This window comes from Amycolatopsis sp. 505 (assembly GCF_031625235.1).
Lineage (GTDB): Bacteria > Actinomycetota > Actinomycetes > Mycobacteriales > Pseudonocardiaceae > Amycolatopsis.
Window position 1 is genome coordinate 113,962 of record NZ_JACKQP010000007.1, and the last position, 115,343, is coordinate 229,304.

General features: G+C 71.8%; 89 protein-coding genes (2 of these 89 only partly in view). 34 read left to right on the forward strand and 55 right to left on the reverse strand.

Annotated features, from left to right (window positions below):
* The 13 genes from H5965_RS25525 to H5965_RS25585 all read right to left on the reverse strand — a co-directional run.
* Positions 1–374 carry the 5' portion of a gamma-glutamylcyclotransferase gene (locus tag H5965_RS25525; protein WP_310972777.1) on the reverse strand. The gene continues 4 nt to the left of window position 1, outside the view, so the window shows 374 of its 378 coding nt (coding positions 1–374); it begins with the start codon at positions 372–374; its stop codon lies off the left edge, out of view.
* A 12-nt stretch (positions 375–386) separates the two neighbouring features.
* On the reverse strand, positions 387–1,832 hold the full coding sequence (locus H5965_RS25530; protein WP_310972778.1) for an NCS2 family permease: 1,446 nt from the start codon (positions 1,830–1,832) through the stop codon (positions 387–389).
* A gap of 113 nt (positions 1,833–1,945) precedes the next feature.
* The gene (locus H5965_RS25535; RefSeq protein ID WP_310972779.1) at positions 1,946–2,428 is read right to left on the reverse strand and encodes a nucleoside deaminase; all 483 of its coding nucleotides are present in this window, start codon (positions 2,426–2,428) and stop codon (positions 1,946–1,948) included.
* 1 nt (position 2,429) lies between these two features.
* Entirely contained in the window at positions 2,430–4,721 is a 2,292-nt protein-coding gene (gene pucD / locus H5965_RS25540; RefSeq protein WP_310972780.1) for a xanthine dehydrogenase subunit D, read from the reverse strand.
* Positions 4,718–5,188 carry a 2Fe-2S iron-sulfur cluster-binding protein gene (locus tag H5965_RS25545; RefSeq protein WP_310972781.1) on the reverse strand — a complete coding sequence of 157 codons (471 nt, stop codon included), beginning with the start codon at positions 5,186–5,188 and terminating at the stop codon, positions 4,718–4,720. The genes pucD and H5965_RS25545 overlap by 4 nt, the downstream gene beginning before the upstream one ends.
* Entirely contained in the window at positions 5,179–6,048 is an 870-nt protein-coding gene (locus H5965_RS25550; protein WP_310972782.1) for an FAD binding domain-containing protein, read from the reverse strand. The genes H5965_RS25545 and H5965_RS25550 overlap by 10 nt, the downstream gene beginning before the upstream one ends.
* Positions 6,049–6,241: 193 nt before the next feature.
* Positions 6,242–7,930, reverse strand: coding sequence for a glyoxylate carboligase (gcl, locus tag H5965_RS25555; RefSeq protein ID WP_310972783.1), 1,689 nt, complete (start codon positions 7,928–7,930; stop codon positions 6,242–6,244).
* 1 nt (position 7,931) lies between these two features.
* A complete protein-coding gene (locus H5965_RS25560) occupies positions 7,932–8,819 on the reverse strand; it encodes a 2-hydroxy-3-oxopropionate reductase (protein WP_310972784.1) in 888 nt (295 codons plus the stop codon).
* Positions 8,816–9,628, reverse strand: coding sequence for a TIM barrel protein (locus H5965_RS25565; protein WP_310972785.1), 813 nt, complete (start codon positions 9,626–9,628; stop codon positions 8,816–8,818). The genes H5965_RS25560 and H5965_RS25565 overlap by 4 nt, the downstream gene beginning before the upstream one ends.
* A 139-nt stretch (positions 9,629–9,767) precedes the next feature.
* Positions 9,768–10,625 carry a 2Fe-2S iron-sulfur cluster-binding protein gene (locus tag H5965_RS25570; RefSeq protein WP_310972786.1) on the reverse strand — a complete coding sequence of 286 codons (858 nt, stop codon included), beginning with the start codon at positions 10,623–10,625 and terminating at the stop codon, positions 9,768–9,770.
* On the reverse strand, positions 10,622–12,367 hold the full coding sequence (locus H5965_RS25575) for an NAD(P)H-dependent oxidoreductase subunit E (RefSeq protein ID WP_310972787.1): 1,746 nt from the start codon (positions 12,365–12,367) through the stop codon (positions 10,622–10,624). Before H5965_RS25575 ends, H5965_RS25570 begins: the two co-directional genes overlap by 4 nt.
* A gap of 1 nt (position 12,368) precedes the next feature.
* On the reverse strand, positions 12,369–14,288 hold the full coding sequence (locus tag H5965_RS25580; RefSeq protein ID WP_310972788.1) for a molybdopterin-dependent oxidoreductase: 1,920 nt from the start codon (positions 14,286–14,288) through the stop codon (positions 12,369–12,371).
* Between the two features lie 12 nt (positions 14,289–14,300).
* Positions 14,301–15,290: a 2-dehydropantoate 2-reductase gene (locus H5965_RS25585; protein ID WP_310972789.1), complete on the reverse strand. Its 990-nt coding sequence runs from the start codon at positions 15,288–15,290 to the stop codon at positions 14,301–14,303.
* Between the two features lie 252 nt (positions 15,291–15,542).
* Here H5965_RS25585 and H5965_RS25590 point away from each other — a divergent pair, with 252 nt between their 5' ends.
* Positions 15,543–16,280 carry a GntR family transcriptional regulator gene (locus H5965_RS25590; protein WP_310972790.1) on the forward strand — a complete coding sequence of 246 codons (738 nt, stop codon included), beginning with the start codon at positions 15,543–15,545 and terminating at the stop codon, positions 16,278–16,280.
* Between the two features lie 98 nt (positions 16,281–16,378).
* On the opposite strand, the gene H5965_RS25595 is transcribed toward H5965_RS25590, so the two are convergent.
* From H5965_RS25595 to H5965_RS25615, 5 genes are all read right to left on the reverse strand, one after another.
* Entirely contained in the window at positions 16,379–17,761 is a 1,383-nt protein-coding gene (locus H5965_RS25595) for an OFA family MFS transporter (protein ID WP_310972791.1), read from the reverse strand.
* Positions 17,762–17,812: 51 nt separating this feature from the next.
* Positions 17,813–19,192: an OFA family MFS transporter gene (locus tag H5965_RS25600; protein ID WP_310972792.1), complete on the reverse strand. Its 1,380-nt coding sequence runs from the start codon at positions 19,190–19,192 to the stop codon at positions 17,813–17,815.
* A gap of 104 nt (positions 19,193–19,296) precedes the next feature.
* A complete protein-coding gene (locus H5965_RS25605) occupies positions 19,297–21,423 on the reverse strand; it encodes an acetate--CoA ligase family protein (RefSeq protein WP_310972793.1) in 2,127 nt (708 codons plus the stop codon).
* Between the two features lies 1 nt (position 21,424).
* Complete coding sequence (gene frc, locus H5965_RS25610; protein ID WP_310973213.1) at positions 21,425–22,654, reverse strand: formyl-CoA transferase; 1,230 nt, start codon at positions 22,652–22,654, stop codon at positions 21,425–21,427.
* 14 nt (positions 22,655–22,668) lie between these two features.
* On the reverse strand, positions 22,669–24,399 hold the full coding sequence (locus H5965_RS25615) for a thiamine pyrophosphate-binding protein (protein WP_310972794.1): 1,731 nt from the start codon (positions 24,397–24,399) through the stop codon (positions 22,669–22,671).
* A 247-nt stretch (positions 24,400–24,646) separates the two neighbouring features.
* Here H5965_RS25615 and sucC point away from each other — a divergent pair, with 247 nt between their 5' ends.
* Genes sucC through H5965_RS25630 form a run of 3 tightly spaced genes read left to right on the forward strand, consistent with a single transcriptional unit; the run spans position 24,647 to position 27,480 of the window.
* Positions 24,647–25,792: an ADP-forming succinate--CoA ligase subunit beta gene (gene sucC, locus H5965_RS25620; protein ID WP_310972795.1), complete on the forward strand. Its 1,146-nt coding sequence runs from the start codon at positions 24,647–24,649 to the stop codon at positions 25,790–25,792.
* Between the two features lie 3 nt (positions 25,793–25,795).
* The gene (gene sucD, locus H5965_RS25625) at positions 25,796–26,677 is read left to right on the forward strand and encodes a succinate--CoA ligase subunit alpha (protein ID WP_310972796.1); all 882 of its coding nucleotides are present in this window, start codon (positions 25,796–25,798) and stop codon (positions 26,675–26,677) included.
* Complete coding sequence (locus H5965_RS25630; protein WP_310972797.1) at positions 26,677–27,480, forward strand: LysR family transcriptional regulator; 804 nt, start codon at positions 26,677–26,679, stop codon at positions 27,478–27,480. The genes sucD and H5965_RS25630 overlap by 1 nt, the downstream gene beginning before the upstream one ends.
* On the opposite strand, the gene fdhD is transcribed toward H5965_RS25630, so the two are convergent.
* The 3 genes from fdhD to H5965_RS25645 all read right to left on the reverse strand — a co-directional run bounded on the left by fdhD (position 27,468) and on the right by H5965_RS25645 (position 30,444).
* Positions 27,468–28,301 carry a formate dehydrogenase accessory sulfurtransferase FdhD gene (fdhD, locus tag H5965_RS25635; protein WP_310972798.1) on the reverse strand — a complete coding sequence of 278 codons (834 nt, stop codon included), beginning with the start codon at positions 28,299–28,301 and terminating at the stop codon, positions 27,468–27,470. The genes H5965_RS25630 and fdhD overlap by 13 nt on opposite strands.
* A 1-nt stretch (position 28,302) precedes the next feature.
* Positions 28,303–29,619, reverse strand: coding sequence for an OFA family MFS transporter (locus tag H5965_RS25640; protein WP_310972799.1), 1,317 nt, complete (start codon positions 29,617–29,619; stop codon positions 28,303–28,305).
* 414 nt (positions 29,620–30,033) lie between these two features.
* Complete coding sequence (locus tag H5965_RS25645) at positions 30,034–30,444, reverse strand: Lsr2 family protein (protein ID WP_310972800.1); 411 nt, start codon at positions 30,442–30,444, stop codon at positions 30,034–30,036.
* 217 nt (positions 30,445–30,661) lie between these two features.
* Here H5965_RS25645 and H5965_RS25650 point away from each other — a divergent pair, with 217 nt between their 5' ends.
* Entirely contained in the window at positions 30,662–31,543 is an 882-nt protein-coding gene (locus H5965_RS25650; RefSeq protein WP_310972801.1) for an SAM-dependent methyltransferase, read from the forward strand.
* A 4-nt stretch (positions 31,544–31,547) separates the two neighbouring features.
* Here the strand turns inward: H5965_RS25650 and dinB are convergent, their stop codons facing one another.
* A complete protein-coding gene (dinB, locus tag H5965_RS25655; RefSeq protein ID WP_310972802.1) occupies positions 31,548–32,738 on the reverse strand; it encodes a DNA polymerase IV in 1,191 nt (396 codons plus the stop codon).
* Positions 32,739–32,892: 154 nt separating this feature from the next.
* Between dinB and H5965_RS25660 the strand changes: the two genes are divergently transcribed.
* A complete protein-coding gene (locus tag H5965_RS25660; protein WP_310972803.1) occupies positions 32,893–33,312 on the forward strand; it encodes a hypothetical protein in 420 nt (139 codons plus the stop codon).
* Between the two features lie 16 nt (positions 33,313–33,328).
* Positions 33,329–33,841 carry a 2'-5' RNA ligase family protein gene (locus H5965_RS25665; RefSeq protein ID WP_310972804.1) on the forward strand — a complete coding sequence of 171 codons (513 nt, stop codon included), beginning with the start codon at positions 33,329–33,331 and terminating at the stop codon, positions 33,839–33,841.
* 6 nt (positions 33,842–33,847) lie between these two features.
* Here H5965_RS25665 and H5965_RS25670 read toward each other — a convergent pair whose 3' ends face one another.
* The 4 genes from H5965_RS25670 to H5965_RS25685 form a co-directional block, all read right to left on the reverse strand.
* Positions 33,848–34,927: a hypothetical protein gene (locus tag H5965_RS25670; protein ID WP_310972805.1), complete on the reverse strand. Its 1,080-nt coding sequence runs from the start codon at positions 34,925–34,927 to the stop codon at positions 33,848–33,850.
* A gap of 9 nt (positions 34,928–34,936) precedes the next feature.
* Complete coding sequence (locus H5965_RS25675; RefSeq protein WP_310972806.1) at positions 34,937–35,515, reverse strand: hypothetical protein; 579 nt, start codon at positions 35,513–35,515, stop codon at positions 34,937–34,939.
* 32 nt (positions 35,516–35,547) lie between these two features.
* Entirely contained in the window at positions 35,548–35,982 is a 435-nt protein-coding gene (locus H5965_RS25680; RefSeq protein WP_310972807.1) for an XRE family transcriptional regulator, read from the reverse strand.
* A gap of 752 nt (positions 35,983–36,734) precedes the next feature.
* A complete protein-coding gene (locus H5965_RS25685) occupies positions 36,735–37,541 on the reverse strand; it encodes a helix-turn-helix domain-containing protein (RefSeq protein ID WP_396136952.1) in 807 nt (268 codons plus the stop codon).
* A gap of 76 nt (positions 37,542–37,617) precedes the next feature.
* Between H5965_RS25685 and H5965_RS25690 the strand changes: the two genes are divergently transcribed.
* Both H5965_RS25690 and H5965_RS25695 read left to right on the forward strand, forming a co-directional pair.
* Positions 37,618–37,968 carry a VOC family protein gene (locus tag H5965_RS25690; RefSeq protein ID WP_310972809.1) on the forward strand — a complete coding sequence of 117 codons (351 nt, stop codon included), beginning with the start codon at positions 37,618–37,620 and terminating at the stop codon, positions 37,966–37,968.
* 80 nt (positions 37,969–38,048) lie between these two features.
* On the forward strand, positions 38,049–39,131 hold the full coding sequence (locus H5965_RS25695) for a DUF4037 domain-containing protein (RefSeq protein ID WP_310972810.1): 1,083 nt from the start codon (positions 38,049–38,051) through the stop codon (positions 39,129–39,131).
* Here the strand turns inward: H5965_RS25695 and H5965_RS25700 are convergent.
* Complete coding sequence (locus H5965_RS25700) at positions 39,114–40,823, reverse strand: discoidin domain-containing protein (protein ID WP_310972811.1); 1,710 nt, start codon at positions 40,821–40,823, stop codon at positions 39,114–39,116. The two genes, H5965_RS25695 and H5965_RS25700, sit on opposite strands and share 18 nt — an antisense overlap.
* 215 nt (positions 40,824–41,038) lie before the next feature.
* Between H5965_RS25700 and H5965_RS25705 the strand changes: the two genes are divergently transcribed.
* The gene (locus tag H5965_RS25705; protein ID WP_310972812.1) at positions 41,039–41,971 is read left to right on the forward strand and encodes a DUF1996 domain-containing protein; all 933 of its coding nucleotides are present in this window, start codon (positions 41,039–41,041) and stop codon (positions 41,969–41,971) included.
* Positions 41,968–42,480, forward strand: coding sequence for a DUF305 domain-containing protein (locus tag H5965_RS25710; protein ID WP_310972813.1), 513 nt, complete (start codon positions 41,968–41,970; stop codon positions 42,478–42,480). Before H5965_RS25705 ends, H5965_RS25710 begins: the two co-directional genes overlap by 4 nt.
* Positions 42,481–42,542: 62 nt before the next feature.
* Here H5965_RS25710 and H5965_RS25715 read toward each other — a convergent pair whose 3' ends face one another.
* The 3 genes from H5965_RS25715 to H5965_RS25725 all read right to left on the reverse strand — a co-directional run bounded on the left by H5965_RS25715 (position 42,543) and on the right by H5965_RS25725 (position 47,070).
* On the reverse strand, positions 42,543–45,755 hold the full coding sequence (locus tag H5965_RS25715) for a TIM-barrel domain-containing protein (RefSeq protein WP_310972814.1): 3,213 nt from the start codon (positions 45,753–45,755) through the stop codon (positions 42,543–42,545).
* 111 nt (positions 45,756–45,866) lie between these two features.
* Entirely contained in the window at positions 45,867–46,022 is a 156-nt protein-coding gene (locus H5965_RS25720) for a DUF664 domain-containing protein (protein WP_310973215.1), read from the reverse strand.
* A gap of 16 nt (positions 46,023–46,038) precedes the next feature.
* Positions 46,039–47,070 carry a LacI family DNA-binding transcriptional regulator gene (locus H5965_RS25725; RefSeq protein WP_310972815.1) on the reverse strand — a complete coding sequence of 344 codons (1,032 nt, stop codon included), beginning with the start codon at positions 47,068–47,070 and terminating at the stop codon, positions 46,039–46,041.
* A gap of 181 nt (positions 47,071–47,251) precedes the next feature.
* Here H5965_RS25725 and H5965_RS25730 point away from each other — a divergent pair, with 181 nt between their 5' ends.
* On the forward strand, positions 47,252–52,522 hold the full coding sequence (locus H5965_RS25730; protein ID WP_310972816.1) for an NACHT domain-containing protein: 5,271 nt from the start codon (positions 47,252–47,254) through the stop codon (positions 52,520–52,522).
* On the opposite strand, the gene H5965_RS25735 is transcribed toward H5965_RS25730, so the two are convergent.
* The 9 genes from H5965_RS25735 to H5965_RS25775 are packed head-to-tail and all read right to left on the reverse strand — an operon-like array spanning position 52,468 to position 63,429.
* Positions 52,468–53,811 (reverse strand): rhamnulokinase family protein, encoded by a 1,344-nt coding sequence (locus H5965_RS25735; protein WP_310973217.1) that lies wholly within the window; start codon positions 53,809–53,811, stop codon positions 52,468–52,470. The genes H5965_RS25730 and H5965_RS25735 overlap by 55 nt on opposite strands.
* Positions 53,812–53,855: 44 nt before the next feature.
* Positions 53,856–55,277, reverse strand: coding sequence for an L-fucose/L-arabinose isomerase family protein (locus H5965_RS25740; protein WP_310972817.1), 1,422 nt, complete (start codon positions 55,275–55,277; stop codon positions 53,856–53,858).
* A gap of 11 nt (positions 55,278–55,288) precedes the next feature.
* Positions 55,289–57,307, reverse strand: coding sequence for a bifunctional aldolase/short-chain dehydrogenase (locus H5965_RS25745; protein WP_310972818.1), 2,019 nt, complete (start codon positions 57,305–57,307; stop codon positions 55,289–55,291).
* 2 nt (positions 57,308–57,309) lie between these two features.
* Entirely contained in the window at positions 57,310–58,476 is a 1,167-nt protein-coding gene (rhaI, locus tag H5965_RS25750; RefSeq protein WP_310972819.1) for an L-rhamnose isomerase, read from the reverse strand.
* 5 nt (positions 58,477–58,481) lie between these two features.
* Positions 58,482–58,817 (reverse strand): L-rhamnose mutarotase, encoded by a 336-nt coding sequence (locus tag H5965_RS25755; RefSeq protein ID WP_310972820.1) that lies wholly within the window; start codon positions 58,815–58,817, stop codon positions 58,482–58,484.
* The gene (rhaS, locus tag H5965_RS25760; protein WP_310972821.1) at positions 58,817–59,878 is read right to left on the reverse strand and encodes a rhamnose ABC transporter substrate-binding protein; all 1,062 of its coding nucleotides are present in this window, start codon (positions 59,876–59,878) and stop codon (positions 58,817–58,819) included. Before rhaS ends, H5965_RS25755 begins: the two co-directional genes overlap by 1 nt.
* Positions 59,879–59,883: 5 nt before the next feature.
* The gene (locus H5965_RS25765) at positions 59,884–60,882 is read right to left on the reverse strand and encodes an ABC transporter permease (protein WP_310972822.1); all 999 of its coding nucleotides are present in this window, start codon (positions 60,880–60,882) and stop codon (positions 59,884–59,886) included.
* Positions 60,875–61,915 carry an ABC transporter permease gene (locus H5965_RS25770; protein WP_310972823.1) on the reverse strand — a complete coding sequence of 347 codons (1,041 nt, stop codon included), beginning with the start codon at positions 61,913–61,915 and terminating at the stop codon, positions 60,875–60,877. The genes H5965_RS25765 and H5965_RS25770 overlap by 8 nt, the downstream gene beginning before the upstream one ends.
* Positions 61,912–63,429, reverse strand: a complete 1,518-nt coding sequence (locus tag H5965_RS25775; RefSeq protein ID WP_310972824.1) for a sugar ABC transporter ATP-binding protein — start codon at positions 63,427–63,429, stop codon at positions 61,912–61,914. The genes H5965_RS25770 and H5965_RS25775 overlap by 4 nt, the downstream gene beginning before the upstream one ends.
* A gap of 150 nt (positions 63,430–63,579) precedes the next feature.
* Here H5965_RS25775 and H5965_RS25780 point away from each other — a divergent pair, with 150 nt between their 5' ends.
* On the forward strand, positions 63,580–64,626 hold the full coding sequence (locus H5965_RS25780) for a LacI family DNA-binding transcriptional regulator (protein ID WP_310972825.1): 1,047 nt from the start codon (positions 63,580–63,582) through the stop codon (positions 64,624–64,626).
* A 91-nt stretch (positions 64,627–64,717) separates the two neighbouring features.
* Positions 64,718–67,042, forward strand: coding sequence for a glycoside hydrolase family 2 TIM barrel-domain containing protein (locus H5965_RS25785; RefSeq protein ID WP_310973219.1), 2,325 nt, complete (start codon positions 64,718–64,720; stop codon positions 67,040–67,042).
* 68 nt (positions 67,043–67,110) lie between these two features.
* Here the strand turns inward: H5965_RS25785 and H5965_RS25790 are convergent, their stop codons facing one another.
* Complete coding sequence (locus H5965_RS25790; protein ID WP_310972826.1) at positions 67,111–67,473, reverse strand: DUF488 family protein; 363 nt, start codon at positions 67,471–67,473, stop codon at positions 67,111–67,113.
* A gap of 306 nt (positions 67,474–67,779) precedes the next feature.
* On the opposite strand from H5965_RS25790, the gene H5965_RS25795 reads away from it, so the two are divergent.
* Positions 67,780–70,746, forward strand: a complete 2,967-nt coding sequence (locus H5965_RS25795; RefSeq protein WP_310972827.1) for a BTAD domain-containing putative transcriptional regulator — start codon at positions 67,780–67,782, stop codon at positions 70,744–70,746.
* Here the strand turns inward: H5965_RS25795 and H5965_RS25800 are convergent.
* Positions 70,736–71,938 carry a phospholipase D-like domain-containing protein gene (locus H5965_RS25800; protein ID WP_310972828.1) on the reverse strand — a complete coding sequence of 401 codons (1,203 nt, stop codon included), beginning with the start codon at positions 71,936–71,938 and terminating at the stop codon, positions 70,736–70,738. The genes H5965_RS25795 and H5965_RS25800 overlap by 11 nt on opposite strands.
* A 197-nt stretch (positions 71,939–72,135) precedes the next feature.
* Between H5965_RS25800 and H5965_RS25805 the strand changes: the two genes are divergently transcribed.
* Complete coding sequence (locus H5965_RS25805) at positions 72,136–74,202, forward strand: putative Ig domain-containing protein (RefSeq protein ID WP_310973221.1); 2,067 nt, start codon at positions 72,136–72,138, stop codon at positions 74,200–74,202.
* A gap of 43 nt (positions 74,203–74,245) precedes the next feature.
* Positions 74,246–75,109: a GNAT family N-acetyltransferase gene (locus H5965_RS25810; RefSeq protein ID WP_310972829.1), complete on the forward strand. Its 864-nt coding sequence runs from the start codon at positions 74,246–74,248 to the stop codon at positions 75,107–75,109.
* On the opposite strand, the gene H5965_RS25815 is transcribed toward H5965_RS25810, so the two are convergent.
* A complete protein-coding gene (locus tag H5965_RS25815; protein ID WP_310972830.1) occupies positions 75,034–75,390 on the reverse strand; it encodes an MmcQ/YjbR family DNA-binding protein in 357 nt (118 codons plus the stop codon). The two genes, H5965_RS25810 and H5965_RS25815, sit on opposite strands and share 76 nt — an antisense overlap.
* 54 nt (positions 75,391–75,444) lie before the next feature.
* On the opposite strand from H5965_RS25815, the gene H5965_RS25820 reads away from it, so the two are divergent.
* Positions 75,445–76,188 carry a fructosamine kinase family protein gene (locus tag H5965_RS25820; protein WP_310972831.1) on the forward strand — a complete coding sequence of 248 codons (744 nt, stop codon included), beginning with the start codon at positions 75,445–75,447 and terminating at the stop codon, positions 76,186–76,188.
* Here the strand turns inward: H5965_RS25820 and H5965_RS25825 are convergent.
* The 3 genes from H5965_RS25825 to H5965_RS25835 all read right to left on the reverse strand — a co-directional run bounded on the left by H5965_RS25825 (position 76,185) and on the right by H5965_RS25835 (position 79,851).
* Entirely contained in the window at positions 76,185–76,853 is a 669-nt protein-coding gene (locus H5965_RS25825) for an HNH endonuclease family protein (RefSeq protein ID WP_310972832.1), read from the reverse strand. The two genes, H5965_RS25820 and H5965_RS25825, sit on opposite strands and share 4 nt — an antisense overlap.
* An 89-nt stretch (positions 76,854–76,942) precedes the next feature.
* Positions 76,943–77,908: a hypothetical protein gene (locus H5965_RS25830; protein WP_310972833.1), complete on the reverse strand. Its 966-nt coding sequence runs from the start codon at positions 77,906–77,908 to the stop codon at positions 76,943–76,945.
* Between the two features lie 209 nt (positions 77,909–78,117).
* Positions 78,118–79,851, reverse strand: a complete 1,734-nt coding sequence (locus H5965_RS25835; RefSeq protein WP_310972834.1) for a pyruvate dehydrogenase — start codon at positions 79,849–79,851, stop codon at positions 78,118–78,120.
* A 70-nt stretch (positions 79,852–79,921) separates the two neighbouring features.
* Between H5965_RS25835 and H5965_RS25840 the strand changes: the two genes are divergently transcribed.
* Positions 79,922–80,836, forward strand: a complete 915-nt coding sequence (locus H5965_RS25840; protein WP_310972835.1) for a LysR family transcriptional regulator — start codon at positions 79,922–79,924, stop codon at positions 80,834–80,836.
* Positions 80,837–80,887: 51 nt separating this feature from the next.
* Positions 80,888–81,985 (forward strand): ionic transporter y4hA, encoded by a 1,098-nt coding sequence (locus H5965_RS25845; protein WP_310972836.1) that lies wholly within the window; start codon positions 80,888–80,890, stop codon positions 81,983–81,985.
* A 220-nt stretch (positions 81,986–82,205) separates the two neighbouring features.
* Here H5965_RS25845 and H5965_RS25850 read toward each other — a convergent pair whose 3' ends face one another.
* From H5965_RS25850 to H5965_RS25870, 5 genes are all read right to left on the reverse strand, one after another.
* A complete protein-coding gene (locus H5965_RS25850; protein WP_310972837.1) occupies positions 82,206–84,530 on the reverse strand; it encodes a SpoIIE family protein phosphatase in 2,325 nt (774 codons plus the stop codon).
* On the reverse strand, positions 84,527–89,077 hold the full coding sequence (locus H5965_RS25855; protein ID WP_310973223.1) for a HAMP domain-containing protein: 4,551 nt from the start codon (positions 89,075–89,077) through the stop codon (positions 84,527–84,529). Before H5965_RS25855 ends, H5965_RS25850 begins: the two co-directional genes overlap by 4 nt.
* A 322-nt stretch (positions 89,078–89,399) precedes the next feature.
* A complete protein-coding gene (locus H5965_RS25860; protein ID WP_310972838.1) occupies positions 89,400–90,371 on the reverse strand; it encodes a magnesium transporter CorA family protein in 972 nt (323 codons plus the stop codon).
* A 29-nt stretch (positions 90,372–90,400) separates the two neighbouring features.
* Positions 90,401–92,239 carry a prolyl oligopeptidase family serine peptidase gene (locus tag H5965_RS25865; RefSeq protein ID WP_310972839.1) on the reverse strand — a complete coding sequence of 613 codons (1,839 nt, stop codon included), beginning with the start codon at positions 92,237–92,239 and terminating at the stop codon, positions 90,401–90,403.
* 24 nt (positions 92,240–92,263) lie between these two features.
* Positions 92,264–92,677, reverse strand: a complete 414-nt coding sequence (locus H5965_RS25870) for a DUF6292 family protein (protein ID WP_310972840.1) — start codon at positions 92,675–92,677, stop codon at positions 92,264–92,266.
* Positions 92,678–92,874: 197 nt separating this feature from the next.
* On the opposite strand from H5965_RS25870, the gene H5965_RS25875 reads away from it, so the two are divergent.
* The 7 genes from H5965_RS25875 to H5965_RS25905 all read left to right on the forward strand — a co-directional run bounded on the left by H5965_RS25875 (position 92,875) and on the right by H5965_RS25905 (position 98,673).
* Positions 92,875–93,312, forward strand: coding sequence for a DUF6292 family protein (locus H5965_RS25875; protein WP_310972841.1), 438 nt, complete (start codon positions 92,875–92,877; stop codon positions 93,310–93,312).
* Complete coding sequence (locus H5965_RS25880) at positions 93,309–93,848, forward strand: hypothetical protein (RefSeq protein WP_310972842.1); 540 nt, start codon at positions 93,309–93,311, stop codon at positions 93,846–93,848. Before H5965_RS25875 ends, H5965_RS25880 begins: the two co-directional genes overlap by 4 nt.
* 92 nt (positions 93,849–93,940) lie before the next feature.
* Positions 93,941–95,323 (forward strand): FAD-binding oxidoreductase, encoded by a 1,383-nt coding sequence (locus H5965_RS25885; protein WP_310972843.1) that lies wholly within the window; start codon positions 93,941–93,943, stop codon positions 95,321–95,323.
* A complete protein-coding gene (locus H5965_RS25890) occupies positions 95,305–96,600 on the forward strand; it encodes a class I SAM-dependent methyltransferase (RefSeq protein ID WP_396136946.1) in 1,296 nt (431 codons plus the stop codon). The genes H5965_RS25885 and H5965_RS25890 overlap by 19 nt, the downstream gene beginning before the upstream one ends.
* A 101-nt stretch (positions 96,601–96,701) precedes the next feature.
* The gene (locus H5965_RS25895) at positions 96,702–96,905 is read left to right on the forward strand and encodes a cold-shock protein (RefSeq protein WP_004558414.1); all 204 of its coding nucleotides are present in this window, start codon (positions 96,702–96,704) and stop codon (positions 96,903–96,905) included.
* A 290-nt stretch (positions 96,906–97,195) separates the two neighbouring features.
* Positions 97,196–98,128 (forward strand): acyl-CoA desaturase, encoded by a 933-nt coding sequence (locus tag H5965_RS25900; RefSeq protein ID WP_310972845.1) that lies wholly within the window; start codon positions 97,196–97,198, stop codon positions 98,126–98,128.
* Positions 98,128–98,673, forward strand: coding sequence for a polysaccharide deacetylase family protein (locus H5965_RS25905; protein ID WP_310972846.1), 546 nt, complete (start codon positions 98,128–98,130; stop codon positions 98,671–98,673). Before H5965_RS25900 ends, H5965_RS25905 begins: the two co-directional genes overlap by 1 nt.
* Positions 98,674–98,758: 85 nt before the next feature.
* Here H5965_RS25905 and H5965_RS25910 read toward each other — a convergent pair whose 3' ends face one another.
* Positions 98,759–99,784, reverse strand: a complete 1,026-nt coding sequence (locus H5965_RS25910; protein ID WP_310972847.1) for an endo-1,4-beta-xylanase — start codon at positions 99,782–99,784, stop codon at positions 98,759–98,761.
* Positions 99,785–99,864: 80 nt separating this feature from the next.
* Here H5965_RS25910 and H5965_RS25915 point away from each other — a divergent pair, with 80 nt between their 5' ends.
* Positions 99,865–100,935, forward strand: coding sequence for a LacI family DNA-binding transcriptional regulator (locus H5965_RS25915; RefSeq protein ID WP_310972848.1), 1,071 nt, complete (start codon positions 99,865–99,867; stop codon positions 100,933–100,935).
* A gap of 176 nt (positions 100,936–101,111) precedes the next feature.
* Here the strand turns inward: H5965_RS25915 and H5965_RS25920 are convergent, their stop codons facing one another.
* Genes H5965_RS25920 through H5965_RS25935 form a run of 4 tightly spaced genes read right to left on the reverse strand, consistent with a single transcriptional unit; the run spans position 101,112 to position 107,250 of the window.
* Entirely contained in the window at positions 101,112–104,147 is a 3,036-nt protein-coding gene (locus tag H5965_RS25920; protein ID WP_310972849.1) for a glycosyl hydrolase 115 family protein, read from the reverse strand.
* A gap of 15 nt (positions 104,148–104,162) precedes the next feature.
* Positions 104,163–104,987, reverse strand: a complete 825-nt coding sequence (locus H5965_RS25925) for a carbohydrate ABC transporter permease (RefSeq protein ID WP_310972850.1) — start codon at positions 104,985–104,987, stop codon at positions 104,163–104,165.
* The gene (locus H5965_RS25930; RefSeq protein ID WP_310972851.1) at positions 104,987–105,958 is read right to left on the reverse strand and encodes a sugar ABC transporter permease; all 972 of its coding nucleotides are present in this window, start codon (positions 105,956–105,958) and stop codon (positions 104,987–104,989) included. The genes H5965_RS25925 and H5965_RS25930 overlap by 1 nt, the downstream gene beginning before the upstream one ends.
* Positions 105,955–107,250 (reverse strand): extracellular solute-binding protein, encoded by a 1,296-nt coding sequence (locus tag H5965_RS25935; RefSeq protein WP_310972852.1) that lies wholly within the window; start codon positions 107,248–107,250, stop codon positions 105,955–105,957. The genes H5965_RS25930 and H5965_RS25935 overlap by 4 nt, the downstream gene beginning before the upstream one ends.
* A gap of 135 nt (positions 107,251–107,385) precedes the next feature.
* On the opposite strand from H5965_RS25935, the gene H5965_RS25940 reads away from it, so the two are divergent.
* From H5965_RS25940 to H5965_RS25965, 6 genes are all read left to right on the forward strand, one after another.
* Positions 107,386–108,396, forward strand: a complete 1,011-nt coding sequence (locus H5965_RS25940; RefSeq protein WP_310972853.1) for a LacI family DNA-binding transcriptional regulator — start codon at positions 107,386–107,388, stop codon at positions 108,394–108,396.
* Positions 108,397–108,440: 44 nt separating this feature from the next.
* Complete coding sequence (locus tag H5965_RS25945) at positions 108,441–110,738, forward strand: glycoside hydrolase family 3 N-terminal domain-containing protein (RefSeq protein WP_310972854.1); 2,298 nt, start codon at positions 108,441–108,443, stop codon at positions 110,736–110,738.
* Positions 110,735–111,964 carry an SGNH/GDSL hydrolase family protein gene (locus H5965_RS25950; RefSeq protein ID WP_310972855.1) on the forward strand — a complete coding sequence of 410 codons (1,230 nt, stop codon included), beginning with the start codon at positions 110,735–110,737 and terminating at the stop codon, positions 111,962–111,964. The genes H5965_RS25945 and H5965_RS25950 overlap by 4 nt, the downstream gene beginning before the upstream one ends.
* 222 nt (positions 111,965–112,186) lie before the next feature.
* Entirely contained in the window at positions 112,187–113,080 is an 894-nt protein-coding gene (locus H5965_RS25955) for an Asp23/Gls24 family envelope stress response protein (protein WP_310972856.1), read from the forward strand.
* 384 nt (positions 113,081–113,464) lie between these two features.
* Positions 113,465–115,297 (forward strand): ThiF family adenylyltransferase, encoded by a 1,833-nt coding sequence (locus H5965_RS25960; protein WP_310972857.1) that lies wholly within the window; start codon positions 113,465–113,467, stop codon positions 115,295–115,297.
* On the forward strand, positions 115,294–115,343 hold the beginning of the coding sequence (locus tag H5965_RS25965; protein ID WP_310972858.1) for a ketoacyl-ACP synthase III. 901 nt of this gene lie beyond the right edge of the window; the window shows 50 of its 951 coding nt (coding positions 1–50); the start codon lies at positions 115,294–115,296; its stop codon lies off the right edge, out of view. Before H5965_RS25960 ends, H5965_RS25965 begins: the two co-directional genes overlap by 4 nt.

Sequence of the window (115,343 nt, forward strand, 5' to 3'; positions counted from 1 at the left end):
GCGCTCGCCTTGAACGCCCGCCAGTCGCCGATCTCGGTGATGTCGCGCAGGGCGACGTGCGAGGTGTACGGCCGCCGCAGCAGCATCGCGAACGCCGAACTCCCGTCCGCCAGCTCCACCACCCCCAGCTCCAGCTCGTGCGGCTCGGACGGCAGCACCCGGTCCCGCAGGTCGTCCAGCGAGACGTCGTAGACCTCGCCGGTCACCTCGGCGCCACCGTGGGACACCGGGTACAGCGCCGGGCACTGGTCGCCGACCGCGTAGAACCGGTACTTCGCCGCGGTCCGCGCGTTGCCCACGAACGGTGATCCTTCGAGCAGGTGGTGCAGTGGCTCGCCGCGCATGGCGCCGCCGTTGAAGAACATCAGGGCCACGAGGGAACTCCTTTACCGGAAGAGGGCTTCGACGCCGTCGATGGCGAAGTACACCGCGAACACCAGGGCCAGCAGGCTCAGCAGCCAGCCGGCTTCGCGCCACTTGCCCCGGCCGATCTTGATCAGCACGAAGGCGATCAGGCCGGCGCCGACACCGTTGGTGATCGAGTAGGTGAACGGGATCAGGGCCGCGGTCAGGAACACCGGGATCGTGTAGTCCGGGTCGTGCCACGGGATGGTCCGGCACTGCGCGACCATCATGCCGCCGATGACCACCAGCGCGGGGGCCGCGGCCTGGGCCGGGACGACCCCGGCCAGCGGTGTGAACAGCAGGGTTCCGGCGAACAGCACGCCGGTGACGACGCTGGCCAGCCCGGTCCGCGCGCCCTCGCCGACGCCGGCCGCCGATTCGAGGAACACCGTGTTCGGCGACGAGCCGGTGACGCCGCCCGCGATCGCGCCGGCGCCGTCGACCAGCAGGATGCGGCCCATCCGCGGGACTTTCCCGTTCTTCGACAGCCCGGCTTCGTCGGAGACGCTGGTGATCGTGCCCATGGCGTCGAAGAAGCCGGACAGCACCAGGGTGAACAGGAAGACCGTCGCCGCGAGCGCGCCTGCCGAGGCGAAGCCGCCGAAGAGGTCGATGTGCCCGAAGAGCCCGAAGTCCGGGGCGGCGAGGACGTGGTCGGGCAGTTCCGGGGTCGTGAGCCCCCAGCCGCCGACGCCGAAGCCCTGGTGCAGCACGACGGCGAGCACGGTGGCCACCCCGATGCTGATCAGCACCGCGCCCGGGACCTTCCGGGCCATCAGCACGATCATCAGCAACAGGCCGAAGCAGAAGACGACGATCGGCCAGCCGTGCAGGTGCCCGCTTGCCCCGAGCCGCACCGGGACCGTGGTTTGCGCCGAGTCCGGCACCCGGGTCACGAACCCGGCGCTGACCAGGCCGACCAGGGCGATGTAGAGCCCGATCCCGACGGTGATCGCCATTTTGAGCGGTCGCGGGATGGCGTTCATGATCCGTTCGCGGACCCCGCTGACGGCCATCAGCACGATGCAGACGCCTTCGAGCACGACCAGGCCGAACGCCTGCGCCCAGGTCATCTCCGGGGCCATCTGGAAGGCGACGATGCCGTTGATGCCCAGGCCGGCGGCGAGCGCGAGGGGCGCGTTGCCGACGAGTCCCATGAGGACGGTCATCACGGCGGCGGCCAGCGCGGTCGCCGTGGTCACCTGCGCGGCCGAGAGCCGGGCGCCGGTGATGTCGGCGGAGGCGCCGAGGATGAGCGGGTTCAGCAGCACGATGTAGGCCATCGCGACGAACGTGGTGACGCCGCCGCGGACTTCACGGCCGATGGTGCTCTGCCGGGCCCGCAGTTCGAAGAGCTTGTCGAGCAGTGAACGGCGTTGCGGGGGTATTTCGTCGACTACGGGGGTGGGGACTTCGGTCTGGGTCATGGCGTCCTGCCCTTGCCGGTGGGTGTGCTCGGCCAGGCCAAGGCACAGCGCCGTGCCTGGGCGAGCGGGACGTTCGATTCGGTTGTGCTCCGGTCAGCTGCTGACTTCGTGGGTCAGTAGTCGGTGCGGTCGGCTTTGTCGAGCCAGGCCGCGAAGGGGGCGAAACCGTCCTTTGCGGACAGCCGGGTCACGGGGACCGTCCACGTCTCGCGCGGGCGGTCGAAGAGTTCGTAGAAGGCGCGGTCGTCGAAGCCGGCCTTGGCCGCGTCGTCGCGGTCGGCGGCGAAGAGGACCTTGTCCACCCGCGCCCACAGCGCCGACGACAGGCACATCGGGCACGGCTCGCAGCTGGAGACGAGCACGCAGCCGTCCAGCTTGAACGTCCCCAGTTCCTGGCAGGCCGCGCGGATCGCGACGACTTCGGCGTGCGCGGTCGGGTCCAGGTTCGCCGTGACGCGGTTGACGCCGGTCGCGACGACCTCGCCGTCCTTCACGATCAGCGCGCCGAAGGGGCCGCCGCCGTTCTCGACGTTGTGCGTGGCGATGCGGACGGCTTCGTCCAGCCAGTCCTGTTCGGTCGAAAGGGACGTGGTCATCTCAGACTCCGGTGATGTGCTCGGGGCGGATCGGGACGCGCGGCAGCTCGAGGCCGGTGGCCGCGCGGATGGCGTTGGCGATCGCCGGCGTGGCCGAGATCGTGGGTGGTTCGCCGACGCCGCGGACGCCGTAGGGCGCGTGCGGGTCGGGGCGCTCGAGGACGTCGACGCGCATCGGCGGCATGTCGAGGATGGTCGGGATGAGGTAGTCGGTGAACGACGGGTTCCGCACCTTGCCGTCCTGGACCAGGATCTCCTCCATCACCGCCAGGCCGAGGCCCTGCGCCGAGCCGCCCTGGATCTGGGCGACGACGGCGTCGGGGTTCATCGCCTTGCCGACGTCCTGGGCGCAGTCGAGCTGCACCACCTTGACCAGGCCGAGGTTCAGGTCGACGTCGACCACCGCTCGGTGGGCGGAGAAGCCGTACTGGACGTGGGCGTCGCCCTGCCCGGTTTCCGGGTCGAGCGGGTAGGTCGGCCGGTGGTGGAACTCGCGGGTCTCCTCGATCGCCGTGTCGCCGAGCAGCTCGGCCAGGTCCGCGACGACTTCGCCGTCGGCCGCGACCACCTTGCCGCCGGCGAGCGTCAAGCCCGCACCGGAAACGCCGAGGCGGCCGTACACCGCCTCCGCGACCGCGCGGCAGGCGTTGCGGACCGCGCCGCCGGTGACGTAGGTCTGCCGCGACGCCGAACTGGAGCCGGCGTCGCCGACGCTCGTGTCGGCCGGGTGCACGCTCACCCGCGTCACGCCCAGCTCGGTGCGGGCGATCTGCTGCTGCAGCGTCACCAGCCCCTGCCCGACCTCCGCGGCCGCGGTGTGCACCATCGCCACCGCCTCCCCGCCGAGCACTTCCAGCCGGACGCGGGCGGTCGAGTAGTCGTCGAGGCCTTCGGCGTAGGAGATGTTCTTGATCGTCACGCCGTAGCCGACCCCGCGGACCACGCCTTCGCCGTGGGTGGTGTTCGACGCCCCGCCCGGGAGGTCGCGGATGTCGCGCGCACCGGCGGGCACGGGCGGCAGCGGCAGGTCGCGGACCCGCTGGACCAGTTCCGCCACCGGCGCCGGGAAGTCGACCACCTGCCCGGTGACCACAGTGGACCCTTCGCTCAGCGCGTTGCGGATCCGCAGTTCCGCCGGGTCCAGGCCCAGAGCGGCCGCCAGCTTGTCCATCTGGGACTCGTAGGCGTACGTCGGCTGCACCGCGCCGAGGCCGCGCATCGCCCCGCAGGTCGGGTTGTTCGTGTAGACGCCCCAGCCCTCGATGTGCGCGTTCGGGACGTCGTAGGGACCGACGCTGAGCGTGGTGCCGTTGCCGACCACGACCGGCGTCTTGGACGCGTACGCGCCGCCGTCGAAGTACAGCTTCGCCCGGACGTAGACGAGCTTCCCGTCGCGAGTGGCGCCGTGCTCGTAGTACATCTTCGCCGGGTGGCGGTGGACGTGCCCGAAGAACGACTCCAGCCGGTTGTAGCTCATCTTCACCGGCCGGCCGGTGCGCAGGGCCAGCATGCAGGAATGGATCTGCATGGACAGGTCCTCGCGGCCGCCGAAGGCGCCACCGACGCCGGACAGCGTCAGCCGCACCTTCTCCAGGGGCAGGCCGAGGGCCTTCGCCGTCTGGCGCTGGTCGACGTGCAGCCACTGGGTGGCCAGGTAGAGGTCGACGCCACCGTCCTCGGCGGGCACCGCGAGCCCGGACTCCGGGCCGAGGAACGCCTGGTCCTGCATCCCGATCTCGTAGACGCCGGACACCACGACGTCCGCGGTCGCGTCCGGGTCGCCCTTGACGATCCGCTGGTGGCGGACCAGGTTCCCGCCCGGGTGCAGCTTCGGCAGCGTGTCGTCGTGCGCGGCCCGCTCGGGGTCGGTGACCGGCTCGAGGACGTCGTACTCGACGACGATCTCCTTGAGCGCCTGCCGCGCGATCTCCGGGTGGTCCGCGGCCAGGATCGCGACCGGTTCCCCCTGGTAGCGCACCAGGTCGGCGGCCAGCGCCGGGGTGTCCTGGAACTTGAGGCCGTAGACGTTCTCCCCCGGGACGTCCTCGTGCGTCAGCACCGCGTGCACCCCCGGCTGGGCGAGCGCGCGGGAGACGTCGAGGCGGACGATCCGGGCGTGCGGGTGCGGGCTGCGCAGGGTCGCGCCCCACAGCATGTCCTCGTGCCACAGGTCCGAGGAGTAGGCGAACTCGCCGCGCACCTTGAGCGTGCCGTCCGGGCGCAGCGGGCTCTCGCCGATGCCGCCGGCGATCGTGTCGTGCAGCTCCTGCGGGGAGCGGGCCGGGGCGCTCATCGGACGGCCTTGCGGGCAGCGGCGTCGCGGACGGCGTCGAGGATCTTCTCGTAGCCCGTGCAACGGCAGAGGTTGCCGGCCAGGGCCTCGCGGATCTCGACGTCGGACGGCTCGGGGCTCCGCTCGATCAGGTCGTGGGCGGCCACCAGCAGGCCGGGGGTGCAGAAGCCGCACTGGACGGCGCCGCGCTCGACGAACGCCTCCTGCACCGGGTCCAGCGCTTCCCCGTCGGCCAGGCCCTCGACCGTGACCACCTCGCGGCCCTCGGCCTGCCCGGCCGCGACCAGGCAGGCACACGCCGGGACGCCGTCGAGGTAGACCGTGCACGAACCGCATTCGCCCTGCTCGCAGGCGTTCTTCGAGCCGGGCAGACCGAGCCGCTCGCGCAGCAGGTAAAGGAGGCTCTCGCCTTCCCAGACGTTGTCCGCCCGGCGGGGTTCGCCGTTGACGGTGACGTTCACGCGCACTTCGCGCTCCCTCCGCAGTATTCGGTCCAGGCCCAGGTCAGCGTCCTTCGCGCCATGACGCCCAACGCGTGGCGCCGGTAGGCCGCGCTCCCCCGGACGTCGTCGATCGGCGACGCGGCCGCCGCGACCAGGTCGCCGAAGCGGCGTTTCACCGAGTCGGTGATCGGCTTCGGTGACTCCCAGTCGAGCTCGGCGGCCAGGAACTCCTCGGCGTCGAAGGCCCGCCGCGGGGTCGGCGCGGCCGAGCCGACGCCGGTGCCGACCCGGCGTTGTTCCGGGTGCAACGCCAGGCCGAAGGCGGCGACGGCGATCACCATGGCGTTGCGGGTGCCGATCTTGCTGAACTGCTGCGGCCCGGTGGCCGGCGCGAGCAGGACACCGGTGATCAGCTCGTCCGGTTCCAGGACGTTCTTCTTGACCCCGATGTAGAAGTCCTTCGCCGCGACGATCCGCGTCCCGCGGACGGAGGCGATCTCGACCTCGGCGTCCGCGGCCAGCAGGGCCGGGTGCGCGTCGCCCGCGGGCGAGGCCGCGCCGAGGTTGCCGCCCACCGAACCGCGGTTGCGGATCTGCGGCGAGCCGACGGTCCGCGCGGCCATGGCCAGGCCGGGCAGCCGCGTGCCGAGCTCGGTGATGATCCGGGTGTAGGGCACGGCCGCGCCGATCCGGATCCGGCCGCCGTCGGTGCCGTGCTCGTGCAGCTCGGACACGCGCCCGAGGTCGAGGAGCGACTCCGGGCGGCGGTGGTCGAAGTTGAGCTCGACCATCACGTCCGTGCCGCCGGCGATCGGGACCGCACCGGGGTTCGCGGCGCGCGCGGCGAGCGCGTCGGCCAGCGAGGCGGGTCGGAGGAATTCCACTGTGGACGTCCTTTCGGGGCTGCTTCGGCAAGAAGTACACACGCTGAGCTGTGGCCGCGACCACGGCAAAACCCCTGAAAGACGGGTGAATTTACGGCCCGCGTTTGTACTTTCCTCCAACGCCTTGATCGCGGGCGCGCCAAGGCCGCCGCACGAGGTCGGGACTCGTGCGGCGGCCGTGGTCACGCGGGTGCTACGCGGGCTCGAACTCCTTCACGGCGTCGAGGGCGGCGCCCATCGCCGCGTTGCCCTCGCGCTCGATCATGATCTCGACCAGGACCGGACGGCTGGTCCGCTCGGCTTCCTTGCGCGCCCACTCCAGGGACGTCCGGATCTCCCCCGGCTCGTGCACGCGGGTGCCGGAGCAGCCGTAGGCCTCCATGATCTTCACGTTGTCCGTGCCGATCGAGTCGTAGTGGATGTCGACCTCGAAGTTCATCTCGTAGCCGGTCTCGGCCTGGCGGATGAGCCCGAGGTACTCGTTGTTCAGCATGATCAGCACGAACCCGACGTCGTACTGGGCGGCCACCGCCAGCTCCTCGACCAGGAACTGGAACGAGTAGTCGCCGACCACGCCGACCACCTCGGCGTCCGGCCGGGCCTTCTTCACCCCGATCGCGGCCGGGATCTCCCAGCCGAGCGGGCCGGCCTGGCCGCAGACCTGGTAGTGGCGCGGCTTGTGCGCCTTCTGGAACTGGCCCGACCAGATCTGGTACAGCCCGATCGCGGTGACGAAGTAGGTGTCCTCACCGAAGGTCTCGTTGATCTCCTTGAAGACGCGCGGCGCCTTGATCGGCAGGCTGTCGAAGTCGTCGCGCCGGGGCAGCGCCTCCTTCAGTTCGCCGATCCGGGCGACCCACTCGCGCCGAGGCGTCACCGAGCGCTGCTCCAGCGCCGCCAGCAGCGCGTCGAGGAACTCCCGCGTGTCCGAGACGATCCCGAGGTCGGGGCCGAACACCTTGCCCAGCTGGGTGGGTTCGATGTCGACGTGGATGAACTTGCGGTCGCCGCGGTAGACCGACAGCTCGCCGGTGTGCCGGTCGCCGAACCGCGCGCCCAGCGCGAGCACGAGGTCCGACTCCAGGAAGGCCGCGTTGGCCCAGCGCTGGGACGTCTGGATGCCCGCCATCCCGGCGAACAGCTCGTGGTCCTCGGGGAAGCTGCCCTTGCCCATCAGCGTCACCTGCACCGGGACGCCGAGCCGCTCGGCCGCGGCCCGCAGCCGCTCGCTCGCCTCCCCGAGGACGACCCCGCCGCCGGCCAGGATCAGCGGGCGCTCGGCGGCCAGCAGCAGGTCCAGCGCCCGCTCCACCCGGGCGGGCGCCGGCGTCACCCGGGTCACCGGCAGCGGCGAGTCGATCGAGGAGTCCCACTCGATGTCCTGCTTCTGGACGTCGATGGGCAGGTCGATGAGCACCGGGCCGGGCCGGCCCGAACGGGCGATCCGGAACGCCTCGCGGAAGATCCACGGCAGCTGCGCGGCCTCCTTGACCTGCACCGCCCACTTCGTCACCGGCTTGGCGATCTCCACGATGTCGACGGCCTGGAAGGCCTCCTGGTGCAGCTTGGTCGTGGCGGCCTGGCCGGTGATGCAGATGATCGGGATCGAGTCCGCGTGTGCCGTGTAGAGCCCGGTGATCATGTTCGTCCCGGCCGGGCCGGACGTGCCGATGGCGATGCCGACGTTGCCGTTCGTCCTGGCCCAGCCGTCGGCCATGTGCGTCGCGCCCTCTTCGTGGCGGACGATCAGGTGCTCGATCGCCCGGCCTTGTAGGGCGTTATACAGCGGGAGGATGGCGGCGCCGGGGCAGCCGAAGACGGTGTCGACGCCTTCGCTCTCGAGGACGTCGACGACCGCCTGCATCGCGGGGATCCGGGGCATGTCACACCTCCGCCGGGACGCGGCCCGACAACTGTTCGACGACCTTCAGCAAGGCCGAGTGGTCCAGGGAGCCGTACCCCATGGCGCGGCCGGCGGCGACGAGCTGGGCGACCAGCCCGGTGAGCGGGAGCGCGACGCCGGCCTGCCGGGCGGCGGCCAGTGCGATCCCCATGTCCTTGTGGTGCAGGTCGATCCGGAACCCGGGCGCGAACTCCCGCTCCACCATGGACTTGCGCTTGAGTTCGAGGATCCGGCTGCCGGCGAGCCCGCCCGCGAGGACGTCGAGGCCCGTGGCGGCGTCCACACCGGACGCTTCCAGCAGCACGATCGCCTCGGCGACCAGGCCGTAGATCCCGCCCACGACGAGCTGGTTCGCGGCCTTGACGACCTGGCCGGCGCCGTGCGGCCCGACGTGCACGATGGTCTTGCCGACCACGTCCAGGACCGCCTTCGCGGCCTCGAAGTCGTCCGCGTCGCCGCCGACCATGATGGACAGGGACGCCTGCTCGGCGCCGGCCTGCCCGCCGGACACGGGCGCGTCGAGGACGCGGACCTTCCTGTCCCGCGCGGCTTCCGCGATCGCGATCGACGTCTCGGGCCGGATGGTGCTCATGTCGATCAGCAGCGTGCCGGGCTCGGCGGTGTCCAGGACGCCGCCCGCGGCCAGCACCACCTCCTCGACGTGCGGGTGGTTCGGCAGCATCGTGATGACGACGTCCACCCCGGCGACCGCGTCGGCGACGCTCGTCGCGGCGCGCCCGCCGGCGGCCTCGAGCTTCTCGCCCGCGGCCGGGGTGACGTCGTAGCCGCCGACGTCGTGACCGGCCGCGACCAGGTGCGCGGCCATCGGGGCGCCCATCACGCCCAGTCCGATGAATCCCAGTTTCATGCTCGTCCCCTTCGGGTTTTCGGCAGCCAGGCCAGCGACGTGACGGTGTCGGGGTCCGGGACGTACTCGATCCCGACGAACCCGGCGTAGCCCGCGTTCTGCAGCTTCGCGAGGTGTCCCTCGATGTCCAGCTCGCCCGTGCCGGGCTGGTGGCGGCCCGGTGCGTCGGCGATCTGCACGTGCCCGATCCGGGAAAGGTGCGTCGTCGCCAGGGCGTCCAGGTCGTCGCCGTTGACTGCCAGGTGGTACAGGTCGGCCAGCAGCCGCACGTTTTCGCGCCCGAGGTCGTCGAGCACGGCCACGGCGTCCGCGGCGGTCTTGAGCGGGTAGCGGTCCGCACCGGAGAGCGGTTCGAGCACCAGCTGCGCACCGATCCGCGCGGCGGCGTCGGCGGCCTTGTCCAGGTGCGCGCGGGCCAGGTCGTCCTGCTTGGCCGGGTCTTCGCCGTCGAGCCGGTTGCCGTAGAGCGCGTTGAAGCTGCGGCACCCGGTGCGTTCGGCGATGCCGAGGGCGACGACGAGGCTGTCGGCGAACTCGGCCTCCCGCCCGAGCCAGCTCACCAGGCCCCGCTCCCCCGCGGCCATGTCCCCGGCGTAGAAGTTCAGCCCCCGCAGCCGGACGCCGTCCAGGCTCCGCACGAAGGCGTCGACCTCGTCGCGCGCGGGAACCGCGCTGTCGAACGGCCACCAGTACTCGACGTCGGTGAACCCGGCCTCCCGCGCGGCGGCCGCGCGCTCGAGCAGCGGTACCTCCTTGAACAGGATCGACAGGTTGGCGACGTACGGCAGGGAGTGGCCCTCTTCAGGCATCGCGACCTCAAATTTCGCTATCCGGAATTTTTCTTTCGCATATCGAGAATAGCCCCTGACCTGCGCCGGGGTCAACGCCCGGACGGCGAAGGCGCCGCGACTCGTCGAGTCACGGCGCCTTCGGACGAACGGGGTACCGCTACCGGTTCTGGACGTGCTGCCAGCCGAACCGGCCCTTGATGCACAGGTTCCCGTGCGTCACCGAGCTGTCGTGCGGCGAAGTCACCTTCACGATCTCGTTGTCCTGGACGTGCAGCGTCAGGTTGCACCCGACTCCGCAGAAGGTGCAGACCGTCGTCGTCGCGGTCTGGCGGGACTCGTCCCAGGAGCCGTCCGAACGCTTGTCGTACTCGCGCTTGAAACTCAGCGCCCCGGTCGGGCACACCTCGACGCAGTTGCCGCAGTACACGCAGGCGCTGTCCGGCAACGGGTTCGCGAACTCCGTCGAGATCCGGGCGTCGAAGCCACGGCCGGCGACGGTGATCGCGAACGAGTTCTGCCACTGCTCGCCGCACGCGTCGACGCACTTGTAGCAGAGGATGCACTTGCCGTAGTCCCGGACGTACAGCTCGTTGTCCACCAGGGCCGGCTGCGCCACCGTGGCCGCGTACGGGCCGAAGCGGTCCGGATCGGCTCCCGTGGCGGCCAGCCACTCCGCGACGCCCGGCGTCGTCGAGAGGTCCGTGGCCGAGGCCAGGAGTTCGAGGACCACCTTGCGGCTGGTGCGCGTCCGCTCGGAATCCGTGCGGACGACCATGCCCGGCTCGGCCTTGCGCGAGCAGGACGGCACCAGCGTCCGGGAACCTTCGACCTCGACCATGCAGACGCGGCAGGCGTTCGCCGGCTCCAGGGTGTCGCCGTAGCACAGCGTCGGGATGTCCTTGCCCACCGCCGTGCACGCGTCCAGGATCGTCGACCCTTCCGGCACCCGGATCGTCTCACCGTCCACAGTGAACTCGACCAGCCGCTTCGGGATTCCGATGTCCACAATGGTCACTTCAGGGCCCCCAGCCGGTCGATGGCGGATTCGATGGCGTTCCAGGCGGTCTGGCCGAGACCGCAGATCGACGAGTCGCGCATGACCCCGCCGACCTCGCGCAGCAGCGGCCGCTCCTCCGAACCGGAGGCGAGGACACGCCGGATCGCCTCCTCCTGCCGCACCGTCCCGATCCGGCACGGGACGCACTGGCCGCACGACTCGTCGCGGAAGAACTCCGCGATCCGCAGCAGGAACCCGCCGAGGTCGGCGAGGTCGTCGAGGACCAGGACGACACCCGAGCCGAGCGTCGTCTTCGCCGCCCGCGCGTCCTCGAACGTCAGCGGCAGGTCCAGCTCGTCCGGCCGGACGAACCCGCCGGCCGCGCCGCCCAGCAGGATCGCGCGCAAGGACCGGCCCGAAGCCACTCCCCCGGCCAGCGCGAGCAGTTCCCGCAGGGTCGTCCCGAACGGCACTTCGTAGACACCGGGACGTTCGACGTTCCCGGACAGGCAGAACAGCTTCGGCCCGGCCGACGCCTCGGTGCCGAGCGACCGGTAGGCCGCCGCCCCCTCGGTGAGGATCAGTGGCACGTTGACGAGGGTCTCGACGTTGTTCACCACGGTCGGCTTGCCGAACAGCCCCTGCTCGACCGGGAACGGCGGCTTCGTGCGGGGCTCGCCGCGGAAACCCTCGATCGAGTTGAAGATCGCGGTCTCCTCGCCGCAGATGTAGGCGCCCGCGCCACGCCGGATCTCGATGTCGAACGAGAACCCTTGATGGCCCATGATGTCCACGCCGAGGAACCCGCGCTCGCGGCACACTTCCAGTGCGTTGCGCAGCAGCCGCAATGCGCGCGGGTACTCGCCGCGCAGGTAGACGAAGCCGCGGGTGGCGCCGATCGCGTACGCCGCGATCGTCATGGACTCCACCAGCGCGAAGGGGTCGCCCTCCAGGAGCACCCGGTCCTTGAACGTGCCGGGCTCGCTTTCGTCGGCGTTGCACACCAGGTAGTGCGGCCCGGCGGGCTGGGCGGCGGTGGCGGCCCACTTGCGCCCGGTCGGGAACGCGGCCCCGCCGCGGCCGAGCAGGCCGGAGTCGGTCACCTCGCGGATCACCGCGGCCTGGCCCATGCGCAGGGCGTTGCGCAGGGCCGCGTAACCGCCGGACGCGCGGTAGCCGTCCAGACTGGCCGGGTCGACCAGGCCCACCCGGCGGAGCAGCCGGAGCCCGTCCTCCTGGTGGATCACCGGCGGCGCACCCTCCGAACGGGACGGTGGCCGCCCGGCGGCGAGCACGGCCGACGCGCCGGTCGCCGGGGCGAGCAGCTCGGTCGTGGCCGGGTCGCCGGCCTGGAACGTCAGCGCCGCGGGGGCCCGTTCGCAGGCGCCGAGGCACGGGCTGCGCAGCCACGTGACCCCGCCGCGCGCCTTCCCCGCGGCGCCGACGTGCTCGGTGAGGACGTCGCAGACCGTGTCCGCGCCCTGGATCCGGCAGGCCAGGTCGGTGCACACGTGCACCACCCGCTCCGGGCGTTCCTCCAGCGCGAACAGCGAGTAGAAACTCGCCACGCCGTACGCGTCGGCGGGCGGCACGTGCAGCGTCTCGCAGATGAGGTTCAGCGCGCCCTGGCTGATCCAGCCGACCCGGTCGTTGACCGCGTGCAGGGCCGGCAGCAGCTGGTCCCGGCCGCCGCCGGCGAACCCGGCGACCGCCTCCCGCTCTTCGCGCGACGCGACGGCGTCCAGCAGTTTGAGGTCCATTTCAGACCTCGGCGGGGAGCTTGTCGACGCGGATGGCGGCCGCCTTGTACTCGGCGGTCCCGGCGATCGGGCAGGTGGCCTCGATGGTGATGACGTTGACGTCGACCTCGTCCGGGAAGTGGAAGGTCATGAACGCCAGTCCCGGTTTCAGCCCCGTGTCCAGCCGGACCGGGGCGACGATCTCCCCGCGCCGGGACGAGATCCGGACCAGTTCGCCGGGCTGGACGCCCAGCGCCCGCGCGTCCTCCGGGCACAGGTCCAGGGTCTCCCCCTGCCGCAATGGCGACGGGAACCCGCCGGACTGGACGCCGGTGTTGTACGAATCGAGGCGCCGGCCGGTGGTGAGCCGGATCGGGAACTCCTCGGTGAGCAGGTCGACCGGCGGGCTGTGCTCGAGCACCGTGAACGGTGCCGGGCGGCCGCGTTCGGCCGGGTCCCCGGCCCAGAGCCGGCCGTGCAGGAACGTCGATTCGAGGGTGTCCTCGGAGAAGCACGGCCACTGGATCCCGCCGAGCTCTTCCAGGCGCGCGTACGACATCCCGGCGTGCATCGGCGACAGCGACCGCAGCTCGTCCCAGACCTCCTCACCGCCGGTGTAGTGCCAGTCGTGGCCGAGCCGGCGGGCGAGCTCCGACAGCAGCTCGACGTCGTCGCGCGCGCCTTCCGGCGGTTGGAGGGCCTTGCGGACGCGCTGGACCCGCCGTTCGGAGTTGGTGAAGGTGCCGTCGCTCTCGCACCAGGCCGCCGACGCCGGGAGCACCACGTCGGCCAGCTGCGCGGTCTTGGTCAGGAAGATGTCCTGCACGACCAGGTGGTCGACGTTGGCCAGCCGCTTGATCGTGTGCTCGCAGTCCGCTTCGGACTGCACGGGGTTCTCGCCGATGATGTACACGCAGGTCAGGTCGCCGCGTTCCATCGCATCGAGCATCTGGGTGAGGTTCAGGCCCTGGCGCGGCGGGATCGCCGAGCCCCACGCGGTGTCGAACTTGGCCCGGACGTCGGCGTCGAGTACGTCCTGGAAGCCGGGGAGCCGGTCCGGGATGGCGCCCATGTCGCCGCCGCCCTGGACGTTGTTCTGCCCGCGCAGGGGGTTCAGCCCGGCGCCGTAGCGGCCGACCTGCCCGGCCAGCAGCGCCAGGTTGATCAGCGACAGGACGTTGTCGGTGCCGTTGTGGTGTTCGGTGATGCCGAGTGTCCAGGACAGCTGGGCGCGATCGGCCCGGGCGTAGGCATGGGCCAGTTCGCGGATCAGCTCGGCCGGGACGCCGGTGGTCTTCTCCGCCGCTTCCAGGGTCCACGGCTCGACCGACGCGGCGAACTCGGCGAACCCCTCGGTGGCCCGCTCGATGAAGGTCGTGTTCGCGAGCCCGGAGTGGATGATCTCCCGGGCGATGGCGTGGGCCAGCGGGATGTCGGTGCCGACCTCGAGCTGCAGCTGCCGGTGCGCCCAGCTCGCCGTGCTGGTCCGCCGCGGGTCGACGACGAACAGCTTCGCTCCCTTGTGGACGGCCTTGAGCACGTGGTGGAAGAAGATCGGGTGCGCCTCGCGGGGGTTGCCGCCCCAGATCACGATGACGTCGGCGTCCTCGATCTCCTGGTAGGAGGACGTGCCGCCACCGCTGCCGAACACCCGCGCCAGCCCGGCGACGCTGGGCGCGTGGCAGGTGCGGTTGCACGAGTCGACGTTGTTCGTGCCGATCACCGCGCGGGCGAACTTCTGGGCGACGAAGTTCATCTCGTTGGTGGCGCGGGCGCACGAGAACATCCCGAACGCCTCGGGCCCCTTGCCGTCCAGGGTGCGGCGGATCCCGGCGGCCGCCCGGTCGAGGGCTTCCTCCCAGGTCGCGGGCCGCAGCACGCCGGAATCGCGCACGAGGGGCCGGGTGAGCCGGACGTACGGCTCGGTGTTCCTGCGCTTCACGGGGACCTCCGGTCAGTGCGACCCGACAGGGACTTTGCTGGTGTGGTCGAGCAGGGAAATCGCGGCGTGGACGTACCGCAGGGCGGGCGCGGGCACGCCGGTGAGGCCGGCCAGCTCGACGACCGCGCCGATGATGGCGTCGATTTCGAGGGGTTTGCCCGCTTCCAGGTCCTGCAGCATCGACGTCTTGTGGTGGCCGACGCGCCAGGCGCCGTCGATGCGCTTCTCGACGGAGATCCGCGGGTCGGCCCCGGCCGCGCGGGCGATGGCCAGGGTCTCGGTCATCATCGTGGCGACGAGCTCGCGGGTGTCCTCGTGCTCGCACATCTGGGCCATGGTCGCCCGGGTCAGCGCCGACAGCGGGTTGAACGCGACGTTGCCCATCAGCTTGATCCAGATGTCGTTGCGCAGGTCGGCTTCGACCGGCGCCTTGAGGCCCCCGGCGATCATCGACGCGCTGAGCACCTTGCAGCGCGCGGAGATCTCGCCGCCGGGCTCACCGAGGGAGAACCGGGTGCCCTCCAGGTGCCGGATGACCCCGGGCTCCTCGATGACCGTCGAGCAGTAGACGACGCAGCCGATCGCCCGCCGCAGTCCGAGCGCCGCGGTGACCGAGCCGCCGGGGTCGACCGTCTCGACCCGCTGCCCTTCCAGCGGGTGACCCCGCAGGCCGTGGAAGTACCACCACGGGATGCCGTTCTGCGCGGCCACGATCGCCGTTTCGGGCCCGAGCAGCGGGGCGAGCAGCTCGCCGCACGAGGCGTAGGAGTTGGCCTTGAGGCCGAGGAACACGAAGTCGACCTTGCCCACTTCGGCGGGGTCGTCCGTGACGTGGGGGTGGGCGGTGAAGTCGCCGCGCGGGCTGAGCACGCGGACGCCGTGCTCGCGCATCGCCGCGAGGTGGGCCCGGCGGGCGATCAGGTGCACCTCCGTCCCGCCGCGGTGCAGCGCGGCCCCGACGTAGGCGCCGATCGCCCCGGCCCCGAGAACAGCCACCTTCATGACGCGCCTCCAAGGTCCAGCAGTATTGCATACAGTATCCTGGATCCATGATCGAGACCAGTCGCCTCGGCCCGACCACTCGGGCGGCGCAACGAAGAGCGACAAATCAGACACCGCGGGTCACTTCGCCCGAGCGTTGTTGATCCACATCGACCCAAATCCGCCTTCCGTGGGTGAGATCCGGGATTTTGCATACCAAAACCTGTATTCTGAGCGCAGGATCAACGCTTCCCTGCCGACTCGAGGTGTCCCGTGAGCCAGCCCGCTTCCCCGTTGCCCGACCGCGGCCCGACCGGCCGCCGCACGGCCAAGGGCTCGCTCAGCTCGACCGCCGCCAAGCGTGTCGAGCGGCCCGCGCCGCTGCGTCAGGTCGTCTACGAAGCACTCGCCGAACTGATCATCAACCGCACCCTCGAACCCGGCCAGCACCTCGTCGAGGCCGACCTCGCCGAGTACCTCGGCGTGAGCCGGCAGCCGGTCCGGGAGGCCCTGCAGCGGCTGCAGAGCGAAGGCTGGGTCGACCTCCGCCCCGCCCAGGGCGCCTTCGTGCACCTGCCCACCGACGAGGAGGCCGACCAGCTGCTCAGCGTCCGCAGCGTGCTGGAGACGCACTCCGCGAAGCTCGCCGCCGGACGGGCCACCCCCGCCGACGTCGCCCGCCTGCAGGAACTGCAGCAGGCCGGCGTCAGCGCGGTCGCCGAGGAGGACACCGAAGGCTTGGTCGCGGCCAACGCCGCCCTCCACGCGTGCATCACCGAACTGTCCGGCAACAAGGTGCTGGCGGAGCTGATCGGCCTGGTCGACCGCCGGGTCCGCTGGTACTACACGCCCATCGCCCGGCCCCGCGGCCAGGACGCCTGGCACGAGCACGAAGAGCTCATCGACGCCATCGCCGCCCAGGACGCCGGCAAGGCCGAGCAGATCATGGCCAAGCACACCGAACGCACCCGCCAGGCCTACCACGAACGTCCGGAAGCTCCCCGATCCTGAGCCTCCCGCGCTCGGACGTCGCGAATGACTCATTCGGGACCTCGGACGTCCCGAATGAGTCATTCGCGGCACCCGGGGGCGCCGGCTCCCCGGAGGGATCAGCTGTCGGCCGCAGCCGACGGCCGGCGCGCCACCAGCTCGGTTTCGGCGAGCTGGTGGCGCTTCCGGCCGGGCTGGCGCAGGAACAGCGTCAGCACCGCCGAAAGGAGCGCGATGCCTCCGGCGAGGAGGTACGCGCCCGTGTAGCCCCACACGCTGATGACCCCGGCGGCGAGCCCGCCGCCGCCGACGCCGCCGACCAGCTTCGCGCTGTACACCAGCCCGTAGTTCGACGCGTTGTTGTTCTCGCCGAAGTAGTCCGGCACCAGCGCCGCGAACAGCGGGTAGAACGCGCCACCGCCGAACCCGGTCAGGAACGCGAACACCATGAACAGCACCAGGTTGTGCGTGTTCCCGGCGTACAGCACGCCGAACTGCGCGACGGCCGCGATCACCAGCACCAGCGTCAGCGTCTGCCGCCGCCCGAGCTTGTCGGACGCCCAGCCGACGACCGCGCGGCCGGTGCCGTTCACGACCGCCAGGACCCCGGCCGACGAAGCGGCGACGAACGCGCCGAAGTGGCTCACCTTCGCGAACGGCACCTGGAAGTTGATGCCGAACAGCGACACCCCGCCGATGATCACCAGACACACCCACATCAGCGGCAGCATCCCGGTCCGGACGGCTTCCATCGGCGAGAACTGCTTCACCGCGGGCGGGTTCTTGGCCAGTCCCCCGGTCGCGGACTTCCGGTCGCGGACCCAGGTGAGCGGGTCGACGTCCTTCGGCCACCAGCTCTTCGGCGGGTCCTTGAACAGGAACCCGCAGACCCCGACGGCGATGAGCATGTACACGCCCATGACGTCGAGGATCGTCGAATAGTTGGCCGGGGTGAGGAAGGCGGCGAACACGTAGATGAACGGGACGGCACCGTAGGCGAACCCGCCGTTGACGAACCCCGTCCGTGCCCCGCGCTTCTCGGGGTACCACTTGCCGACCATGTTGACGCAGGTCGCGTACACCAGCCCCGCGCCGATCCCGCCCAGCACCGAGTAGCCGGCGAACGCCAGCACCAGGTTGCCGCTGTGGGAAATGGTGAAGTAGCCGATCGCGCTGCACGCGGCGCCGGCGAGCATGGCCGTCCTCGCCGACACGATGTTCTTCTCCCGCAGGCGCCCGGCCGGGAACGCGACTCCGGCCTGGAACACCGCCCAGATGCTGGCCAGCCAGAACGCGTCCGACAGCGTCCAGCCGTACTTCTCTTCCAGGGTGCCTTCGACCGCACCCCAGCCGTACTCGAAGACGCTGACCGCCATCATGGCGATCCAGGGCAGCCACACCATCCAGCTGCGTGAGCGTCCCATGATGTCGTGCGGGGTCTCGCCGACCCGGTACACCCGGCCGTTCTCGTCGACGATCTCCTGGTATTGCGCTGTGGTCATGAGAAATCTCTTTCGTCCGCGCCGATTTCGGTCCTTCCGTTCTGCCGGACGTCAGCCGGTGGCGGGCCGCGCGACGAGCTCGGTTTCGGCGAGCCCGGAGCGCATCCCGCCGGGCTTGCGGCCCGGCTGGCGCAGGAACAGGGCGAGACCGGCGGCGAGCAGGCTCGTCCCGGCGGCCAGGTAGAAGGCCGCGCCGTAGCCCCACCCGTCGATGACCAGCTTCCCGAGGCCCGCGCCCACGATCCCCGAAACGAGCTTCGAGCTGTAGACGAGGCCGTAGTTGCTGGCGTTGTTGTTCTCGCCGAAGTAGTCGGCGGTGAGCGCGGCGAACAGCGGGAAGATCGCCCCGCCGCCGAACCCGGACACCATCGACGCCAGCAGGAACAGCGGCATGCTGCCGATCGAGCCGGACAGGTACACCGCGACCTGGGCCAGCCCCAGCACCACGCAGACCAGCAGCAGCGTCTGCCGCCGCCCGTAGCGGTCGGAGATCCAGCCGATCACGCCGCGGCCGGCGCCGTTGATGACCGCCTTGAGGCTCATGGCCAGCGCGACGATGCCGCCCGCGAAGCCCATCTCCTTGCCGAACGGGACCTGCGCGGAGATGCCGAAGATGTTGACCCCCGCCGTGCACAGCAGGCAGATCCACATCAGCGGCAGCATGCCGGTCTTCAGCGCCTCCCGCGGCGTGAACTGCTTGACCGCGGGCGGGTTCTTCGCCAGCGACCGGCGCACGCGCGGGTCGTCCGGCACCTTCAGCGGGTCGACGTGCGCCGGCCACCAGTTCTTCGGCGGGTCGCGGAAGAAGAACCCGCTGACCGCGACGGCCGCGGCCAGGAACAGCCCGACCGCGGGCAGGATGGTGCCGTAGTTGCCCAGGTCGAGGTAGTTCGTGAAGATGAAGATGAACGGGACCGAGCCGTAGGCGAACCCGCCGTTGACGAAGCCGGTCTTCCCGCCCTTGCGCTCCGGGTACCACTTGCCGACCATGTTGATGCAGGTCGCGTAGACGAACCCGGCCCCGCCGCCACCGAACAGGCCGAAGCCGAGGTAGGCCCAGAAGACGCTCGGCGCGTAGGCCAGCGCCAGGTACCCGAGCACGGTGCCCGCGGCGCCCAGCAGCATCGCCGACCGGGCCGACAGCCGGCCGCTCTCCCGCATCTTGCCCGCGGGGAAGGCGACCGCGGCCTGGAAGAACACCCAGACGGCCAGCAGCCAGAAGATGTGCGCGCCGTGCCAGCCGTGCGCCGAGGACAGCGTGTCCTCGGCCGAAGTGAACGCGTATTCCGAAGAACTGATGGCCATCATGGCCACCCAGGGCAGGACGACCATCGTCCACCGTGGCCGGCCCATGATGTCCCGGTCGGTCTCACCGACCCGGTAGACTCTTCCGTTCTTGTCGGTGATCTCCTGGTACGTGGCTGCGGTCATAAGAGTTCTCTTTCGTCACCATTGACTCATGTCCCTCTGTTTGCCGTCGTGCGGTGGGATCTTCGTCCTTTCCTGGTGAGTGGGCCAGCCCCTGTGGAGGATGTTCAGAGCAGGCCCGCGGCCCGCGCCCAGCGGTATTTCGCGCCGAGCACGGCCACGGGCTTTTCGGTCGTGTACGGGTAGGCGACGATGCCATGTTCGTACAGGTAGTGACTGGCTTCTTCGACTTCGACGTCTCCGGAAAGCGATGCGACGACGGGCTTGTGAACACCCTTCGCCCGGTACTCCCCGACCACTTCGGACACCAGTTCCGCGAACACCATCGGCGGGGTGACGATGGTGTGCCAGTAGCCGAGGATCAGGGCGTGGATGCGGTCGTCCTCCAGGCCCAGCGCGATCGTGTTGCGGTAGGTCGAGGGCGGTTCGCCGCCGGTGATGTCCACCGGGTTGCCGGCCGCGCCGAACGGCGGGATGAACTTCCGGAACGCCGTGTCGAGGTCCGGCGGGATCGCCATCAGGTCGAGGCCGTGGTCGACGCAGGCGTCCGAGAGCAGCACGCCCGAGCCGCCGGCGCCGGTGATGATGACGACGTTCTCGCCCTGCGGCGTGGGCAGCAGCGGGATGCCGCGGGCGTACTCGAGCAGGTCGTTCAGCCCGGGCGCCCGGATCACGCCGCTCTGGCGGAGGATGTCGTCGTAGACCTTGTCGTTGCCGGCCAGCGCGCCGGTGTGCGAGCTCGCCGCCTTGGCGCCCTGGGACGTCCGGCCGGCCTTGAGCACCACGACCGGCTTGCGCCGCGAGACCCGCTTGGCCGTCTCCGCGAACGCGCGCCCGTCCTTGAGGTCCTCGAGGTGCATGGCGATGAGCTCGGTGTTCTCGTCGTGCTCGAAGAAGGTGAGCAGGTCGTCTTCGTCGATGTCGGCCTTGTTGCCTACGCCGACGATCGAGGAGACGCCCATCTTCGCCGAGCGGCTGAACCCGAGGATGGCCATCCCGATGCCACCGCTCTGGGACGACAGGGCCACACCGCCCTTGACGTCGTACGGCGTACAGAAGGTCGCCGACAGGTTCTCCGGCGTGTAGTAGTAGCCGTAGATGTTGGGACCGAGGATGCGCACGCCGTGCTTGCGGGCGATCGCGACGACCTCGTCCTGCAGCTCGACGTTGCCGGTCTCGCCGAAGCCGGACGGGATGAGGATCGCGCCGGCCACGCCCTTCTTCCCGGCTTCCTCGAGCGCCGCGGGGACGAACTTCGCCGGGATGGCGAACACCGCGACGTCGACGTCGCCGGGCACGTCGGTGATGCTCGGGTAGGCCTTGCGGTCGAGGATCTCGGCGGCCTTCGGGTTGATCGGGTGGATCTCGCCCGCGTACCCGCCGTTGACCAGGTTCTTCATCACCGAGTTGCCGATCTTCCCGGCTTCGGCCGACGCGCCGATCACCGCGACCGACGCCGGTTTCATGATCCGGTTCATCGCCGCGAGGATTTCCTCCTGGGTGAACCGGTGCGGCTCCTTCGCCGCGTCCGGGTCCACCAGGATCCGGACGTCGACCGCGGTGGCGCCCCGTGGGGTAGCGAGCACCGGGTTCAGGTCCACCTCCGACAGCTGCGGGAAGTCGGTGACCAGCTCGCCGAGGCCGGTGATCACCGCGGCGAGGGCGTCGCGGTCGACCGGATCCGCTCCGCGGACCCCCTTCAGGATTTCCGCCGCCCGGATACCGTCGATCATGGAGAGCGCTTCCCCGGAGGACGTCGGCGCGAGCCGGAAGGTGACGTCCTTGAGCACCTCGACCAGCACGCCGCCGAGGCCGAACGCGACGATCTTGCCGAACGTCGGGTCGGTGACCGAGCCGATGATCACCTCCTGGCCCTCGGTGAGCATCCGCTGCACCTGGACGCCGAGGATCCGCGCTTCGGCGTCGTAGGCCTTCGCGCTGTCGACGATCCGCGCGAAGCCCGCCCTCACCGCTTCGGCGTCGTTCAGGCCGACGAGCACGCCGCCGGCCTCGGTCTTGTGCAGGATGTCCGGCGAGACGATCTTGAGCACCACCGGCAGCCCGATGGCTTCGGCGTGGGCCACGGCTTCCTCGGCCGTGGTCGCCAGCCGCTCGGCCGGGGTCGGGATGCCGTAGGCCTCGCAGACCGCACGCCCCTCGGGCGCGGTCAGCGATGACCGGCCCTCGGCCGCCGCCCGCTCCAGGATCTTCTCGACCGCCGCGCGATCCGCCATGTCAGATCACCCCCGCCGCGCGGAACTTCTCGAGTTCCGCCTCGCTGTAGCCGAGTTCGGTCAGCACCTCGTCGTTGTGCTCGCCGAGCAGCGGCGACCGTTCGATCTCCACCGGCGAGTCGGACAGCTTGAGCGGGCAGCCGACGGTCTTGAAGCTGCCGCGCTCGGGGTGCGGGACCTCGACGACCGAGCCGAGCTCGGCCAGGGTCTCGTCCTCGATGAGCTCCTTCGTGGACAGGATCGGGCCGCACGGGATGTTGCAGGCGTTGAGCTTCTCCATCACTTCCCACTTGGTGTGCTTCTCGGTCCACTCCTCGACCAGCGCGAACATCTTGTCCAGTTTGGACAGCCGCACCTCGGGGGTGGACCACGCCGGGTCGTCGGCCAGTTCCGCCTTGCCGATCAGCCGGGCGAGCGGGGCCCAGCCGGGTGGCTGGACGATCACGTAGATGTAGTCGTTCGGCCCGCCGGGCGCGCACTTCACCGCCCAGCCCGGCTGGCCGCCGCCGGAGGCGTTGCCCGAGCGCGGGACCTCGGCGCCGAACTGGTCGTTCGGATACTCCCCCAGCGGGCCGTGGGCCAGCCGCTGCTGGTCGCGCAGCTTGACGCGGCACAGGTTGAGCACGGCGTCCTGCATGGCGACCTGGACGCGCTGGCCGCGGCCGGTGGAGGTCCGCTGGTACAGCGCGGCGAGGATGGCGGCCACCAGGTGGATGCCGGTGCCGGAGTCGCCGATCTGCGCGCCGGTCGCGGTCGGCGGCCCGTCCTCGAAGCCGGTGGTGCTCATCGCGCCGCCCATGGCCTGCGCAACCACTTCGTAGGCCTTGAAGTCGGCGTAGCGGCCGGGCCCGAACCCCTTGATGGAGGCGTAGACCAGCCGCGGGTTGAGCGCGGCCAGCTTCTCCCAGGGGTAGCCGAACCGGTCGACCACGCCGGGCCCGAAGTTCTCGACCAGGACGTCCACTCCGGACACGAGCCGTTCGAAGACCTCCTTGCCCTCGGCGCTCTTCATGTTGAGCGTGATGCTGCGCTTGTTGGCGTTCAGCATCGTGAAGTAGAGGCTGTCCACGCCCGGCAGGTCGCGCAGCTGCCCGCGGGTGATGTCGCCGCGGCCGGGGGTTTCGAGTTTGATCACGTCCGCGCCCAGCCAGGCGAGCAGCTGCGTCGACGACGGTCCGGACTGCACGTGGGTCATGTCGAGGACGCGGACGCCCTCCAGTGCCTTGCCCATGCTCTGGCCTCCGCTCACTTGTACATGGTCTGGTTCATGGTTCCGGGGGCGTACACGTCGGGATCGACCCAGACGTTGATCAGCGACGGCAGGCCGGACTCGCGCGCCCGCAGCAGCGCCGGCCCGATGTCGGCCGGGTCGCGGACCTCTTCGCCGTGGCCGCCGAGCATCCGCGCGAACTCGTCGTAGCGGACGTCGCCGAGGGTGTTGCCGACGCGCTCGCGCGGCAGGCCGTACTTCGCGGCCTGGCCGTAGCGGATCTGGTTCATCGAGGAGTTGTTGCCGACGATGCCGACGAACGGCAGGTTGAACCGCACGAGCGTCTCGAAGTCCCAGCCGGTGAGGCTGAAGGCGCCGTCCCCGAAGAGGGCGACGACTTCCTTGTCCGGACGCGCGTGCTTGGCGGCGAGGACGAACGGGATGCCGACGCCGAGCGTCCCGAGCGGACCCGGGTCCATCCAGTGTCCGGGCGACTTGGGCTGGACGACCTGGCCGGAGAAGGTGACGATGTCGCCGCCGTCGCCGATGTAGATCGAGTCCTCGGTGAGGAACTCGTTGATCTCGTGGACCAGCCGGTACGGGTGGATCGGGCTCGCGTCGGAGTGCTGCAGCGGCAACCGCTTCTGCTTCGCCTTCTCCTCCACGGCCTGGAGTTCTTCGAGCCAGGCCTTGCGGCCGACGGCGCCGTTGTCGGTGCGGCCGGACGCGGCCTCGGCGACGGCGGCGAGGACCTGGCCGGCGTCGCCGACGATGCCGAGGTCGATGTCGCGGTTCTTGCCGACCGTGCGGTAGTCGAGGTCGATCTGCACGACGGTGGCGTCCTTCGACAGCCGCTTGCCGTACCCCATCCGGAAGTCGAAGGGGGTGCCGACGATGACGATGACGTCGGCGTTGTCGAAGGCGTACCGGCGCGAGAGCTGGAAGTGGTGCGGGTCGCCGGGTGGGAGCGTGCCGCGGCCGGCGCCGTTCATGTACGCCGGGATGTTCAGGGTCCGGACCAGTTCGGTGGCCGGCCCGGTCGCGCGGGTGGTCCAGACCTGGCTGCCGAGCAGGATGGCCGGCTTCTTGGCGTGCACCAGCAGGTCGGCGAGCTTCTCGATGTCCGCGGGGTCGCCGGCGTTCTTCGTCGACGCCCGGTAGCGGCCCGCTTCGGGGATGCGCGCGTTCTCCAGGGGCACGCGGGCGTCGAGGACGTCCCGCGGGATCTCCAGGAAGGACGGACCGGGCGCACCGGCGTAGGCCTCGCGGAACGCCATGCTCACCAAGTCGGCGACGCGCGCGGTGTGCGGCACGGTGGCGGCGAACTTGGTGATCGGCGTCATCATGTCCACGTGCGGGAGGTCCTGCAGGGACCCCATCTTGTGCTGGGTCAGCGCACCCTGGCCGCCGATCAGCAGCATCGGGCTCTCGGCGCGCAGCGCGTTCGCGACCCCGGTGACGGCGTCGGTGGTGCCCGGCCCGGCGGTGACCACCGCGCAGCCGGGCTTGCCGGTGATCCGCGCGTAGCCGTCGGCCGCGTGCGCCGCGACCTGTTCGTGGCGGACGTCGATGACCTCGATGCCTTCGTCGACGCAGCCGTCGTAGATGTCGATGATGTGCCCGCCGCACAGGGTGAAGATCGTGTCGACCCCTTCGGCCTTCAGCGCCTTGGCCACCAGGTGGCCGCCGGATATCCCGGCGGGCGCGGCGCCGTTCGTCGCGGCGGCACTCTCCTCCGCGGTGGTGCCGGTCGTGGTCAGCGCCATGGCTCAACTCCTCTGGTCCGCCACCGGAGCTCTCTTGTCCGGCGGTGCGTGTCGCCTGATGTCCGAGGTCAGCGGCCCCTTCGCGGCAGACTGTAGATTGCATACCGTATGGGGTAGGCATATAGTCACTCTTCAAGCAGCCCGTGTCCAGGGCCATCCGCAGGGTTTTTCCGGACTCCGAACCGGCCCCCGCGGACCACCACTCCACGCCCTTCGCCCTGCCCCGCCGCGGAAAGGACGCTCCCGCATGGACCTCTTCGAACACGAAGCCCGCGACCTCTTCGACAAGCACGGCGTCCCGGTCCCCCGCGGCCGCGTCGCCGCCGATCCGGCCGAGGCCCGGGCCGCCGCGGTCGCCCTCGGCGGCCCGGTGGTGGTCAAGGCCCAGGTGAAGACCGGCGGCCGCGGCAAGGCGGGCGGCGTCCGCGTGGTGCGCACGGCCGACGACGCCGAGCAGGCCGCCGACGACATCCTCGGGATGGACATCAAGGGCCACACCGTGCACCGCGTCCTGGTCACCGAAGCGAGCGAGATCGCCGACGAGTACTACCTGTCCTTCCTGCTCGACCGCGCCGCGCGGACGTTCCTCGCGATGGCGTCGGCCGAAGGCGGGATGGAGATCGAGGAGGTCGCGGCCACCCGGCCGGACGCCCTGGTCCGCGTGCCGGTGAACCCCTGGGACGGCGTGGACGCAGCTGCCGTCGCGGCCGCGTTCCCCGCCGCTGTCCGCGGTGAAGCCGCCGACGTCGTCGAGAAGCTGTGGGACGTGTTCGTCGCCGAGGACTGCACGCTCGTCGAGGTCAACCCCCTGGCGCTGACGGCGACCGGGATCGTCGCGCTGGACGGCAAGATCACCCTGGACGACAACGCCTCCTTCCGCCGTTCCTCGTCGTTCGACGACACTTCGGACGGTGATCCGCTGGAGCGCTCCGCCCGCGCGAAGGGCCTCAACTACGTGAAGCTCGACGGCGACATCGGCGTCATCGGCAACGGCGCCGGGCTCGTGATGTCCACTTTGGACGTGGTGGCGGCGGCCGCGGCCGAGGCGGGCGCCCGCGGGCCGGCGAACTTCCTCGACATCGGCGGCGGGGCGTCGGCGCAGGTGATGGTCGACGGGCTGACCGTCATCCTCGGCGACCCGCAGGTGCGCAGCGTGTTCGTCAACGTCTTCGGCGGCATCACCGCGTGCGACGCGGTGGCGACCGGGATCGTGCGGTCACTCGAGATCCTCGGTGCGCGCGCCACCAAGCCCCTGGTCGTCCGGCTCGACGGGAACAACGTCGCCGAAGGCAGGCGGATCCTCGCCGAAGCCGCCCACCCCCTGGTCACCGTGGTGGCCACCATGGACGACGCCGCCCGCGAGGCGGCGAAGCTCGCGATCGCGGAGGTCTGAGTCGTGGCCGTCTTCCTGGACGAGAACAGCCGGATCGTCGTCTCCGGCATCACCGGTTCCGAGGGCGCGAAGCACACGCGGCGGATGCTGGCCGCCGGGACGAACGTCGTCGGCGGGGTGAACCCGCGCAAGGCCGGGCAGCGGGTGGAGTTCCCCGGCCGTTCGCTGCCCGTGTTCGGCAGCGTCGCGGAGTCGATGGCCTCGGCCGGCGCCGACGTCTGCGTGCTGTTCGTGCCGCCGCCGTTCGTGGCCGACGCCGTGGTCGAAGCGGTGGACGCGGGCATCGGGCTGGCGGTGGTGATCACCGAAGGCGTCCCCGTGCACGACAGCGCGCGGCTGTGGGCGCACGCCGTCGCGGCCGGCGGACGGACGCGGATCATCGGCCCGAACTGCCCGGGCATCATCTCCCCCGGCCGGTCGAACGCCGGGATCATCCCGGCCGACATCACCGGCCCGGGCCGGATCGGCCTGGTGTCGAAGTCCGGCACGCTGACCTACCAGCTCATGCACGAGCTGCGGGACATCGGCTTCTCGACCTGCGTGGGCATCGGCGGCGACCCGATCATCGGGACGACGCACATCGACGCGGTCGAGGCGTTCGAAAAGGACCCGGACACCGACCTGATCGTGCTGATCGGCGAGATCGGCGGCGACGCGGAAGAGCGGGCGGCGGAGTTCGTGCGCGCCCACGTGTCGAAGCCGGTCGTCGGGTACGTGGCGGGCTTCACCGCCCCGGAAGGCAAGACGATGGGCCACGCGGGCGCGATCGTCTCGGGCTCGGCGGGCACGGCCGCGGCGAAGAAAGAAGCCTTGGAGGCCGCGGGCATCCGGGTCGGGCGCACGCCGAGCGAGACGGCGGCGCTGGTCCGCGAGCTGCTGGGCTGATGGAGCTCCGCCAGCTGGCGGTGGTGGTGGCGGTCGCCGAGGAAGGCGGCTTCACGGCGGCTGCCCAGCGCCTGCGGACGGTCCAGTCGACGGTGTCCACAGTGGTCCGGGCGCTCGAGCGGGATCTGGGCACGCCGCTGTTCCACCGCACGACGCACCGGGTGGTCCTGACGCCCGCGGGCGAGGCCTTCGTCCCCGCCGCGCGGGCGGCGTTGGAGGCGGCGGAACGGGCCCGGGCGGCCGTGTCCCCGGTGGCGGGCCGGGTGCGGCTGGGGGTTCGCCCGGGCTTGCTGGCCGACCTGCACCGGGTGCTGGCGCGGCTGCGGCAGGCGCACCCGGTCCTCGCGGTGGAGCTCCGCCAGCTGCGGGGCCGGCGGCCGGAGTCCCCTGTGGACGTCCTGGTGACCTGCGCCGGCGATGAACTCGCCGATTCAGCCGAAGTCACCACCCTGCTCCCCGCCGAAGAGCTGGTCCTGGCCACCGCACCCGGCGGCGCCCGCTCGGCCCCCGCCGACCTCTCCGCGGTCTCCCTCGTGGACTTCCCGCCCGGCTGGGCGATCCGCGAAGCCGTCGACCGCGCCTTCCCCCACCGCCGGATCTCGCTCGAAGTCGACGATCTCGCCGTCGCCGCCGGGCTGGTGCGGGCCGGGCTCGCCGCCTGCGTCCTGCCTGGTTCCGCCGCCGCGCGGTTTCCGGAGCTCACCGTGCGGCGGTTCGAACGGCCCGTGCCGTGGCAGCTCGCCGCCGGGCACCGGGCCGAGGCCGGCCCCGCCGTGGCCGCCGTCCTCGCTCAGCTCGGCTGAAGACCGAGGCGGTCCGGTCGCGTGTAGACGTTCATCGACGTCCCGCGCAGGAACCCCACGAGCGTCAGGCCGAGCTCGGCGGCCAGGTCCACCGCCAGCGACGACGGCGCCGACACCGCGGCCAGCAGCGGAATCCCGGCCATCACCGCCTTCTGCACGAGCTCGAACGACGCCCGCCCGCTCACCATCAGCGCGGTCCCGGACAGCGGCAGCACGCCGTCCCGGGTCGCCCAGCCGACGACCTTGTCCACCGCATTGTGCCGTCCGACGTCCTCGCGCAGGCACAGCAGCTTCCCGTCGGCGTCGAACAGTCCCGCCGCGTGGAGGCCGCCGGTCCGGTCGAAGACTCGTTGGGCCGCGCGGAGTTCGTCCGGCAGCGAGACGAGGGTCGCCGGGTCGGTGACCAGGGAGTCGTCGGCGACCGGCCAGGTGACCGTGGTGCGTACGGCGTCCAAGCTCGCCTTGCCGCACAGGCCGCACGAGGACGTCGTGTAGAAGTTGCGTTCCACCGACGCGTCCGGCGGGGCGACTCCGTCGGCGAGCACGACGTCGAGGACATTGTACGTGTTGCCGCCGTCTGCCGTGGCGCCGGCGCAATAGCGGATCGACCGGATGTCCGCCGCCGCGCGGACCACGCCCTCGCCGACCAGGAAGCCGGCGGCGAGGTCGAAGTCGTCGCCCGGGGTGCGCATGGTGATCGTCAGCGGCCGGCCGGCGACCCGGATCTCGAGGGGTTCCTCGACCGTCAGCGTGTCCGGCCGCGCGGTGTGCCGTCCGTCGTGGACGCGCAGCACCCGCCGCCTGCTCGTCATGCGCCCCACGTCAGGCCGCCGGCAGCAGCGACTGGGGCCGGCCCGGCTGGGTCAGCCGCCCGGACAGCACCGCGCCGGCCAGGCTCAGCACGCCGGCCGCGAAGAACCCCAGCTCCGTCGCGACGAGCGTGGCCAGGCCGATCCCGACCGCCGCGCCGACGGCCTTGGCGCTGTAGAGGATCCCGAAGTTCTGCGCCGCCGATTCCTCGCCGAAGTACTCGCGCACCAGGCCGACGAGCAGCGTGTAGCAGCAGCCGTTGCCGAGGCCGGCCAGCACGACACCCAGCAGCAGGCCGACAGCGTGCCGGTGGCCACCGGAGTACAGCAGCACGAACTGGGCGACGCCGCCGGCGAGCAGGGCGAAGCGCAGGATCCGGTGCCGGCCGAGCCGGTCGGCGAGCCGTCCGATGAGGACACGACCGCTGCCGGTGGCCGCGGCGAGCAGCGCCAGGGCGGCCGCGGCGAGCCCGGGTCCGCTGCGTGTGGCGGTGTACGTCGTCAGGTAGGCCAGGTCGAAGAGCAGCACGGCGGCCGCGAGGACGACCACGAGGTACAGCGAAAGCGTCGTCCCGCACCGGAACAGTTCCGCCGGCCGGTAGTGCCGGACGGCCGGACGCCGGTTGTGCGCCCGGTCGAGGGCCCAGGCCCGCGGTTCGGGCGTGGCGGGCCACCAGTTCCGCGGCGGATACCGCAGCAGCGTCGCGCACCCGGCGATGACGACGAGCACGACCGCGGCGGTGACGTCCAAGAGGACCGGGCGTGCGGCCGGCAGCCCGGCGGCGAGCACGACGAAGGGAACGCTGCCGTAGGCGAAGGCCCCGCTCACGATGCCGGCGCGGGGGCCGGTGCCGTCCGGGAACCAGGCGAGCACCGCGCCGACGCACGTGGCGTACACGATGCCGGTGCCGAGCCCGCCGAGCACGGAGTAGCCGAGAAAGACGGTGGTCAGGCTGGTGGCGTGGCCGAGCGTCACGAGCCCGGCGGCGCACAGGACCGCGCCGGCGGCCATCGCCGCGGGCGCGGGAAACAGGCCGCGTTCCCGGAGCCACGCCACCGGGAACGCGGCTCCGGCCTGGCAGATGGCCCACACCGCGAGGGAGAGGACGACGCCGCCGAACGACCAGCCGGGCGTCCGGCTCAGCGACGGCACGATCGCGCCGAAGCCGTACTGCTGAACCCCGGCGGCGAGCATGGCCGCCGCGGCGAGCCAGGTGATCCACGACCGTGGCCGGCCGAGCAGCTCCCGGTCGGACTCGCCGACGCGGTACCGCCGTCCGTAGACGTCCCGGAGTTCGCGCACCTCGCTCATGGCGACCGCCTCCCGCAAACTGAAGATTGTATGCAGTATGGAGTAACCTGAGTGTGCGCTTGCTGAGCTCGGATGTCTACCGGAGGGGGTGGGCGGCGCCCGGATGGCCGAGTGCGGCTGTCACACCGCGAAGGGAAGGCGGCCCGGTGGCCATCGAGGGAGGAGGCGGCCACCGGACCGGTGCTCCACCGCGGTACCGGCCGCGCGGAGCACTGACAGTCTGGCCATCGGAGCCGCTTTCCGACAAGCTTTTCGTCGCGCGCCCGGCGGGGCGATGCCCGTTCGGCGGCGTCGAGACCGGCATAACGTCCACTTCGAACCGAACGCGTGACCGTGTGACACCAAGGGGATACCGACCGCCACCTCGATCAGGGGCGGCCTACCGGCCGGACGGCACCCGACGGCGCCGCCCAGCCGGAGCGGACACAGCCTTCAAGACTTCTTGCGCGTCGCTCGCTTGCGCGCCGGCTTGGCGTCGGCCGGCTCGGCCGCCGCGGCCTGGTCGGCCTCGAAGCCGGCGATGATCTCGCTGGACAGCCGGCCGCGCTCGGCGACCTCGTAGCCGTTCGCCTGGGCCCATTCGCGGATCTGCCGGTTGCGCTCGCGGTCGGTGCCCGAGCCGGACGCGCCGCCCAGCGACTGGCCGGTCGCGAGGCGGACCTTGCGGCCGCCGATGCGCCGCGCGGCGGCGACGTAGCGAGCCAGTTCGTCCCGCAGCGCGGAGGCGTTCTCCTCGGACAGGTCGATCTCGTACGTCACGCCGTCGAGGCTGAAGGGGACGGTCTGCGAAGCCTCGCTGCCGTCGAGGTCGTCCACCATCTGGACCTGGACCCGTTGCGCCATGATTCGTCGTTCCTCATCTTCTCCAGAACACGGTCGGACTGACCCTAACGTGTCGAATCAGGCCCGGCACGCGCGACACCCGGAAGCGTCCACAATGGCCGCTGCGGCGAACGGGTCGTCCGCGTCCAGAGTGACCGCAACCGAGCCGAAATGCTCGTCATCTTGTCTGCAATTCAATTTTGTGATATGCTCGAAATCGAATCGGTACCGTGGCGGCATGAACCTTGCCAAGCTTTCCGCTAATGCTCCCCGCGCCAGCCGGACCGCCTTCACGGCCGCCGCGGCGCGTGCGGCACATTTGCTCGTCGACACCGAACCGTACATCTTCTCCGACACCTTCGCGGCGCGCCTGCTCGGGGGCCGTGCCGAGGAACTCCTGGCCTACCACCGGCTCCACGGTACCCACCCGATCCTGGCCGGTGCCCGCGCCGAAGCGGTCTGCCGGAGCCGGTTCGCCGAAGCGCGCCTGATGCGCGGCAATTCCGGTATAGACCAGTATGTGATTCTCGGCGCCGGGCTCGATTCGTTCGCGTATCGGACCACGGCGCGACGATTCCGGGTGTTCGAGGTCGACCATCCGGCGACCCAGTCGGCCAAACGGGAACTGCTGGCCGCCGCCGGCGTCGCCGAACCGGCTTCGGTCACCTTCGTCCCGGTCGACTTCGAAGCCGAACCGCTGCGGGAACGGCTCGTCCAGAGTGGACTCGACCCGTTTCGCCCCGTGTTCGTCAGCTGGCTCGGTGTCACCATGTACCTGACCCGAACGGCGATTGCCGCGGCTTTGCGGAAGCTCGGCGGATTCGCGCCGGGATCGGAAATCGTGGCTGATCACCTGCTGCCCGCGGAACTGCGCGACGCGGCCGGGAACGCCTACGCCGAAGCCGTCGGGCCGGTGGTCGCCGAGCAGGGTGAACCGTGGCACACCTTCCTCTCCCCCGCGGCCTTGGCCGAGCTCTTGCGCGACGCCGGTTTCGACGTCGTCGAACAGGCGGGACAGCGGGAGAGCGTCGACGCGCGGTGGTGGCGCCGCACCGATGCGCTGCGGCCCGCCGCGCTTTCCGCGCTGACGCACGCGCGCATTCCGGGCCGGCCCGGCTGACGCCTCAGTCCGGGAGCATCGGCATTTCGAGGTCGTCCGGACGGCCGAGCAGCACCGCGCGGGTGACGGCGGCCTTCCCGAAGCGGTCGCGCACCGCGTCCAATGCGGTGTCGAGCTCGGTCGCCCGCTGCCGTTCGAACGGCAACGCCGGCTGGAACGGGTTGTCGTCGGCCAGGTTGGACAGCGCCGCGCCCAGCAGGGTGATCCCGCGGTCGGCGATCAAGGGCAGCGCGGCGACGAGCAGTTCGCGGGCGGCGTCGAGCAGCACGCCGGTGCCGGCGGTCGGGTCGGTGAGCGTGTGCGAGCGGGTGGCGCGCGAGAAGTCGGCGAACCGCAGCCGGATCGTCACGGTCCGGCAGACGCGGCGGGCGGCGCGCAGCCGGCGGGCGATCCGGTCGACGAGCGCCACCAGCACGACGTCGAGCTCGGCCGGGGTCCGCCTGCCGCGCCCGAGGGCCCGCTGGGCGCCGATCGAGCGCCGCCGCACCCCGATCTCGACCCGGCGCGGGTCTTCGTTGTGCGCCAGGTCGTGCAGGTGCGCCCCGGCGCCCCGGCCGAGCAGCCCGACGAGGTCGACGTGCTCGGACGCGGCCAGCTGGCCGACGGTGGTGATCCCGCGCGCCCGCAGCTTCTCGGCGGTGACCTTGCCGACGCCCCAGAGCGCCGAAACCGGCAGCGGGTGCAGGAACTCGAGCTCGCCGTCGTGCGGGACGACGAGCAGGCCGTCGGGCTTGGCGACCCGGCTGGCGACCTTGGCGAGGAACTTCGTCCGCGCCACCCCGACGGTGATCGGCAGCCCGGCCCGCTCGGCGACGGCCGCGCGCAGCCGTTCGGCGACGTGGCTCGGCCGCCCGCCGATCCTGCTCAACCCTCCGACGTCGAGGAACGCCTCGTCGATCGAGATGCCTTCGACCCACGGTGTGGTGTCGTGGAAGACGTCGAACACCGCCCGGCTGGCGGCCACGTACGCGGACATGCGCGGGCGAACGACGACGGCGTGCGGGCACAGCCGGCGGGCCTGCGCGCCGCCCATCGCGGTGCGCACGCCATAGGCCTTGGCCTCGTAACTCGCGGCGAGCACGACCCCGCCGCCGACGATCACGGGCCGGCCCTTGAGCGCCGGATCGTCGCGCTGTTCGACGGAGGCGTAGAACGAGTCGAGGTCGGCGTGCAGGATGGGCCCCTCGTCGGTCATAGAACATATGTTCGCATATCCGCGCGCCGAAGTCCGCTCGTCCGCCTGCCGCGGGTGACGTGCCGCCGGTCGAAGTCCGCGTTTCTCCGGTTGCCGGTGTTCTGTCGCCCCGCTCACACTCGAGGCAGCGAACGACCCGGAGACTGGGGGCGACATGACCGACAAGTGCCGATGCGGCGACCACCACGCGTGGGCCACATCGAGCCCGGAAGACCGCCCGGCGGCACCGCGCCATCCCCTGCTGGCGGCCACGCTGGCGCAGGAGGACGGGGTGGAGGACGCCGGCGGCCTGGATCCGACGGACCGCGTGACGTGCCGGACGCACCGCCGCTGGCTCCACGACTGCGTGGCCTCACCGGTGCACACGAACCCGGCGATCGGGTACCGCTGGTGCCGTCGTTGCGATCACCAAGCCCTGGTCGCGGTCGACGAGCTCGCGGGCGAGGTGGCGATCCGGTGCGGACTGTGCGGGGAGGTCCCGCACAGCCGGGCCAACCAGGAGCTGGTGGCGTTGTGCCGGCGAAGCTTGGCGCTGGCGCGTTCGGGCCGCTTCCCGGAGGCGGCGGTCGCCTGAGTGCCATGATGCACGGGTGCCTTCCGTCGGAACCACCGCGCTCGTGATGGTGTTGCCCGCTGCCGAGCCGGCGCTGGCCGTGGCCCGGCGGGTCGACCCCGGATTGGTCCGTCCCGGCTTGCACGCCCACGTGACGGCGCTGTACCCCTTCTTGCCGGACGCGTCGCTGACCGGCTCGGTCCGGGCGGAGGTCCGCTCACTGGCGGCCGCCGTGTCTCCCCCGGACGTGAAGCTGGCGGACCTGGTCGTGGCGCCGGGTTTCGTGGCCCTTGCCGCTCCGGACTTGCAGCCTGTTGCCGATGCGGTTTGTGCCCGGTGGCCTTCGGTGCTGCCTTACGGGGGCCGGTTCGGTCCGCGCCCCGCCGCGCACTTGACCGTCGCGATGGGCGGCTCGGACGAGACGCTCGCCCAGGTCGCCGCCGGAGTACGGCCGCTGCTGCCGCTGACCGATCGTGCCGAGGGGCTGCAACTGGTGGCGCTGACCGAGCGAGGCTGGGAGCTGCGGCTGGAGGCACCGTTCGGCGGGTGACGCCGGTCACCGGCCGGTGGCTCCGGGCGCCGGTGTCCCCTCCAGGCTCCGGTAGGCGCGGGCGATGGCGCGCAGGCGGGCGACGTCCGCGGCGAACGGTTCCGCTGCCGCGGTGGGCGGCTCGGTCTCGGACGGCTCGTCCGGGAGGTCGCGCACCAGCCTGGCCGCCGTCGCGGGTGGGACGTCCGGGGTCACGCCCGCGAGGATCAAGCCGTCGTTGGTCTCGCTCATCGCCGTCAGCAGGCGCTCTCGGCGGGACTCCCCCGCCGGATCGATGCGCGTGATCTCCGGGAACCGCCGCGTCAGGTGGGCGCGCAAGGGCCGGAGCAGGCGGAGCGTCCGGGCGTCGCGGCGCGCGGCCACCAAGCCGGGCACCGCCGGGATCGTCAGGCCCACCACGATCAGCAGCACCGACACCGCCGGGAACCCCACGTCCAGAGCGCACGGCAGCGTCGAGAACGGCCCGCGGCACAGCGCCTTGACCGGGTGCTCGGCCTGCAGCGCGCGAAGGGTCCCGACCACCTTCCCGGCCAGGTAGGCGACCGCGAAGCCCGACGCCAGCAGCAACAGCGCCAGCCCGGCACGCAGCGCACCCCCGCTCGCCCGGATCGTCACCGCCGCCATGAAACCGATGTCGAGGACCGCGAAGCCCAGGTAGACCGTGTAGGTGAAGACGTAGACCACCAGCGTCGGGTGGGTGCGGTACAGGTCGTCGAACACGCCGATGCCGCGCGGCAGGTCCGGGGTGCTGAAGAACGTCACCACGAGCACCGTCAGCGCGACGCCGAGCGCGACGAGCCGGGTGCGGCGGCCGCGGTCGCGGGTGCCGCTGATCTCCGCGACCGTCAGGCCGATGCCGTACGCCGCGACCATCGTCGCCAGGTTCGACAACAGCCGGCCGAGGCTCGGGTAGAGCTCGCTCTCGAACTGCTGGGCCCGGTTCGACAGGAAGCAGAACGCCGCGCCCAGCGCGATGAGCGAGACGGCCAAGCCCGCGCCCGCGCCGGTGCGCCGGGCGCGGGCCGCGCGCCAGATTCCGGCGAACAGCGCGAAGAGCCCGACCCCGACGAAAAGTATGTCGATCACGGAACGCGACTATCCCAGGAGTGCCGCCAGCCGCCTAGCCTGGTCCGCCGCTCGGCCGGACGCGCCCGGCTGAACGGCGGGTGGCTCGCTCGTCGCCGCGCTCATCAGCAGGACGGCGATCAGCTCGGCTTCGTACTCGTCGGTCCCGGTCGTGACGCGCGTGAGCAGGTGCGACAACGCCCGCGGCGCCAGGTCCGGGGCGAGCTCGGCGGCTTCGGCCTCCGACATCAGGCAGGTCCCGGTGTGCGCGCACAGCATGTGGGCGAGCTCGTGGGCGATGATGTGGTCCTGGTGCAGCGCCGACGTGTGCTCGGTGTAGGCGATCAGGTCGTAGTCCGGGCGGGCCTGCCACGCGCCGGACGGCTGGCCCGGCCGGTAGGCGATCGGGACGAGGTCGATCTCGCGGCCGCGCCACCGCTCGAGGCCGTCGACCCAGGCGTTCATCGACCACGGCCGCGGCAGCGGGACGGCGGCGAGCACCGTCCGCACGCGCTCGCGTGCCCGGTCGCGGAGGGCCGGCAGGCCGGGCTCGTCGATGGGTCCTCCCTGGTCACCGGGCGCCAGCCGGGTGCACCGGGGCGCGAACACGGACCGGGTCATCGTAGCCGAGCCGGCGGCGGTCACTCCGGTTTCCGCCGCCGGCCGGTGCGCCGGCGGGTGTCGTCGTAGCTGCTGAGCTGGTCCAGCAGCGCCGTGACGGTCTCCCGGTCGCGCGGCGAGAGCCGCATGGCTCGTTGCGCGAGGTTCCGCGCCTCGTCGTCGCGCCAGGCGACGACGTCCTCGACCTGCTGGTCGACCTGGCCGGCGACGCCGTCGTCGAAGAAGTACGTGACGGGCACGCCGAAGAACTGGGCGAGCGCCTGGATGTGCGAGCGCTTGGGGTCCTTGCGCGCGCCGACGGCGAGCTGCTGGACGTGCGTGGCCGACATCGTGACGCCGGTCTGCTCGGCGACGCCGTGCGCGATCTCCCGGTAGGAGTACGGCTTGCGGTCCGGCGGGTGCACGGTCGCGATCAGGTGCGCCAGCCGTTCGGCGAAACTGCGCTCTTCGCTCACCACACACCACCTGCAGACATGAAACGTGACACCGGTCAGCGTAGCTGTTCCGAAAACTTGACACATCCTGTGCCGGAAAGACTACGATACGCCTGTCCGGTGTTTCGGAAACGTGACACCGGCCCGGGGTGGCGCAGCGGCCCACGGGTGACTCACGTGGCCGCTGGGGGTGGCCACGCGCCTAACCCACCCGCCGCGCCGCCCCGCTTCGTGTCCGGGGCGGCCCGCTTGCGACGCGGCCGGGCCACGGGGGTTCGCGGGGTGTCGCGCATTGTGCGGACCAGGGCCGCCCGGCCGAAGTGATCGCCCACCTTGGCGCAGTGGGGCCCCGCGGATGCGCGCTGTGGGGCCCGGCGGCCGCACGTTGCGCGACCGGCGACCGGCGACCGGCGGCCGCAGGTTGCGGGAGCCCGGCGGCTGCCACGTTTCGACGACCGGCGACCGCACGTTGCGCGACCGGCGGCCGCAGGTTGCGGGAGCCCGGCGACCGCACGTTTCGGCGACCGGCGACCGCACGTTGCGCGACCGGCGACCGCACGTTGCGGCGACCGGCGACCGCAGGTTGCGGGACCCTGGCGGCTGAACGACAGCGCACCGAGCGCATCTCCCCGGGCCAGGCCTCACCCCGCCCGATCAGCGCACCGAGCGCAGCTCTCCACCCGGCAGCACCCCGCCCGACCATCCACCCGCAGATCCTCGAACCGGCCTCACCCGGGCCGACCACCGCACCCCGCAGATCCCCGACCGCGGCCTCACCCCGCCAACAGCCGGCGCACCGCGCCCGGTGGCGCCCCCGCGTGCTCGCGCACCGTCCGGGTCAAGTGCGCCTGGTCGGCGAACCCCAGCTCGGCCGCCAGCCTCGCCAGCTCCCGCTCCCCCGCCTCCAACCTCTCCAGCGCGCGGCCGACCCGGACCCGATTCCGGTACCGCGTCAGCGAAACTCCCACCTCCCTCGGGAACGCCCGGCTCAACCGGTACGGCGACACCCCCAGCGACTCCGCCAGTGAAAACAACCCCGCCGCCGACGGGTCGTCCGCCACGATCGCCTCGCGGGCTCGGGCCACCAACGCGCCGTCGCCTGCCGAAGACCGCCGCGGTGATCGCCCGATCGCCCCTCCCACCAACACCAGGAGCTGCTCCGCCAGCGCGTAGTCCGGGTCGGCCGCCGACGCCACCACGCGTCGGTGGGCCAGCTCGAGCGCGCCGTCCACGTACACCGCCGGTGGCAACTCCCTCTCTCCCGCGAGGCGGTGCCACAACGGCGACCCGAACTCCACCGACGTGCAGACGTCTCCGCCCGCCGGGTGTGCGAAACGCTCTTCGTCGCCCGGGGCCGCCAGGTACGCCGCCGTCGGGTCGGCGTCCGCCGTCCGTCCGCGGACCCGGCGGCGGAACCGGCCTCGGCGCACGAGCACCATCCGGTGGCCGGACGACACCTCCGCCGGCGACCAGCCGGTGTGGTCGTCGGCGCACCGGACCACGCTCACCGAGTACCCGGCGCCGGCCACGACTTCGACTGCTTCACGCACGTCCCGGACGGTACGCCGGGGGTACGACAGTTTCCGGCCCGCAAGGATCTTCAAGACCGCACCGGGTGACGGCGGGCAGGCTGCCGCACGACGAAAGGAGTCATCCGTGCCCGCAGAACTCACCACCGTCGTCCTCGACTGCGCCGATCCGGCCGCGCTCTCCGCCTTCTACGGCAAGGCGCTCGGCTGGGAAGTCACCTACGAAGACGAAGACACCGTCCAGCTCGGCGGCGGCCCGGTCGGCCTCGGCTTCCAGCGCGTCGCGGGCTACCGCGGCCCCGGCTGGCCGGACGACGCCAAGCACGCCCACCTCGACCTCCGGGTCGGCGACCTCGCCACCGCCACCGAGGAGTTCCTGGCGCTCGGTGCCACCAAGCCGGACTTCCAGCCCGGCGGCGGCGACTGGGTCGTCCTGCAGGACCCCGAGGGGCACCTCTTCTGCCTCTCCGAAGGGTGACGCCGTGGTGGTCCCCTGCACTGGGGGGCCACCACGAAATCCGGTCGCCGCCCTCGCCCGAGCGCGGCACCATGCCGGTCATGGCCCCCTCGTTCCTCCCCGGACTCGAACTGTCGCGCCTCTTCTACGACGAGGCCGTGCGGCCGCTGCTCGGGGACCTGCCCCACACGGCCGCGCGGATCGGCACCGGCTCGGAAGTCCTCGGCTTCGACACCGCCCGGTCCGCCGATCACGAGTGGGGGCCGCGCCTGCAGATCTTCCTGACTCACCGGGACGCCGGCCGGGACGTCGCCGAAGCGCTCAGCCTGAAGCTGCCCAAGACGTTCCACGGCTACCCCACGAACTTCGCCCCCACCGACCACCCCCACGTCCGCCACATGGCCCTCACCGACGGGCCGGTCTTCCACCGCGTCGACGTGACCACCCTCGGCGAGTGGCTCACCGGTCACCTCGGTTTCGATCCGCGCCGAAGGGTCACCACCCGGGACTGGCTCGCCACCCCCACGCAGACCTTGGCCGAGCTCACCGCCGGCGCCGTCTTCCACGACCCGGCCGGGGAACTCGCCTCCGTCCGTTCGCGGCTCGCCTGGTACCCGGACCAGGTCTGGCGCTACGTCCTGGCCGCCCAGTGGCAGCGGATCTCCCAGGAAGAGGCGTTCGTCGGGCGGTGCGGGGAAGTCGGCGACGAACTCGGCTCGGCCGTCGTCGCCGCGCGCCTCGTGCGCGACCTCATGCGGCTGAGCCTGCTGATGCACCGCCGCTACCCCCCTTACAGCAAGTGGCTCGGCAGCGCGTTCGCCCGGCTCCCGTTCGCCCCCGCGGTCACGCCGGCACTGGCCGGAGCGCTCTCGGCCACGACCTGGCGGGACCGGGAAGCCCACCTCGCCACGGCCTATTCGGCGGTCGCCGGGCTGCACAACCGGCTCGGGCTCACCGAGCCGGTCGACCCCCGCACGCGTCCCTACCACGACCGGCCGTTCCAGGTCCTGCACGCCGACCGGTTCAGCCGAGCGCTCGCCGACGGCATCAGCGACGCCGGACTGCGCGGCCGTCCGCTCGCCGGCGCCGTCGACCAGTTCGCCGACAACACCGATCTGCTCGGCGACCGCACCGCGGCCCGGGCCGTGACCGCGGCGGTGTTCGCCTCAGACGACCCGCAGTGAGCGCGTCTCGATCCCGACGTTGCCGTGGCCGTCCCGGGCGTAGAGGTACAGCTTCCACACGCCCGGCTGCTGCGGCGCCGTGACGGTGAACGTCCCGCTCCCGGTGAACGGCGCCGGGATCAGGCCGGACGCGTTGTTCAGATACTTGCTGTTGTACCCCATGGTGTAGGTGATCGGGTCACCGTCCGGATCGGACACCGCGGCCGTCACCGTGAAGGTGCCGCCCGCCGGGACGTCGCCGCTGCGGCTGAGGTTCATCGACGCGATCACCGGTGGCGTGTTGCCGCCGGTCTGTCCACTGTAGAGCTTGCGGACGGCGTACCACGACAGCCGCTTCTCGCCGCCCGTGGTGATGTTGAACCAGACGCCGCCGAAGTCGCCCTCGGTGCCGTAGTGGAAGAGCGTGGCTCCGAGCGCCACGCCGGGGTGGGCCAGCACGCAGTTCCACGCGGTGCCGTAGCCGTCGCGCTTCTGCTGGTCGGACGGCTCGGCCGGCACGCCGTTGCCGTCGTTCGGCACCTCCCATTCGCCGGGCGGGCCGGTCTCGGTGATGAGGTACAGCTTGGTGTACCCGCCCGCGAGCCAGTCCTGCTTCACCTGGCAGACGTGGGCGTAGGAGTTCACCGCGTACAGGTCGAGATTCGGCGCATACGCCTTGTAGTACGGCCACGCGCCGGTCCAGGCGTCGGTCGAGGTGACCGGGTGGTTCGCGTCGATCGCGTGGATCGCCTGCGCGGCCTGGTCGACGAAGCGCGTGTAGGCGATCCGGTTCTGCTCCAGCTGGGTGCCGGAGTAGCAGTTCTGCATCCCGAGGATCGACTCGTTCCCGACGTTCCACAGCAGCACACCGGGGTGCGCCCGGTAGGTGGTCACCCAGTTCCGGATCTCGGCGAGCATCGTGTTCTTGTACGCGGTATCGGTCGTGTAGTCGACACAGCCGCCGCTGCCCGGGCCGCCCCCGGGTTGCAGCCAGAACCCGGCGACCACCTTGATGCCGTTGGCCGCCGCGGCGTCGAACAGCGGCCGGGAGGTGGCGTCGGTGCCCCAGGTGCGGACCGTGTTGACGCCGATCGCGTGCAGCTCGGGCATCCGCGCCGCCGCTTCGCCGGCCGGCGGGCCCCAGGTCAAGCCGCGCACGGTCCACGGTGTCCCGTCGACCGTCAGCTGCCAGTTGCCCTGCGTGCCGGTCACCCGCGTGCCCCCGGAGCCCGCCGCCGGGGTGCCGCTGACCTGGAACTCCCACAGCGAGTAGCCGTAGCCGCCGACGCGATGGGTCCCGTAGAGGCGGACGTAGCGGCCGTGCCCGGTGACGGCGAGAGTCTGCACCCCGCCGGTCGCCGTCGTCGTGCTGGCGACCGTCCGCCAGGTACCGGCGTCGTCGGAGACCTGGATTTCGTAGGCCGTCGCGTAGGCGGCCTCCCAGTTCAGCGTGACCTCGCTGAGGTCGGCCGGAACGCCGAGGTCGACCTGCAGCCACTGCGGATCGCTCCAGGCGCTCGCCCAGCGGGTGCCGGGATCGCCGTCGACGGCCGCCGACGCCGGCGTGCCCGCCCCTTCGCTGGTCGATGCGGTCGCGGGCCTGCCTTGCGAAAGCAGGGTGGCGGCGTGCGCCGGAGACGGGCCGGCGAGCAGGCCCAGCACCAGCAGGACCACCAGCGGCAGGACGGCGCGGCGGAGCGACGGTCGGTCCACGATGACTCCCGTACGACAGGCAGACGGCGCTTGGAGAGCGCTCTCCGGTGGGCTCGATGGTTCGCCCGCGGCCCCGGCGTTGTCAAGGATCGCCGGCAAACCCGACAATGGCTGTCCGGTCGAGGAACCGGGTACTCCTTGACAGCCCGGCGGCCGGACGCGCATGCTGCGGGAGAGCGCTCTCCCATCCTTGGCACCCTCACCGTGGAGGACCCTTGGCAACGAAAGCCGCGCTCCTCGCCTGCACCGCCGCCACCGTGCTGGCAGGCGCCTTCCTGACCGCGGCCACCTGGTCGCCCGCCGGGGCCGACGACCTGGTGACCCACCACGAGTTCCAGGTCAACTGCTCCCCGAGCCACCACCAGCCGGACGACCCGATCGTCTTCCCCGGGCTGCCCGGCGCCTCGCACGACCACACGTTCCTCGGCAACAAGACCACGAACGCGGCCACCACGCTGTCGTCCCTGCAGGCCGCGGGGGTCGGCAACACGACCTGCGTGACCCCGGACGACCTGTCCGCGTACTGGTTCCCGACCGTCTACAACGGGAACCAGGTGGTGCTGCCGAACTTCGCGCAGGTCGTCTACTACAAGTCCGGCATCCTCGACTACACGAAGGTGGTGCCGTTCCCACCCGGCCTGCGGTACGTCGCCGGGAGCGTGACGGCGACGCAGGACGAGTTCCAGCACGCGCCCGGCGCGGTCGAAGGCTGGGAATGCGGCGACAGCTTCCACAACTGGGACGTCCCCGTCCGGTGCGTGGCCGGCAGCCAGCTCAACATCCGCTACCAGGCGCCGAGCTGCTGGGACGGCGTCCACCTGGACTCGGCCGATCACAAGAGCCACCTGGCCTACCCGGACCGGGCGACGCTGACGTGCCCGGCCGATCACCCGGTGGCCGTGCCCATGCTCGAGTTCAAGATGGCGTTCCCGGTGAGCGGCGACATGTCCGGCGTGCACCTGGCCAGCGGACGCGGGTACTCGTGGCACTACGACTTCTTCAACGCGTGGGATCCCGAGACGCTCGCGGCGCTGGTGAAGCACTGCATCAACGGCGGCCTGCAGTGCGACCCGCGCGGGTTCGACCTGTACAAGCCCGATCGCGGCAGCGTGCTCGGGCCGAACTACCGGCTGCCCGGCCGTCCGTGAGGGTCCTGGGGGCGGTGGTGGTGGCGCTGATCATGGGCGGTTGCGCCGCCACCACCGGCCCCGCTCCCGCGGCGGCCGTCAACCCGACCGACGTGGCCTGGCTGCAGCTGGTGGTGCCGATGACGGAGAACGCACTGGCGGCGGCCCGGCTGGCCCCGGACCACACCGCGAGCACGCGGGTCCGGTCGGCGGCCGGCGAGATCACCGGTCCGCAGGAACGATTGCTGGGCCGTCTCCGGGCCGTCCGCGACCGGGCCGGGCTACCGGCCAGCGATGTCCACAGTGGACACCGGATGCCGGGCATGGTCACGGCGGCCGATCTGGTCGCGTTGCGCAGCGAACGGGACGCCGCGTTCGACCGGCGGCTGATCGCGCTGTTGCGGGCGCACGCCGCTCAGCTCGTCGTGCTGGCCGGCGGCGAACAGGCCAACGGCGCGGACGCGCAGACGCGCGAGCTGGCGCGGGACGTCGGGGCCGAGGCCGCGAAGGAAGCCCAGCTGCTGGCCTGAGGCCGTCGAGGCCACGGTGATCCGTGGCCTCGACGGCATATCCGGCTCCGCCCGCCGGGGGCTCAGTACGTGACGGTCACCGGGCCGTGCCCCGGCCGGGCCGGCGCGGTCACCGTCAGCGTCTTCGTCGCCGCGTCCCACTTCCACGCCGACGAAGGCGCCCAGCCGCTGCCCACCTTCACCCGGCTCGGAGCCGCCGCGACGCCGACGAACTTCACCGTCCACTCGCGGGGTGCCACCCGGAACGAGCCCTGCGCGGGAGCCACCGTCACCGTGTGCGCCCCGGCGCGCTCGCTGTAGGTGATCTTCGTCGACGCCGAGCGCGCCGACGACACGCCGTTGTCCTCGTACAGCGAGAACGTCCCGGAACCGCCGGGCGCCACCGTCACCGTCGCCCGGTTCAGCGGGTTCTGGACGTCGTTGGCGACGTCGGCCGTCCGGGTCACCGTGATGCCGCCCGCGCGCAGGAACACCGGCATCGTGCCCAGGTCGGAGGTGACCTGCTGGGTGGTCCCGCCCGCGTAGGTCTTGCCGGTGAAGTAGTCCGTCCACTGCCCCGGCGGGAACCAGACCGGCGTCGTCGCCGACGTGCCCGGCGCTGTCACCGGCGCCACCAGCATGTCCGGCCCGTAGAAGTACTCGCTTTGGGCCGCCGCGTACGCGCCGGGCTCCTCCGGGTACTCCAGGTACGTCGGCCGGACCACCGGAACGCCGGTCGTCGCGGCTTCCTGGGCCAGCGTGTACGTGTAGGGAACCAGGTTCTCGCGCAGGTTCAGGAACTTCGTCGCCGACGCCTTCGCCGCGTCGCCGTACTGCCAGGGCAGCCGGTCGCTGTGGTTGCTGTGCAGGCGGTCGATCGGCTGGAACGTGCCGAGCTGCACCCAGCGCGCGTACAGGTCGTCCGGCAGCTTGACCGTCTGGCGCTGCTGGCCGCCGGAGGTGTAGGTCTCGCTGCCGCGCAGGCCCGTCGTGTCGTTGTGGCCGCCGATGTCGTGGCTGATCGCCGACATGCCCGTCGCCGCCGATTCCGCCGGCGTGATGCCGACCTCCAGGCGCAACGTGCCCCACGTCGAGGACGTGTCGCCGGTGAAGTGCAGCGTGCTGCGCTTGTCGGCCCACGGCCCGGTCGCCAGCCCGGTCGGGCCGCCGTAGCCGCCCGCCTGCAGCGACCCGTACGCCCGCGAGATGACGAACCCGCGGCCGGTCGCGGGGGCCGCGAGGTCGGCGTACTGCTGGTTGATCCAGGCGTCCGGGGTGACGCCGGGCAGGCTCGAGCGAGAGGCGTCGCAGCACCAGTCGAGCCACCAGAAGTCGTTGCCCTGCTGCATCATCCCGGCGTGCAGGTCGAGGTAGGCCTTGAGCTGGTCCGGGTCGCCCCAGTCGAAGACGTAGCAGTCGGTGCCGCAGTTCGACTTCGCCAGCTTGCCCTTCGCCGTCGCCTGGGCGCGGGCGAACTGCGGGTCCGAGCCCATGATGCTGGGGTGGATGTTGAGGTTGTTGTGCAGGCCCTGGGCCTTCGACCAGGCGAAGAAGCCGGCCGGGTCGGGGAACTTCGTGGTGTCGAACTGCCAGCCGTTCCAGGTGTCCGGCGCCTTGAAGTCGGTGTCGGTGACCAGCACGTCCAGCGGGACGCCTTCGCTGCGGAACCGCGGCAGGATCTTGTCCCGGTAGTCGGCCGCGGTGCGGTCGATGTACTCGGAGTACCAGACGCCGTAGGCCCAGCGCGGCAGCAGCTGCGGCGGCCCGGTCAGGGTCGCCAGGTCGCGCAGCCCGGCCTTGTAGTCGTGACCGAAGGCGAAGAGGTAGCCGTCCTGGTAGGGGCTTCCGCCGTGGGACGGCCGCTGCGTCACCGCGCGCGTGCGCGTGTCGTACAGCGCGGAAGGGGTGTCGTCGAGCAGGTACCAGCCGTCCTGGTGCAGCAGGCCTTCGGTGGTCGACGGCGCGCCGTTGTCGCCGTTGACGCCGTCGAGGCCGCGCCGGTAGCCGCCGAGCGCGAGGTGCGGCGCCGGCGCGGTGCCACCCGACGGCGTCACGGCGACGGTGTCGATGTTGACGTGGCAGCTGGTGTCGTCCGGGCAGCTGAGGACGACGTCGTTGGTGCCTGCCTTCAGGTCGACCGGCACGGACGCGCTCTTCCACGAGTCCCAGTTGTCGGTGATCGGCAGGGTCAGGGTGCGCGTGACGCCGTTCGCGGTGACGGCCGCGGTCCGCGTTTCGTGGCGGCCGTCGCCGCCGGTGCCGTTGGCGTAGCGGACGTGCAGCAGGTACGTGCCGTCGGCGGCCACGTCGGCGACGCGGTGGGTCAGCGTCGAGCCGCGGTTGAGCTCGGCGACGAACCCGCGCCCGGCGTACCCGGTGTGGTCGGTCGCGACGACGGCGGAACCCGCGCGGAGCCCGGCTTCGGCCTCGCAGCTCACGCCGGTGGGGCAGCCGGAGAACGCGCGCGCCGACGCCGGCGGGAAGGCCGCTCCCGAGGTCAGGACGGCCAGGCCGTCGAGGTTGACGTTGCCGGAATCGGCGGCGGCCCGCTCGATCCGGACGCTGTGGTGGCCGGCGCCGAGGGTGACCGGGACCGAGGCCAGGCCCCAGGCGTTCCAGTCGGCCGTCACGGGCAGGGTGAGCTTCTGCGCCGCGCCGCCGTCGACGCTCACGCTGAGCGTGCGGGTGACGTGCTGGCCGTCGCCGCCCTGGCCGTTGGCGTAGCGCGCGGTGAGCGAGTACGTCCCGGCGGCCGGCGCGAGGACGTCCGCGGTCACCGAGTTGCCGGTGCTCTCGAAGCCGGCGAGGAAGCCTTCGCCGGTGTAGCCGGTGTGGTCGGTGGCGACGCCGAGCCCGTCGGCCGTGAGGTCCTCGGCCTCGCAGCGGGCGCCGACCGCGCAGGTCAGGTGGTGCCAGGGGGCCGCAAGCGCCGTGTTCGTGCGGATTTCCAGGTTGCCGCCGTCGAACGGGCCGGAGTTCAGCCGGTAGGTCAAGGTCGCGGCGCTCGTCCGGATGGTGAGGACGCCGCCGGTCACCGTGCTGGTGTACGACGTCGGCGTGAAGGCGCCGCGGCCGACGGCGTTGAAGGTGGCGGCGTCGGTGAACCGGCCGTCGCCCGCGTACTCGGTGCGGATCAGGGTCGGCGACAGCACCTGGAAGCGGGCGTTGCCGGCGGTGACGGTCTGGCGCGCGGGCCCGGCCACGGCGGGCGTCGCGACGGTCACCGCGGCGACGGCGGCCCCGGTGACGGCGAGCGCGCAAGCCCGCCGGATGGTTCTCGCTGTTCTGGTCCGCACGGCGGAACTCCGTTCCGGTGAAGGGGACTCGGCGGCGTTACAACGTTGGAAAGCTGAGCACAGCACGTCCGCCGATGTCCAGACCACTGAGCGGAACTTGTCCCGGACAGATCAGCGGCCGGTCACCCCGTCCGGGACGGTCACTCCGACGTCACCGGGGTCCGGGCCGCCCGCGATGTGGTGGCCGAACCAGACCCGTTCGGCGAGGGTCAGGTGGTGGACGAGATTGAGCAGCGTGGTGCCCGAGCCGACCAGCACCCGGCGCAGCCGCTCCTCGTACCGGTCAGGCCGAGTCGCGGACCACGAGCTCCGGGTCGAAGATCACCGACTCCGCGCGCAGGGCCGGATCGGCCATCCGGTCGAGCACCATCCGGGCCATCGCCGCGCCCATCTCCTCGACCGGCTGGCGGACCGTCGTGAGCCGGGGGCGGCAGCTGAGCGCGACACGGCTGTCGTCGAAGCCCACCACCGCCACGTCGTCCGGGACGCGCTTGCCCGCCTCGCGCAGGACCGTCAGCGCGCCGTAGGCCATCAGGTCGTTGGCCACGAACAGCCCGTCGAGCGCGGGCTCCTCGGTGAGCAGGTGCTCCATCGCGCGCTCGCCGCCCCGCTCGGTGAAGTCGCCCTCGGCGACCGCGACGTAAGCGTGGCCGTGGCGGGCCATCGCGTCGCGGAACCCGGCCAGCCTGTCCTGCCCCGCGGGGGTGCCCGCCGGACCCGCGATCGTGGCGACCCGCCGGCAGCCGCGCGAAACAAGCCTTTCCGCCGCGAGCCGGGCGCCGTCCTGGTGGGCGACGTCGACGTAGCAGACCGGCGCCGGCCGGGCCGGCCGCGCGAACAACGCCGTGGGGACGCCCGCGCCGGTCAGCATGCGTGGCAGCGGGTCCTCCGCCGGGTGCAGCGAGATCAGCAGGACGCCGCTGACCTGTTCCTGACGCAGCTTCGGCACCAGCTTTTCGCGCTCTTCGTCGCTGTCGACGAGCATCAGCAGCGGATGCAGCCCGTGCGGGCGCAGGTGCGCGACCACGCCTTCGACGACCCGGCCGAAGAACGGGTCGCCGAACACCCCGCCGGTGAACGCCTCGACGTGCCGCTCCGGCTCGGACACGACCAGCGCGATCCCACCGGTGCGCCGGGTGACCAGCGAACGCGCCGCCCGGTTAGGCACGTACCCGGTGTCGGCGATGGCCCGTTCGACCGTCTCGCGCAGCTTCGGGTCGACGTTGCGCACGCTGTTCACCACGCGCGACACCGTGGCGCGCGAGACCCCGGCGACCCGCGCGACGTCCTCCAGGGTGGGCGGCTGCGTCGTCACCCGTCCTTTCTAGCACGCTGTGAGAGCGCTCTCCCACTGTCTCCGACAGCTAGCTGTAGCTCCCGGACGACCTGCCCGGCTACGTTGGACCCCATGCCCAAACCGATCCTGGTCTCCATCGCCGCTCCGCCGGCAGCCAAGGGTGCGACTGGCCGGCACGACACCATCAGCCTCTGAAGCCGTGAAGGACAACCGACCACCGTCGACGTCCAACCGGATCGACGGCCACGTCAGGACCGCCCTGCAGATCGGCACGGTCCACGGCGCGGTGTACGTCAACACGGACCTACCGGAGCCGGAGCCGGCGGCCGATCCGCCGCGGAGGTGGGATGATCTACCGGAGCTGCCGACGGCAGTCCAAGCGCTGCTGCGGGCCCAGGCCAAGTCCGCGGAGGATCTGCCGTACCGGCTACCCGGGGCCCGGCGGCCGGCGCTGACCGCCGTTTACGTGCGCCAGGAGGTCGGCAGCGGGACGGACAGCCGCCCTGCCGAACCCACGCGCCCGCTTCCCGTGGTCGATGCGCGGGGGCAACTGGTCGAGGCGCCCACCCGGCCCGTTTCCCGGATGGTGGTCCGCCCGCCGTCGCGCACGGTGCAAGCCGCCCTCGACGCCGACGACCACTTGCTAGTCACCGGTGGTCCCGGGCAGGGCAAGTCGACGCTGTCGCTGCAGCTAACCGCCGACATTGCCGCCCACTGGGCCACTCAGGACGGGTCCGCGCCGCTCGCCGAACCAGTGGTCCCCGTGCGGTTGACCGCCACGAAACTCGCGACCCGCCTGGACCTGCCGTTTCCGCAGGCCTTGGCGGAAGCCATCCAAGCCGAGTACGGCGCGCTGCTGACATCGTCGATCGAGCCCCGGACGCTCGGCGAGCGGATCGCGGGGTGCCGCTGGTTGCTGTTCGTGGACGGACTGGACGAGGTCGCCGATTCCCACCGGCGGGACCGGCTGATCAAGGTGCTGGCCATGTGGGCCTCCGACGAAGCGTCGGCCCACCTCCGGATTGTCGTGACGACCCGACCGATCGCCGGGGCCGCGCTTGCGGCGTTTCAGGGAACCAGCGCGGCGCGATACGAACTCCTGCCGTTCGATGAGGATGCCTTGCGCCGGTTCGCCGCGAAATGGTTTGTCGAAGACGACACCCCGGACCGTTTTGTGCGGCAGATCCACGACGCGAACCTCGACGAGCTGGTCCGGGTCCCGTTGCTCGCCACGATCGCCGCCATCATCTTCGAGCAGCACAGCGACCGGCGGTTGCCGGACAACCGGTACGAACTCTACGAAGCCTACCTGGAGTACCTGCGGTTCGCCCGGCCAATCGCGGCCTCTTCGTGGGACGAGCACCGCGAGTCGCTCCTGGAACACCTGGGGCGGGTGCGGCTCGGGGCGGACACCTCCCTCGAATCGGCGGCCCAGGACTGGGCCACCACCCACGTCCCGCATTCCTGTGGAAACCCGCACTGGCGCGAAGAGCTGACCACGTACCTCACCACGGTCGGGCCACTCGTTTCCCGTGGCGGTGATCTCGCTTTCCTCCACCACAGCTTCGCCGACCATCTTGCGGCGACCGCGGACGCCCGCGAACTCCCGGACGAGTTCGACCCGGCGGCCTGGCCGTTCGTCCGGCTCCTGCACGCCGCCCGTCCGGTCGAGCGCGGGCGGCACGCCCGGCTCGTCTTGTTGCACTACACCCGGCTTCGGCCCGCCGAGACCGACCGCCTGATCGGGTACTTGGGAGTCGGCAACACGGCCAAGCAAGTGCTGGCGGCCCGACTTCTCGCCTGGCATGCGCCGGCGAGCCGTGTGGTCGCCGACGCTTTCCTGGCCGACGCTCGGGCGTGGGCAATGACCACCCAGTACCCGGCGCAGGTGATCCTCGCCTGGGTGAGCCGGGCCGCGCACCACCCTGGCCTGGCTGACTGGCTGCTCGAGCTCATGCGCGACGAGGAAGCACCGTGGGAGTCACGGATCGAGGCGGGCCGGGCGATGGCGGTCCGGTTGTACGGCGCGGAGCGTCTCGACGCGGTGGCGCTGCTGCAGTCGGTAGTCGACGACGAAGCGATCCCGGTAGAGTTCCGGTTCGAGGCCGCCGCTGCGCTGGCAGACTGCAGTACCGGTGAGCGTGCGGCTGCGGTGGCCGGTCTGCTGTCGGTGCTGGCCGACTCCGTGGCAACCGCGCCGCAGTGCCGGGACGCTGCGATCGTCCTCGCGGGTTTGGGCCCGGAAGCCCGGCTTCGCGCGACCGTAGCCCTGGTCCGGCTTCTTGACGACCCGGGATCGCCGCAGGAGTACGTGCTCGAAGCGGCCATCGGCCTCCTCGAAATCAGTGGAGGATTCGAGGAGCGCTGCACCAAAGCCTTCCGGGCCGTCTTAGCCAGGCGAAACAGCCCTGCAGAGGACGTCCGGCGCGCAGCTTCGAGCCTGGCGTCGCTGGGCTCCCGGCAGCTCGGAGAAGCGGCTGCTGCTCTCAAAGCAAGGCTCGTTGGTCAGCGGCCCGATCACGTCCGCGTGTCCGTCGCCCGGGAGCTCGCCGAACTGGGGCCGCGGCACCGGCACGAAGCCGGTCAACTTCTCTTCGCGTGGGCTTCGCGACCGGGAGCCAGTGCGTCCTCGCGGGTGACTCTGGCCCGGGCTCTCGGCGATTTCGGAACGGATTTCCGCGATCGCGCCCTCGATCTGCTCCATGACGTCTCCGCCAACCGGCTAGCCAGAACTAACACGCTGCTCTGGCTCGCCGCAGCCTTGACGGAGTTCGGGCCCGAGCACCATGAGGAAGCTGCCCGGATGTTCACCCTGGTGGCCGGTCATCCCCGTGCCGCGCACTTCGAGCGCACCACGGCGTGGGGCAGGCTCGCCGACCTCGGCGAGCCACACCGGACGCCGGCTCTGCTTGCCCTGCGCGGTAAGCTGACGAATCGGGATGTGGATCCAGACCTGCGCATTCGCGCCGGGACCGAGCTCATCCGGCTCGGGCCGCAATTCCACACTGAGGCGATCCAGCACCTTCTCGAAGTCGCTTCCAGCCGGGCTACCGATCCTCAGGCCCGCGTGTCGGCCTGGCGAGCCCTCCAGCCGCTCGGAACGGTCCTGCGGCACCGGGCGTCGGCTGCGCTTCTCGAACTTCTGGGTCCGCAGGACGCAGTGGCTTGGGAAGCACACGATTCGGAAATCTACTTCTACGGCCATTCCGATCCGGGTGCCGCAGCCGCCCGGCTGGCCGCGCTCCTGAGCGATCGGCATCGGGGCGTGCGGCATCGTGTGGCCGCCGCGCACAGTCTGCTGGTCCTCGGGCGCGACCACCACGACGAGGCGGTCGCCGGGCTCATCGAGCTTCTCAACCGGCGCGAAGTCCCGGTCGGCGAACTCGCTTCGGCGGTGGACGACTTCTCCGAGGTGAGTACCAGCCGACGCGCCGAACTGGCCGGCGTGCTGGCTGCCGCGGTGATCGAGCACACCTCCCCCGAACTCCTCTGCGAAACCGCCGAGGCGCTGGACGCACTGGACGTGCCCGACCCCCGGGTGAACGCGGCGATGCACACCCTCGTGTCCGATGGGTCGGCTACCGGAATCCACCGCGCCCAGGCAGCGATGTTCCTGGCACGGAGCCGGCGAGTCGAGCCCGAGGCGGCCCTCGACACGATCATCGCCCTGCAGCACGCCATCAGCCCTGGGCTTTGGACCGCTTACGTCCGGGAGCTCGTCGTGCTCGGCGCGGACCTGCCCGAGGTGGTGCGGACGATCACCTCTGCCTCGGACGCCGAGCACTGGTTGCGCCAGCTTTGCGCGGACCTCCTGGCCACGTGCGGTCCCGATCCGAAGCACGAGGCACTGGCCGAGCTTCGGTCGCAAGCCCAGGATGACCACCTTCAGTTCACCTGGCGAACCGAAGCCATCATGCAGCTCGCGCAGCTCGACCCCACCACGATCGACGACGCGATCGCCTTCCATCGGCGCATGCTCGACGACGAAACCGAACTCCCTTCCGATCGCGGTGAGGCCGCGTACCTGCTCGCTCGGCTCGATCCCGCACAGCACCAGGACGCGCTGGCTGTCCTCCGGCGGCTGGCCGGTAGTCCAGGGTTGTACGACACCGAACGCGCGGACGTACTGGTCTGGCTTTCCCGGAACAACTTCCCGTCAGCCGAGCTGGCCACGTTCGCGCGGGCCACCGTTCACGCGCCGTTGACGTCCGCCGTCGCGCGGCAGAGGACCGCCCCTCTGCTTCCGGCGGCCGAGTTCCGGGCGGTCTCGCGGACCATCCTCGGCGACCGCACCGCACCGGTCTCCGCCTGGTCGAAAACGACGGCCGGATACTGGGACAGCTGGGTCATCGCGGTCGAGCTCGAGGCAGAACTCCGGGATGCGCTCGCCGGTGCCGAGTTCTCGACGGCGAGCCGGGTTGCGGCCGCGACCGCGCTCGGCAGGCTCTCGCCCCGGCTGGTCCCAGAGGCCATCGCACTCCTCACGGAGCTCGGCGGCAGCGGCCACGCACGGCGGCAACGGCTCCTGGCTCTCGCGGAGCTCGATCACGCCTGGAGGGTTCGTCTCCTCGCCGACGCCCGGGCCACGCTCGACGGCGAAGGCCGGTCATGGCGGTGCAAGCTCGAGGCCGCAGTACTCTTGCTCGAACTGGACCCCGAACCGCTCACGGAGACCGACCGCCGCCGGCTGGACCAGCTGCTGAGCGATCACCGTCTCACGGACCACTTCCGGCTCCGGATTCTCCTGGCCCTCGACCGGCTCGACGACATCCGGACGATCCGCGATGACGATCGGGCGCACCCTCCTGTGCGCGCGGTGGCCGCCAGCGACATGGCTGGCTACCAGTGCGAAGACCGTGAGCGGGGCGCTCGGGTTCTCGCCGCTATCGCGGAAGATCCGGCATCTCGGCCTGCCCTGCGCCGATACGCAGCCGAAGAGCTCGCGACGTTCGGCGCGCGGGGGCGCGAATTCGCGGTGGAACGACTGCGGGCTATGATGTCGGACGAGACGTTGCCCGTTCTGGCACGCGCCTACTCCGCGCGGACGCTCGGCGACATCCGGCCCGACACCCGCGACGAGGTCCTGGCCTTTCTCCGTCGGCTCGAGACGGACGGCATGGCTGCGGTCCAAGTGCTCAAGGCCATCGGCAAGCACGAGCCTGAAGAGGCTGCCCTCGCGTTGCGTGTGATGGCCGAAGATCAGGCGCAACCGCCCGTAGTCAGGTTTCGCTCCGCCACAGCGATGTCCGCCCTGCACGGCGATTATCGTGAGGCTGCGGCGCTGGTGTGCCGGGAACTGGCGCATGCCGGGACGGTCCCGTGCCACGTCCAGGCCCACGCGGCACAGACGCTGGCCCGCCTCAGCGCCCTCTGCCGTCACGAAGCACGCGAACTGCTCACCGAAATCCGGAGCCGTCAACCCAGCCGGGCCTCCGCCGCGGCCCAGTCCGCGGTTCCCGACGGCTCGTAGCGGCGGATTTCCTGCGTCTCGCGCACCAACGCCCGCATCGCCGCCAGGTCCGGCAGGTCCTCCCCCAGGGCCCGGGCCTGGACGAGCACGTTCCCCAGCGCCGCCGCCTCGACCGGGCCCGCCAGGACCGGGACCCCGCACGCGTCCGCCGTCGACTGGCACAGGAGCTCGTTGCGGGCACCGCCGCCGACCAGGTGGATGACGTCGACCCGATGTCCGGCGATGCGGGCCGCCTCGCGGATTGTGCGGCGGTGGGCCAAGGCGAGGCTGTCGACGATGCACCGGACCACCGCTGCCCGGTCCCCCGGTGGACGCTGGCCCGTTGCGCGGCACGCCGACGCGAGACGGGAGGGCATGTCGCCCGGTGGCAAGAAAGACGGCGAGTCGATGTCCACCACCGCCGCCAGTGCGGGTGCGGCGGCAGCCGCCGTCAAGAGGGAGGGCAAGTCCGATGCGGACCACGTCCGCAGCGTTTCCGACAGCACCCACAGGCCCATCACGTTGCGCAGGAGGCGGATCGTGCCGTCGACGCCGCCTTCGTTCGTGAAGTTCGCCGCCAGGGCTTCGTCGCTCAAGACCGGTGCCGGTAGCTCCAAGCCGGCCAGGGACCACGTTCCCGACGAGATGTACGCGAAGTTCGTCCCCGGCGACGCGGGCACCGCGACCACGGCGGACGCCGTGTCGTGTGAGGCGACGGCGATCACCGGCACGCCGGACAGCTCGGGGGCCTCGGCCACGATCGTGCCCGGATCCCGCAGCGGGGGGAGCAGGCGGGGCGGAATGCCGGCCCGGGATGCCAGCGAACGGGCCCAGGTCCGCGCGCGCACGTCGTAGAGCTGCGTGGTCGACGCGTTCGTCCGCTCGGCGCCGATCGAACCGGTGAGCCAGTAGTTCAGCAGGTCCGGGATGAGCAGCACGGTCGCCGCCGCGGTGAGACGGTCGCCTTCGGCCACCAACTGGTACAGCGTGTTGAACGGCAGCTGCTGCAACCCGGTGACGTCGTACAGTTCCCGATCCGGCACCGGCACGGTGATCCCGTCAGTGCGCGAGTCGCGGTAGTGCACGGGGTTGCCCAGCAACGCGCCGCGCTCGTCCAGGAGTCCGTAGTCCACGGCCCAGGAGTCGATGCCGACGCCGTCCAGGCGCCCGGCCTCGCGGATCCCGGCGAGGGTCTCCCGGTACAGGCCCAGGATGTCCCAGTACAGCACCGGCCCCGCGCGGACACCGCCGTTCGCGAAGCGCCGCACCTCCGCCACCTCCAGCCGGGACGGCCCGGCGGTCCCGGCCATCACCCGTCCGCTGGACGCGCCGAGGTCGACGGCCGCGACTCGCTTCACGGGCGGACCACCGTCAGCTCGAGGCCGAGCAGGTCCGCGACCGCCGTCAGCTCGGCGACGCGGTGGCCGGTGCCGAGTGCCCAGTGGTGTGCGATGCCGCTGGCGGACCAGGCGTCGGTCCACTCCCCCGGGTCGCAGCCGAAGTCGACGCGGGAGGTCGTGTTGCCGATCCGCAGCAGCGGGCCGGGCACGACCGTGCCTTCCGCCGCGATGAGCGTGAACGTCCCGTCGCGGCGCTGGCCGAGGCCGCACAGCGTCACCGGCCCGTGCTTGACGTCGAACTCGACCGACACGCCCCAGCCGCGCTTGCCGTGGTAGACACCCAGCCCGCGCAGCAGCGGCTTGCGGGCGCTGATCCCGAGGTGCGCCGGCCCGTCGTGGCCCATCTCGACCACCCGATCGCGGAAGTTCAGCGCCTGCAGCTCGGTGAACGAGCCGCCCGCCCCGAGCCGGTCCATGACCAGCATGGCCAGCGACGTCCGCAGCTCGTACTCGCCGACCGCCGGGATGCCGCGGGCGGTGAGCAGGGACGCGCCGAGGATGAACCCGGCGCCGACCCGCTCGTGCGTCTCCCCGTCGAGGCCGCGGTGGTAGTAGGCCAGGGAATCCAGCGAGAAGTCCTCGACGAGCCGGTCGAGGGCCACCGACACCCGGGCACCCCAGGCGAAGTCCTCGTCCACAACGGACTCGTCCACAGTGAACACTTCGCGGGCCAGCGCCACGCGCGCGGCGGTTTCGTCGTCGGTGACCTTCTCCACGCGCACCCGCAGGTCGTCGACCTCCAGGATCTCGACGTGCCCGCCGAGCTGGGCCGACACGAGGGTCGGATCGGTGGCGACGTCCAGCATGCCCGGGTAGAGGTGCCCGAGCAGCCCGTGGCGGCCGTGCCGCAACGCCGCCCGCACCCCGGCGGCCTTGATCCAGCGCTCGATCCGCGTCCACGCCCGCGCGTCTTCGAGGTACCCGGACACCGAGCGGAATTCGACGCCCAGACGCCGGAACGCGTTCGCCATCTCCGGCAGCGGGCAGGCGCCGCAGTAGGCCAGCCACGCGCCGGTGTCGAAGGACTCGTGGTCCATCGCCTCGGTGGGCTGCAGGTTCAGCAGCAGCACCGGCGCGCCCGAGCGCTGCGCGACCGGGGCCAGCATGCTCGACGTCAGGTACGTCGTCAGGAAGCCGACGATCAGGTCGCACCCGGCCACCCGCAGCTCCTCCGCCGCGGCGGCACCCTGCTGGGCGTCGGAGACGAACCCGGCGTCGACCACCTCACAGTCCATTTCGGACAGTCGCTCCGAAACGCGCCGGGCCGACGCCTCCAGTTGCGGCAGCAGCGCGGGGAACTGCGGCCAGTACGCGCCGAGCCCGCCGGACACGAGGCCCACGCGGGTGCGGCGCGGGGTGATGCGGTCCAAGGTCATCGGTCCTTTCGTCAACGCAGGAACGCGGCGGCCACCCCGGCGTCCACCGGCACGTGCAGGCCGGTGGTGTGGGTGAGCTCGCCGCCGGTGAGGGCGAACACGGCGGCGGCGACGTGCTCGGGCAGCACCTCGCGCTTGAGGATGGTCCGCTGGGCGTAGAACTCGCCGAGCTTCGCCTCCTCGACGCCGTAGACCGCGGCCCGCTGGGCGCCCCAGCCGCCGGCGAAGATGCCGGAGCCCTGGACGACGCCGTCGGGGTTGACGCCGTTGACCCGGATGCCGTGCCCGCCGAGTTCGGCGGCCAGGAGCCGGACCTGGTGGGCCTGGTCGGCCTTCGCGGCGCCGTAGGCGACGTTGTTCGGGCCCGCGAACACCGAGTTCTTCGACGAGATGTAGACGATGTCGCCGCCGATGCCCTGCGCGACCATCGCCTTCGCCGCGGCCTGGGACACCAGGAACGAGCCCTTGGCCATCACGTCGTGCTGGAGGTCCCAGTCGCGTTCGGTGGTTTCCAGCAGCGGCTTCGAGATGGACAGCCCGGCGTTGTTGACCACCAGGTCGATGCCGCCGTAGGCCAGCACCGTGGCGTCGATCGCCGCCTGGACCGCCGCGGCGTCGGTGACGTCGGCGGTGACGGCCGTGCCACCGATCTCCGCCGCGACCTCCGCGGCCGCGTCGCCGTTGACGTCGGCGATCGTCACGCACGCCCCCTCGGCCGCCAGCCGGCGGGCGATGGCCTTGCCGATGCCCGAACCCGCGCCCGTGACCAGCGCGATCCGCCCGGCCAGGGGTTTTGGCTTCGGCATCCGCTGCAGCTTCGCCTCTTCGAGGGCCCAGTATTCGATCCGGAACTTCTCGCTTTCCGGGATCGGCGCGTAGGTAGACACCGCTTCGGCGCCGCGCATGACGTTGATGGCGTTGACGTAGAACTCGCCCGCCACGCGCGCGGTCTGCTTGTCCTTGCCGAAGGAGAACATCCCGACGCCGGGGACGAGCACGATGGCCGGGTCGGCGCCGCGCATCGCGGGCGAGTCGGCGTCGGCGTGCCGCTCGTAGTAGGCGCGGTAGGAGTCGCGGTACTCCGCGTGCAGCTCCTTCAGCCGTGCGACGACGTCCTCGACGGGCGCGGTCGCGGGCAGGTCCACCACCAGCGGCCGGACCTTGGTGCGCAGGAAGTGGTCCGGGCAGGACGTACCCAGCGCGGCGAGCGGCGCGAGCTTTTCGCGTGAGAGGAACTCCAGCACGACGTCGCTGTCGGTGTAGTGGCCGACGACCCGCTGGTCGGTGGAGGCCAGGCCGCGGATCACCGGCGCCAGCGCGGCCGCGCGTGCTCGGCGTTCGGCTTCGGGAAGAGCCTCGAAGCCGGGGACGACCGGCCCGAACGGCTCCGGCGCGCCCCGCTCGGCCAGGAAGGATTCGGCGGTCCGGATGATCTCGAGGGAGTGGCGCTCGCACTCCCCCGAGGTGGCGCCCCACGCGGTGATGCCGTGGCCGCCGAGGATCACGCCGATGGCCTGGGGGTTGGCCGCCTTCACCGCGGCGATGTCCAGGCCCAGCTGGAACCCGGGCCGCCGCCAGCCGACCCAGGCGACCCGGTCGCCGAAGCACTCCTTGGTCAGCGCCGGGCCGGCGGCCGCCGTGGCCAGCGCGATGCCCGAGTCCGGGTGCAGGTGGTCGACGTGCGGAGCCTCGACCAGGCCGTGCATGGCGGTGTCGATCGACGGCGCCGCCCCGCCCCGGCCGTGCAGGCAGTAGTCGAACGCGGCGACCATCTCGTCCTCGCGCTCGACGCCCGGGTAGACGTCGACCAGGGAACGCAGCCGGTCCAGCCGCAGCACCGCCAGCCCGGACTCGGTCAGCGTGCCGAGGTCACCGCCGGAGCCCTTGACCCACAGGACGTCCGTGGGCGAGCCGGTGACCGGGTCGGTCACCGCGCCCTTGGCGGAGGTGTTGCCGCCGGCGTAGTTCGTGTTGCGCGGGTCGGCCCCGAGCGCGTTGCTGCGCGCGATGAGCTGCTCCGGCACGGTCATCGTCATGCTCCCCATCCGGCCTGCGTGCCGCCGGCGCGCTCGGCCACGATCTTCTCCTGGTACCCGCTGCGGTGGTACGCCGCGACCGGGTCCGGGTCGAGCCCGGCTTCGGTGCGCAGCTCGGCCAGCAGCGGCCGGACGTCGGTGTTGTAGGCGTCCATCAGCACGGCGTTCGCTTCCAGGACGTTGCCCGCCTGCTGGGCCGAGCGCAGTGCGGGGCGATCCACCAGGAGCGCCTTCGCGGTGGCTTCCTGGACGTTCATCACCGAGCGGATGATCGCCGGGATCTTGGCCTCGATGTTGTGGCACTGGTCGAGCATGAACGCGATCCCGTACGCCGGGTCGAGGGCGTCGGCGCGGACGATCTCGTACATGATCCGGAACAGCTGGAACGGGTCCGCCGCCCCCACCATCAGGTCGTCGTCGGCGTAGAAGCGGGAGTTGAAGTCGAACGCGCCCAGCTTCCCGGCCCGCAGCAGGAACGCCACGATGAACTCGATGTTCGTCCCCGGGGCGTGGTGGCCGGTGTCGATGCACACCGTCGCCCGCTCCCCCAGCTCGATGCAGTGGGCGTAGGACGTGCCCCAGTCCGGGACGTCGGTCGCGTAGAACGCGGGCTCGAACAGCTTGTACTCCAGCAGCATCCGCTGGTGGCCGCCGAGCCGGTCGTAGGTCTCGCGCAGCGCCTCCGCCAGCCGGTCCTGCCGGTCGCGGAGGTCGTCCTGACCCGGGTAGTTGATACCGTCGGAGAACCACAGCTTCAGGTCCCGCGAACCCGTCGCGTCCATGATGTCGACGGCTTCCAGGAGGTGGTCGGTCGCCTTGCGGCGGATGCCCGCGTCCGGGTTGGTCACCGAACCGAGCTTGTAGTCCTCGTCCTGGAAGACGTTCGTGTTGATCGCGCCGATCTCGACACCCAGATCGCGGGCGTACGCGGTCAGAGCGGTGTAGTCGTCCACGCGATCCCACGGAATGTGCAGCGCCACGCTCGGCGCCACCCCGGTGAGCCGGTGCACCACCGCGGCGTCGGCGATCTTCTCCTCCGGCGTCCGCGGGACACCGGGTTGCGGGAACACCTTGAACCGGGTGCCCGAGTTCGCGTACGCCCACGACGGCGTCTCGATGCGCTGCGTCCGCAGGGCCCCTTTTACGGCGGTCAGATCACCCATGGCGATCACTGTCCTTCCCGGACGTCGAGGTGGAAGACCTCGTCGAGCAGCTGGAACCCTTCATCCGGCGGGCCACCGTCGAGGCCGGTGAAGAACTCCGCCATCTCCGCCTGCCAGCGGGTGTTGACGTCGGTCTCCGCCATGGCGGCCTGCGCGGCGGCGAGGTCGTCCGCCTCGACGTACCCGATCAGCAGGCCGTCCTCGCGCAGGAAGAGCGAATAGTTGCGCCAGCCGGTGTCGTGCAGTGCCTGCCGCATCTCGGGCCACACCGCCCGGTGCCGCTCGGCGTACTCGGCTTTGCGGTCGGGCTTGACCTGAAGGCAGAAGCAGTACCGCGGCATCAGAAGTTGAACTTGTCGATGTTGTTCGCGTCGAACGTCGTCGGCGGGCCGAGCACGATCTCGCCGTTCTCGCCGATCGTGTAGTCGCCGAGCTTGCCCGCCTTGAACTTCTCGCCCTGCTTGCCGGTGATCTGGCCGGACTTGAGCGCGACGCCGGCGTAGGCGGCGAGGTAGCCGATGTCGGCCGGGTTCCACAGCGCGAACTGCTTCACCGTGCCGTCCTTGACGAAGGCGCGCATCTGGTTCGGCGTGCCCAGCCCGGTCACCGCGACCTTGCCCTTGTAGCTCGACGAGCTGACGTACCGCGCGGCCGCCGCGATGCCCACGGTGGTCGGCGAGACGATCACCTTGAGGTTGGGGAACGACTGCAGCAGGCCCTGGGCCTCCTGGAACGACTTCTGGTCGTCGTCGTTGCCGTAGGCGATCTTGTCCAGCTTCAGGCCCGCGTACTCCGGCTTGGCCAGTTCCTTCTTGAGGACCTCGATCCAGGCGTTCTGGTTGGTGGCGTTCGGCGTCGCGGACAGGACCGCGATCTCGCCGGAGCCGCCGGAGAGGTCCTTGGCCTGCTTGGCCAGCGCCTCGCCGATGCCCTGGGTGGTGGCCTGGTTGATGAAGACGTCGCGGCAGTCCTTGGCGGCGTCGGAGTCGAAGGCGACGATCTTGATGCCGGCGCCGCGGGCCTGGTTGAGCGACGGGCACACCGCGTTCGGGTCGTTCGCGGCGATGCCGATGACGTCCTGCTGCTGCTGGATCAGCGTGTTGATGTAGCTGACCTGCGACGACGCGCTGGCGTCGTTCGGCCCGACCAGCTTGTACTCGCCCTTCAGCTCGGCCAGGGCCTCCTTGCCGCCGCTGACCTCGATGTCGCTGTAGGGGTTGTTGAGCTGCTTGGGCAGGAACGCCATCTTGACGCCCTCCTTCGCCGCGGCGTTCGGGTTCGCCTGGGCGGTGGACTCACTCGCGCCGGAGCCGGCGTTGTCGTTCTTCGTCGTGCCGCTGCACGCGGCCAGGACCAGCACCAGTCCGGCCGACACTGCGCCGGTGAGGAACCGTCGGGACATCTTCGTCACCTTTCCGGAGTTACCGCTTGCCGACGGCGACGCACTGCCGTGCGGGCCGAAGTCACGATGTTGGGGAGCAGGACCGACACGATCAGGAGCACGCCGGTCACGATGTTGAGCGCCTCGTTCGACACGTCCTGCAGGCGCAGCGCGTTCTGCAGCGAGGCCAGCAGGACCACCCCGGCGAGCACGCCCGGCAGGGTGCCCTTGCCGCCGAAGATGGACACACCGCCGAGCAGCACGGCGGCCACGACGGCCAGTTCGAGGCCGAAGCCGTTGTCGGCGCGGGCGCTGGAGTACCGCAGCGTCCACAGCACCCCGGCCAGGCCGGCGACCGCGCCGCTCACGACGTACAGCCAGAACTTGAGCCGTCCGGTGCGGATGCCGGCGAACCGGGCCGCCTGCTCGCCCGCGCCGGCGGCGAACACGCCCCGGCCGATCGGGGTCGCGTGCAGCACGACGCCGAAGACCAGCGCGACGACGACCAGCGGGATCAGCACGTTCGGGACCGGGCCGTCGCCGATCGTCCCGGTGACCCAGCTCGTATAGGCCCGTGGGAAGTCGGCGACCGCGTTGTCGCCCAGCACCACGAACGCGAGCCCGCGGTAGAGCGCCAGGGTGCCGATGGTGACGGCCAGCGACGGCAGTTTCAGCACGGTGACGAAGAAGCCGTTCAGCGCGCCGAGGACCGCGCCGAGCAGGATGCAGAGCGGGATGATCGTCTCGATCGTCAGGCCCGCGTCCCAGAGGGAGCCCATCACCGCCGACGTCAGGCCGAGCGTGCTCGCCACCGAAAGGTCGATCTCGCCGGTGACGATGATGAACGTCATCGGCAGCGCGACCAGCGCGATGGGGAGCAGGTCGAGCAGCAGGAAGGTGAAGTTGCGGCTGGTGCCGAAGTTCTCCACGGCACCCGAAGCGACGATCAGCACGATCACCGTCACGAGCACGACGGCGGCGTCCCAGCTGAGCAGCCGGCCGAGCCGGTTCCCGGGGTCAGACATGGGAATCCCTCTTCTTCAGTGCCTTGGCGACCCGGACGGCGACCAGCCGGTCGGCGCCGATGGCCAGCAGGATCAGCGCGCCGACGATCGCCTGCTGCCAGAACTGGTTGATGTCGAGCACCGCCAGGGCGCTGCCGATCACGGTCAGCAGCAGCGCGCCGAGGCCCGCGCCCCAGACCGAACCGCTGCCGCCGAACACGGCGACCCCGCCGACCACGGCCGCGGCGACGACGTTGAGCTCGTAGCCGGTGCCGGCCGCCGCGTCCACGGTGCCGAACCGGGCGGCGAACAGCACCCCGGCCAGGCCCGCGAGAGCGCCGCTGACCAGGAACGCGGCACTGGTGTTGCGGCCGACGCGGATGCCGGCCAGCTGCGCGGCCTGCGGGCTCGACCCCATCGCGTACAGCTCGCGCCCGGCGCGGTAGCTGCGCAGCACGATCCCGGCGGCGACCAGGACCAGCACCGCGATCAGCACCAGCCACGGCACGCCGAGGATGGACGCCGTGCCGAAGTCCAGGAAGGACGCGGGCAGCTTGTCGGCGTTGATCTGCTGGCCGCCAGCCCAGAAGTAGCTGACCCCGCGGTAGGCGTAGAGCGTGCCGAGGGTGACGACCAGCGCGGGTACCTGGCCGAAGCGCACCAGGGCGCCGTTGACCAGCCCGCACATCGCGCCGACGCCGAGCCCGGCGAGGATCGCGACGAGCACCGGCAGCCCGGGGTTGTCCTTCATCAGCGTGCCGACGGCGAACGCCGCCAGGCCGAGCACCGAGCCGACCGACAGGTCGATGTTGCGGGTGATCATCACGATCGCCTGCCCGACCGCGAGCACGGCCAGGATGGCCGTGCCGAGCAGGATGTCGCGGATGCTCTGCCCGGACAGGAACCGGGAGTTCTGCGTCGCGGTGAACGCGACCAGCACGATCAAGGCGAGCACGATGCCGGATTCGCGGGCCTTCAGCACGTTCGCGGTCCACGACCGTCGCGAGTGGACGGCCGGTTCCTTCGTCACGCGGGCCTCCTCGGTGACGGTCATGCGGCGGCCCCCTGGCCCATCGCGGCGAACATGACCGAGTCTTCGGTCGCCTCGGCGCGCGGGAGCTCGGCCACGATCCGGCCTTCCCGCATCACCAGCACGCGGTCGGCCATGCCCAGCACCTCCGGCAGTTCCGACGACACCATGACGACCGCGACGCCCTCGGCGGCCAGCGCGGACATCAGCCGGTGGACCTCGGCCTTGGTACCGACGTCGATCCCGCGCGTCGGCTCGTCGACGATCAGCACCTTCGGCGCCATCGCCAGCCACTTGGCCAGGACGACCTTCTGCTGGTTGCCGCCCGAGAGCGTCCCGACGGGGTCGCCGAGCCTCCGGTACTTGGTGCGCAGGCGCTCGGTCCAGTGCCGGGCTTCCCGGCGTTCGCTCGCGCCGGTGAGGAAGCCGAGCTGGGAAAGCGCCCGCGAGCGCGGCAGCGTCACGTTGCGCTCGATCGAGAGGTCCATGATCAGGCCCTGCTGACGCCGGTCCTCGGGAACGAGGGCCATCCCGGAGGCCATCGCGGCCCGCGACGAGTGCGGCTTGAGCTTCTTGCCGCTCACCTTCACGACTCCGGCGTCCCGTTCGTCGACACCGAAGACGGCCTGGACGACCTCCGAGCGGCCGGAGCCGACCAGCCCGGCGAACGCGACGATTTCCCCGGCGCGCACCGAGAAGGAGATGTCGCGGAACACGCCCGCGCGGGCCAGGCCCTCGACCTCCAGCACGACCGCGCCGGGTTCGACGTCCTGCTTGGGGAACAGCGCGTCGAGGTCGCGGCCGACCATGCGCTTCACCATCTCCTCGACGGTGACGTCCTCCAGGGCGTCGGTGGAGACGTGCTTGCCGTCGCGCATGATCGTCACGCGCTGGCAGAGCTCGGTGATCTCCTCGAAGCGGTGGGAGATGAACATGATCGCCGCGCCTTCCTGGCGCAGCGTCCGGGCGACGCTGAAGAGCCGCTCGACCTCGACCCGGGTCAGCGCGGCGGTCGGCTCGTCCATCACCAGCACGCGGGCGTCGGCGCTGAGCGCCTTGGCGATCTCGACGATCTGCTGATCGGCGATCGACAAACCCCTGGCGGGCCGGGCGGGGTCGATCCGGACGCCGAGCCGGGCGAACAGGCGCTCGGCCTCGGCGCGGACCGCCGCCCGGTCGATCCGGCCGAGGCTCTTGCGCGGGTGGCGGCCCATCACGATGTTCTCCGCGACGCTCAGGTCCGGGAACAGGGTGGGCTCCTGGTAGATGACCGCGATCCCGGCCGCTTTCGCGTCGGCGGGCGAGCCGAACTCGACCGGTTCGCCGTCGAGCAGCAGCGTGCCGTCGTCGGGCTTGTGCACCCCGGCCAGCATCTTGACGATCGTGGACTTGCCGGCGCCGTTCTCCCCGACCAGCGCGTGCGCCTCCCCGGCGTGCAGCCCGAAGCTCACGCCGGCCACGGCCGCGACCGCGCCGAACGATTTCGTCACGCCGCGCACCTCCAGCAGAGGCACCCGGCCCGGGTCCTGCCGCGTCATCGCGACCTCCGGATTGAAAGGTTTCACAAATCTGGTGCGGTGAAGCTACTATGCGACGGAACGAGAAGTCAATGCATCGGCGAAGGCGTGGCCAAACGGGTCTTCAGCAGATCCTTCGCGGTGATGTTACGTTTCAAACAGGGGGTTGCGATGGTGGTCAGGGAGCCCGGTGCCGAGCCCCGCGCGGCGGGCATGAAGGAAGTCGCGGCGGCCGCCGGCGTGTCCCTCGGCACGGTGTCCAATGTGCTCAACCGGCCCGGCCGGGTCAGCCCGGCGACCCGGGCCAGGGTCGAGGCCGCGATGACCGAACTCCGCTTCGTGCGCAACGAATCCGCGCGGCAGCTGCGGGCCGGGCGCAGCCGGGTGCTGGCCTACGTGATGCTCGACGGCAGCAACCCGTTCTTCACCGACGTCGCGGCCGGCATGGAAGACGCAGCAGACGCTGCGGGCGAGGGCGACCTGTCCCTGTTCCTGTGCAACAGCGCGCACCAGCCGTCGCGGGAGGCGGCCTACCTCGGGCGCCTCGAACAGCAGCGCGTCCAGGGTGTCCTCATCACGCCGGTCGACCCGGACGCCCCGCTGCTGGGCGAGATCGCGCGCCGCGGCACGCCGGTGGTCGTCGTCGACCGCACGCCGGAAGGCACGACGCACTGCTCGGTCGCGGTCGACGACGTCTACGGCGGCGAGATCGCCGTGCGCCACCTGGTCGAGCAGGGCCACGAGCGGATCGCGTTCATCGGCAACCACACGTCGGTCGGCCAGGTCCGCGACCGCCGGCAGGGTGCGTTGCGCGCGTTGGCGGCGGCCGGCCTCGGCCCGGACCGCCTGGTCGACCTGACGACGACGGCCCTGACGGTGGCCGACGGCCGCGGCGCGGGCGAGCGCCTGGCGGGCCTCCCGGCGTCGGTCCGCCCGACCGCGGCGTTCTGCGCGAACGACCTGGTCGCTCTCGGCCTGCTGCAGACGTGCGCGAACCTCCGCATGAGCGTCCCGGCCGACCTGGCGATCGTGGGCTACGACGACATCGAGTTCGCGGCGGCGGCCGCGGTGCCGTTGACGTCGGTCCGCCAGCCGAGGCGGCGCTTGGGCCGCACGGCCGTGGAGCTGCTGCTCGCGGAGGCGTCCGAAACCGGCCACGAACACCGGAAAGTCGTGTTCACCCCGGAGCTGGTGGTCCGAGCCTCGACCCTGCGCTGAGCAACCCGCTGATCGTTTGTGACGTCTTACCGCCCACCAGCGATATCCCGGGGGAGCCCGAGCACGGAGGTCGTCTGTGTCCGATACCGAGCTGGCCGACTCGCCGCCACGGCTGTCCCGGCGCGGGTTCCTCGCCGCCGGTGGCGCCGCGTTGCTCGGCGTCGTCGCCGGGTCGGCCGGGCACGCCGCGCCCGGGCCGGACCCCGTGCGGCTGGGCGATTTCTGGCTGTTCGGGCGGTACGACGACGGCTGCACCGAGCTCGGGTTCGACGAGATCGACCTCTCGCCGGTGCAGCTCCCCCACTGCGTGACGCCGCTTTCGTGGACCGGGTGGGACCCGGCGTCCTGGCAGGACCGGTGGGTCTACCGCAAGCACTTCACCGGGTCGGCGACCGGCCGCCACACCGCCCGCTTCGACGGCGTCATGACGAACGCCGAGGTGCACCTCAACGGCCGGCTCGTCGCCACCCACGAGGGCGGCTACCTGCCCTTCGAGGTGGCCCTGCCGGACGTCGTGACCGGGGACAACATGCTCGCCGTGGTGGTCGACGGGCGGTGGGCGCTGGACGTACCGCCGAACCTGCCGCGCGGGGGGCCGTCGGTGATCGACTTCTACCAGCCGGCCGGGATCTACCGCCCGGCCACGGTCGGCGAGGTGCCGCGGATCCGGCTGGCCGACGTCTTCGCCCGGCCCGTCGACGTCCTCTCCCCCGGCCGCTCGCTGCACCTGACGTGCACGCTGGACGCACCGGTCGTGGGGCAGGTGACCGCGTCGGTGCGGCAAGCGGGCCGCGAAGTCGCCACCGCATCCGCGGCGGTCCGCGGGACGACGGTCGAGTTCGACGTCGGCGGGCTCGAGGCGGTGCGGCTCTGGGACGTCGAGGACCCCGCCCTGTGCGACGTCGTGGTGACGCTCCAGTCCGGGAAGCGCGCCCTCGACCAGCGGGTGGTGCGCACCGGCTTCCGCGACGCGCGGTTCACCACCGAGGGCTTCTTCCTCAACGGACGGCGGCTCAAGCTGTTCGGCCTCAACCGCCACCAGTGGTACCCCTTCGCCGGTGGCGCGATGCCGGAGCGCGTGCAGCGGCGGGACGCCGAGATCCTGCGCCGCGACCTGAACTGCACCATGGTCCGCTGCTCGCACTACCCGCAGTCGAGCGCGTTCCTCGACGCCTGTGACGAGCTCGGCCTGCTGGTGTGGGAAGAGATCCCGGGCTGGGGCCACGTCGGGGACGACGCCTGGCAGCGGCGGAACCTGGCGGACGTCGAAGGCATGGTCGTGCGCGACCGCAACCACCCCAGCATCATCGTGTGGGGTACGCGGGTGAACGAGGCGAACGGCACGACCGCGATGTACCAGCGGACCGGCCGGCTCGCGCGGCAGCTCGACCCGTCCCGGCCGACGAGCGGCGCGCTGGCCAGCGCCACGCTCGGACGGTTCGCCGGCAGCGACGTCGAAATCCTGGCCTACAACGACTACACCGCCCGGCGCGGGGCGCCCTTCCGGCTGCGCCCGCCGCGGCCGGGGGTGCCGTACCTGGTGACGGAGACGATCGGCACGCTCGCCGGGGCCCGGGCCTACCGGCGCGGAGACTTCCCGGCGGTCCGGCAGCAGGCGGAACTGCACGCGAAGGCCCACGACCTCGCCGCCGCCGACGACCGCTACTGCGGGCTGCTCGCCTGGTGCGCGTTCGACTACCCGTCGGCCTGGCAGCGGTCGGTCGACGGGGTGAAGTACGCCGGGGTGTCCGACCTCTTCCGGATTCCCAAGCCGGCCGCGGCCTTCTACGCCTCGCAGGGCGACCCCCGGGTGCGGGCGGTCGTCGAGCCCGGCTTCGCGTGGGACTTCACGGCCCAGCCGGCCGGGCCCGGCGCCGGGGTGACGATCTGGTCCAACTGCGACCGCCTGCTGCTGTTCCTCGACGACCGGCCGGCGGGTGCGGCCCGCAGCCGGCGCGCGGAGTTCCCGCACCTGCGGTACCCGCCGTTCGCCGTCGACCTGGTGGTGCCGAAGGGGCGGCGGCCGCAGCTGCGCATCGACGGTTACGTCGGTGAGCGGCTCGTCGTCAGCCGCCGGTTCAGCGGGGACCGGGGCTCGGACGTGCTCAGCTGCGTGCCCGACGATCCGGAGCTGCGCGCGGACGGCAGCGACGCCACCCGCGTGGTGGTGGCGGCGGTGGACCGGTTCGGGACCCTGCGCGCGGGGACGACCGGCCGGGTGCGGCTGACGCTGACCGGCCCGGGTGAGCTGGTCGGCGATCCGGAGCTCGACTTCGGCGCGACGGGTGGTGCGGCGGCGGTGTGGCTGCGCCCGTTCGCGGGGCAGCCGGGGACGCTCACTTTGACGGCCCGCCACGAGAAGCTCGGCTCCGCCGCGGCGACGGTCCGCGTGGCGGTCACCGGAACGCGCCCCTGAGGCGGTCGCCCGACGGACGACACGCGTACCCGGACGGACGACACGCGTACCTGGGTGGACGACACGGCTCACTTCCCGGTGAGCACCGCCGCCAGCACGGCCGCCTGGCTGATCGAAGGGGACCCGCTCGCCGTCAGGAGGGTCACCGGGCCGTCGCCGGCCAACGTGCGGAGGCGGTCCAAGGCCGCCACTCGATCGGGCTCGCGCAGCTCTGCCCGGTAACGCTCGGCGAACTCCGCGAACCGCTCGGGATCGTGGCCGTACCAGGTGCGCAGCTCGTCGGACGGCGCCAGGCCGCGGTACCAGCCGTCGAGGACCACCGCCGTCCGGGCCGTGCCGCGGGGCCAGAGCCGTTCGACGAGCACGCGGACGCCGTCGGCAGGCCCGGCCGGGTCGGACAGGCGCGCCACCCGGACGACCGTCGGCTGCATGCGCGCATTCTGCGTCGGGCGCACGCGGGCCGCCACCGGAGCTACCGCATCGGGCGGCCGCTGCCCCGGGCAGCGAACGGACAAAGGGCCACCACGGCGACCGTGGAGGGGTCGCCGTGGTGGTCCTACCCCCAGCTCGTGCCGCCCGTGGGACGACGACAGCCGAATCCGCCGGTTCCCCGGCGCCCGAGCCGGCCGTGGACATCGTCGGGAGCATGTCCTGCGGCCCCGCCAGGATGGCGGACCGGGCCTGCACCACGCTTGCAGTACGCTTGCACACCCGATCAGGTGAGTGGAGGTGACCGGGTGGAGTTCCGCCTCCTCGGCGCCGTCGAGGCGACGGCGGACGGCGACCCGGTCGATCTCGGCTCCCGCAAGCAGCGCCTGGTCCTCGCCGTCCTGCTGCTCGAGACGCCGCGGCCGGTCACCGTCGAAAGCCTCGTCGACCGGCTCTGGCCCGACGATCCCCCGGCCAGCGCGCGCGGCACCGTCCAGGCGCTGATCTCCCGCCTGCGCGCGGTGTTCCGCGCCACCGGCGGCCCCGAGCTCGTCACCGAAGGCCACGGGTACGTCCTGCGCGCCGACCCGGACACCGTCGACGCCCACCGCTTCACCGCCCTCACCCACCGGGCCCGCGTGGCGGCCGACGAGACCGCCGTCGAGCTGTTCGACGAGGCCCTCGCCCTCTGGCGGGGTGACGCGCTCGCCGGGGCCGCGTCCGGCGAAGTCGCCGAGCTGCTCCTCGCCGGGTTGCACGAAGCCCGCTGGAGCGCGCTGGAAGACCGCATCGACGCGCAGCTGCGGCTCGGCCGCGGTCGGGAGGTGCTCGCCGAACTGACCACGCTGGTCGCCGCGCACCCGCTGCGGCAGCGGTTCGTCGGCCAGCTCATGCTCGCCCTGCACCGCGAGGGCCGCACCGACGACGCCCTCGCCGCCTTCCGCGGCCTGCGCAGCCGGCTCGTCACCGAACTCGGGCTCGACCCTTCCCCCGAGCTGACCCGTCTCGAAGCCGCGATCCTCGCCGCAGACCCGGCCCTCGACGCCGCGCCGGAGCCGGCCCCCGAACCGGTCCGCCCGGCCCAGCTGCCCCACGACGTCCGCGGCTTCACCGGCCGCGCCGCCGAGCTCGCCCAGCTCGACGAGCCCGCGGAGCCCGGCCCCGGCGCGGACATCCGCGTGGTCACCGGCACCGCCGGCGTCGGCAAGACCGCCCTCGCCGTCCGCTGGGCACACCGCGTCCGCGACCGCTTCGGTGACGGCCAGCTCTACCTCGACCTGCGCGGATTCGACCCGGACCACGAGCCGCTCACCCCGGCCGTCGCGGCCGCGCAGCTGCTGCGGGCGCTGGGCACCGACCCGCGTGCCATCCCGCCGGACCCGGACGGCCGCACGGCCCTCTGGCGCTCCCTGCTGGCCGACCGGCAGGTCCTCGTCCTGCTCGACAACGCCCGCGACAGCGCCCAGGTGACACCGCTGCTGCCGCCGTCCGGCACGGTGCTGATCACCAGCCGCCAGCGGCTCGGCGACCTCATCGCCCGCACCGGCGCGCCGGCCGTCCCGCTCTCCGTGCTGCCGGCCGAGGATTCCCGGCAGCTGCTGGAAACCGTGCTCGGGCCACCCGCGGTCGCCGCCGAACCGGCCGCGGCGGCGGAACTGGCCCGGCTGTGCGGGCACCTGCCGCTCGCGCTGCGGCTGGCCGCGGCGAACCTCGGCGAGGTGTCCGGCATCGCCGAGCTGGCCCGCGAACTCGCCGACGGCGATCCCCTGGCCGGCCTGAGCGTCGACGGCGCCGAGGAAAGCGCGGTCACGACGGCGTTCTCCGTGTCCTACCGGGCCTTGCCCCCCGGGCACCGCCTCCTGTTCCGGCGGCTCGCGCTGGTGCCGGGCCAGACGTTCACCGCACCGGTCGCCGCGCGGCTCGCCGCCGTCAGCGAAGGGCACGCCGGCCGGCAGCTCAAGGCCCTCGCCGCGGCCAACCTCGTCGAACGGCACCTGCCCGGCCGCTACCGCTTCCACGACCTGTTGCGCAGCTACGCGGGCGGGCGAGCCGCGGCCGACGACACCGCGGCCGACGCGGACGCGGCCCGGCGGCGGCTGTTCGACCACTACCTGGCAACGGCCGACGCGGCGGGCCGCCTGCTGATCCCCCACTTCCTCCGGCTCCCCCGGCCCGAACCGGAACCGGCGTTCGAAGGCACCGAAGACGCGCTGGCCTGGCTGGACACGGAGTGGCCGAACCTCGCCGCCGCCGTCGAGCACGCGGCGGCACACGGCCCGCGCGAGTACGCCTGGCACCTGGCCGACGCCCTCCGGGCCTTCTTCCACCACCGCGGCCACCACACGGAATGGATCGAGACGGCCACGACGGCGTTGACCGCCGCCCAGGCCGACGACGACCGGCAGGCGCAGGCGGCGATGCGGTTGTCCATCGCGCTCGCCGGGGTCAACAGCGGCCGCTACGCCGACGCCCGCGCGCACCTGACGACGGTGTTGTCCGACGGGCTGGCGGCGGACTGGCCGCCGGGGCGCGCCGCGGCGCTCAACAACCTCAGCGCCGTGCTCCAGCGCCTCGGCGATGCGCACGAGGCGATCGCGTGCGGCCTGGAAGCGTTGCGGCTGTGCGAAGAAACGGCCATGCCGGGCATCACGATGGCGCTGGCCAACCTCGGGTTCGCCTGCGGCCAGGTCGGCGACTTCGACGCCGCGCTCGGCCACTTCGCCCGCGCCCTGGACATCGCCGAACGCGACGACGCGCGGTTCAGCGTCGCCGTGCTCCTGGTCGACCTCGGGCACGTCCACCGCGACCTCGGCCACGCCGTCGCCGCCGAGTTCTACGAGCGAGCCTTGACCGCCAACCGGGAACTCGGCTACCAGTACGGCGAAGCGGCGGCACTGTCCGGCCGGGCGGTCATGGAGGCCCGGGCGGGCGACGCCACCCGCGCCCTGACAGATGCGGCCGACGCCGTCGAGCTGACCCGCCGCATCGGCGACCGCGGCACCGAAGCGTCCGCACTCGCCGCGCTCGGCGAAACGTGCCTCCGGCTCGACCGCGCCGCCGAAGCGGTCGAGCATCTGACGGCAGCACTGGACATCGCCCGCGAAACGAGCTTCACGTGGTGTGAAGCCGCAGCACTGACCGGCCTCGCCGAAGCGGCGTTCGCCGTGGGTGACACCGAACTGGCGCGCACCCACGGCGAAGCGGCGGTCAAGCTCGCCACCCAGGCCGGCTACCGGCCCCTGGAGACGCGGGCCGCCCGCGTCCTCAGCAGGTAGCCGGGGCCGTGCACTTCGCACGGGCCAGGATGGTGCTGAAGTTGTCCTGGTAGGCCGCGCTGATCGCCGCGTTCTCGACCTTGATCAGGATTTCGTCGTTGTCGCGCAGGGCCGCGCCGGAGATGTTGTGCGAGCCGGTGAAGACGAGCTGCCGGCCGCCCTTCTCGCTGTAGTTGCCCGTGTAGAGCATATACTTCGAGTGCACGGTGATCTCGCGGTCGTTCACGGTCGTGCTGAACTTCTTGAGCGTGATGTTCGCCTTGCCCTTGAGGGCGGCCAGTGCCGCGGTGCCCATGTCGTCGTAGACGATCCGGACCTTGCAGCCCAGCTTCGCGATGCGCGCCAGCTCGGTGACGACCGGGGTGCGCGAGTCGGCGATGTTGGCCTGCACGACGTTGAGCGAGCAGCCGGCTTCGTACTTGGTGATGTACTTCAGCAGCTGCGCCCACGTGTCGGTGGCGAACTCCTCGGAGGCGCCGCCACGGGAGTCGGCGCGCGGGGAAAGGTAGCTGGTGACCATCGTGGTCAGCGTCTTGTGGTAGCCCGCGTCGTCGAAGTAGTTGTTGTTCTTCTTCTGCGCCAGCATCTTCTGCATGTGGCCGAGGTAGAAGCCGTACAGATCGGCGTCGCCGTACGTCAGCAGAGCGTTGTTGAACATGTTGCCCTGCACCGTGGTCAGGTTGTACGAGCCGATGACGACGACGTCCTTCTTGCCCTCGGTCTCGGAGAACATCCACAGCTTGTCGTGGTTGATCGAGTGCGGGCTGCCGTCGTGGGCGATGCACCCGGTGTTGTCGCCGCCGGTGCCGCAGAAGACGAGCTGGGTGAGCCCGGCGGACTTGAGGATCGGCATCGCGGTGTTCGCCGGGTCGTCGTCCGCGGCGCCGTCGAGCGCGATCCGCACCTTGACGCCGCGGGCCTGCGCCGCCTTCACCGCCTCGGCCAGCGCCGGCCGGGTCCAGCTGAAGAGGGAGATGTGGATCTCGGCACCGGCCGGGGTGCCGTTGGTCAGCTGGACCAGCCGCGTTTCGATCGAGTGGTCGCGGTCGCCGTTTTCGGGCGGGTTGTTGAAGATCGCTTCCATGCCGGTCACGTCGGCGGCCGCCGTCGGCGCGGCCTGGGCGATCCCGCTGCCGGCCAGCGCGAGCAGCGTGCCGACGGCGACGGTGAGCGCCTTGAACTTGGGGGTCATGTCTTCCTCCCGGTCGGATGCCCCCAAGCTCGCAATGCGGCGTACAAGATCCGTACACCCGGACGTTCCCGTGCATACACGACGAAAGCGGCACGGAACCCGACTCTTGGCGGGTTCCGCCCATCCGGGGCGCAGAGGACGCTTCTCCTGGCTCCCACGGGCGGAGCCGGGAAAGGACGACCTCCATGAGATCGAGGGTGCTTCCTGCCGTGCTCGGCGTGGCCATCGGCCTGCTGGGCACCGTCGCCGTCGCCACGCCGGCCGAGGCCGCCGCGGTCTGCGGTGACCAGATCGTCGGCAACGGCGGGTTCGAAAGCGGCACCACGCCGTGGACCCAGACCAGCGGCGTCATCACCGCGGCCACCACCGCGCAACCCGCGCACGGCGGCACGATGCTCGCCCGCCTGGACGGCACCGGCAGCACGCACACCGACACCCTGTCCCAGTCGCTGACGCTGCCCGCCGGCTGCGCGTCGGCGACGCTCTCGTGGTGGCAGCACATCGACACCAAGGAGACGACCACCAGCACGAAGTACGACAAGCTGGTGGTACAGGCGGGTTCCGACACCCTGGCGAGCTATTCGAACCTGGACAAGAACACCGGCTACGTCCAGCGCACCGTGGACGTCTCCCGCTACCTCGGCCAGACGGTGACGCTGAAGCTCACCGGCACCGAGGATGCGAGCCTGGCCACCAACTTCGTCCTCGACGACTTCTCGCTGACCACCACCGGGTCCGCGCAGTCGCCGGTCGTCACCTCGCCGGGGGCCCAGACCGGCGCCGTCGGCCAGGCCGCGGCGCTGCAGATCCAGGCGAGCGACCCGCAGGGTGACGCGCTCACCTACAGCGCCACCGGCCTACCCGCCGGCCTCGCGATCGGCGCGAGCACGGGCAAGATCACCGGCACGCCGACGACCGCGGGCACGTCCTCGGTGACCGTGACGGCGAAGGACCCGGCCGGCAACAGCGGCAGCGCCACCTTCACCTGGACGATCTCCGCCGCTCCCGCCGACTCGACGCGCACGCCGGTCAATCCGGCGTACACGGTGAACCTGACGTCGAACACCGCGGGCGACACGTGGACCGGGCACCAGAGCGTCGGCTTCACCAACGGCTCCGCGACCGCGCTGCCCGAGGTGTACCTGCGGCTCTGGGACAACTACCACGGCGCCTGCCCGACGACGCCGATCACGGTCACGAACGTCACCGGCGGCACGGCGTCCGCGCTGAGCGTGAACTGCACGGCCCTGAAGATCACGCTGCCCGCGCCCCTGGCCCAGGGCCAGTCCGCGACCATCGGGTTCGACCTGAAGATCGTCGTGCCCAGCGGCGCCGACCGGTTCGGCCACGACGGCGCGTTCAACATGATCGGCAACGCGCTGCCGGTGCTCGCCGTCCGCGACGGCGCGGGCTGGCACCTCGACCCGTACACGAACAACGGCGAGTCGTTCTACACGGTGATCAGCGACTTCGACGTCACCCTGGTCCACCCGACGTCGCTGCTGACCCCGGCCACCGGCACCTCGACCGAGACGACCAGCGGCACCACGACCACCACGCACGCCGTGGCGGCCAAGGTGCGGGACTTCGCGTGGGCCGCCGGGCCGTTCGCGAAGATCACCACGACGTCCGGCAAGGGCGTGCGGGTCAACGTCTACTCGGTCAGCGGGATCTCCACCAGCAGCGCCAACTCGATGTTGTCGCTGGCCGCCGACTCCATCGACGTCCACTCGGGCCGCTTCGGCGACTACCCGTACGGTGAGGTCGACGTGGTGCTGGACAACAACTTCTGGTTCGGCGGCATGGAGTACCCGGGCTTCGTGATGGACCTGGTGTCGAACGTGGCCCTGCCGCACGAGCTCGCGCACCAGTGGTTCTACGGGATCGTCGGCGACGACGAGTACACCTCGCCGTGGCTGGACGAGAGCTTCACCGACTACGCCACCGACCTCTACCGCGGGATCACCGGCAGCGGCTGCGGCATCACCTGGCAGTCGAGCGCGGAGAAGCTGACCAACTCGATGGCCTACTGGGACGCGCATTCGTCCCGGTACTCGACGGTGGTCTACAACTACGGCAAGTGCACCCTGCACGACCTGCGGCGGCTGATCGGCGACACGGCGATGGCGAACCTGCTCAAGTCGTACGCGCAGTCGCACTGGTACGGCGTGTCGACGACGGCGGAGTTCAAGGCCGCGGCGCAGGCGGCGGCCGGGTCGACCGACCTGACCTCGTTCTGGGCTTCGCACCGCGTCGAGGGCTGAAAACCGGTTGGTGTTCCCCGTCCGCGTCCGCCACTGTGGGGACGTGGACGGGGAACGGCTCTTTTGCGACACAGCTCTGGCCGAGCGCATCGAACGCGCCGAGGCGCGGTTCGTCGCCGCTTGTTGTGACGCCTCGCGGGCTCGGCTCGGGGACGACCGCGGCTTCACGCGCCCGCTCGCCGGGGGTGTCGCCACCTTCGCCGAGGCCGGGTCGCCGTTCACCAAGGTCGCCGGGCTCGGCTTCTCCGGGCTGCCCGAGCCCGCCGCGCTCGCGGAGATCGAGGCGGCGTTCGCCGAGCGGGGCGTGCCGGTACAGGTCGAACTCTCGCAGCTCGCCGACTCGGCGGCCGGGGCGATGCTGACCGCGCGGGGCTACCGCCTGGAGTCGTACGAGAACGTGCTCGGGCGGCGGATCGGAGACGCCGGCTTCCCCGGCGACGTCCGGGCCTGCCGCGACGACGAGCTGGAGACCTGGCTGTCCGCGGTGGCCGAAGCGTCCGCCGTGGACGACGGACAAGGCCTGCCCTCGCACGAGGACTTCCCCCACGACCTGCTCGTCAACGCGCTGCGGGACATGGCCGGCGTGCGGCGGTACATCGCGGAACGGGACGGCGAGTTCGCCGGGGGCGCGAGCTTCCGGGTCACCGACGGGATCGCGCAGTTCAGCGGCGCGGCGACGCTGCCGGCCCACCGGCGCCGAGGCGTCCAGACCGCGTTGCTGCGGGCCCGGCTCGCGGCGGCCGCCGAGGCCGGGTGCGACCTCGCCGTCGTCACCACGCAGCCCGGGTCGAAGTCCCACCAGAACGTCCAGCGGCAGGGGTTCGACCTGCTCTACGCGCGGGCGATCCTGGTGAAGGGCACCTCCGCGACCAGCTCCTCCGGGGCGGAGAGCCGCCAGGCCTCGTAAAGGAGTTCGGCGAGTTCGTCGGCGTCGATGCCGTCCAGGTAAACCACGACCCAGCCGAAGCCGCCCGCGGTGAACTGGACCTCGAAGACGTCCGGCCGCTCGGAGACCAGCGCCAGCTGCTCGGAGACGGTCTGCTTGAGGCCGACGGTCCGGGTCCGCGGCCAGAAGTAGCCGAACCGCTTGCCGCGCACGCTGAACGACGAGTAGTCACGCGCTTCCGCACGCTCGACCTCCGCCAGCGTCCCGAGCAGCTGTTCGAACTTCTCGACCTGCACCGCCACCGTCTGTCCCCCTGTCTTCGGCGACCACCGTAGCGCGCCGGTACCGTGCCGGACATGACCGACTCCGGCGAGGTGTTCGTCAAGCGCGGCCACGCTCCCGGCGCGACGGCGGCGGAGGCGGCCGGCCTGCGTTGGCTGGCCGCGGCCGGCACCGTGCCGGTGCCCGCCATCCGCAGTCTCGACCGGGACCGGCTCGTCATCGACCGGGTCCCGGCCGGACGCCCGTCAGCGGCGGCGGCGGAACGCTTCGGCCGCGGGCTGGCCGGGCTGCACGCCGCGGGCGCCCCGGCGTTCGGCGCCCCGCCGCCCGACGGCCCTGCGGACGCGTGGATCGGCCGGGCGCCGATGGCCAACGTCCCGGCGGAGGACTGGGCGTCCTGGTACGCGGCGGACCGGGTGCTGCCCTACGTCCGGCTGGCGGTGGACGCGGGGACGTTCGGTGCGTCGGAAGCGGCGTTGTTCGAGCGGGCCTGCGGGCGGGTCCCCGCGTCGGCCGAGCCGCCCGCGCGGCTGCACGGCGACCTCTGGAACGGCAACGTCCTGTGGGACGGGCGCGAGGCGTGGCTGATCGACCCGGCCGCCCACGGCGGGCACCGCGAGACGGACCTCGCGATGCTGCACCTGTTCGGCTGCCCGCACCTCGACCGCGTCGTGGCCGCCTACGACGAGGCGGCGCCCCTGGCGACCGGCTGGCGCGATCGGATCGGGCTGCACCAGCTGTTCCCCCTGCTGGTGCACACGGTCCTCTTCGGACAGTCCTATGCGGACCAGGCGGTGGCGGCGGCGCGGTCGTTCTAGCAGTGGTCCAGCATGGTCTCCAGCGCCTTCTGCTCGGGGACCGTGATGGCCAGGCCGTAGTTGCGCTTCACGACGATCCAGTCGGTGGCGTAGGCGCACCAGTACGACACGAGCGGCGGCTTCCAGGCGTCCGGGGCCTTGTCGCTCTTCTGCTCGTTGAGGTTGTCGGTGACCGCTTTCAGCTGCGGGCGGACGAGGTCGTTCGCGAACTGCTCGCGCCGCTCCCGCGTCCAGCTCTTGGCGCCGCTGATCCAGGCCTGCCCGAGCGGGACCATGTGGTCGATGTCCAGATCGGACGCCTTGTGCCAGGTCTCGCCGTCGTAGGGGCTGACCCAGGTGCCGGACTTCGCGGCGCACTGCGCGTCGGTCTTGACGTCCTTGCCGTCCCGTTTGAGGACCTGCTCCCGGACGTCGCAGTTCGCGTCCACCTTGTCCCAGTGCGGGAACTCGTCCCGGCTGTAGCCGTCCATGGTCCCGCGCACGGCGACCTTCAGGGCGGCCAGCTCGGTGCGCGCCTCGGCGGGCGCGATCCGCGGGGCGGCGACCGTGCCGGGCGCCTCGGTGACCGGACCGGCGCCGGAGGCCAGCTCGTCGGCGAGCTTGCAGCCGGTGAGCGACGAACCGGCGAGGACGGCGAGAAGGACAAGCGCTCGGGTGCGCGGCATCGTGAACCCCTTTCACAGCTACCGGGAGGTGCCCAGCGGCCGCGAGGGGGAAACGGTGCAGATGGCCTAGTTGGCGCGATCCGAACGGGTCAAGATCCGTGAAAGACCTGAGCGACGAAGACGGCGGCCACCACCCCGACGGCGACGAGCACGGTGAGCACGAAGAGCAGGCCCCACGGGACGTCCCGGATCGGCCGCTGCCGCGGGAAGACGCTGACCCGCACGGGCGGAGTCCACGGATCGAGAGCATCCTCGGCCACCGGCGGCGGCTCGGGCGGCACGGGGATGACGGCGGGCAGGTCCGGCAGCCGGTCGAGAACGGGAAGGCGGGCGGGGAACCCGTCGGCGATGAGCGCGGCCCGAGGCGGGGCGAGGTGCGCGAGGGAGAGGGCGTAGCAGGCGTCGAGGACGTCGTCGGCCGACCAGACGGTCCGCCACCGGTTGTGCTGGGCGATGATCCGCCGCAAGCCGCGAGGCTCGGCGAGCACGACGGCGACGTTCGGCACCGGGTGCGGGTCGGGCCAGCGGAGGGCGGGCGGGGCGCCGTTCGGTCGTTCGGCTTCCCGGGCACGGCTGTCCACCTCGGGCGGGACAGCCACCGACCCGTCACCGGCGGGCGGGGCGCCGTTCGGTCGTTCGGCTTCCCGGGCACGGCTGTCCACCTCGGGCAGGACAGCCATCGACCCGTCACCGGCGGCCACGTCCGGCGCGCTCGCCTGCCGGACCGCCGCCCACTCACCCAGCCGCAACTCCGGCTCGCCCGGAGCCCGCGGTTCCGCCGGCGGGACGACCGCGACCAGGCCCGTCACGTGCCGGCCGCCTTCGTGGCCGGCCAGGGCGCCCCTCGCCGCCGCCACCGCGGCTCCGGTGCGGTCTCCCGGACCCGGCCACTCCGCCGGCCCCGGCTCGTGGGCCGCGATCACCACCACTCCGCTGCGGGTGAACACCAGGGCGTCCACCCGCCGCGGGCCCAGCCGGCCCTGCAGCGTGATGCCCGCCAGCGCCAACCCCGTCAGGTGCTGCGGGCCCGGGCCCCACGATCGCAGCAACGCCACCAGATGTTCCGCCGCCGGCGGGAGCGGCCGGTCTGCACCGGTTCGCTGGAGGGCCACGAGCACGCCGGTCACACCTCCCACGACGCCTACGGCGAGCACTCCCTCGACGGTAGGAGGCAACCCCGCCCCTCCCCCAGCAGCCGAACGAGTGGTCGATCACCACCGTGCGTAGCCAAGAGGGGTGCGCCGGGAGGGTCCACAGTGGACAGCTAGGGCCGCGGGGTGTTGCGCAGGTTGGCCCGCGCCAGGTCGACCATCTTGCCGACACCGCCGTTGAGCACCGTCTTCGTCGCGCCCAGCGCGAATCCGCGCACCATCTCCCCCGTGATGCGGGGCGGGATCGACAGCGCGTTCGGGTCCGTCACCACCTCGACCACCGCCGGCCCCGGGTGGGCGAACGCCTTCTCCAGCGCGCCGCGCACGTCGTCCGGGTCCTCGACGCGCTCGGCGAACACGCCGCAGGCCGCCGCGATCGCCGCGAAGTTGACCGGAGCGTGGTCGGTGCCGAAGTCCGGGAGGCCGTCGACCAGCATCTCCAGCTTCACCATGCCCAGCGTGGCGTTGTTGAACACCACGACCTTCACCGGGACGTCGTACGCCGGCAGCGTCAGCAGGTCGCCCATCAGCATCGCGAGCCCGCCGTCGCCCGACAGCGACACCACCTGGCGGCCGGGCTGGGAGAGCTGGGCGCCGATCGCGTGCGGCAGCGCGTTCGCCATGCTGCCGTGCCGGAACGAACCCAGCACGCGGCGGCGGCCGTTCGGCGTCAGGTAGCGCGCGGCCCAGACGTTGCCCATGCCGGTGTCGACGGTGAACACCGCGTCGTCCGCGGCGACCTCGTCGAGCACCGAAGCGACGTACTCCGGGTGGATCGGGCGGCGGTGCTCGATCTTCGTCGTGTACGCGCCGACGACCTTCTCCAGCTTCCGGACGTGTTCCCGCAGCATCCGGTCGAGGAACCCCCGGTCACTCCGGGGCCGCAGCAGCGGGAGCAGGGCCCGCAGCGTTTCCTTCACGTCGCCGTGCACCGCGAGATCCAGCGGCGTGCGGCGGCCGAGGCGCGAGGCGTCGTGGTCAACCTGGATCGTGCGCGCCTGCGGGAGGAAGTTGTCGTACGGGAAGTCGGTGCCCAGCAGCACGATGCGGTCGGCCTCGTGCATCGCGTCGTAGCAGGCGCCGTAGCCGAGCAGGCCGCTCATGCCGACGTCGAACGGGTTGTCGTACTGGATCCACTCCTTGCCGCCGAGCGAGTGCCCGACCGGCGCGGCGAGCTTTTCCGCCAGCTCCATGACCTCGTCGTGCGCGCCGCGGACGCCCGCGCCGGCGAACAGCATCACCTTCTCGCCGGAGTTCAGCAGGTCCGCCAGCTCCCGCACGACCGCGGCCGGCGGCACCGCGGGCGACGGCGTCACCAGCGGGAGGCGCTCGGTCAGCGGGCCGGTGGCCTTGCGGTCGGCCAGGTCGCCCGGGATGGTCAGCACCGCGACGCCGCCCTTGCCGACGGCGGCCTGCGTGGCGATCCGCAGCAGCCGCGGCAGCTGCGCCGGGTCCGCGACGACCTCGCTGAAGTGGCTGCATTCGGCGAAGAGCCGGTCCGGGTGGGTCTCCTGGAAGAAGCCGGTGCCGATCTGGTTCGACGGGATGTGCGACGCGATCGCGAGCACCGGCGCGCCCGACCGGTGGGCGTCGAACAGGCCGTTGATCAGGTGCAGGTTGCCCGGGCCGCAGCTGCCCGCGCAGACGGCGAGCTTGCCGGTGACCTGCGCTTCGGCCGCGGCGGCGAAGGCGGCCGTCTCCTCGTGGCGGACGTGGACCCACTCGATGCCGTCGGTGCGGCGGACCGCGTCGACGATCGGGTTCAGGCTGTCCCCGACGATGCCGTAGATGCGCTCGACCCCGGCGTCGCGCAGGGTCCTGACCAGTTGTTCTGCCACGGTAGCCATGCCTCCAGCGTGACCCCGGATGATCGATGCGTCCAATGCCTGATTGGCTGAAATTCCATACACTGGCGGCATGGACGTCGAGACGCTGCGGCTCTTCCGCGAGGTCGCGGCCGGCGCCACCGTCACCGAGACCGCCGCGCGGGCGCATCTCACCCAGCCCGCGCTGTCGCGGGCCCTGCGGCGGCTCGAGCGCGACGCCGGCGCCGAGCTGTTCCGCCGGTCCGGACGGGTGCTGCGGCTGACGCCGGCCGGGCACGCCTTCAAGCGGCACGTCGACCTCGTGCTCGACCAGCTCGACCAGGGCCTGCGCGAAGTCGGCGAGCTCGTCGCGCCGGACACCGGGGTCGTCCCGCTGGCGTTCCTGCACACGTTCGGCACCTGGCTGGTGCCCGCCGTGCTGAGCGGCTTCCTCGCCGAGCACCCGAGCGCCCGGTTCGAGCTGCGGCAGCACGGCGAGGCCGGCCTCGAAGCCGAGCTCCTCGAGGGCACGGCGGACCTCGTCATCACCAGCGGCGACCCCGGGCACTCCCAGCTGCACTGGGCGCGGCTGCTCGTCGAGCCGCTGCGGCTCGCGGTCCCGCCGCGCCACCGGCTGGCCGGGCGACGGCGGGTGCGCCTCGCCGACGTCGCGGACGAGACGTTCATCCTCCTGCGCCCGGGGTACGCGTTGCGCGAGACGACCGAGCGGCTGTGCGCCGAGGCCGGGTTCGTCCCGCGCATCGGGTTCGAGGGCGACGAGGTCGAGACGCTGCGCGGCCTCGTCACGGCCGGGCTCGGGGTGTCCGTGGTACCGCTGCCGCACACGGCGGCGTTCCCGGCGCCGCACCTCGAACTGACCGATGTGGACGCTGCGCGCGACATCGGCCTCGCCTGGGCGACGGGCCGGAACCTCCCACCACTGAGCGAAAGCTTCCGCCGGCACGTCGTCGAAGCGGCCCCGCGGCTGGTGGCGCCCGACCGCAACCGTCCACAAGGGACGATGTGAGAAGTGCCGTACGGACCCGCGGGATCCCGGCCGGTGTGACAGGGTGGAGGCATGGTCGCCGCGCTGAGATCCTTCCTGCTGTCCTGGACCTCCGTCACCCCGGTGGTCGGCGTGCTCGTGTTGGCGCTCACCTGGGGCCGCGACCTCGGCCCGGTCTTCGTCGGGGTCGTCGCCGTCGCGCTCGGGGCGACCGTGCTGGCCGCGGTGCACCACGCGGAGGTCGTCGCCCACCGGGTGGGTGAACCGTTCGGGTCGCTGGTGCTCGCGGTCGCGGTCACGGTCATCGAGGTCGCGCTGATCGTCACGATGATGGTGTCGGGCGGCCCGGAGGCGGGCTCGCTCGCGCGGGACACGGTGTTCGCCGCCGTGATGATCACGACCAACGGCATCGTCGGCATCTCGCTGCTGGTCGGCGCCCGCCGCTACGGCTCGACGCTGTTCAACTCCGAAGGCAGCGGCGCCGCGCTGGCGACGGTCGCGACCCTGGCCACGCTCAGCCTGGTGCTCCCGGCGTTCACGTCCAGCACGCCGGGGCCGGCGTTTTCCCCCACCCAGCTGACCTTCGCGGCGCTGGCCTCCCTGGTGCTGTACGGCACGTTCGTGCTGACGCAGACGGTCCGGCACCGCGACTTCTTCCTCCCGGTCGCGGCCGACGGCGCGGTCAAGGAGGACGACCACGCCGAACCACCGTCCAACCGAGCGGCCCTGGGCAGCCTGGCGCTGCTGCTCGTGGCGCTGATCGCGGTGGTCGGCCTGGCGAAGGTCGAGTCCCCGGCGATCGAAGCCGGAGTGCGCGCGGCCGGGTTCCCGCAGTCGTTCGTGGGCGTGGTGATCGCCCTGCTGGTCCTGCTGCCGGAGACCCTGGCGGCGGTGCGCGCGGCCCAGCGCGACCGGATGCAGATCAGCCTCAACCTCGCGTACGGCTCGGCGATCGCGAGCATCGGCCTGACGATCCCGGCCATCGCGCTGGCGTCGGTGTGGCTGCCGGGCCAGCTCCTGCTCGGCCTCGGTGCGACGCAGATCGTCCTGCTCGCGCTGACGGTGGTGGTGAGCGTCCTGACGGTCGTCCCCGGCCGCGCCACCCGCCTCCAGGGCGGCGTCCACCTGGTCCTGCTGGCGGGCTTCCTGGTTTTGGCCATCAACCCCTGACGCCGTGTCGACCCTCCAATCACGCGTGTCGGCTCCCCCATCACGCGTGATGGCCCTTCAATCACGCGAGAAGCCCCGCGGAGCACGGCCGACGCCCGTTCCGCTTCTCCGGCCGACCGGCGAGCGGCGCCTCCCCGTGATCGGGAGGTCGACATGCGTGATTGGAGGGTCGACACGCGTGATTAGGGGGTCGACACGCGTGATTGGGGGGTCGACACGGTCAGGCGGTGGTGACCTCGATCCCGACCACGCAGGTGTCGTCGTCGGTGTCCGCGGTGCTGAAGGTCAGCAACCTGTCCAGCTGGTGCTCGAGGCCGCCGTCGTGGCCGTGGACCAAGGTGACCAGGCGGGACACCGAATCCTGGACCGGGCGGTCGCGGCGCTCGATCAGGCCGTCCGTGTAGATCAGCAGGATGTCGCCCTCCGCGAGCTGGAGCTCGTCCTCCTCGTACACGACGTCGCGGACCGCGCCCAGCAGCGAGCCGCGGATCAGGGGCAGCGTCGTCGCCGTTCCGTCGCGGTGGCGGACGATCGGGGGCAGGTGGCCCGCCCGGGCCCAGCGAAGCTTGCGGTGCGCCGGGTCGTAGACCGCCGTCACCGCCGTGGCCGTCACGTGGTCCGTCAGGTGGTAGGCCACCAGGTTCAGCCACGTCAGCAGCTGAGCCGGGCCGGCGCCGGTCGCCGCGAGGCCGCGCAGGGCGTTGCGGAGGCTCACCATGCCCGTCGCCGCGTCGATGCCGTGGCCGGCGACGTCGCCGACGCACAGCAGGACCTCGCCCGTCGGCAACGCGACCGCGTCGTACCAGTCGCCGCCGACCAGGTGCTCCTTCTCCGCCGGGCGGTAGCGGACCGCCGCACGCAGGCCCGGCATGTCGATCGGGCCCTTGGCCGGCGGCATGATCGCGTGCTGCAGCTGCAGCGCCAGCCGGTTGCGCTCGATCGCCTGCTGCTCGGTCTCGGCCAGCCTGTCCCGCGTCGCGGCCAGCGCCACCTCGGTCCAGTGCTGCGACGAAACGTCCTGGTAGGCACCGCGGACCGCGACCAGCTCGCCGCGGCCGTCGACGACCGGCTCGGCGACCACCCGGATGTGCCGGGCGACGCCGTCGGAGCGCTGCAGCCGGAACGCCGTCGACGACGGCCGCTTGTGGTGCAGCACCGCCCGCAGGAACCGGCCGATCGCCCCGGCGTCGTCGGGGTGCGCGTGCTCGGCCAGGTCGTGCAGCGACAGCGGCGACGCGTTCGGCGGCAGGCCGTACAGCGCGAACAGCTCGATGTTCCAGGTGATCGCCCCGGTGACGACGTTCTCCTCGAAGCCGCCGATCCGCCCGAGCCGCTGGGCGTGCTGCAGCAGCACCGCGAGCTTCGCCGCGTCGTCCTGGATGCGCAGGATCAGCAGCACGTTCCCGGCGAAGCGCGTGACGCTGACGTCGGTGAGCACGGTCAGCGGCACCTGGTCGACCAGGGTGGTGATCGCCACGCTGTCGGCCCGGAACGGCTCGCCGGTGGCGTAGACGCGCTGGATCTTGTCGAGCAGCCCGCTTTCCTCCGCGGCCAGCGGGTAGGTCTCCAGCAGCCGGGTGCCGACGATCCGGCTGCGCGGCCGGCCGCCCGGGTCGGCGAACCGGATGTTCGCGTGGTGGATGCGGAAATCGCCGCCGTCCAGGCACGGCGTCAGCAGCACGGCCGGGTCGTACAGGCCGTCGATGAAGTCCACCAGCTCGCCGAGCACGTCACCCGCCGGCGGGAGCTCCCGGGTGTCGAGCGTGTACGCGCACAGCTCGGCCAGGGCCTCCAGCTGGCGGCGCTGCCGCCCCGGTTCCGCGGGCAGCGGGTCGGGCCAGCACATCTCGACGACGCCGATGATGCGCCCGCCGGTCCCGGTCGGCACCGTCACCCGGCCGCCCCCGGACAGGCTGTGCTGCCCGATCGACGGCAGGCCTGCAGCGGCGAGCGTCGGGCACCAGACGGTGTCGCGCTCGAGCAGCGCGTTGCGGGCGGGCGTCGCCACGCCCGGCGGGACGTACCGCCAGCGCGCCGCCTCCTCGGCCGAGAACCCGGCGGAGCCGGCCAGCGTCAGCGACCCGTCGGACCCGGCGAGCCACACCGCGACCGCGGTCGCGCCCAGCGGCCGCAGCGCATGGTCCAAAATGGACTCCGCGACGCGCTGGGTGTCCCCGGCCGCGAGCACGCCGCTCTCCGCGGTCCGCAGCCGGACCGCGACCGAGTCGCCGGAGTCGTCGGCGCGGGCCAGGAACTCCTGCGCCACCTCGGTCACCCGGTCCGCGGCCGCCTCGCCGACGACGTCCGCGGCGAACTCCAGCGGCGTCATCCCGGCCCGCCCGGCCAGGGTCTCCAGCTGCCGCGCCGCGTCGGCCGGCGCGCACTGCAGGCGTTCCATCAGCACGCCCTTGGCGAGCTCGATCAGCGCGCGGCCGTCGGCGACGGCGTGCGCGTGGTCGATTTCGCTGCGCAGGCGGGCGACGGTGTCGGCCAGCCGCGCGAGGTTGGCCGGGACGTCGGAGACCGGCCGCTCGTCGCCGATCACGCCGTCACGTGCCGCTTGATGCGGGTGATCAGGTCGTCGGCGTCCACCGGTTTCGTGACGTAGTCGGTCGCACCGGAGGCGAGGCTCTTCTCCCGGTCGCCCGGCATCGCCTTCGCCGTCACCGCGACGATCGGGATCCCGGCGTGCTCCGGCATCGCGCGGATCTTCGCGGTCGCGGTGTAGCCGTCCATCTCCGGCATCATCACGTCCATCAGGATCAGGTCGATGCCGGGGTGCGACGCGACCGTCTCGACCCCCTTGCGGCCGTCTTCGGCGTGCAGCACCTGCATGCCGTGCAGCTCCAGGATCCCGGTCAGCGCGTAGACGTTGCGCGGGTCGTCGTCGACGATCAGCACCGTCCGCCCGGCCAGCGTCGTGTCGACGTCCGCCGCGCGCACCGGCGCGGCCGGCTCGTCCGGGCGGACCAGTGGCAGCACCGCACCGGGCTCCTCCGCCGACAGGTGCAGCGCGATCCGCTCGCGCAGTTCGTCCAGTCCGGACAGCACTTCCAGGGACTGCATGTCCGCGCGGGACTGCACGAGCTGTTCGAGTTCGCCGTCGAGCCGCCGGCTGTTGTGCGCGAGCACCGGGACCAGCCGCAGCGCGCTGTCGCCCTGCATCGCGTCCAGGAAGGTGAACGCGGTCCGCTCCGGCAGGTCCAGGTCGAGCACCACGCAGTGGTAGGCGTCGGTGGCGAGCGCGGCGGCCGCCTCCTGCGTGCCGACCGCCGTCACGACCTCGACGTCGGCGGGCGAGAGGCCGATGTCGCGGCTGTCGGACAGATCCGCGGCCGCGCTCTCGGCGACGAGCGTCAGCAGGCCGTGCTGGCGTTCCTCGACGACCAGCAGCCGCCGGTACGCCCGCGGGCCCGACGCCGCGGCGGGGGCACCGGGCTCGGTGGTCACGACGACGGTGCCGGGGTGGTCCCCCGCCGGCAGCGGTGCGAAGTCCGGGCGCGCGACCGGCAGCGCGAAGGTGAAGGTGCTGCCCTCGCCCAGCGTGCTTTCGGCGGTGATCACGCCGCCGAGCAGCTGCGCGATCTCGCGGCTGATGGACAGGCCGAGCCCGGTCCCGCCGTACTTGCGGCTGGTCGTGCCGTCGGCCTGCTGGAACGCGCCGAAGATCGATTCGAGCTGGTGCTCGGCGATCCCGATGCCGGTGTCGGTGACGCGGAAGGCGACGGCGGGCCCGTGCGCCCGCAGCGGCCGGGGCAGCCGTTCGGGGTCCACCGGCTCGATGTGCAGCTCGATCAGGCCGACTTCGGTGAACTTGACCGCGTTGGACAGCAGGTTCCGCAGCACCTGCCGCAGCCGCGAGTCGTCGGTGAGCAGCTCGGACGGCGACCCGGGCGCCACGGTGATCCGGAAGTCCAGGTTGCGCTGGGAGGTCATCGGCCGGAACGTCGCCTCGACGTAGTCGATGAGCTGGCGCAGCGACACCTGCTCCGGCGTGACGTCCATCTTCCCGGCCTCGACCTTCGACAGGTCGAGGATGTCGTTGATCAGCTGCAGCAGGTCCGAACCCGCGGAGTGGATGATGCCCGCGTACTCGACCTGCTTCGCGGTCAGGTTGCGGGTCGGGTTCTGCGCGAGCAGCTGGGCGAGGATCAGCAGGCTGTTGAGCGGGGTGCGCAGCTCGTGGCTCATGTTGGCCAGGAACTCCGACTTGTACTTCGACGCCAGCGTCAGCTGCTGGGCGCGGGCCTCCAGCTCCTGCCGGGCCTGCTCGATCTCCAGGTTCTTCGTCTCGATGTCGCGGTTCTGCGTGACCAGCAGGGCCGCCTTCTCCTCCAGCTCGGCGTTGGAGGACTGCAGTTCCTCCTGCCGCGCCTGGAGTTCCTCCGAACGGGCCTGCAGTTCCGCGGTCAGCCGCTGGGATTCGCCGAGCAGCTCGTCGGTGCGGGCGTTGGCGACGATGCTGTTGACGTTGACGCCGATCTGCTCCATCAGCAGCTCGAGGAACGCGCGGTGCACCGTCGTGAAGCCGTGCACCGAGGCGAGTTCGATGACCCCGAGCACCTGGTCCTCGACCACGATCGGCAGCACGATCAGGCTGGCCGGCGCGGTGCGGCCGAGCCCGGAGGAGATGGTGGCGTAGCCGGGCGGGACGTCGTCGACCGCGATCGCGCGGCGGCTGCGGGCGGCCTGCCCGACCAGCGACTGCCCGACCCGGAACCGGACCGCCGGGCCGTCCCCGTCGTCCGGGTGGCCGTACGCGCCGACGAGCCGCAGCTCGGGCACCTCGGCGGTGTCGTCGGCCAGGTAGAACGCGCCGTACTGGGCGTTGACCAGCGGGACGAGCTCGTCCATCACCGCGGCCGCGACGACGGCGAGGTCGCGCCGGCCCTGCATGAGCCCGGTGATGGTGGCCAGGTTGGACTTGAGCCAGTCCTGTTCCTGGTTCGCCCGCGTGGTTTCGCGCAGCGACTCGACCATCGAGTTGATGTTGTCCTTGAGCTCGGCGACCTCGCCGGAGGCGTCGACGGTGATCGAGCGGGTCAGGTCGCCCTCGGCGACCGCGCTGGTCACCTCGGCGATCGCGCGGACCTGCCGGGTGAGGTTCCCGGCCAGCTCGTTGACGTTCTCGGTCAGCCGCTTCCAGGTCCCGGAGACGCCTTCGACCTCGGCCTGGCCGCCGAGACGGCCTTCGCTGCCGACCTCGCGCGCCACGCGGGTGACCTCCGCGGCGAACGCCGAGAGCTGGTCGACCATCGTGTTGATCGTGGTCTTGAGCTCGAGGATCTCGCCGCGGGCGTCGACGTCGATCTTGCGGGTCAGGTCGCCCTGCGCGACGGCGGTGGTCACCTGGGCGATGTTGCGGACCTGCCCGGTGAGGTTGTTCGCCATCGAGTTGACGTTGTCGGTGAGGTCCTTCCAGGTGCCGGCCACGTTCGGCACCCGCGCCTGGCCGCCGAGCATGCCCTCGGTGCCGACCTCGCGGGCGACGCGGGTGACCTCGTCCGCGAACGCCGAGAGCGTGTCGACCATCGTGTTGATGACGTCGGCCAGGGCCGCGACCTCGCCCTTGGCCTCGACGGTGATCTTGCCCGACAGGTCGCCGCGCGCGACCGCGGTGGCGACCTGCGCGATCGAGCGGACCTGGCCGGTCAGGTTGGACGCCATGACGTTGACGTTGTCGGTGAGGTTCTTCCACGTCCCCGACACGCCGCGGACGGTCGCCTGGCCGCCCAGGTTGCCCTCGGTGCCGACCTCGCGGGCGACGCGGGTGACCTCGTCCGCGAACGCGGACAGCTGGTCCACCATCGTGTTGATGGTGTCCTTGAGCTCGAGGATCTCGCCGCGGGCGTCGACCCGGATCTTCTGGGACAGGTCGCCGCGGGCGACCGCGGTGGTGACCTGGGCGATCGAGCGGACCTGCGCGGTGAGGTTGTCGGCCATGACGTTGACCGACTCGGTGAGGTCCTTCCAGGTGCCGGAGACGCCCTTGACGTCGGCCTGGCCGCCCAGCCGTCCCTCGGTGCCGACCTCGCGCGCCACCCGGGTGACCTCGTCCGCGAACGCGGACAGCTGGTCCACCATCGTGTTCAGCGTGTCCTTGAGCTCCAGGACCTCGCCGCGGGCGGTGACGTTGATCTTCTGCGAGAGGTCGCCCTTCGCCACCGCGGTGGCGACCTGGGCGATGTTGCGGACCTGGTCGGTCAGGTTGCCGGCCATGAAGTTCACCGAGTCGGTGAGGTCGCGCCAGGTGCCCGAGACGCCCTTGACGTCGGCTTGGCCGCCGAGGCGTCCTTCGGTGCCGACTTCCCGCGCGACGCGGGTGACCTCGTCGGCGAACGACGACAGCTGGTCCACCATCGTGTTGATCGTGTTCTTGAGCTCGAGGATCTCGCCGCGGGCGTCGACGGTGATCTTCTGCGAGAGGTCGCCCTTCGCGACCGCGGTCGTCACCTGGGCGATGTTGCGGACCTGGTCGGTCAGGTTGCCGGCCATGAAGTTCACCGAATCGGTGAGGTCGCGCCACACGCCGCCGACGCCGGGCACCTGCGCCTGGCCGCCGAGCCGGCCTTCGCTGCCGACCTCGCGCGCCACCCGGGTGACCTCGTCCGCGAACGACGACAGCTGGTCCACCATCGTGTTGACGGTGTCCTTCAGCTCGAGGATCTCCCCGCGGGCGTCGACGTCGATCTTCTGCGACAGGTCACCCTTCGCCACCGCGGTCGCCACCTGGGCGATGTCCCGCACCTGGGTGGTCAGGTTGCCGGCCATGGCGTTCACCGAATCGGTGAGGTCCTTCCACGTGCCGGACACGCCGGGGACCTTCGCCTGCCCGCCCAGCTGGCCCTCGCTGCCGACCTCGCGGGCGACGCGGGTGACCTCGGAGGTGAACAGCGACAGCTGGTCGGCCATGCCGTTGAAGACCGTGGCGATCTCGCCGAGCAGGCCGTCGGCCCCGCCGGGCAACCGGATGCCGAAGTCGCCGTCGCGGACCGCGGTCAGGCCGGCCAGCAACCGCCGCAGCTCCTGCTCCCCGGCCTCGCCCACGCCTGCAGCTGCGACTTTGGCACCCGGGCGCGTCCCTTCGACCATTGCCCCGCTCATCCGCCACCCGTTTCTTCGGTTGTCCCGCTCCGGTGCACACCGGATGGCTCAGCATAGTGCAGCTGCACTATGCTGAGCGGCAACGGTTGAGCAACCAGCCGCGCCCGTGTCCGCGCGCGCTCCCCAGGCGGTGCTCGAAAGCCTTTCCTTCTCTCCCAGGCCATCCGGCCGCGTTGACCCGTTCGGCTGAACGCCGTCCCGGGCACCGGTTGACGTGCGCGCGGCCGCCGTCGCCGGGGTTCGCCGCGCCCGGATTCGCTGTCCGGTGTGGACACTCCACAGTGGATCGGCCGCCGCGCGCGAAGCCGGGTCAGAGCCAATCCTTCTTCTTGAAGATCCCGTACAGGCCGAGCGACAGCACCAGCACCACGGCCGTCGAGGTCCAGAAGCCGCTCGGGGCGCCGTTGCCCGGGTACGGCACGTTCTGGCCGTAGAAGCCGGTCACCGCGGTCGGCACCGCGATCACCGCGGCCCAGCCCGTCACCTTCTTCATGATCAGGTTCAGCCGGTTGCCCTGCAGGTTCAGCTGGGTCTCCCGGACCGTCGCGATCAGCTCGCGCAGCGCCTCCGTCTGCTCCGCGGCCTGGCGGGCGTGGTCGTGGACGTCCTCGAAGTACGGCCGGGTCAGCTCGTCGGCCAGCCGCAGGTCCGGCCGCATCAGGGAGCTGAGCACCTCGCGCATCGGCAGCACCACCCGGCGCAGCGCGGTCAGGCTCTTGCGCAGCCGGAACGAGCGGCGCTGCAGCTCCGACGAGTCCGGGCGGTCCTCGAAGACCAGGTCCTCCAGGGCTTCGACCTCGTCGTCGAGGGCCTGGACGGCCTCGTACTGCCCGTCCACGACGTGGTCGAGCAGGCCGTGCACCAGGAACGGGACACCCGACTTCGCCAGCTCCGGCGCCTGGTCCCAGGCGCGCACGACCGGTTCGATGTCGAAGCCGTCGTCCTTGCGCACGGTGACCAGGGCCCGCGGCGTGACGAAGGCGCCGAACTCGGCCGTCGTGACATCGCCGGTCCCCGCGTCGAACCGCACCGCGTAGGCGGCGAGGAAGGCGTGGCCGTCGTAGCGGTCGAGCTTGGGCCGCTGGTGTTCGGACACCGCGTCCTCGACGGCGAGCCGGTGCAGGCCCAGTTCGTCCGCGAGCTCCGCCAGATCCGCTTCGGTCGGCCCGCAGAGGTCCACCCACACCGTGGTGCCCGGTTCGGCCAGGAACTCCGACACGTCCTCGACGGGGAAGTCTTCCTTCTGCAGCACGCCGTCGCGGTACACCCGGGTCCTGGTCATCCCCTCCGGTTACCCAGCGGCGGCGGGGTTCAAGCCAGCCGGTCCGAGAACCAGGCGCGGACGCGGTGCAGGTAGTCGAGCTGGTGGCCGCGCTCGCGCAGGGAGTGGCCCTCCCGGGGGTAGACGACGAACTCGTGCGGCCGGTCCCCGAGCGCGTGGTGCAGGAGTTCGGCCTGCGACAGCGGGACGTTCGCGTCGTCCTCGCCGTGCACGATGAGCACCGGTGTCCGGATGCGCTGGGCGTGGGTGATCGGGCTGTTCTCCCGGCCGCCGAGGGCTTGGTCGTACCGGCCGCACTCCCCGGTCGCGGCGAGCAGCGGCCAGTCGGCGATGCCCGCGTTGACGACGGCCGCCTTGAAGCGATCCGTCTGCGTGACGGCCCAGGCCGCCATGAACCCGCCGTGGCTGCCCCCGCCGATCCCGAGCCGGTCTCCGTCGGCGACGCCCGCCTCGACGAGCAGGTCGATCCCGGCGAGGAGGTCGGTGAACTCCGCGCCCCCGACGTCGCCGGCGACGCTCGCCGCGAAGGCGTGACCGTGGCCGAGGCCGCCGCGGGGATTCGGGAGGAACACCGCGAACCCGGCCGCGGCCAGCCACTGGCCGTGGCGGAACCACCCGAGCTGGAAGCGGTCGGCGTAGCGGTCGTACGGGCCGCCGTGGACCAGGGTGACGAGCGGGAAGGGCCCGTCGGCGCGGGTCCGGCCGGGCGGCAGGACCAGGAGGCCGTCGAGGTCCAGACCGTCTCCCGCCCGGTAGGACAGGCGTTCCTGCCGACCCCACCGGATCCCGGGCCGCTGCGGCTCGCCGATGCGCGTGAGCGGGCCACCCGGCGGTCCACAGTGGACGGCTTCCGGTTCGGTGGCGCTGCTCCCGACGACGGCGACGGTGTCTCCGCTCGCGCTCAGGTCCAGCAGGCTGCCGGTCGCGCCGCCGAGCTCGGTGAAGGTGCCGGTGGCGGGGTCGAAGCGCCGGATCGTGGTGTCGAGGCCTTCGGCGAACAGGGCCAGCAGCCGGCCGTCCCCGGCCCTCGCGAGTTCGATCGGGCAGACGCTCATCCCGGCGGTGAGGTTCCGGTGGCCGCTGTCGAAGATCGCGCGGCCGCCGATCAGGCCGGGCGGGGTGATGCCGAGGTAGGCCAGGCGCCAGCCGGCGTCGTCGCGCCACCAGGTGAGGGACGCGGCTTCCGGCGCCGGGACGCCGAGGTCCCGCCGGGCCCCGGTGACGGCGTCGACGAGGTGGAGGCCGGCGTCGTAGAGCCCGGGCTCCCGATCGGCGACGGACCAGGTGAGCACGGCGAGAGAGTGGCCGTCCGGCCGCGCGGTGACTTCGACGACGTGCCGCGGGCCGAAGTCGCCGAGGAGGCGGAGGCCGCGGGCCGACGGGTCGAGGAGCCACAGCCGATCAGGCCGGTCGACACTGTCCCAGGTGGGCACTCCGGCCGGGCCGACCACGCGAACCCGGGGGTCGGCCGCCTCCTTTTCCTCGGAGGCGACGAGCACCACCGCACCGTCCGGCAGCAGCGCGTACTCGTGGATCCCCGCGGGCCAGTCCGTCAGCTGCTCCGGCTCGCCGCCTTCCCGGGCCACCCGGTAGAGCTGCGCCGTCCCGCGCTCGGCGCGGTCGGAGAGGAAGAAGACCGACGCCGAATCCGGCGCCCACCGCGGCTCCCGGTCTTCCGCCGCGCTCGGCGCCGGCTCCCGGGGCGGCGCACTCGCGTCCACGGGACCGGCCCGCACCTCGCTCACCGGATGCTTCCCCGGCTGCCCCACCGGCGAACTCGCGAACACGACCCACGCGCCGTCCGGCGACACCCGCGGCGTCTTCGGCACCATCCGGTCGACCACGGCTTCCGCCGTCAGCTCCCCCATGGGCCCCAGTGTGCCCGAAACCGATCAACTCCGGCCCGCGGCCAGCAGGTGCTCGTGGCCGCCCGCCTCGCGCAGGACCGCGGCCTCCGGCGTCCCCGCGTCCGGGTCGTCCGCGCGGACCGCCGCCAGGAAGCGGACCACCGCGCGGGGTTCCGGGAACACCTCGCCACCCAGGTAGGTCAGGACCGTCGCCCCGGTGGTGTCTTCGATCGCCGCCGCCCAGCCGTGGACTTCGTCCCAGACCAGGGCCAGGTCGTGGCCGGGGAAGCGGGCCAGGCGCCAGTCGAGGGCGATGTAGGCCGCCGCGGGGGTGCCCGCGTCGAGCGTGCAGGACTCCAGGCCCACCCCCACGGCCCGGGCCACCGCCCCCACGTAGCCGCGCAGCCGCCGCTCGAACGAGAACTCCGTGTCGCGCCCGAAGTCGATCAGAATGCTCAACGCCGCCTCGCTTTCCCCATTGCGCCGCGGGATCCTCCGCGGTCGCCCGATCGGGTACCCCGGGGTACCGCCGCTCAATCCGGCGAACCGGACAGCTCCCGCCAGGCGAGATGTCGTCCATCCGGCGACATCTTCCTTGTCATCGAAACGATGACATGTTAGAACGGAACCACCCGAGAGAAAGGCACCACGACCCCGTGACCGCATCGATCGAACTCCCGACCGGTTACCAGCACCCCGCCGTCCCCGCGCTGCTCGGCTACCTCCGCGACGTCACCGCCGAGCTCGGGATCGGCCTCGAGTCCTGCACCCTCGACCACGACCGCCCGGTCTCGGCCTACGTCGCCCTCGACACCCGGCTGCCGCACTACCCCGACCGCGACGTGGCCCTGCTGTGGGACGAGGAACGCGGCTGGGCGGCCGCGATCGAGACGCACTCCGGCGAGGACCTGATCGTCCTGCGCTACCTGGGCGGGCCCACCGTCGTCCCGCCGCCGCGCCGGGTCGCGCGGTTCGTCACCGCCCTGCACGAGGACGACCACACCGTGGGACGTCCCGACCCCGTCGAGCTCCGGACCGCGGGCGACGCCGGCGAACTCGCCGCTCTGCTGCGCCGGCCGGCCGCGGCCCGATGACGGCGCCGCTGCCCCTGCCCGAGAGCTTCGCGCTGACCTTCCGCGGCTACGACCGCGCGCAGGTCGACGAGCGGATCGACGAACTCCTGGCCGAAATCCGCCTGCTCGGCACCGACCGGGACGCGGCCGTCGCCGAGGCCGAACACCTCGCGCGGCAGCTCGAACGGGCCCGCGCCGACCACGCCGAGCTGAGCGCCCGCACCGACCGGCTGTGCCGCGAACCCGCCGACCCGGCCGCCGTCGGTGACCGCGTCCGGCACCTGCTGGAACTGGCGCACGCGGAAGCCGGCGAGATCGTGGCCACGGCCCGGGAGCGCGCCGCCGCGATCGTCGCCGAAGCGGACGAGGCCGCCGAGCGCCGCACCGCCGACGCCCGCGCGCAGGCCTGCCGGATCGTCGACGACGCCCGCCGCCGCGCCGACCGGCTGGCCGCCGTCGAGCGGCGCACCGCCGACCGGCTGCGGCGGATCGACGCCTTCCTCGCCGAGGCCGAATCGGTCCTCGAGGGGCAAACGCCGCTCCGCGCCGTCGCCTGATGCGCATCCGGCGTCGTGAACCGCTTACGGGAATGAGTCTTTTCACGACGTCCGGCGCGCCACCACGGCTCCCGGTGAGGCAGGATCAGGGGGTGACCATCGATCAGGCCGGGGCGCCGGAAGCCCCGGCTTTCCCCGCGCACGAAGCCCGCGTCGACGCACTGAGACGGCAGCTCACCGCGATCGACGGCGAAGCGACCGTCCGGCTCGCGAAGCGGACCTCCAACCTGTTCCGCTCCCGGGCCGCCGCGAAGCACCCCGGGCTGGACGTCTCCGGCTTCGCCCACGTGCTGCACGTCGACCCCGGGACCCGCACCGCCGACGTCGAAGGGATGGTCACCTACGAGCAGCTCGTCGACGCCACCCTGCCGCACGGGCTGATGCCGCTGGTCGTGCCGCAGCTGAAGACCATCACCCTCGGCGGCGCGGTGACCGGGCTCGGCATCGAGTCCTCGTCCTTCCGCAACGGCATGCCGCACGAGTCGGTAGTGGAGCTCGAGGTGCTCACCGGGGACGGCCGGATCGTCGTCGCCACGCCGGACAACGAGCACCGCGACCTGTTCCACGGCTTCCCGAACTCCTACGGCACCCTCGGCTACGCGCTCCGGCTGAAGATCCTGCTCGAACCGGTCAAACCGTTCGTCGAGCTGCGCCACGTCCGCTTCCACGACCGGGACACCTACTTCACCGCCCTGCGCGAAGCCTGCGACAGCGGTGAAACCGACTTCGTCGACGGCACGGTCTTCGGTCCGGACGAGCTGTACCTGACGCTCGGGACGTTCACCGACACCGCGCCCGCCACCAGCGACTACACCTGGCTGGACATCTACTACCGGTCCATCCAGCGCCGCGAGACCGACCACCTCACGGTCCGGGACTACCTGTGGCGCTGGGACACCGACTGGTTCTGGTGCTCGCGCGCGTTCGGCGTCCAGCACCGGCTGCCGCGGCTGCTGCTCGGCCGCCGGTTCCTGCGGTCCTCGGTGTACTGGAAGGCCGTCGCGCTCGATCGCCGGTTCCGGATCGCCGAGCGGCTGCTGAAGCTCCGGCGGCTGCCACCCGAGGAGACGATCGTGCAGGACATCGAGGTCCCGCTCGACCGGGCCGCGGAGTTCCTCGAGTTCTTCGAGCGCGAAATCCCGATCAGCCCGGTCTGGATCTGCCCGCTGCGCCAGCGGCCCGGCGGCGTCCGCTGGCCGCTGTACGAACTGGACCCCGAAGAGCTGTACGTCAACTTCGGGTTCTGGTCGGCCGTGCCCCTCGACCCCGGCGAGCGCGACGGCGTGCACAACCGGATGATCGAAGCCGAGGTCACCCGCCTCGGCGGGCACAAGTCGCTCTACTCGGACAGCTTCTACACCGAGGACGAGTTCTGGCGGCTCTACAACGGCGACGCCTACCGCGAGCTGAAGCGCGCCTACGACCCGCGCGAGCGATTGCTCGGCCTCTACGAAAAATGCGTCCGCCGCCGGTGAAAGGAACGAACGTGACCCAGGAGAACATCACCGTCGGCGCCGTCTTCGAGCGGCTGCTCGGACCCCGCGCCGAGGTGTCGATCACCGCCTACGACGGCAGCCGCAGCGGCCCGGCCGACGCGCCGGTGGCCATCGAGGTGCGCTCGCCGCTGGCGCTGGACTACCTGATGTCCTCCCCCGGCGACCTCGGCCTCGCCCGCGCGTACGTCGCCGGCGCGCTCGACGTCACCGGCGACCTCTACACGGCGCTGCACGCGCTGGCCGCGCAGGTCGACCAGCTCACCCCGGCCGACCGGCTGTGGCTGCTGCGCAAGCTCGGCCCGCGCCACCTGCGGCTGGTCAAGCCGCCGGCCGAGGAGCACCCGAGCCGGTTCCGGCGCGGGCTGACCGCGCTGCGGCACTCGAAGGAGCGCGACAGCGAGGCCATCGCCAGCCACTACGACGTGTCCAACCGGTTCTACGAGCTGGTCCTCGGCCCGTCGATGGCCTACACGTGCGCGGTGTTCCCGCACGAGGACGCCACCCTGGAGGAGGCGCAGGCGCACAAGTTCGACCTCGTCTGCAAGAAGCTGGGCCTCAAGCCCGGGATGAAGCTGCTCGACGTCGGCTGCGGCTGGGGCGGGATGGTCGCGCACGCCGTCCGCCACTACGGCGTCGAAGCCATCGGTGTCACCCTTTCGCGGGAACAGGCCCAGTGGGCGCAGAAGAACATCGTCGCGCTCGGGATCGCCGACCGCGCCGAGATCCGCCACCAGGACTACCGGGACGTCACCGAGACCGGGTTCGACGCGATCTCCTCGATCGGCCTGACCGAGCACATCGGGGCCCGCAACGTCCCCGGCTACTTCCGCTTCCTGGCCGGCAAGCTCAAGGCGCACGGACGGCTGCTCAACCACTGCATCACCAACCCGGACACCAGCGTCGCGCACCGCTCGCGCGGGTTCATCGACCGCTACGTCTTCCCCGACGGCGAGCTCGAAGCCCCCGGCGAGCTGATGACGGCCATGCACGACGCCGGCCTGGAGGTGCGGCACGCGGAGAACTTCCGCGAGCACTACGCGAAGACCCTCGCGGGGTGGTGCGCCAACCTCGACGCGAACTGGGACGAGGCCGTAGCCGAGGCCGGCGCCGGGCGCAGCCGGGTGTGGGCGCTGTACCTCGCGGCCTGCCGGCTGGCCTTCGAACGCCGCGAGATCGAACTGCACCACATCCTGGGTGTGCGGACCGACAGCGAGGGCGGGATGGGCATGCCGCTGCGACCCGATTGGGGAGTTTGACCACCGGGGGTGGCCACTCCGGACGCGCAATGGAAGGATGGGGGGTGAGACCGGGTGTCCGAACGGGACGCCCAGGCTCACTACAAAGAGTAGGTATTGGTATGGCTCAGGGCAGTGTCAAGTGGTTCAACGGCGAAAAGGGCTTCGGCTTCATCGCGCAGGACGGCGGGGGTCCGGACGTGTTCGTCCACTACTCCGAGATCCAGGGCAGCGGCTTCAAGTCGCTCGACGAGGGTCAGCGCGTGGAGTTCGAAATCGGCCAGGGCCAGAAGGGCCCGCAGGCCCAGCGCGTCAGCGTCATCTGAGCCACGAGGCAGCCTGAGGCCCTCGCCCCGACCAGGGGCGGGGGCCTTACTCGTTCCCGGGCGCCGACCACACTGCGGATTCACAACGATCAGGTAACGTGGAACGGGTACGAGAGCACCCCCCGTGTGCCGGCGTCCGGTCGGCCTCACTCTCGCACCGTGGCCATCCGAGGCAGATCACCGGCAGGAGCGGTGACGCGCCCGGCCACCCGCAGACCGCTGACCGCCGGGTGTTCCGCTCCCCGGCCTCCCGCGCCCCCGCGCGGCGTAGACCTCGAATCGAGTAGTGCATGACCGCCTCCGTGAAGGCAGCCCGGCCGGCCCCGAAACCCGTCCTCTCCGGCAAGCAGACGATCCCCGAGCTCATCACCATCCGCACGTTCCTGCTGGTCCCGTTCCTCGCGCTGGCCGTCGCCGTCCCGGTGTTCTGGGGCTGGGGCGTCAGCTGGCTCGACCTCACCATCGCCGGCGCGTTCTTCGTGGTCTCGACGCTCGGGATCACCGTCGGTTACCACCGCTACTTCACCCACGGCTCCTTCCGGGCGAAGCGGGCGCTGCGCATCGCGCTGGCCGTCGCCGGCGGACTCGCGGCGCAGGGCCCGGTGCTCGTCTGGGTCGCCGACCACCGGAGGCACCACGCCTTCTCCGACCGCGAAGGCGACCCGCACTCGCCGTGGCTGTTCGGGACCTCGCCGCTGGCGCTGGCCCGCGGGTTCTGGCACGCGCACATGGGCTGGCTCTTCGGCCGCGACAAGACCAACGTCGACCGGTTCGCCCCGGACCTGGCCGCCGACCGCGACCTGCGCGTCGTCGACCGGCTCTTCCCGCTGTGGGTGGTCCTGAGCCTGCTGCTCCCGCCGCTGCTCGGCGGGCTGATCACGCTGTCGTGGTGGGGAGCGCTGACCGCGTTCCTGTGGGCGGGCCTGGCGCGGATCTCGTTCCAGCACCACGTGACGTGGTCGGTGAACTCGATCTGCCACATGATCGGCGAGCGCCCGTTCGCCAGCCGCGACCGCTCGGCGAACTTCTGGCCGCTGGCCATCCTCTCGATGGGCGAGTCCTGGCACAACACCCACCACGCCGACCCGACGTCGGCCCGGCACGGCGTGCTGCGCGGCCAGCTCGACGTCTCCGCGCGGGTGATCTGGGTGTTCGAGAAGCTGGGCTGGGCGTGGAATGTCCGCTGGCCGACGGCGAAGCGGCTGGCCGCGCTGGCCCGCTGATGGACACCGTCGCGCTGACCTTCGACGACGGCCCGTACCCGGAGACGACCCCGGCGCTGCTGGCCGCCCTCGACGGGACGCCGGCGACGTTCTTCCTGTGGGGCGAGCACGCCGAGGCGCACCCCGCGCTGGTCCGGGCGATCGCCGCGGCCGGGCACGTGATCGGCAACCACACCTGGACCCACCCGCGGCTGACCACGCTCGGCCCGGAAGCCCGCGCCGAGGAGGTCCGGCGCACGCAGGACCTCCTCGCCGAGCTCACCGGAACCCGCCCGGTCCTGTTCCGGCCACCCTACGGCGACACCGGCCCGGAGGTCGCGGAAACCGTTGCGGCACAGGGGCTCACCGAGGTGCTGTGGACGGTCGACACCCGCGACTGGGCCGGCTGCCCCGAGGACGAGATCGTCGCCGCGGCCGGGGAAGCGCAGCCGGGCGGCGTCGTGCTGATGCACGAAGGCCGCCCGGCCACCCTCGACGCGGTCCCCCGCATCCTCGCCGCGCTCACCGAGCGCGGGCTGCGGCCCGGCCCGGTCGCCCTCCGGTGACCGCCGCCCGGAGGTCGCGAATGACTCATTCGGGACCTCGGAGGTCCCGAATGAGTCATTCGCGGCACCGGCGACCGGACGCGGGTCAGGGGTTGAGGGCGAAGTACGCCGGCTTCGGGCGCAGGTTCTCGTCGAAGAGGCAGGCCGCCCCTTCGCCCGGGAAGACGTCCGGGACCCACGAGTGCCGGTCGGTGAACCCCCACGTCGTGAACTCGACGCACTTGCGGACCGCGTGGCAGCCGTCCCACAGCTGCCCGAAGTAGCTCGCCTGGGTGGCGAGCTTGGCCGGGTCGGCCGGGGTCGGGATCCGGACGTCCGCCTCGGTGACCGCGGTCTCCACGCCGATCTTGGCGAAGCGGGCCAGGTTCTCGCGGTACTGGCCGGGGAAGCCGTACTGGATCGACAGGTGCCCCTGGATGCCGACGCCGTCGATCGGCACGCCCTGCCGGCGCAGCGTCTTCACCAGGTCGTACACCGCGTCGCTCTTCGGGTTGATCCCTTCGATGTTGTAGTCGTTGATGTAGAGCTTCGCGTGCGGGTCGGCCGCGTGCGCCCAGCGGAAGACGTCGGCGACGAAGCCGTCGCCGAGCTTCTGCCGGAAGACCGTGTCACGCCGGGTGCCGTCCTCGTTGAAGATCTCGTTGACGACGTCCCAGGCGCGGATCTTGCCCTTGTACCGCTTGACTTCCGTGGTGATGTGGTCGCGCAGCACCCGGCGCAGCTCGTCGGCGGGCAGCGCGCCGACCCAGTCCGGGAGCTGGGAGTGCCAGACCAGCGTGTGCCCGCGGACGGTCTTGTGGTGTTGCTGCGCATACTTGACGATCGCGTCGGCGCCGGACCAGTCGTACTGGCCCCGCACGGCTTCGATCGTGCCCCACTTCATCTCGTTTTCCGGCGTCACGTTGTCGAATTCGCGGGTGAGCACCGCCCGGTAATCGGTTTCCGAAGCCAGGTACGTGGCGGCCACCGCGCTGCCGACGTAACGGTTCGTGGTGTATTGCAGCGGCAACGAGTGTGCCCCCGCCGAAGCGGCGGGCGCCTGCCACACGGCAATACCCATGACGGCCGCGACCGCGGCGACGGCCTGTTTCTTAGGAATTCTTCCCAGCATCTTCATCCTCCGCGAGACAATGGTGCTCCGAAACTTTCCAACCGTTTCAAATCAGGTTTCGATGACCTAGAATCTCCTCCATGACAACGAAGTCTGACGAGCTCGAGCCGACCGAGTCCCGGGTGACCATCGCCCGGATCGCCGCCGAGACCGGTGTCTCCGTCCCGACAGTTTCGAAAGTGTTGAACGGGCGTCCCGACGTCGCCGAAAGCACGCGCGCCCGCGTCGAAGCCGTCATCGGGAAATACGGGTACCGGCGCCGTGCCGACGAACGTTCCCGCCGTTCCCGGCTCCTGGAACTGATGTTCCACGAACTCGAAAGCACCTGGGCTCTTGAAATCATCCGCGGCGTCGAGTGCGTCGCCCGCGAAAACGGAATGGCGGTCGTGCTGGCGGAATCGTCGGGCCGGCACACGCCCGGCCAGAGCTGGCTGGAGAGCGTCCTCGCCCGGCGGCCGGTCGGCATCGTCTCGGTGTGCTCGGACTTCACCGGCGGGCAGCTGGCGAAGCTCCGGGCCCGGGACATCCCGCTGGTCGTGGTCGACCCGGCCGGCGCGCCGGGGCCGGAGACGCCCTCGATCGGGGCGACGAACTGGCAGGGCGGGCTGACGGCCACCCGGCACCTGATCGACCTGGGGCACCGCCGGATCGCGATGATCGGCGGCCCGGAGGGGGTGCTGTGCAGCCGGGCCCGGATCGACGGGTACCGCACGGCACTGGAGACGGCCGGCCTGGCCTTCGACCCGGCGCTGGTGCGCCGCGGCGACTTCCACGTCCGGGCCGGTTACCGGGAACTGGCTTCACTGCTCACCCTCCCGGACCGGCCGACGGCGGTGTTCGCCGGCAGCGACCTGCAGGCCCTCGGCGTGTACGAGGCGGCGCGCGACGCGGGGCTGCGCATCCCGGACGACCTTTCCGTGGTGGGCTTCGACGACCTGCCGATCGCCCGCTGGCTGACCCCGGAGCTGACGACGGTCCGCCAGCCCCTGCAGGAGATGGCGGCGGCCGGCGCCCGGCTGGCGATTTCGCTGGCCCGCGGGGTCGATCCGGAAAGCCACCGCCTGGAGCTGGCGACCAGCCTGGTCGTCCGGCACAGCACGGCGGCGCCGGCCCACCGGGGTTACCGGGTGCTGACGGGCGGCGCGAGCTGACGATCGCGGCTGCTCCACGGCCGGCGGGCGCGGCGCCGGTCGATCAGCGGCTTCCGGGCCCCGGAACTGTCGGTGCCCACCGGTAGAGTGGAATTCGGGGGGCGCCCCCGGCGGGCGGGCGCTCGAGCGGGCGTCCGGCAGGCTTCCCCACCGGCGCGGACCCGGGCCACTCCCGCTCACCACGGCCACCGTGTGCTCTCCGGCGGCCCCAGGTAACTCGGCCTCAGCCCGCCGGTGTCGATCACCAGCTTCTGCAAGACCACCGCCGGGTCGACCATCCAGAACTTCAGCACGTGCGGGCCCGCTGCCGCGATCGTGTGGCGCGTCGAGGTCAGGTTCACGTTGTCCGAAGTGGTCCGTTCCCACTGCCGGTTCATGGACGTGTCGTCCGCGCCCGTGGCCGTCGTGATGTTGACGACCTGCGGTTCCGCGTCGTCGAACGACACCGCGTACCTCAGCCCGTCGCCTGGCAGCACGTTGCTGCGCGGGGACAGGTACGCCCACACCGTCACCGGCCCCGCCGTGAACAGCGTCGCCCGGTACTCCAGGCGCGGCCCCGTTCCCGGTGCGCGGCTCCCCGCCGTCACCGGGAACGGGGTCATCCCCGCGCCCGTCCGTCCGATGTCCGGGATGCGCCGCCAGGCGGCGTCCGCCGTCCCGACGGTGGCGCTGCAGTGCTCGGCCTCCATCGACACGTACCCGCCGGCCTCGACGAACCCGCGCCGCCACGACGGCGGCAGCGCCGGGTTGCGCACCACCGCGTCCACCACCACCGAACCGCCCGCGCCCGACACCGTGATCGGGACCGTCGTGGCGCCCTTCGGGGCCCGGGCCCAGTCGATCCGGACGGTCATCCGCAGCTCCTCGGTCACCCGGCCGCCGCGCGGCTCGATCAGCACCCACGGCGCTCCGGCGGAAACCGTGCAGCGGAACGGTTCCCGGCCGCGGTTGAAGACGTCGACGTACTGCGGCGGCGCACTCTGGTACGGGCTGAACTCCGGCAGCACCGGACGCCCGGGCGCACCGGGCCACGCCTGCTCGGAGCCGTCGACGGCGACCCCCAGCGACGCCGCCGACGGCAGGTCGAGGCGTTTCACCGCCGGGAAGATCACGTCCGGCAGGGCCACGTTGTCCTTCTCCGGCTGCTGCCACGGCGCGTTCGGCCCGTAGCGTTCGACGTCGCCGTAGTCGATGTGCGGCTGGGTCTGGAACCCCTGCCACTTCCCGCCCGCGATCCCGGTGTTGTACTTCTCCGCCAGCGCGAGGTCGTCGGCGAAGCGGGCCTCCGTGACGGCGGCGAGGCCGTTCGCCGAAGCGCGGCCCTGGGCGGCGTAGAGCAGGTTGGTGAATTCGGCGCGCCGCAGCGCGTACAGGTTCGCCGTCGCCTTCGTCGCGTAGAGCACCAGCTCGTAGAAGGCATCCCGGTAGGCCGCGGGCAGCCGCGCGGAGATCTTCTCGGCGCGGGCCGAGAGGTCCTGCCACTCCTGCGTGACCCGGTCCAGCTCGCGGTAGTTGACGCGGCTGAACGGCGTCATCTGGTCGTCGTAGGTGATCGTCCCGGCCGGGTCCACCGTGATCCGCCGGTTCAGCAGCTCCGGCTTGCGGCGGGACTGCAGGCGCCCGTAGTCGTGCAGCACCGCGGCGACATCCCCGGCCAGGGCCGGACCGAAGTTCTCCGACGCGAACGAACGCTCCCAGGTGGACAGTCGCTCGACCGGCAGCGAAGCGGGGTCCCAGGCGTAGTCGAGGAAGAACTGCAGCGGCAGCTCGTTGCCCTTCATGTCCCCGACGTTGGCCACCCACAGCCGGTCGTTGCCATAGGCGAACGCCTGGTGCAGCTGCTCCCAGGTGTTCGCCAGCAGCGCGGTGTCGACCCACTTGTAGTTGCGGCCGCCGCCGACGTAGTCGAAGTGGTAGTACAGCCCGTACCCGCCGGGGTGCGGCGGCAGCGACCGGTCGGGCATCTTGCGGATGTTGCCCCAGTTGTCGTCGGTGAACACGACGATGACGTCGTCCGGCGGGCGCAGGCCCTTCGCCCAGTACCGCTGGACTTCCTTGTAGAGCGTCCAGACCTGCGGGACGTCCGTCGAGAGCTCGCGGGCCAGGATCTCCCGCTCGGTGGCGATGATCTCGCGCATCAGCTCGATGCCGTCGCCGTCGGGCAGGCCGACGTCGCCGTTGCCGCGCATGCCGAGCGTGACGACGCCTTCGAAGTCCTCGCGGGCCATCCGGCGGATGCCGTCGGTCCAGTAGGCCTTGATCGCCTCGCCGTTGCGGCGGAAGCTCCACTCCCCCGTGCCGCCGTACGGGTCGTGGCCCGGCGTGGTGATGTTCCCGGCCGCGTCGCGGACCGCGGGCACCGCGTGCCGGTTCCACTCCTCGATCCCGCGCATCATCGGCGCCTCGTGCGAGGTGCCCATCACGATGCCGTACTCCTTGGCCGTCGCGTGGTTGAGCGGGTCGTCCTCGGCGAACGCCCGCCCCCACACCGCCGGCCACAGGTAGTTGGCCCGCAACCGAAGCATGGTCTCGAAGACCTTCGCGAAGAACAGGTGGTTGAAGCCGTTCGGGAACCCGGGCGCCTTGCCCGGGCCGAAGTAGGCCGGGGCCCAGGTGCCGAGCGCCGGGTTCTCGTCGTTGATGAAGAACCCGCGGTACTTCACGTGCGGGGTGCCGAGGCTGAACCGCTCGCCCGGCAGGTGCAGCTCCGCCTGCTTGCGCGGCGGCACGTCCGCCCACCAGTACCAGGGCGAGACGCCGATGCGCCGGGAAATCTCGTAGACGCCGTAGATCACGCCGCGCTGATCGCTGCCGGTGAGCACGAGCCGCCCGTCGACGACCTGGCTCAGCGACGTCTCCCACTTCCCGGCGATCCCGGTGACGTCGAGCTTGCCCGCCGCGACCAGGTCGTCGACCAGCGGGCTGTGCCCCAGCGTGCCGACCACGACGACCGGGCCGTGCGAGGGCACGACGTCGGCCGACACCGCGGGCCGCACGCCGGTCACTCGCTCGATGTCGGCGGCCAGGTCGCCCACCACCCGCCGCACGCCGGGGAGGTCGCCCGAGCCGACCACGATCGTCGCGGCCTTCCCCCGTGCCACCAACGGGAAGCCGGTCCCGGCCTCGGCGAGGCCCGGCACGGTGACGGACCCCGCCGCTCCGGCCACGGCGAGTAGTTGCAGGAAGGTACGGCGGTGTACCTCGGACGGCACGGCAGACCTCCTGAGTCAGCCCTTCACGGATCCGGTCAGCCCGCCGACGATGCGCCGTTCGGCGAGCACGAAGAACGCGAGCGCCGGGATCGCCGACAGGGCGGTGAACGCGAGCACCCTGGCGGTGTCCTGGGAGAACTGGGACTGGAACATCGCGACGCCGAGCGGGAGCGTGAAGTGCGCGGAGTCGTTGAACACCAGCAGCGGCAGCAGGTAGGCGTTCCAGCTGGTGACGAAGGCCAGCACGGCGACCGTGGTGAGCGCGGGCGTCGACAGCGGCAGCAGGATCCGCCAGAAGAACCCGAGCCTGGTGGCGCCGTCGAGCACGGCCGCGTCCTCGATCTCGCCCGGGATCGCGTGCATGAACGGCCGCAGGATCACGATCGTCACCGGCAGCGAGAACGCCGCCTCGGGGATCGCCACCCCCCAGAAGCTCTCGAGCATGCCCAGCTGGCGCAGCCACAGGTACAGCGGCAGCGTCGCCACCGTCAGCGGGAACAGCAGACCGATGGTGAACAGCGTGTACAGCGCCTCCCGGCCCTTGAACTGGTACCGCGACAAGGCGTACCCGGCCATCGACCCGAGCGCGACCGCGACCGCGGTCGCGATCACGGCGATCAGTGCGCTGTTGCCCAGGAACGTCCAGAACGCGCTCGAGCCCAGGACCGAGGCGTAGTTGTCGGTCACCCACGGGCCGGGCAGCCCGGCCGGGTCGGTGTTGATCTGGGCGTTGGTGCGGAACCCGCCGAGCACGACGAACAGCAGCGGCACGACCGTCACGCCGACGATGACGATCGCCGCGAGGTAGCCCATCGACAGGCCGAACTTGCCGGACCGCATCAGCCCACCATCCTGGTCAGGGCGCCCTGGGTGTCGCGGCGGAGCGCGAACCGCTGGTACAGCAGGGCGAACAGGAAGCAGATGACGAAGAGGATCACCGCCACCGCCGAACCGAACCCGAACTCGTAGCGTTTGAAGCCGTGGTCGATCAGGTAGGTCGCCATCGTCGTCGAGGCGTTCGCCGGACCGCCGGTGGTCATGATCCAGACGATGTCGAACAGTTGGAGCGAGCCGATCACCGACAGGAAGATCCAGATCCGGATGGTCGGGCCGAGCAGCGGCAGCACCACGTGCCGGGTCGTCTGCCACGCCGACGCGCCGTCGAGCGCCGCGGCTTCGCGCAGTTCGGCGGGCACGCCCTGCAGGCCGGCGAGCAGCAGGATGATGCCGAAGCCGATGTACTTCCAGGTGATCACCGCGAACAGCGTGTAGAGCACGATGCCCGGGTCGGCCAGCCAGTTGTGGATCAGCCCGCCGAGCCCGGCGCTCTTGAGCACCTGGTCGGCGAAGCTGTTCGGCTGCAGCATGAGCGACCAGATGACCGCGGTGATCGCCTCGGACAGCACGTAGGGGGCGAACACCAGGGCGCGCAGCACGGCGCGGCCCTTCAGCTTCCGGTTGAGCAGCATCGCCAGCCCGATCGACAGCGGCAGCTGCACCACGATCGACAACCCGGCGATGATCAGGTTGTGCACGATGGCGCTCTGGAACACCGTGCCGCTGAACGCGTCGGCGTAGTTGTCGAAGCCCACGAAGTCGTCGAGCGCGCCAAAGCCGTTCCACTTGAACAGGCTGTAGAAGGCGGCGATCCCAATCGGCACCAGGACGAACCCGATGAACACCAGCAGGGCCGGCCCGAGCAGCACCACCAGCTCCAGGCGCTTACCGAGGCCGGAGCGTTTCGCCCGGGCGCGGACCGCCGGCGCGGGCGGCCGCGCCGCCGCCCGCGCCGGAGTCGTCGCCGTGGTCACTTGTTGCCCGCCGCGGCCTGGTTGACGGCGGTCACGATGCCTTCCGGGGTGCCCTGGCCGGCGAACATGTTGGCCACCGCGTCGTTCAGCGCGGCACCGACCGCCGTCGGGAACGCCCGGTCGAAGTACATCTGCACGTACGGCGCCTTCGTGCCGTAGTCGTTGACCTGCCGGAGCACGTCGGTCTTCAGCGACTTCGCGGCCGCGGCGTTCACGGGCAGGCCGGTCCCCTTCGCGGCGAGCTCGGTCTGCACCGGCTCGCTGACCAGGTACTGCAGGAAGGCCGTGCAAGCCTTGTACGCGCGGGTCGTGCAAGCGAAACCGTCACCGCCGCCGAGCGCGGCCGCCGGGTCGCCCTGCCCGCCCGCCACGGTCGGGAACGGGAACCAGCCGAGCTTCGAGTCCAGGTCCTTGTCCTCGGTCAGGGATGACATCGTGCCGGGCTCCCAGTCGCCCTGCAGTTCCATCGCGGCCTTGCCGTTGGCGACGAGGCCGGCGGAGCTGCCCGCGCCCTGCTGGGCGGGTGTGCCGGCGAACCCGGTCTGGAACGGTTCGGTGGCCAGGAAGTTCTTGAGGTCCTGCCCGGCTTTCGTCCAGCACGGGTCCTCGAGCTTGACCGCCTTCACCGACTGCTGGAGCACCGCGGTCGAGCATTCGCGGATGGCGAAGTAGTTGAAGTAGAAGGCATCCGGCCAGCGGTCCTTGCCGCCGACGGAGATCGGCGCGATGTTCTTGGCCTTCAGCGCGGTGACGGCGGCGTTCAGCTCGTCCATGGTCTTCGGCGGGGTGGTGATCCCCGCTTGCTGGAACAGGTCCTTCCGGTACCAGAAGCCGACGAAGTGCTGCGTGAACGGCACACCGTACTGCTTGCCGTCGACCTGCCACTTCTCGCCGAACTTGCCGGTGGCCTGCTCGATCCACGACTTCGTGTCGTCGGTGATGTCGGCGACCTTGCCCGAAGTGATCTGCCCGGACAGGTCGCCCGCGCCCCAGGACTGGTAGATGTCCGGCGGCTCAGGTGACTGCAGAGCAAGGGGCACCTTCGTGTTGAAGTCCTCGTTCTGCAGCGGCTGGGCCTTGATCGTGACGTCGGGGTGCGCCTTCTGGTAGTCGGCGACGACCTGGGCCCAGACCGACTTGATCGGGTCGGTGGTGCCGTTGTGCCACCAGGTCAAGGTGACCGGGCCGCTCGGCTGAGCGGGGGCTTCGCTCCCCCCGCTGCACGCGGAGAGCGCCAGCGGGGCAATGGCCGCGAGGGCGGCGAGAACGGTGATCCGGCGTTTCACAAACATCGTGGGTCCACTCCTGACAGCTTCGGCCGAGTTGGACGGGGCGGCTTCCGCGCCCGGGTTGGCGAAGAGTCTGCTCCCGGGACAAATGCCGTGTCAATCGTTGTCGATAACGTTTTCTATGGCTAGTCTGAGCCGATGCAGCCCAGTTCCAGGGTGACCATCCGTGACGTCGCCGCCCGGGCCGGCGTCTCGGTGGCCACGGTTTCGAAGGTGATCAACGAGCGCTACGGCGTCTCCGCCGCGACGCTCGCGCGAGTCCGCGCCGTGATCGAAGAGCTCGGTTACGAAGCGAGCCTGGTGGCGCAGAGCCTGAGAAACCACCGGACGAACGTCATCGGCATCCTGGTCGCCGACCTCGAACCGTTCTCGACCGAGCTGCTCAAGGGAGCCGCGGACGCCATCCGCGGCAGCGGCTTCGAACTCGTCGTCTACTCCGCGGGCGGGCGCACCGGAGACCCGGTGGGCTGGGAGAAGCGCTACCTCTCCCGGCTGAGCGGCACCCTCGTCGACGGCGCCGTGCTGGTCACCCCCGCCGTCTCGCTGGAAGCCGTGCCGGGCACGCCGGTCGTCGCCGTCGACCCGCACACCGGGCCGTCGCACCTGCCGACCATCGACTCGGACAACCTGCGCGGCGCCCAGCTGGCCACCGAGCACCTCCTCGACCTGGGCCACCGGCGGATCGCGTTCCTCGCCGGCCGGCCCGACCTGCAGTCGGCCGAACTGCGGAAGACCGGGTACCTGCGGGCCCTGACGGCGGCGGGCATCACGCCGGACGAGGACCTGATCCGGATCGGCGCCTACGACCCGGAGATCTCCGCGGCCTCGGCGCACGCCCTGCTGACCGGCCCGGACCGGCCGACCGCGGTGTTCGCCGCGAACGACATCTCCGCCATCGCGACCGTGGGCGCGGCCCGCGAACTCGGGCTCGCCGTGCCCGACGACCTTTCCGTGGTGGGCTTCGACAACGTGCCCGAGTCGGCGCTCTGCAGCCCGCCACTGACCACAGTGGACCAGCCGATCCGCGAGATGGGGCACCGGGCCATCCGGATGCTCATCGCGCTGATCAACGGCGACGAGGTCGAGCGGACCCACGTCACGCTCGACACCGGCCTGGTGGTGCGGCACTCCACCCGCGCCCTCCCCTGAACCTCCTCTTCCTCACTCCTCCCCAGACGAAGGGCGGACCAGCCTTGACCACGCAGCCCACCACGGCCGGAGAGCCGTGGCGCGACCCCGCGGCCGACCCGGGCGAACGCGTCCGCGCCCTGATGGCCCGGATGACCCTGCGCGAGAAGCTCGCCCAGCTCTACGGGGTCTGGGTCGGCATCGACTCCGGCGGCGAAATGGCGCCGCACCAGCACGACTTCGTCGACGCGGCGGTCGACCTCGACGACCTGGTCCGGCACGGCATCGGGCAGCTGACCCGCGCGTTCGGCACCCGGCCGGTCGACCCGGTGATCGGCGCGCACAGCCTCGCGCGCACCCAGCGGCAGATCGTCACCAGCAGCCGGTTCGGCATTCCCGCGGTGGTGCACGAAGAGTGCTTGACCGGGCTGGCCGCGTGGCAGGCGACGATCTTCCCCGCCCCGCTGTCGTGGGGCGCGACCTTCGACCCGGACCTGATCCGCCGGATGGCGGAGAAGATCGGGCGGACCATGCGGGAGATCGGGGTGCACCAAGGTCTCGCGCCGGTCCTCGACGTGGCCCGTGACCTGCGCTGGGGGCGGGTCGAGGAGACCATCGGCGAGGACCCCTACCTGGTCGGGACGATCGGCAGCGCGTACGTCGCCGGGCTCGAATCGGCCGGCATCGTCGCCACGCTGAAGCACTTCGTCGGGTACTCCGCCTCGCGCGCCGGGCGCAACCTGGCCCCGGTTTCGGCCGGCCCGCGCGAAATCGCCGACGTCCTGCTCCCGCCGTTCGAACAGGCCCTGCGGGCCGGCGCCCGGTCGGTGATGAACACCTACACCGACGTCGACGGCGTGCCGGGGGCCGCCGACCCGGCCCTGCTGACCGAGCTGCTGCGGGACACCTACGGCTTCGACGGCACGGTGGTCGCCGACTACTTCTCGGTGGCGTTCCTGCACCGCCTGCACGGTGTCGCGGCCGACCGCGCCGACGCCGCCCGGCAGGCGCTCACCGCGGGCATCGACGTCGAGCTGCCGACCATGGACTGCTACGGCGAGCCGCTGCTCGCCGCGGTGGAAGGGGGCGCGGTCGATGTCGCCGCCGTCGACCGCGCCCTCGAACGCGTGCTGCGCCAGAAGTGCGAACTCGGCCTGCTCGACGCGGACTGGGCACCCGAGGTCCCCGAGGAGATCGACCTCGACGACGCCGAATCGCGGGCGCTGGCCCGCGAGGTCGCCGAGCGGTCCATCGTGCTGCTGCACAACGACGGCACCCTTCCGCTTTCCCCCGGCACCCGCGTCGCCGTGGTCGGGCCGCGCGCGGACACCCCCGGCGCGATGCTCGGCTGCTACTCGTTCCCGCTGCACGTCGGCGTCCACCACCCCGACGTCCCGTTCGGGGTCTCGGTGCCGACCGTGCTCGAGGCGCTGAGCTCCACCTACGACGTGACCTACGCACTGGGCTGCCCGGTCACCGGTGGCGACGACGACGGGATCGCGCAGGCCGTGGCCGCGTGCGAGGACGCGGCGGTGTGCGTGGCCGTGCTGGGCGACCGCGCCGGGCTGTTCGGCGGCGGGACGTCCGGCGAAGGCTGCGACGCGGCGGACCTGCGGCTGCCGGGCCGCCAGGAGGAACTCCTGGACGCGCTGCTCGACACGGGCAAGCCGGTGGTCGTCGTGCTGCTCTCGGGCCGGCCGTACGAACTGTCCCGCCAGCTGCCGCGGCTGGCCGCGGTCGTCTGCGGCTTCTACCCCGGCGAAGAAGGCGCGGGCGCGCTGGCCGACGTCCTCAGCGGCCGGCTCGACCCGGCCGGCCGGCTGCCGGTGAGCTTCCCCGCGGCCGGGGCGAGCCAGCCCTCGACCTACCTGGCCGCGCCGCTCGGCCGGCGCAGCGAGGTGTCCACAGTGGATCCTTCGCCGCTGTTCCCGTTCGGGCACGGGCTGTCCTACGCACCGGTGACCTGGCTCGACGTCAGCGCGACGGGCTCGCTGTGGCCGACCGACGGCGTCTGCCGGGTCCGGGTGACGCTGCGCAACGAGCACGGGCGCGAGGCCTCCGAAGTCGTCCAGGTCTACCTGCACGACCCGGTGGCCGAGGTGGCCCGGCCGGAGCGCCAGCTCATCGCGGCCCGCCGGGTTTCCCTGCCCCCGGGCGAAACCTGTGTCCTGGAGATCGCCCTGCACGCCGACCTGACGTCCTACACCGGCCGCGCGCGGCAGCGCCAGGTCGACCCCGGCGATGTCGAGCTGCGGGTGGGCACGTCGAGCGAGCAGATCGTCACGACCCTGCACTGCACGCTGACCGGGGCACGCCGCGTCGTCGGCGCGGACCGGGTCCTGACCCCGGAGTTCTCGTTGTGAAACGTCCTTTGGTGATCTTCTGCCTGGCCGTGCTCACCGTGCTCTTCGTCGGCGCTTCCGGCCGCCCGGCACCGTCGGGCTGGGTGGCGACGTGGACGTCGATGCCCCAGCTGACCGAGCCGGGCAACCTGCCGCCGGCGCCCTTCACCGGCACCGACCGCGTGCTCGACAACGCATCCCTGCGCGAGACGGCGCAGGTGACGGTGGGCGGCCCGCGGATCCGGCTGCGGTTCTCCAACGCCTTCGGCGGGGCGCCGCTGCCGCTGACCGCGGTGTCGGTGGCGCGCCCGGTCGCCGGCGCGGCGGGCGTCTCCTCCGTGGTGCCGGGCAGCGTCCTCCCGGTGACCTTCCACGGCAAGCCGTCGACCACGGTGCCGCAGGGCGCGCAGGTCGTGTCGGACCCGCTGCCGTTCCCGGTGCGGTCGCTGGAGAACATCGCGGTGACGGCGTACCTGGCGCACGGCCAGGCCTCGACGTCGATCACCTCGCACCCGGGCTCGCGCACGACGTCGTACCTCCTTTCCGGCAACCACGTCTCCGACCTCGAACTGCCGGGCGCGACCCCGGTCGACCACTGGTACTTCCTCAGCGGCATCGAGGTGCTGTCCCCGGCGTCCGCGGTGGCGGTGATCGGCGACTCGATCTCCGACGGCCGCGGCTCGACGACCAACGGCAACGACCGCTGGCCGAACGTCCTCGCCGCGCGCCTGCACGGGGTGTCCGTGGTGAACCAGGCAGCGGGCGGCAACCGCGTCCTGCAGGACGGCCTCGGCCCGAACGTGCTGGCCCGCCTCGACCGCGATCTGCTGTCCACCAGCGGGGTTTCCTGGGCCATCGTGTTCGAGGGCGTCAACGACATCGGCACGGCCACCCCGGCGGCCGCCGCCGACGTGGCGGCGCAGCTGATCGACGCCTACGACCAGATCCTCGTCCGCGCCCACGCCCAGGACATCCGGGTGTACGGCGCGACGATCACGCCGTTCGGCGGCAACACCGGCTACGACGACCCGGCCCGGGAAGAAGCCCGTCAGCGCGTGAACGCGTGGATCCGCCAGCCGGGCCACTTCGACGCGCTGCTGGACTTCGACAAGGTGGCCCGCGACCCGGCGAAGCCGTCCCAGCTGCTGCCCGCCTACGACGTCGGCGACCACCTGCACCTCAACCCGGCGGGCTACCAGGCCCTCGGTTCCAGCGTTCCGGCCGGCCTTTTCCGGAATGACCGGTAGAAATGGTCAAGGGCCAAAAAGAAGACAATTCCAGGACGTGATTCCCGCCGCGTGATCACCGACCGCCGAACGCGGCCTGACGGACGGTGATCGGCCGGATATCTGTTGGGACACAAGCGAGTCTCGAAGACGGGGGCCCGTGACGCACGTCACGGGCCGTCCCCTAACATGTCGCCCGTCTGCTGTCCCCACAGGTAGTCGTCGCTCCCGGAAAGGGAAAACATGTCCGACGTCATCAACAGCATCTTCGGCCGCCCCAAGAACGAAACCGCCGGCGCGGGCGGGTACTCCTACGGCACGGTCGAGCCCGCCCCGGAGGTCGCCGAGGCGCCCGCCGAAAGCGCTCCCGAGACCGACGAGGCGACGGTCGTCGAGGAGGCGGATTCCGCAGCCGAGAACGAAACCGCCGCGGAAACCGCCGAAGACGAAGCCGCCGACAGCGACCAGGCCGAGTCCGCCGAGGAGTCCGAAGCCGACGCGGCCGAGGCCGACGAGAGCGACGAGGACGTCACCGGGACCGACGAGGAGGCGGCCGCCGAGGACACCGAAGGGGATGACACCGACTCGGACGCGGTCGAGGACACGGTCGAGGACGCCGCCGAAGCCGAGCCGGTCACGGAGACCGAGCCGGTGGCCGAGACCGTTGCGGCTGAGCCGGTTTCGGAGACCGTTGCAGCTGAGCCGGTTTCGGAGACTGTTGTAGTCGAGCCGGTGGCCGAGACCGTCGAGGCCGAGCCGGTGGCCGAAACCGAGCCGGTGGCCGAAGCCGCCCCGGCCACGCCGGCCGCCGAGACCGAAGCGGCCGCGGCCCGGCCCGCCGCGGGCAGCCGCGGCAGCACCACGATCGCCGACGGCGTCGTCGGCAAGATCGTCGTGCGGATCGCCGCGCAGACCGAAGGCGTGCACAGCGTCGCCGAGGACGGCATCACGGTCGAGCTCGCCGACGACGTCGCCTGGGTCACCATCCCCGTGGTGGTCGAGTTCGGCCACGCGGTCAAGGCGCTGGGCGAGCAGATCCGCGTCGCGGTGATCGACGCGGTCGAGCAGTACCTGGGCCTCGACGTCGAGGTCGTCGACGTCCACGTCACCGACATCCACTTCCCCGAAGCGGACTGATCCCCCGCGGTGCTCGGTCCCGGACGCGGGACCGGGCACCCGGAGCGGCCGCCCGTCTCCCCCGCCGGGGTGAAGCGTTCCGATCACGCCGCCCCGGGGACTCCGGCGTTCCTCCGCCCGATTGCGTACGGGCATCACGCTGCCACTCGTTCGTGTGGGTCACCGCGGCCGCGCTTCACCGGAAGCGGGCTCCGTGGTCACGCGAAGTCGATCTTCCCGGCTCGGTAAAGGTTTTCCCGGCCCCTGCCGCCGTTATCGGACCGGTACCCCCGGGCGCTGTTACCGTTCCGCCGCCCTGGTCGGCGTCCCCACCCACGCCTCGGCCAGGGCCTCTCCCGGGCGGCTTTCCGTTGCCGTCCGGCACTTCCGGAGAAAAGGCGACAGTTGACCCCGCTGAACCACCCCGGCGCGCCCGCGCCGGAAACGCCCGACTGGCACGTCACCGCGTTCCGCGCACCGCAGCCGGGCGAAGACGGCCACCCGCTGCTCGACGCCGTCCGCGCGCTGCGTGCCCGCATCCTGTTCGACCACGGCCGCCGTCCGGCGTTCCTCCGCCCGGACGGCACCCACACCGACGACCAGGAGCTGGACTTCGGCGCCTGGCACTTCATCGCGCGGCGCAGCCCCGGCGGCCCGCCGCTGGGGTACATCCGCCTGTCCACACCGGACTCGGGCGTGCTGTTCCAGTCCCGAGGCTTCCTCGGCGACGAGCGCTACGAGGAACTCCTGGCGGCCGAGGGCTTCGCCGCCGGGGAGGTGTTCGAGCACAGCAGGCTCGTCGTCGAGCACCGCGCCCGCAAGCTCGGTCTCGGTCTCCACCTCAACGCGCTGGCGATCGGCGCGGCCCACCACCTGGGCGCCCGGGCGATGATCGGCACCTCCGGCACGAAGGACGGCCAGGACCGGTTCCACGAACGGTTCGGGTTCCGGCCCGTCACCGGCACCCGCCGGTACGTCCCGCAGTACACCGAAGACGTCGTGATCATGCTGCACCGCGTCGCCGACGGCGGCGGGCGGCACCACGACCTGGTCACCCGGCTGCGCGACGAATTCCCGGTCATCGCGGCGGCGGGCGCGGCCCCGCTGCTGCCGGCGCCGCCGGTGCGCCGCGGGGCACCGGTCACCGCGTCCGGCACCGCCTCGCCCGACCGGAAGACGTACCGGCCGGTCCTGCACACCGCCGCCGACGCCGGGGCGCTGCTCGCGTCCGGGAACGTCCGCGAACTGCACGACACGATCGACGACCAGCTCACCGAGCTGGTCCGCAGCCGCGAACCGGCGTGCCGCGACAGCGGCGAAATCGAACGGAAGAAGCGGGAGCAGCTGGACGGCGCGCCGCTGTGGGAGTACGGCACGTGGGCGTGGTACCCGTGGTCGGGGCGGCTGGTGCACGTCCTGCCGCGCGAGGAGTTCCGGCTGGTCCGCACCGACCGCAACCGGGGCCGCATCGAACGGCCCGACCAGCGGCGGCTGTTCGGCAAGCGGATCGGCCTCATCGGCCTGTCGGTCGGCAACAGCGCGGCGCTGACGTTGGCGCTCGAAGGCATCGGCGGGGCGTTCCGGCTCGCCGACTTCGACGACTTCGGCTTGTCCAACCTGAACCGGTTGCGCGGCGGGGTGCACGAACTCGGCGTCAACAAGGCGGTGCTGTCGGCCCGGCAGCTGGCCGAGGTCGACCCGTACCTCGACGTCGAAATCGAACCGGCCGGGCTGACCCCGGAGACCATCGAGCGGTTCTTCGCCGGTGGTCTCGACCTCCTCGTCGAGGAGTGCGACACGCCGTGGGTGAAGGTCGCGGCCCGCGAGTACGCACGCGACCTCGGCATCCCGGTCGTGATGGACTGCAACGACCGCGGCATGCTCGACGTCGAGCGCTTCGACCACGAGCCCGACCGGCCCCTGCTGCACGGACTGCTCGGCGACGTGAAGTCGGTCGATCTGCTGGACCTGGCGCCGGCGGCCAGGACCGAGCTGATCCTGGCCATGGTGGACGCGGGCCGGATCAGCCCGGAGCTGGCGGCGTCGTTCGGCGAACTGGGCCGCACGCTGAGCAGCTGGCCCCAGCTCGCGTCCGGGGTGGCCCTCGGCGGCGCGTTGTGCGGCGAGGCCGCCCGCCGAATCCTGCTCGGCCTGCCGTGCGAGTCCGGCCGCTTCTACACCGATCTCGAACAGCAGCTGCACCCGTCGCGCAACGTCTACGCGGGCGGGACGGCGTGAGCGCGCTGGCCGTTCCGCTGGCGATCACGGGCACCGGCGTGCACCT

Bases quoted from the DNA above. Each gene is read 5' to 3' on its own strand.
- rhaI (WP_310972819.1), bottom strand. From the start codon at position 58,476: ATGGGTGATCTGACCGCCGTAAAAGGGGCCCTGCGGACGCAGCGCATC.
- H5965_RS25840 (WP_310972835.1), top strand. From the start codon at position 79,922: ATGGACGTCGAGACGCTGCGGCTCTTCCGCGAGGTCGCGGCCGGCGCC.
- H5965_RS25660 (WP_310972803.1), top strand. From the start codon at position 32,893: ATGACCGACAAGTGCCGATGCGGCGACCACCACGCGTGGGCCACATCG.
- H5965_RS25855 (WP_310973223.1), bottom strand. From the start codon at position 89,077: ATGGTCGAAGGGACGCGCCCGGGTGCCAAAGTCGCAGCTGCAGGCGTG.
- H5965_RS25575 (WP_310972787.1), bottom strand. From the start codon at position 12,367: ATGGACCTCAAACTGCTGGACGCCGTCGCGTCGCGCGAAGAGCGGGAG.
- H5965_RS25535 (WP_310972779.1), bottom strand. From the start codon at position 2,428: ATGACCACGTCCCTTTCGACCGAACAGGACTGGCTGGACGAAGCCGTC.
- H5965_RS25880 (WP_310972842.1), top strand. From the start codon at position 93,309: ATGACGGCGCCGCTGCCCCTGCCCGAGAGCTTCGCGCTGACCTTCCGC.
- H5965_RS25615 (WP_310972794.1), bottom strand. From the start codon at position 24,399: ATGGCGCTGACCACGACCGGCACCACCGCGGAGGAGAGTGCCGCCGCG.
- H5965_RS25895 (WP_004558414.1), top strand. From the start codon at position 96,702: ATGGCTCAGGGCAGTGTCAAGTGGTTCAACGGCGAAAAGGGCTTCGGC.
- H5965_RS25925 (WP_310972850.1), bottom strand. From the start codon at position 104,987: ATGCGGTCCGGCAAGTTCGGCCTGTCGATGGGCTACCTCGCGGCGATC.
- H5965_RS25860 (WP_310972838.1), bottom strand. From the start codon at position 90,371: ATGACCAGGACCCGGGTGTACCGCGACGGCGTGCTGCAGAAGGAAGAC.
- H5965_RS25565 (WP_310972785.1), bottom strand. From the start codon at position 9,628: ATGCCTGAAGAGGGCCACTCCCTGCCGTACGTCGCCAACCTGTCGATC.
- H5965_RS25755 (WP_310972820.1), bottom strand. From the start codon at position 58,817: ATGCCGCGGTACTGCTTCTGCCTTCAGGTCAAGCCCGACCGCAAAGCC.
- H5965_RS25910 (WP_310972847.1), bottom strand. From the start codon at position 99,784: ATGCTGGGAAGAATTCCTAAGAAACAGGCCGTCGCCGCGGTCGCGGCC.
- H5965_RS25735 (WP_310973217.1), bottom strand. From the start codon at position 53,811: ATGGCCGGGACCGCCGGGCCGTCCCGGCTGGAGGTGGCGGAGGTGCGG.
- H5965_RS25605 (WP_310972793.1), bottom strand. From the start codon at position 21,423: ATGGCGGATCGCGCGGCGGTCGAGAAGATCCTGGAGCGGGCGGCGGCC.
- H5965_RS25955 (WP_310972856.1), top strand. From the start codon at position 112,187: ATGTCCGACGTCATCAACAGCATCTTCGGCCGCCCCAAGAACGAAACC.
- H5965_RS25585 (WP_310972789.1), bottom strand. From the start codon at position 15,290: ATGAAGGTGGCTGTTCTCGGGGCCGGGGCGATCGGCGCCTACGTCGGG.
- H5965_RS25560 (WP_310972784.1), bottom strand. From the start codon at position 8,819: ATGAAACTGGGATTCATCGGACTGGGCGTGATGGGCGCCCCGATGGCC.
- H5965_RS25530 (WP_310972778.1), bottom strand. From the start codon at position 1,832: ATGACCCAGACCGAAGTCCCCACCCCCGTAGTCGACGAAATACCCCCG.
- H5965_RS25835 (WP_310972834.1), bottom strand. From the start codon at position 79,851: ATGGCTACCGTGGCAGAACAACTGGTCAGGACCCTGCGCGACGCCGGG.
- H5965_RS25740 (WP_310972817.1), bottom strand. From the start codon at position 55,277: ATGACCTTGGACCGCATCACCCCGCGCCGCACCCGCGTGGGCCTCGTG.
- gcl (WP_310972783.1), bottom strand. From the start codon at position 7,930: ATGCCCCGGATCCCCGCGATGCAGGCGGTCGTCGACGTCCTCGAGAGC.
- H5965_RS25825 (WP_310972832.1), bottom strand. From the start codon at position 76,853: ATGCCGCGCACCCGAGCGCTTGTCCTTCTCGCCGTCCTCGCCGGTTCG.
- H5965_RS25900 (WP_310972845.1), top strand. From the start codon at position 97,196: ATGACCGCCTCCGTGAAGGCAGCCCGGCCGGCCCCGAAACCCGTCCTC.
- dinB (WP_310972802.1), bottom strand. From the start codon at position 32,738: ATGACCGACGAGGGGCCCATCCTGCACGCCGACCTCGACTCGTTCTAC.
- H5965_RS25890 (WP_396136946.1), top strand. From the start codon at position 95,305: ATGCGTCCGCCGCCGGTGAAAGGAACGAACGTGACCCAGGAGAACATC.
- H5965_RS25800 (WP_310972828.1), bottom strand. From the start codon at position 71,938: ATGACCCCCAAGTTCAAGGCGCTCACCGTCGCCGTCGGCACGCTGCTC.
- H5965_RS25790 (WP_310972826.1), bottom strand. From the start codon at position 67,473: ATGCAGCCGACGGTCGTCCGGGTGGCGCGCCTGTCCGACCCGGCCGGG.
- frc (WP_310973213.1), bottom strand. From the start codon at position 22,654: ATGGGCAAGGCACTGGAGGGCGTCCGCGTCCTCGACATGACCCACGTG.
- H5965_RS25780 (WP_310972825.1), top strand. From the start codon at position 63,580: ATGGTGGTCAGGGAGCCCGGTGCCGAGCCCCGCGCGGCGGGCATGAAG.
- H5965_RS25940 (WP_310972853.1), top strand. From the start codon at position 107,386: ATGCAGCCCAGTTCCAGGGTGACCATCCGTGACGTCGCCGCCCGGGCC.
- H5965_RS25865 (WP_310972839.1), bottom strand. From the start codon at position 92,239: ATGGGGGAGCTGACGGCGGAAGCCGTGGTCGACCGGATGGTGCCGAAG.
- H5965_RS25745 (WP_310972818.1), bottom strand. From the start codon at position 57,307: ATGACCGTGCCGGAGCAGCTCATCGCGCGCAGCAACGCGCTCGGGGCC.
- H5965_RS25775 (WP_310972824.1), bottom strand. From the start codon at position 63,429: ATGACGCGGCAGGACCCGGGCCGGGTGCCTCTGCTGGAGGTGCGCGGC.
- H5965_RS25765 (WP_310972822.1), bottom strand. From the start codon at position 60,882: ATGTCTGACCCCGGGAACCGGCTCGGCCGGCTGCTCAGCTGGGACGCC.
- H5965_RS25845 (WP_310972836.1), top strand. From the start codon at position 80,888: ATGGTCGCCGCGCTGAGATCCTTCCTGCTGTCCTGGACCTCCGTCACC.
- pucD (WP_310972780.1), bottom strand. From the start codon at position 4,721: ATGAGCGCCCCGGCCCGCTCCCCGCAGGAGCTGCACGACACGATCGCC.
- H5965_RS25645 (WP_310972800.1), bottom strand. From the start codon at position 30,444: ATGGCGCAACGGGTCCAGGTCCAGATGGTGGACGACCTCGACGGCAGC.
- H5965_RS25595 (WP_310972791.1), bottom strand. From the start codon at position 17,761: ATGACCACAGCGCAATACCAGGAGATCGTCGACGAGAACGGCCGGGTG.
- H5965_RS25915 (WP_310972848.1), top strand. From the start codon at position 99,865: ATGACAACGAAGTCTGACGAGCTCGAGCCGACCGAGTCCCGGGTGACC.
- H5965_RS25600 (WP_310972792.1), bottom strand. From the start codon at position 19,192: ATGACCGCAGCCACGTACCAGGAGATCACCGACAAGAACGGAAGAGTC.
- H5965_RS25695 (WP_310972810.1), top strand. From the start codon at position 38,049: ATGGCCCCCTCGTTCCTCCCCGGACTCGAACTGTCGCGCCTCTTCTAC.
- H5965_RS25650 (WP_310972801.1), top strand. From the start codon at position 30,662: ATGAACCTTGCCAAGCTTTCCGCTAATGCTCCCCGCGCCAGCCGGACC.
- H5965_RS25820 (WP_310972831.1), top strand. From the start codon at position 75,445: ATGACCGACTCCGGCGAGGTGTTCGTCAAGCGCGGCCACGCTCCCGGC.
- H5965_RS25770 (WP_310972823.1), bottom strand. From the start codon at position 61,915: ATGACCGTCACCGAGGAGGCCCGCGTGACGAAGGAACCGGCCGTCCAC.
- sucC (WP_310972795.1), top strand. From the start codon at position 24,647: ATGGACCTCTTCGAACACGAAGCCCGCGACCTCTTCGACAAGCACGGC.
- H5965_RS25905 (WP_310972846.1), top strand. From the start codon at position 98,128: ATGGACACCGTCGCGCTGACCTTCGACGACGGCCCGTACCCGGAGACG.
- H5965_RS25630 (WP_310972797.1), top strand. From the start codon at position 26,677: ATGGAGCTCCGCCAGCTGGCGGTGGTGGTGGCGGTCGCCGAGGAAGGC.
- rhaS (WP_310972821.1), bottom strand. From the start codon at position 59,878: ATGTCCCGACGGTTCCTCACCGGCGCAGTGTCGGCCGGACTGGTGCTG.
- H5965_RS25935 (WP_310972852.1), bottom strand. From the start codon at position 107,250: ATGTTTGTGAAACGCCGGATCACCGTTCTCGCCGCCCTCGCGGCCATT.